Raw genomic sequence first — 115,343 nt, 5'->3', positions numbered from 1 at the left:
AATAAATCGTTTTGTGGGGATTGGTCACCGCCTGTCTTTTAGCTGGGTCGCCTACCTTGATCTCCCCGCCTTCCACAAAGGCGATCATGGATGGGGTCGTGCGCTTACCTTCGGCATTTGGAATCACCACAGGCTCGTTTCCTTCCATTACAGAGACGCAGGAGTTGGTCGTACCCAAGTCTATACCTATAATTTTGCTCATCGTATCTAAAAGTTATATCTGTTTAAAAATTATTTTTTGTCCTTGGTCATGAAGTGTCAATGATTATGCCATGGGCGAGAATATGACAAGGTGTCAGCAAATTGAAAAATATTCAGTAAGAGTCCTTTAAAATAATGTGTGATCGATCATACCGAAAAATATACGTGTCCTTAATCGGATATTCTCAATTTATTTCCCTTAGCTTCCTATATTTGAAACCATAAGCCAGACTATGGAATGTATCAGTGTGTTTGATATGCTCAAGATCGGGGTGGGACCTTCCAGTTCGCACACCCTTGGACCTTGGCGTGCCGCGGAGCGGTGGATCGGTGAACTGAAGGAGCAACACCTTTTTGATAACGTAGAGACCATCTCCGTTTTCCTTTACGGCTCCCTCTCCCTCACTGGAAAGGGACATGCCACAGACGTCGCCATCGTCATGGGATTGTTGGGCACCGACCCACAGACGGTTCCCATTGACAGTATTTCAGGAAGTATTGACAGGGTAAAAACAGAAAACCTCCTGAATCTTTCCGGCGAACGGAACATTCCTTTCCATTTTGGGAAAGACATTGTCTTCAAAAAGGAGTTTTTACCCTTCCATGCCAACGGTATCCGTTTTGTGGCAAAATTGGCAGATGGCACTTCAGTTTCGGAAACCTATTATTCCATAGGCGGGGGATTTGTGGTGAAGGAAGAGCTCATCCATTCCAAGGAGAACAAGGAAACCTTCAAGAGTTTTCCCTATCCGGTAAAAATGGGCAGTGAACTTCTGCATTATTGTGAAACGGAAAAGAAAAGTATTTCCGAAATCGTGATGGCAAACGAACTTTCGCTGCGGACAGAAGCCGAAATCGATGAAGGTCTCCAACGCATTTGGAGCACCATGTTGGAGAGCATGTACGTAGGCTGTCATACCGAAGGAAAACTGCCCGGAGGCCTGAACGTGAAGCGAAGGGCCTTTGAAATGCACCAAAAACTCAAGGGGGACATCCCCTACTCCAATCCACAGGAATGGTTGGAAAGCATACGGGAGACAGAGGTAAAGTTCCGACAGATCATCAAGTGGGTGAGCTGTTTCGCATTGAGTGTCAACGAAGTGAACGCTTCCCTTGGGCGTGTAGTGACCGCACCCACCAACGGGAGTGCCGGGGTCATTCCAGCCGTGCTGATGTACTATATGGTCATTGAAAACCACGACGCCAACTTTGATGATGTCCGACAGTTTCTACTGGTGGCCAGTGAAGTGGGCAGTATTTTCAAAAAAGGGGCCACCATATCCGCTGCCATGGGCGGATGTCAGGCAGAAATCGGGGTGTCATCGGCCATGGCCGCAGCCGGCTTGACCGAACTCATGGGCGGAACTCCTGAACAGGTGCTCATGGCGGCCGAAATTGCCATGGAACACCACTTGGGGCTTACCTGTGACCCCATTGGGGGATTGGTGCAGGTGCCCTGCATCGAACGGAACGCCATGGGGGCCATCAAGGCCATCAATGCTGCGGAACTGGCACTGGACAGCGACCCCAAAGAGGCCAAAGTGCCTTTGGACAAGGTGGTCAACACCATGTGGGAGACCGCAAAGGACATGAGCTCCAAATACAAGGAAACTTCCGAAGGAGGCTTGGCAGTGGGCGTTTTCTTGAGCGATTGTTGATGATGTCCACGGATTTTAAACACCAATAAAACCTTAATCCAACAAATACATAAAATGACCAAACTTCAAACCATCACACTAGGATTTGTGCTACTCTTCTCAGGTTTATCCTTAGCACAGGATACAAAGCCAGAAGAAGTCAAAAGCATCATGAAAAAGGTGGCAGATTGGCAAATCGAACACTTTCGGGATGCTTTCACCTATGAAAATCCCCATCATCCACTTGACTGGACCAACGGAGCGCTTTATGTGGGAATGGTGAAATGGGCCGAAATGGCCGAGGATGATACCTATTATGTATGGCTAAAAACCATTGGGGAGTTGAATGACTGGAAATTGCACAGCCGGACCTATCATGCCGATGACCATACCGTGGGACAATTTTATCTGGATCTCTATAAAAAATTTGGTGACAAAAAAATGTTGAACCCCACCCAAGAGCAGTTCAACTTTATATTATACCATCCGGCCAACACTTCCCTAAAATGGCAAAGCCCCTACCACCAATCTCGATGGAATTGGTGCGATGCACTCTTTATGTCCCCTCCGGTTTGGGCAAAATTGTACAATATTACAGGAGAGCGGAAATATCTGGATTTCATGATGACCGAGTTCAAGGCCACTACCGATTTTCTTTTTGATAAAGAAGAAAATCTATACTATCGTGATGAGAGTTATATGGGAAAACTTGATAACGGCACCAAGATATTTTGGTCACGGGGCAACGGATGGGTCTTTGCCGGATTGGCCAATATCATGAACGAATTGGAACCTAAAAGTGACGAGTATCAATATTTCAAAGGTCTTTTTGAAAAAATGGCCGCCAAACTTTTAAAAATTCAGACACCTGAAGGGCATTGGGCCATGAGCTTATTGGGCCAGGAATTTTATCCAACTCCAGAAACAAGCGGCACTTCATTTTATGTCTATGGACTTGCTTGGGGCATCAATCATGGCATTTTGGATAAAAAAACCTACGGTCCTGCCGTTGATAAAGCCTGGAAGGCATTGGTGGGCCATGTCAACAAAGAGGGTATGCTTGGCTATGTACAGCCTGTCGGCGCAGCTCCTGGAAAAGCATGGCCGGACAAAACTGAAGTGTATGGAGCCGGAGCGTTTCTCAGTGCTGGCACAGAGGTTTATAAATTGTATGGCGGCAAGTAATGGTTAGTCTTCCAAACAACCTTCCTTACCCCTGGTGTCGATAAGGTAGATGATTTTCCATTCCCCATCAAAATTGACAAGTTGGAACGAATTGATGCCGCAATGGCTGAAATTGCCATTGAGCCAAAACTCATATCCCACCCATGCATTGGCCATGGTACGGTCCACTTGGATGGAAAATGAGGTGAGCTTTTCTTCAAATTGGATGCTATCTGGAATGCTGACAATCGATTTGATGAACTTTGAAAATTCCTCCGTCCGGAACATGGTCTTTCCCGCAGGATTTCTTCCGGTGGTCTGCAGCACCACTTGATTGGCAACCGTGGAATTGATGATGGTGGAATCTTGTTTGTGGAAGCCCTCAAAAAAGGTCTCTATCACTTTCTTCACCGCTTCTTTTGAGGCAGTATCAGATGCGTCGGATACTTGGGCCTGTACGGAAACACCCAAAATCAATAGTGTCATGAAACAGAACAACTTTCCCATTCGTTAAGTTTTTTGATTGAAGTCCAAATTAAACAAATCTGCTTACATTTAACCGCTAAAGAAGAACATAATGTCTGTTGTAAAAAAAGAATACAAAAGAATCACGGTGAAATCCTTGGTGGAAATGAAACAGAACGGCGAGAAGATCAGTATGCTCACCGCTTATGACTATTCCATGGCAAAGATCGTGGATGCAGCCAACATTGATGCCATTTTGGTGGGCGATTCCGCCAGCAATGTCATGGCCGGCCACGAGACCACCCTTCCCATTACCTTGGACCAAATGATCTACCATGCCTCTTCCGTGGTACGGGCTGCAAAAAGGGCCTTGGTGGTCGTGGACATTCCTTTTGGCAGCTATCAAAGTGATTCCAAGGAAGCCCTGCGCTCCGCCATCCGGATCATGAAGGAAAGTGGCGCCCATGCCGTTAAGGTGGAAGGTGGCAGTGAGATCAAGGAATCCGTTGGCCGTATTCTTCAGGCCGGCATACCCGTGATGGGACACTTGGGCCTTACCCCACAGTCCATCTACAAGTTTGGGACCTATACCGTCAGGGCCAAGGAGGAAGAAGAGGCCCAAAAACTGAAGGATGACGCCAAATTGCTCGAAGAACTGGGCTGTTTTGCCATTGTGCTCGAAAAAATTCCCGCCAAACTGGCCAAGGAGGTCGCAGAAAGTGTTTCTATCCCCATTATCGGTATTGGGGCCGGTGGCCATGTGGACGGACAGGTCTTGGTCGTGCACGATATGCTGGGCATGACCCACGAGTTCCACCCCAGGTTCCTTCGAAGATACTTGGACCTATATGATGAAATGAGCAAAGCCGTTTCCCAATATGTGGACGATGTAAAACGCAAGGATTTTCCGAACGAGGAGGAGTCATATTAAATTATAATCAAAACCGTCAGTTCGAGTTTTTTCTGAAGGAAAAAGTACCTGCCGGCAGGCAGGCAGGTCGAGAACAAGGTTTTATGTCTAGAGGAAGTCATTTCTCGATACAATTTTTTGACCCTGGGTTCAAAAAACCACTCGAAATGACAAATTTTTCATCAAAATGACCTCAAAATTCAAGTCAACCCTAAAGTGAAATCCAAAAATCCAAAAATCGAAAAATCTAAAAAGTCCACCCCATCCAACCTCCAAGTCCTCTTTGAGGACAACCATCTTATTGTGATCAATAAAAGGGTCGGAGATATTGTCCAAGGTGACAAGACCGGGGATTCCCCTTTGAGTGATGTGGTCAAGGAATATCTCAAAGAGAAATACAACAAACCGGGCAATGTGTATCTGGGCGTGGTGCACCGATTGGACAGACCCACATCGGGCATTGTCCTATTTGCCAAGACCTCCAAGGCACTGCCCCGATTGAACAAGCTGTTTTCCGAAGGAAAGACCAAAAAGATATACTGGGCCGTTGTGGACAATGCCCCTCCACATGAAAGTGGGGTCCTTACCCATTGGTTGGTCCGCAATCCCAAGCAGAACAAGTCCTATGCGCACGGGCAAGAGGTCCCGGACAGCAAAAAAGCCGTTTTGGAATACAAACTCCTAAAAAAACTGAATCGATATTTTTTCCTGGAAATCGATTTAAAGACAGGCAGACACCATCAAATCAGGGCACAATTGGCGGCTATCGGCTGCTGCATCAAAGGTGATTTAAAGTACGGGGCAGACCGCAGTAACAAAGATGGTGGCATACACCTGCATGCCCGATATCTGGAACTGGAACATCCTGTTCAAAAAGAGGTCATCCCATTTATGGCCCCACCACCGGATGACCCCGTATGGAATGCGTGTCTTTAACGGGTAACGGCCAAGGCTTTCTCCCGAATGATCTGCCCAACCGGTTTGTTCTCCAAATGACTTTCGAGCCAAGAAAGGATATCCAAATAAAGGAAGGCCCTTTTCTCGTACGGGTGGTGCTCGTATTTCTTCAGTTCGTTGTAGAGTTTTTGGAACTCGTTCCGCAATTCGTGCGGATAAATCTCTCCCAACCCTCTCAAAAATTTGATCATTTCTTTCTGCACCGCATGTAAATCGTTCATTTTCAACAAGAATTTGTATGTGCTCTTCAGTTGTACTTCCAAATGGTAGTCCATCCCTGCTTCATAATGGGCCACCAGGCTCAATACCCTGGCAAAACACATGAGGTCTTCCCGCATTTTGAGGTTTTTATTTGATATGATCTTTTTGAGGTAAACGATACAGTTCTTATTGTCACCATTACCAAAATACAGACAGGCAATCTTGTAGTAGAGCAGCATGATATGGTGCTCGTCTATCCGCTCACCATGCTTTTTGATGCCATACTCAATGATGTTCACCAAATATAGCCCCTTATCAAAAGTACCTTCCAAAAAGTGGAGGTTCAGCTTGTTCGTGTTGATGTACAAAAAGGCCAGGGAAGCGATATTGTCATTTTGGGGAAATTCCGGACTTTCCACTTGATGTTCCAACCTGTCCAAGGTTTCCCGGAATTGGGACGCGTACTTCACAAAAAAGAGGGATTCCAAAAGGTAGTGGTTCCCTTTCAAGAAGAATACGGGATTTAGTGGGATCATGGTCTCGTTCTCATAAAAAAGATCCACCCATTTGCTGGCATATCTGTAGGCGGACAAAAAGTCCTGCGTCAACAAACTGTACCACAAATAAGCCTTGTAGAGCCATAACTTTTCCCGGAATCCGAGTTTGTCCAGATCGTAGGCGGGCAAATGGGTCTCAAAATAGGTCTTCACCGTGTTGAGGTCCTCATCGCTGCGCACGTAGCCCACTTTCAGCATCATCCCATACAGTTGAAGGGATAGATTGGACAGCTTGCTGGTCATGACATTATGGGCGGAGAGTTCCTTGGCCTGCACCGCCAGTTCATCTGCCCGGTCCGGAATACTACGGGTAATGTATTGGGTTTCGATGACCTTTTCCAGCTCCACGATCTCATAGGCCACATTTTTCTCTTCATTTTCGATGGCAAAACTTTTCGCCTTGTCCAAAATCTTCAAGCTTTGCTTGTAAAGCCCCTTTTGATAAAGGATGGTGGCAAAATCCAACTGCTCCCTGATCTGGATGCGCACGTTCTGGTTCACCGGGTTCAAGCGAAGACTCACCAATATCTGTTTGTACAAATGCGCCTTCAGGTTGGAAAGTTGTGCCTTGGTGACAATGCCACTATCCAAAATTTGGTGCTCATCATACTTCCGCATTTTGTCCAGCAGGTTAAAAAGGGCCAAAAACTTAGCATCCGTGTTGACCCCCAAACGGCCAACATAGAGTTTGAATTGACGCTTTTCCGATTTGGACAGCGATTTTATCAACACAAACAACGCATCCTTATGGGCATTTGTCATCGTAAAAAATATTATTTAAAGTGTTGTTTTACAGATTTTTAAGTTACACCTATTGCAATTTAACGTTGTAACAGGCACCGGCCTACTTTTATTCTTCGCCCTCCCTTATCTATTTTCGTATGTCTCAGAACAAACAGATTGGAATAATGGGTAAAGATAAGGTACAAATTTTTGATACGACACTTAGGGATGGAGAACAAGTTCCAGGATGTAAGTTGGACACGGAGCAAAAATTGGTCATCGCCAAACGCTTGGATGAGCTAGGGGTGGATGTGATCGAGGCTGGCTTCCCCATTTCGAGCCCCGGGGATTTCAAATCCGTCCACGAAATTGCAAAATTGGTCCAAAATGCAACCGTCTGTGGATTGACCCGTGCCGTTAAAAAAGACATCGAAGTGGCCGCCGAGGCCATCAAAATAGCAAAGAAACCAAGAATACATACAGGAATCGGAACCTCTGATTCGCACATCAAATACAAGTTCAACTCCACTCAAGACAAAATCATCGAACGTGCTGTGGAAGCTGTGTCCTACGCAAAATCCTTTGTGGAGGACGTGGAGTTTTATGCGGAAGATGCCGGACGTACGGACAATGAGTTTTTGGCCAGGGTATGTGAGGCCGTCATCAAGGCCGGGGCCACTGTGCTCAACATCCCTGATACCACCGGATATTGCCTTCCAGAGGAATACGGTGCCAAAATGAAGTATTTGAAAGAGAATGTGAAGGGAATTGACAAGGCCATTCTTTCTTGCCACTGCCATAACGACCTTGGATTGGCCACCGCGAATTCCATTGCCGGTGTCATCAACGGTGCAAGACAGATTGAGTGCACCATCAACGGTATCGGGGAACGCGCCGGGAACACCTCTTTGGAAGAAGTGGTGATGATCTTGAGACAGCACCCCTACCTGAACCTCGACACCAACATCAACAGCAAGCTGTTGTGGGACACCAGCCGAATGGTTTCCCAAAAAATGGGTATGCCCGTGCAGCCCAATAAAGCGATTGTGGGTGCCAATGCATTTGCCCACAGCTCTGGCATACATCAAGATGGGGTGATCAAGCAACGTGAAACCTATGAGATCATCGACCCCAAAGATGTGGGTGTCAATGAATCTTCCATTGTCTTGACCGCAAGGAGTGGACGTGCCGCACTGGCCTACCGCGCCAAAAAAGTGGGTTATGAGCTCACCAAAGTGCAATTGGATTCCGTTTACGAAAACTTCTTGAAGTTTGCAGACCGCAAAAAGGAGATCTTGGACGAGGACATTCACCAAATCATTGAGGTCAGTAACATTCGCATTCAAAGTATTGCTTAATTTTTCCATAGTCCAACCTCCTTCTAAATACAAATTGCTCAAGGCTTCCATATGAATTTGAATATTGCTTTGTTACCTGGTGATGGTGTTGGACCCGAAGTGTTGGCCCAGGCTGTGAAATGTCTGCAGGCCGTTGAAGAAACCTTCAACCATGAATTCGTTTTTAAGGAGGCCCTGGTCGGAGCCGCGGCCATTGACAAAAAAGGCAGACCGCTTCCCCAAAGTACCTTAAAATTGTGCCAAGAGGCCGATGCCGTACTTTTTGGTGCCATAGGCGACCCCAAATACGACAATGACCCAGAAGCCAAGGTACGGCCCGAGCAAGGTCTGCTGGAACTGCGAAAAAGTCTTGGGTTGTTCGCCAATATCAGGCCTGTACTGTCCCACCCTAGCCTTTTGGGCAAATCGCCATTGAAAAAGGAAATTGTTTCCGGGACCGATTTTGTGATTTTCCGTGAGCTTACCGGGGGAATCTATTTTGGGGAGAAAAAATTGAACGAGGAAGGCACCGTTGCCTCTGACCTTTGTGAATATTCTGAAAAAGAAATCAGCCGTATTGCGCATTTGGCCTTCAAGGCCGCGAAGGGCAGAAAAAAGAAGGTCACCCTAGTGGACAAGGCCAATGTTCTGGAATCGTCCAGACTTTGGCGCAAGGTCGTGACCCGAATTGGGGAAAGTTACCCCGAGGTCGCCCTCGACTTTTTGTTTGTGGACAATGCGGCCATGCAGTTGGTCCTGAACCCAACACAGTTTGATGTGATCCTTACCGAGAATATGTTCGGGGACATCCTTTCCGATGAGGGAAGCGTGATTGGAGGCTCCATCGGGCTGTTGGCATCCGCTTCCATTGGGGATGAAAATGCCCTCTTTGAACCCATACACGGGTCTTATCCACAGGCCAAAGGAAAAAATGTGGCCAACCCCATTGCTTCCATTCTTTCCGCAGCAATGCTATTGGAACGTTTTGGTCTCATGGAAGAGGCCATGGCCATCAAACTGGCTGTGGACAAGTCCTTGCGAAAGGGCATCGTGACCCCTGACATCAAATCCAAAAGCCAGTTCGGCACCCAACAGGTCGGTGATTATATCGCCCATAGCATTGTGGATATTGAAGACAATTTCAGTGTGAACGATGAAAACATCGATTTAGGGAAGTCCACGATTATCTGATTTGAAGTTCAAGTTTCAAGCCCAAGCCCAAAAATCAAGTTCAAATGGCTTGGAAACACCACTAACTTAATAACCCAGTAACCGATTTAGGATTTAGCTCTGCTCATTGGCCAACTCTTGGACCGTAGTTGCAAACTGCTCTTTGAACTGTTCGTATTTTTCCCCAGTGGCCGGACCGTTGAAACCGGTGTGTATTTTCCGTACCTCCCCTTTTTTGTCAATATAGATCGTGGTAGGATAGGAAAGAATGTGATTGAGCATGGGCAATTTTTCATTGGCCTTTTGCTTGTTCGAAGTGCCATATTGTGCCAATAAGATGGGATACGGCACTTCTGCCCTTTCCTTCAACCTGGCAATCGCCTCGAACGCTTTTTCCTCCGTCTTGGCGTACTCAAAGGCCAACGCCACCAATTCGATGTCCAAATCGGGATTGTTTTTGAGAAATTCCACATAGAAGCGCGTCTCATCCAAACAATTGGGGCACCAAGACCCCATAATTTGCACCAAGACCACTTTATCCTTGAACCTTGAATCTTTGAGACTGACCATTTTTCCTTCGGAATTGGGAAAAGAGAAATCAAACTTATCATAACCTTCCCGCAAAAACGTCAAATTGTCCGCTTCGGGAAGCTCAAAAGCTTCGTTCCGGGCAGCCATGAACTCTTGTACGGCATGTTTTCCCGAGTAGAATTTACCATCCAAAGTACTATCACTGACCTGTGCCCTGAAAAGGTACACATGCGACCCATCAAAAGCGGAAAGCTTCAGGCTGTCGCCCGTTACCACCCCATCCAGATACCTATAATCCCCTGTCTTGGTCCTAAAAGTCCCTTTCACCTTGTTGCCATTCTGCATGAAAATGCCCTTGGCCGGGTATTCGTTAGGGGTATTGACATCAAAATAGGTCTCCCAAATCCCGGATATGTTCACTTGAGCGTTCTCATTTACCTCAAAACGTTCACTTTGTCCATGGACAGCCGTGAAGTCCACCTCCCGTTCCTTGCTCTCTTCAATGAACTTTCCTTCCATCTCGTTTTCAGAAAAAGTACCTGTGAAATAGCCTTCAAAAATGGGCATTTGGATGTGAATGGAATCTCCGTCAAGTTCAATTTCGTCCACCACTATTTCTTCTTCTGCATTATGGATTTTCATGATATACCCGTCCGTACCCTTGGCCAACGTAAAATTGAACGGCAATTTCTGTGATTCCGACACTTCTATCCTGGCCAGCCAATCACCCAAGGCCAATTCTTTCGTTTCCTCCTTTTTGCACGACCCTATCATGAGTGTCAATGCCATCAATGGCAGCCAAATCCTCGTCATTTAATGAAAGTTTTTTCTTAAATGTATAAATTACAACTGAAAACTTACAACACCAAACGGTAATTGACCATTTTCCATTGTTTTCTTGACACAAATTTCTCGAATGTCCACAAATCAATTCCGACTTTGGACTTCGGACTTTGGTTTCCAAACAAAAAACTACCAAGGACACACGGCCCCACACAGGAAAGATATTTAAGGAAAATAAAGCTGCATCACTATTTCCGTTGAATCTGTTCCCCTATTGTTTTATATTTGTCGATTCTAAAATTGGGGTATGAAGATTTCTTACAACTGGTTGAAACAATTTTTGCATATTGATTGGGACTCACAGAAAACAGGTGAACTGTTGACCGACTTGGGTCTCGAGGTAGAGGGCATTTCCCGTTTTGAATCAGTTAAGGGCGGATTGCAGGGCATTGTAGTGGGCCATGTGCTCACCTGCGAACAGCATCCAAATGCAGACCGATTGAAATTGACCACTGTGGATATAGGCCAGGGAACTCCCTTGCAGATTGTCTGCGGTGCCCCGAACGTGGCCGCTGGCCAAAAAGTTCCGGTCGCGACCATTGGCACCACGCTCTACACCAAGGAAGGTGAGGCTTGGACCATCAAAAAAGGAAAGATACGGGGCGAGGAAAGCCAAGGTATGATCTGTGCCGAAGACGAGATTGGTCTTGGGGATAGCCACGATGGGATCATGGTGCTGAACGAGGAACTTGTTCCCGGAACCCCCTGCTCCAAAGTATTCGACGTGGAAAGTGACGAGGTCTTTGAGATAGGACTGACCCCCAACCGAGCCGATGCGATGAGCCATTTTGGTGTGGCCCGCGACCTAAAGGCTGGATTGGAACAAAAAGAGATCCAAAAAGAGCTGGTGACCCCATCCACCAGTAATTTTTCCATAGACAACCGTTCCCTGAAAATTGATGTTGAGGTCAAGAACAGTCAATTGGCACCCAGATATTGTGGACTCACGATCAGCAACCTTATCGTGCAGGAATCACCGGATTGGTTGAAGAACAGATTGAGATCCATTGGCCTGTCCCCCATCAACAATGTGGTGGATGTGACCAATTATGTGCTCCATGAACTGGGGCAACCCCTACATGCCTTTGATGCATCAAAAATAAAGGGCAACAAAATCGAGGTGAAAACGCTTCCCTCAGGAACCAAGTTCAAGACATTGGATGGTGTGGAACGAGAACTCCACGAAGATGACCTGATGATCTGCGATACCGAAAAGCCCATGTGCATTGCCGGGGTATTTGGTGGTCTACATTCCGGAGTGACGGAACACACGTCTGCCATTTTCTTGGAGAGTGCCTATTTTGACCCCATCTCCATCAGAAAAACAGCAAAGCGGCACGGACTCAATACGGATGCTTCTTTCCGATTTGAAAGGGGCATTGATATGAACATCACGGAATATGCGCTGAAAAGGGCGGCTTTGCTCATCCGTGAAATAGCCGGAGGGTACATCTGCTCAGAAATCGTTGACCTTTATCCCAAGAAAAACCAAGACAGGCAAGTGTTCCTGACCTTCGACAAGATCAATAATCTGATCGGTCAGGAAATCCCTAGGGATACCATAAAGTCCATCCTTTCCTCCTTGGAAATCCGCATCAACAACGTGACCGAATCAGGCCTTGGGCTTACCATTCCCACCTATCGTGTGGATGTTACCCGGGAAGTGGACGTCATTGAAGAAATTCTGAGGGTATATGGCTACAACAACATCGGTTTCAAGGAAAAACTGAATGCATCCATTGCCAAATCCTCGCGATTTGAGAACCACAGGATACAGGATGTGATTGGCAATACCCTTGCTTCGAAGGGTTTTTATGAAATCATGACGAACAGTCTGGTCTCATCTGAAGCTACTTCAGGGGAAAATGTGGAAGCCGTTCAAATGTTGAACCCATTGAGTTCCGATCTTTCCGTACTCCGCACATCAATGCTGTCTTCCGGTCTGCAGACCGTTCTGCACAACCATAATCGCCAAAAAACGGATTTGAAACTTTTCGAGTTTGGCAAAACATACCGCAAAGTGAGCGGGGAATATCAAGAAAAGAGACATTTGGCCCTTTTCATTTCCGGGGAGCGAAATAGGGACAGTTGGTCCACGGTCTCCAAGAAAACGGATTTCTTCTACCTAAAAGGTATTGTGGAGTCCCTTTTTACCCGTTTGGGCATCAAGGATGTGGAAACGCTTCCCGCCAATGATCCTGTTTTTGCCGAAGGACTTAGTTGTAACAAAAAGGGGAAGGTATTGGCTTCCTATGGATTGGTCAGCAAAGGGGTGTTGAAAAAGTTTGACATGAAACAGGAAGTGTTCCATGCCGATTTTGACTGGGATGCCATACTGGAATCCGTGGAGACCCAAGATATCATCTTTAGGGAAATTCCAAAGTTCCCAGAGGTGACAAGGGATTTTGCCTTGCTACTGGATGATTCCACTTCGTTCCAAAAGGTGTATGACATTGCCTGGCAAACGGAAAAGAGTCTTTTGAAAAATGTGAACCTGTTCGATGTGTACACTGGGGAAAACCTTCCCAAAGGGAAGAAATCCTATGCGGTGAGCTTTACCCTATCGGACGACACAAAGACGCTTACCGATAAGCAGATAGATAAAATCATGGGTAAATTGTTGTCCCAGTACCAAAAAGAACTGGGAGCCGAGCTGAGATAAGGGACCCTTACATTTGGGTCGGCAATATCACACTGTCGATTTCATGCACCACCCCGTTCTTGAGGTTAAGGTCTGCCGTAGTGATTCTTGCGGTGTTGCCCATTGGGTCGGTCAAGACAATGTCATACCCGTCCAAATGCGCCACTAATTTTTTTCCTTGCACTGTGGTGAAGCTGGCCTTGCCATTTCCTTGGCACATGGCACGCAAGATTTTGGAAGCCGTCAATTGACCGGCCACGATGTGGTAGGTCAGCAAGGTCTTCAACTCGCTTTTGTCACTTGCGTTGAGGAGTTCTTCTATTTTTTCCTTTGAAAATTTCTGAAAAGCAGCATCCGATGGTGCAAAAACCGTAAACGGCCCCGATTCTTCCAAAACATCATCCAAGTTTGTGGCTTTTACAGCCGCAAACAAAATCTTATGGCCATCGGATTCATTGGCATTCTGTGCGATGGACTTTAAGTTTTGGGTAGTGGTCTGGGCAAAGGAAAAAGAGGTAAAGGCCATGCAAAGACCGAGCAGGATTTTAGTAACGGGGGCTTTCATTTATGGTTTTTCAATGTTGGGACTTAAGTTGGTTGGGCATGCTTCTCGATTAAATACCAAAAACTTCGATAAGTTACATCTTTTTATCCAAATCACAATTAATTTTTTTCCATCCAATTCCATTTAACACAATGTTAACGTGATGTTGTTTCGCCAACTTTTTCAATCGCTGACACAAATGATTAACTTTGAGGGAATTGCTAAGAAAAAAACATGATATTTAGAAGTACGGACATTGAGCAAAAGCTGCACCAAATAAGGGATAGGCAGACCAACGAAGCCCAGATTTTGGCCGAGGTGGAGCGTCTATTGAAGGAAAAAAACACTAAAGAAGAGTACATAATGGGGCAACTTGCTTCAAAAACTCCCATCAATCGCAACGATTTTGTGTTTGACCTGCTGGAAACCGAACGGATTTTCCACTTGGACCAGATCAAAAAAATCTGCATCGACTATCGGCTTCGTTTTTTGGACAGTTCCTTTTTTAAGGGTGAGATCCCACAAACGGCCATTTCAAAAATAAAGGAGTTGGAAGCGGCCCACGACACCGAGATCAAAGGATACAAGATCATGGCGCCTTCCAAGCTCTTCAAACTGGAGGACAGGGACGACCCCCTACTCTTTGCACCCATCGGCAACGATTATTTCTATCTGGTCCACAAATGGGGCAACGACCTGCATCCGCTGAGGAAGCTGATGGCCTGGCCGTTCAAGAATATCGTGAACCTGACCTTTGTGGTGTTTGTCCTCAGTTATTTGGTGACGCTTATCGTTCCTAATGGGCTGTTTTCCAAGAACAACTCTACCGCTGAGTTCTGGATTATTTTCTTCTTTATGTTCAAGTGTATGGCCTCCGTGGTGATCTTTTACGGATTCGCACTGGGCAAAAACTTCAATCCTGCCATTTGGAACAGTAAGTATTTCAATGCCTAAGCGGTCACTGCATACATTTTGTCCCGCTGCTCCTTGATGGCCTTGTCCGACATATAATCGTCAAAGGTCAAGTAGCGGTCAATGGTTCCCTTGGGCGTGAGTTCAATGATTCTATTGGCCACGGTGTGCACAAATTCGTGATCGTGGGTGGTGAGCATGATGGTTCCCTTGAAGTTCTTGAGCGAATTGTTGAATGCCGTGATACTCTCCAAGTCCAAGTGGTTGGTAGGTTCGTCCAGCAAGAGCACATTGGCGCGTAGCATCATCATTCGACTGAGCATGCAACGCACTTTTTCACCTCCGGAAAGTACCGTACATTTTTTCAGGGCCTCCTCGCCGCTGAAAAGCATTTTTCCCAAAAAGCCCCTGATATAGACTTCCTCTCGCTCTTCCTCGGTCTTAGCCCATTGACGGAGCCAATCCACCAAGTTGATGTTTTCCTGAAAGTAATCCGAGTTGTCCGCAGGAAGATAGGATTGGGTAGTGGTCACACCCCACTGAAAACTTCCACTGGCGGCTTTTGACTTACCGGAAATGATGTCGTAAAAAGCGGTGGTTGCCCGTGAATCCTTTGAAAGAATGGCCACCTTGTCCCCTTTCGCCAAGTTGATGTTGACATCTTGGAAAAGCAGATCACCATCTTCCGAAGTGGCCGAAAGTTTTTCCACATTGAGGATTTGGTCCCCCGCCTCCCGTTCGCGATCAAAAATAATGGCAGGATACCTTCTGCTGGACGGTTTGATGTCCTCCACCTTAAGTTTGTCCAACATTTTTTTACGGGAAGTCGCCTGCTTACTCTTGGCCACGTTGGCACTGAAACGCATGATGAATTCCTGAAGTTCCTTGGCCTTTTCCTCGGCTTTCTTGTTCTGCTGGGCACGCTGGCGGGCCGCCAATTGGCTACTTTCGTACCAGAACGTGTAGTTCCCGGAGAATAGGTTGATCTTTCCAAAATCGATATCGGCAATATGGGTACAGACCGCATCCAAAAAGTGCCTGTCGTGGGAGACTACGATAACGGTGTTCTCGTAATTCGCCAAAAAGTTCTCCAACCAATTGATGGTCTCATAATCCAGGTCGTTGGTAGGTTCGTCCATGACCAGCACATCTGGGTTACCGAAGAGGGCCTGTGCCAAAAGTACACGTACCTTCAACTTTGGGTCCATGTCCGCCATGGTGGCATAGTGCAGGTCTTCCGATATGCCCAAGTTGGAAAGCAGGGCGGCCGCATCACTATCGGCGTTCCATCCGTTCATCTCCTCGAACTGCACCTGTAGCTCGCCTATTTTTTCCGCGTTTTCATCAGTGTAGTCCGCATATAGCGCATCAATCTCCTGTTTTATCTTGAACAAAGGTTTGTTTCCCATGACCACCGATTCCAAGACCTGGTACTCGTCATAGGCATTGTGGTTCTGTTCCAAAATGGACATCCTTTTTCCGGGCTCCAAATGCACATGGCCCGAAGTCTGGTCCACCTGTCCTGACAATATCTTCAAAAAAGTGGACTTTCCGGCACCATTGGCGCCAATGATGCCATAACAGTTACCGTGTGTAAAGGTCACGTTGACCTCATCGAACAACACTCTTTTGCCAAACTGTACGGATAAATTGGATACTGATAACATGCAACTATTTTATTTTTTGCAAAAGTAGCCAAATCCAAACCCAATTTCTAATTTATGTACACCTTATTGACCGTCATGCAAATAGGACAATGCAACTTTTAACTACCCATTAACAGGGTCGGGGCATGGGTATTCTTACTTTTGATTGATTAAATGGATGGTTCCCTATATATGGTTAGATTTTTACTCGGCCTCTCCTTATTGTCCTTTTTCGCCTGTTCAGATAAATCTGGAGAGTGCTCACCGGTTTTTTTTGGTGGACAAATCGTAAATCCCACGAGCGATTATGTTGTTCTCTACCACGATGATGCCTATGTGGACTCGGTAAAATTGGATGCCGACAACCGTTTTTCCTTCCAACTTGAAGGGATAGAGGAAGGGCTTTATCATTTTGACCATTCACCAGAACTCCAATATGTATATCTAAAAGAAGGGGACAGTCTCTTGGCCCGATTAAATACCGTCGAGTTTGATGAGACCCTTGTTTTTTCCGGTAAAGGGAGCGAGATCAACAATTTTATGATTGAAATGTTCCTTACCCATGAAAGGGAGGAACCCTTGATCCAAGAATACTATCTTCTTGATCCAGAGGATTTCAGCAAGAAAATCGACTCCCTACGTGCTATCAAAATGCATCAATTGAAGGAGTTTGCCAATGATTATGACCTGTCGGAACGTGACATGGAAATGGCAGAGGCCTCCATTGATTACAGCACCTACATCAACAAGGAAAAATACCCCTTTTACCACAAGAAAAAAACCGGCGAAGACACGTTCCATGACCTGGACGAATCGTTCTATGCCTACCGGAACAGTATCGACCTCAACAACAAGGACCTCACCTACTACAGGCCGTATTTCAATTTCATGAAGTTGCACTTTGGCAACTTGTCCTACATGACCTGCATGGAAAGCTGCACTTCGGAAAAAAAACCCGTGAGCGACCATTTGCATTTCAACAAGCATAAACTTGCGATGGTGGACAGTCTGGTCAATGAGGTGGGCCTAAGGGACATTCTGTTCAGGAACATCGCCATAGATTACCTGTTGAAGGAGCGCAATCCGAACGAAGAATGCGAAGTGTTCATCGACAAGTTCCGCTCCCTGTCCTCCAACGAGGAGCACAAAGAGGAGATAGACCTGTTGTACAATGCCATCAAAAACCTTCAGCCCAACGCCAAGGTTCCCAACCTTGTTCTCAGGGATATGGAAAACAATGTGGTCCAACTGAAGGATGTGGTGAACAAAAAAGAAAATACGGTCATTTATTTCTGGACGGCTTCCCAAAAGCGCCATTTCAGGAATATCAACCAACATATCGATACCCTTTCAAAAAAATACCCTAACCACAATTTTGTGGGCATCAATCTAAAGACAAGTTATCCGCAGTGGAAAATATTGGTCGAAGAATATGGTTTGGACCAAAGCAGTCAATATTATGGGGTAAACTTCAAGGAAATCCAGACCAATATGGTGGTGGATGGCCTGAACAAATGCGTGATCACCAAGGATACGCTGGTCGTGGACGGATTTGCCAACCTCTACACTTCACTATAATAAACCTTTGGTTATTTGTTATTGAGTTATTCTGTGACTTGGTTCAAGCTTGAAATAATTTACAATCCCATATTCAGAAAGTTTGCCCCGCAACCAGTAGGCAACATATAAAAAGCCCCGATTTCTCAGGGCTTTATTTTATTATCGATGTCGATTTCCTTTAGGAATTTCCTTTTTTGTAATCTTCCAAGAACTTGGCCAGACCTATATCGGTCAATGGGTGTTTCAACAATCCTTCGATGGAAGATAATGGGCCTGTCATCACATCGGCACCAATCTTGGCACAATCGATCACGTGCATGGTGTGGCGGATGGATGCTGCCAATATCTGTGTTTCAAAGGCATAGTTATCATAAATGAGCCTGATCTCTGAAATAAGATTGAGTCCGTCCGTGGAAATATCGTCCAAACGTCCCAAAAATGGGGACACATAGGTGGCTCCGGCCTTGGCGGCCAATAGGGCCTGTCCTGCTGAGAACACCAAGGTACAATTGGTACGGATGCCCTTGTCCGAGAAATATTTCAATGCTTTTACACCATCTTTGATCATCGGGATCTTGACCACAATCTGCTCGTGCAGTTCGGCCAGTTCCTCACCTTCTTTGATCATTCCTGCCAAATCGGTGGCCACCACTTCGGCGGAGACATCGCCTTCAACAATGTTGCAGATATCCACATAGTGTTTTAGGATATTGTCCTTCCCTGTGATTCCTTCTTTGGCCATCAACGAAGGGTTGGTGGTGACACCGTCCAACACCCCTAATTCTTGTGCTTCTCTAATTTGGTCTAGATTGGCCGTATCAATAAAAAACTTCATTTTTAACTATTTATATGTGATTTTTCAAGAAGTGTAAAGCTACAACTTATAATGGTTGAGCAGCAACTTTTCATATACTTTATCGGGCAGCAGTCTTTTTAGGGTAAGGGAAAACTTCTGCAAAAAAGCCCCGACCGGATTGTGCACTTTGGGCCGCTTTTTATTGATGATCGAATATATGGCCTTCGCCACTTGTTCGGGGTCTCCCCCACTGTCCACGTCCCCGTTTATGGAATCAATGGTTTTCGCATAGTTGTCCTCATACGGGGAGCCGTCCAAAACCGGGGCATGGTACCTACCTGCGGCAATATTGGTAGCGAAATCGCCCGGGGCCACATTGGTAATGGTCACCCCAAAATCCTTGGTTTCCATACGAAGTGCCTCGGTAATGAGTCCCAGCGCACCTTTGGTGGCCGAGTAGAACCCTCGGAACGGCAATCCCATATATCCTGCAATGGAGGTAATGTTCACAATGGTTCCCCCTCCTTGTTTGCGCATTTGGGGCAACACGGCCTTCATCATGTGCACAGGGCCATGGAAATTGGTATCGAACACTTTTAGGATCTCTTCGTGCGGCGTCTCTTCTATGGGGCCGGTAATGCCCACTCCCGCGTTGTTGATGAGCACATCCAATCGGCCTTCCTTGGAAATGATATGGGAGACTGCATGTTGTATGCTGTCCACATCCCTTACATCCAACTGGATAAGGTCAAAAACATCAAAATTAGGATAATTGGCCGGAGTCCTTGTAGTACCGTACACCTTGTACCCTTTTGTGGTCAAAAAGGTTCCTATGGATTTGCCGATGCCGGACGAACCTCCGGTGATCAATACTACTTTTTTTTCCATGATAGCTGAGTTCAGGGAACAAAAAACGGCAAGCTACCTACATCGCACCGCTACGACCGCATACCCTTGCTGCGTTCCCACCCTGGGGGATTCTGCAGGAGCTGGTCGTGTAGGACTTGCCGACTGCAAATATACGACCTTTTAAATTTGTGACAATCCCAATTCATTCTTAATTTCGACCTCCAAGGATCAAAACCATGAAACACACACAACGGATGATGTTCAAATTAGCTTCGTTTTTGGGATTGCTGCTCTTCTTTTTGGGCTGCGGGGGGAATACCGATCCCGCCAAGCATTTTTCCATCCAACTGGAAAACAAGACCCTACAGCAAAACCAAAAGGTAGGGGTCTCCATCCATAACAAAAAAGAGATCGAGATTTCCAACATCCGCTATTTTATGGACGGAAAAGAGCTCGCTCTGGAAAATGGCCAATTGACCATGGACCTCCCCCATTTGGGCAACAAAGTTTTGACGGCCAAGTTCGATATCGAAGGAGAAACCGTCGAAATCGAGGAAAGCTTGAAACTGTTGGCCGCCTCGGCCCCTGAGGTCTATACCTATGAAATCGTGAACACTTACCCGCACGACCCAAAGGCCTATACACAAGGACTGGAATTCCACAACGGGATCCTCTATGAAAGTACCGGAAAAAGAGGTGAATCTAGCGTAAGAAAGGTCAATTTTGAGACGGGAGAGGTCCTGCAGCAGATTGAAATGGACAATACCATCTTTGGCGAGGGCATCACCTTGATGAACGACAAGCTCTACCAATTGACCTGGCAAAGCGGTATGGGCTATGTGTACCATATTTCCAATTTTGAGAAGATCAAGAACTTCTCCTATGGCAAAAGTCCACAGGGTTGGGGCCTCTGCAACGATGGCAAAAAAATCTACAAGAGCGACGGTACCGAAAAAATCTGGTTCTTGGACCCAGAGACGCTTGAAGAAACGGGCCATATAGAGACCGTGACCAACAAATCCATATTCAATATGGCCAATGAGTTGGAATATGTGGACGGAAAAATCTATGCCAATGTGTATCAAAAAGAGAGCATGATGATCATTGATGCCACTTCCGGGGCCATCGAAGGGGTCATCAACTTTGGCGGGTTGAAAGGCAAGGTTTCCAAAGGGGCCGAGTGGGACGATACTAATTCGGTACTGAACGGTGTGGCCTACCATCCCGAGCGAAAAACTTTTTTTGTCACCGGGAAGAACTGGGACAAACTCTTCGAGGTCACCATCCGAAAAAAGGACTGATGCAAGTTTTCTCAGAAATATTTGATGTGGCCGTGGACGATCTTGACGACCTGAACCACGTGAACAACATCAGGTATGTGGAATGGATCCAGGACATTTCCAAGAAACATTGGGAACAGGTCACCAATGAAGATATGCAAAAGGAAATGATCTGGGTGGTCCGGAACCACAATATTTCCTACCTCAAATCCGCCGTACTTGGCGATACGGTAGAAGTGACCACGCACATTGAGGCAAGTAAAGGTCCACTGTCCATCAGGGCCGTTGAGATCAAGAACCATAAAACAGGTGAACTGATGGTCAAGAGCACCACGGAATGGTGCCTTTTGGATGCTAAAACCTTCCGTCCCAAGCGTGTGCCTGAATCTGTCCAGGAACTGTTCAGATAACCAATTTTGAACTGGCAGTCTTCAAAACAAGCATAATTTTTGCGCAATTCTCCTACCACTGCTGCAGGCAGAACGTTTGAATCCTAATTTCCATAAAATTTTTGTAGAAAACCTGTCCTAAAAATTGGGGTATCTACATTATTCATTGAAAAATCAAACTCATCAAATAGTAACTCAAGCTTTTTTGTTTCCTCTATTATCAAACATTTATCTTTAATAGCCTTTCTAAGATGATTAATCTGCCTAAAAATTTTATTTACTTGAATTGAAGTTTTCTGTAATACATCAAAAAGCTCTGTTTTATTTATTTCTTCCATTATCTTGTAAATTCTGACACTAACTAGCGAAGGAATCTCAACTAACAATTTTCTAGTTCATCTATTTTTCTTTTCCACATATCTTTATCAAAAACAATTTTATACTTGGACACCAACTCATCATATAATTTCTTCTCAGATTCAATTACTCTTTTGCAAAAATTCAATTCCTCTTCTTTTGATAGTTTTATTGGCTCTGCAGGATAGTCATCATTATATGTCGATTGATAAATAAAATCCAATGCTCGTATCTCATTTTTTAAATCTTGACTTATTGGCAAAACATCAACGTTAACATTTTTTACCCTTGACATATCGTTGGGAGTTTCATAAAGCCAAATAGGAGAACAGAAATATTCAAACAGATACATTATTTTTTTCATAACTTTTTAAAATTATTTAGTTGCAGATTTCATATTTGCACCTACAACATACCCATTACTTCCTGTTGTAATGGCGATTCGTTGTTTATTTCCTTGATAAATCAATTCGTATATAGGTCGACCGTTCCCAGAACCTTGATAACCTACAATCTTATTTTTCTTAAGCGCTTGCAAAATGAAATCCGAGATATCGGTTTCGCTAATTCCCGCATCAATAAATTCTTGTTTGTGTCTTAAAATATGTTCAAATCCAGAGGAAGTATTGCCTTTTTCAAGAAAAATAATTTTGTCCTTATTATTTTTAAATATCCACATTAAATCAGCTTCTGTAAATTTTACCCCTGAAGCTCTGAGTTCTGCAATCAAAGCTTCGTCCAGTAAATTACCTACATCATCAGCACCTCCCAACCGCAACACCTCATCCTGTAGCTTGGTGGATCTTTTAAGCGTTTGGTACAGCAAATCCGCACCTGTGGCAGAGATCAAGCCCAACTCTATCCAAGTGCCTGCCCTTTGCCAATCTAGAGCTGGCGAACAAAATAGTTACAACTTAAGCTGTTATCAGAATCTTACCGTACGATTGAAGAATTCCATACCAACACACTTCACATTTCTTTCTGACTTTTGATAAATTACTCTCAATTTCCCCAAAATACTCAGGATTATCATAAACACTTTCAAAAAAGTTAAATTGCCCTCTACTTAACTGTCTCCCTTTATTTAATTTTGGCGTATCAAAAAAAACATTGATTTTATTTCTAAAATTTTCTAATAATTTCCCTTCTGAATTATTCATTGAAAAATCAAACTCATCAAATAGTAACTCAAGCTTTTTTGTTTCCTCTATTATCAAACATTTATCTTTAATAGCCTTTCTAAGATGATTAATCTGCATAAAAATTTTATTTACTTGAATTGAAGTTTTCTGTAATACCTCAAAAAGCTCTGTTTTATTTATTTCTTCCATTATCTTGTAAATTCAACTATAACCAAATCATTATTTATCTCTGTTACATTAGCATTGACAAAACCATTTTCTAAGGCTCTTTTTCCTGTCCAAGTTTCAAAAGCAGCTTCACTTTTTGTCATAGTTTTCCTAGCTTCCCAATATTTTATTAAGTTATCGGAGCTTCCGTTTGAATAATTAGGATTTTTACCTTCCCACCTGCCTTTAAATCCTTGATAATTTGTTCCAACACCATCATAATGTTTAAAAACATCATCAAAAATAACTTTACCTACTCCTTTTCCTTGCACTTGGTCGAGCAACAAATCTATTTCAATAAAACCATTTTCAATTTCTGCAGATAATCCTGTAATGTTAACAATATTACCATCAGGTTTAGTCCATTTAAATGTATATTCAATTTTTCCTGAACTTGTAGTTTGTCTATATAATCTACCAAACAAACTCCCATCCACATTCATAAACTCAGCTATTTTTCCTGTGAGTGATGGTGTATAATTATCAACAATTTTAACCAAAGGAATATCATCCACGGCATTAGTCAATCCCAACCGCAAAACCTCATCCTGCAGCTTGGAAGATTTTTTTAGCGTTTGGTACAGCAAATCCGCACCTGTGGCAGAGATCAAGCCCAACTGCACCCAACCGCTTACTTTTTGCCAATCATGGCAAAGGGCAATATCAAGATGCTTTTATTTTATATTTTATTTCATTTATTGATTCTTTCAGATGTTCAATTTCCTCAGCATCTAAAAACTCATCTAGTTTAACTGGTTTTAATTTTTCCATATGTGAATAAAACAAATCAACCAAATTAGGTTTGACTACCTTATTTAAAGAAAAATTGACTTCCATGTATTGGATTAAGCATATAAAGTTGTTCAGTATATTTTCTTCTTCTGGAAGAAACCAAAAATCCTCGAATACTTGATGAATTGCACTCTCTATTGGAATTCCTTGTGCAATTGAATTAAAAAAAGCTCTATAAAACGCTGTTATTAGTTGAAAATATTTCCAATTCCCCATTCTTAAAAATCATTTAATATCAACTAACTTGTTAACTACCAGTCTATTTCTCCTTTATCCCTTAATTCTCTGATTTTTGAGCCGACCATTGAACCAAGTAAAAATATCTTGTCTATGGAAATAGTAGAGACATCTATGTAGCTAAACATCACACCATCAATATCGATAGATTCTTTATAAACTATATTCTCTTTATAAACTTTATTAAAGAGATGTACTAAATCTTGAATCAACTGGTAATCTCCAGTTGCTATATGCAATATACCTTCGGTTCTATCTAACTCCATCAATTAAAATTAATTTTAAATTTGGGAACATCTCACTAAACTGTTGAAGAACTCCTTGACAGGAGGTACAATAAGTTCGTTCAGATATTACTTTAATTTCTCCAGTAATATTAGGATACGTGTTGCCTTTAACCCCTCCTAAGTCGTCGGCCAATTTATTGAGCATTTTGTATTCCGAATCTGTATTTCTGATCCAACCTCCAACTTCTGTAGCATCAAAAATTTGTGGTTCTGTAATCGGGTCGGCTGTACCACTACTCCAAAGTTTATTATCTATAGAGTTTCCATTTATATTTCCTTCCACATAACCAAAATTTCCACTAGATGGTTTGTTTATTGACATCCTATGATTAGCTATTCTTGTTGTCGCATCAGCTATTTCATTTGCGTTACCTCTTCTTACTACACCCACAAAGCCCTCTAAAAACTCATCCCCCTTATTAGTCAATCCCAACCGCAGCACCTCATTCTGTAGCTTGGAAGATTTTTTAAGCGTCTGGTACAGTAAATCCGCACCTGTGGCGGATATCAATCCCAATTGCACCCAACCGCTTACCTTTTGCCAATCCTGGCACAACTCATTGTCTTCCCCATTACAAGCCACATCCGCTGCCGTGGCCATAATGTCCGCAGAGGCCAGGGCTATCCTAAAGGCCTTGGCCAAATTGGAGGTTGCCGTAAAGGCCAGTTTAAGCTCGGCAACGCCAAAGGCCAAGGAGGCCACGTCCACCGCCACCATCATCTGCCTAAAAGTGCGTTCCTCTTCCTTTTTCACCACTCCCTTGAGCAGTAGCAGATAGGGAATCTCCAAGGCTTCGCCCTCTACCGTGAAAATACTGAATATATCCGTGTAGGGCACCACCACCTCCGAATTATGATAACTGGTATTGTACCCCGCCGCATTGGTGTCCAACGTCAACTGAAAGGCACCCACCGAGTCCCTTGCTATATGGTATCGGGTAAAGATGTTGCCTGTGGAAATCTCCTGTATGGCCACTGTACCACCATAGGGCAATTTCACAACTGACCTGTACCGCTCCACCATGGTGCACAGGGCAAAGGTCAACAGGTCCGACTCCGCACCGTCCACACTTTTAAAAAGCCTAACAAGGTCCAATTGTCTGTAAAGGCCAGCTTGCTCCAAAATGTGGGCATCTTCATATTCTTCCAACAAACGGATTACCAGTTGTTCTTGCAGTCCATCGGTGGTGGTTTCATCCACGAGACTATTGATCAGTGGCAGTCTTTGCGAAGTGGTGAAGGCCTCAATTTCACACTTTGGGAGCATGGTCAACAATAAATGGGCATCATCATATTTTTTGCTGGCCATTTTAGTGTGCAGTTCCCTTGTGAGGTTGGTGTAATACAACGCATTGCCTGCTGGTGGGGAAGCCAAGAATGTATTCACGAAGGTGCTGCGGTCATCCGCACTCTTAAAACACAGTTGAAGTGAGTTGCTGCCCTTCATTATGCGGTCCGTTGTATTGAAGGTCAAGGAAAACCCTTCATATTCCAGTTCCCGGCCCTCAAAGACTTTTGTGGTTTCTTGGGCATATTCCGTGGCAACCAACTTTTTGCCATGGTTCTCCTTTTTCTTTTTGAACTTGACCACCAGATCTTTAAGGCCCAATTCGTCCAAGTTTCCCCCTGCTGGTGCGAGCGTCCGGCTCGTATCTTTAATCTCTATGTTATGTCAAAGAACTTTTATATAATTATTAACACAATCTCTTACTCATTTTCGGCACCAGCCCAGAGGCTCGCGCTAGCGGGGGAGGCTCTTATTTTTAAAAATTTTAGAAGCTTCCTTCATTCCTGTATTTCTCTTCTAAAGCTGCTAATTTGTAACCCAACCCAAAGACATCAGAAGGTTGATATTTTGTTACTTTCAGAGTACAAAAAGGCACTTCATCATAAATAGTTTCTGTAATCTCAAAATCAGTTCCTCTAAATTTATTGTGATTTTCAACGGCTGCTTTTAATATATCAGGAAAAGTAACCATTATTTTAAACTCCAACTCTTTATTTGACTCCATCTATTAACGTTATTTCTACATTAGGGAACATATCGCTAAACTGCTGTATTACACCTTGACAAGAAGCACAATAAGGATTCTCTGATACTATTTTTACGAACCTGTAAAACCTCTTTTTACCAGTCGATTTCTCCTTTTTGCCTAAAATGTTGTGAAGTAGAGCCAAATTGATAACCAAGAGCAAAAATATCTGACATTTTATATTTTGTCACTTTAATTCTTGCAAATACAACTTCATCATAAATAAATTTTACAATTTCAAAATCTGTCTTATATGTCTTATTGTAGTTCTCAATACTTTTTTTGATAAGTACATCATCTCCTGTAATAATTTCAAATTCCAAAGGCTTATCTAATTCCATCGATTAATATTATTTCAATATTTGGGAACATCTCACTAAACTGTTGAATAATGCCCTGACATGAGGCGCAATATGGGTTCTCTGACACTATTTTTAAAGTGCCTGTCACATCTGAATAAGTCTTTCCTTTTACGCCTCCTAAATCATCAGCTAGCTTGTTCAGCATTTTATATTCTGAATCAGTATTTCTAAGCCATGTTGTGCCATTACTTCCCGTAACATGAATAGCATCAAAAATTTGAGGCTCAATATCAGTATTAGCAGGACCACTCTTCCATACTTTATTATCAACCCCATTTCCTTTTACAGTGCCTTCCAAGTAGCCATAATTTCCTCCTCCGGTTTTTCCAGTTCTGTAATCCCTAATTTTATTTAGGGCATCTTTTATTTCGTCAACCGAGGCAAGTTTTGTTTCGTTTAGCGAACCTATCAGGTTTGTATTATCCGCACAGCTCCTCAACGCATTTACAAAAGATTGCTTCCTGCTTTCTTTCAATCCATCAAAAGCACTTTGTATAGCATCATCAGAGATATTGGGATTCGCTTTTCTAAAAGCATCTACAGCAGTGATATTATCAATATTTCGCAAAGAAGCTTTACCATTCGATAAGACCTTCCAACTCTCCACCAACTCAGGATTCGCCGCAATTGCCTCGGCAAATTCCTTGTCCGTAAGGTCATCACTCAGCTTTTTAAGCTGTGCGGCATCCAAGTCCAATCGCTTAAGAACGTCCACCAACCGCTCGGTAGCCTCCTTGGAGAACTTTACCAAAACGGTGGTGCCATTGGCTAATTTAACAATTTTCCCCGCATTCTTAACCGTGGTGGCATATACCAAGGGTATGGTGGAGGCAAAAGAAATGGCTGCACTGGCACCGTCGCCCTCAATGGTGTACCATACTCCATTGGCTATATCAAAGACCTCCCCGGCCACGGGCACCATGCCCGCGGCATCCAACACCAAATGCCCTGCCGCAGAGCTAAATACCTGCCCAAAAAGGTAATCGAGGGCCGCTGCGGTGTCCACATCGTACCCCGGCACGGCAATGGGCTCCCATCTTCCGTTGCCCCTATTGTACTGGTAGCGGTGTAGAATTAATTAAACCAAAAAACAAAATATTACGGCATAAAAAAGATCGACAGATGTGAGGCTTACTATTAAAAATTGAGCTTTTTAGGCTTATAATTGATAGAATATCGATTTCCCATCATAAACATAAATTCAGGCTTTATCTTATCTTCACTAACCTCTATAGTAGCTAACCCAACTTCATGTTCTTCGTAATTGACTAATTCATAATCAGCATTTGATTGTAAATTCACATAGTCTATTGCTTTTTCTAAAGCTTCTCTACTATCAACTGGAACTGTAAATTTGATTTTTTTGCTCTCCATCATTTAATCCCATCAATTAAAACAACCTTAATATTCGGGAACATTTCATTGAAATTTTGAATAATACCTGAACATGAAGTACAGTAAGGTATTTCAGAAATAATTTTTATCTCTCCCGCATGAGAACTAAATACATCTCCCACCTTTGCATTAGGCTCTAACTTTCGAGCCATATCATTTAACATTTTATATTCAGAATCAATATCTCTCAACCATGATGCTCCACTGCTACCAGTTGCATTTTGTGCTGACCATACTGGTGCCTCTGTCAATGGGGTATCGTTTGCACCGCTTACCCACTTAGGGTTGGAAGACAATTGACTAGCTGGTGTTCCATTAATCGTGCCATCTAGTGCTCCAACATTTGTTGAACTACTTACCGATGGGTTATTTTTTCTAAAGTCTCGCAAACTATTCAGTGCGTCTTTTACTTCATCTGGATTAGCTAATCTTTTATTAGTCAAAGACAGCACATTGTTATCTGCAACATTTTTTAATCCATTAAGATACGCTTGTCTTCTGGATGATTTCAGACTAGTGAGTGCATTTTTAATTGCTTCATCTGAAACATTGGGATTCGCTTTTTTGAATGCGTCCAGTGCATCTAAATTATCAACATTCTTTCTTAACGTATTACTAACGCCAGCTTCATCTAAGAACTTCCAAATATCGACCAACTCAGGATTCTCCGCAATTGCCTCGGCAAATTCCTTGTTCGTAAGGTCATCGCTCAGCTTTTGGAGCTGTGCGGCATCCAAGTCCAATCGCTTAAGAACGTCCACCAACCGCTCGGTAGCCTCCTTGGAGAACTTTACCAAAACGGTGGTGCCATTGGCTAATTTAACAATTTTCCCCGCATTCTTAACCGTGGTGGCATATACCAAGGGTATGGTGGAGGCAAAAGAAATGGCTGCACTGGCACCGTCGCCCTCAATGGTGTACCATACTCCATTGGCTACATCAAAGACCTCCCCGGCCACGGGAACCATGCCCGCGGCATCCAACACCAAATGTCCTGCCGCCGAGCTAAATACCTGCCCGAACAAATAGTCAAGTGCCGCTGCGGTGTCCACATTGTATTCAGGCACTTCTATGGGATCCCATTTTCCGTTGCCCCTATTGTACTGGTAATGTATCATCCAACCGTTTTCTTGGTCGGCAATGGAGTACACATGCGCCACGCTGCCGTCCATGGCCACCACTTTGCGTAAAAAGCCGCCATAGCCAAAGGGGTTGTAGGCTCCCATAACGTATTCGGCAAACCCATCGTAGTCCAACGGGGGCAAGCAAGTAGTGTAACCCTGCTTTTCAATGGGGAGCAGGTCCCATTGTACATCGCCCCAATCCGTAACCAAGGTTCCTTCTCCCGTTGTGTTCAGGTTGGTCGGTTGGAAGTGACCTTCCAACAACAGATGACTACAACCCAATCCTTGGTCTATTGTCCTAACAAAAATGTTGTTAGGGTCGGGCAGTGCCCCAAAATCGTAGGGTGCTGAGTCCGTATTGATTTTATAGCCCGTAAACTCATTTCCCTTTTTATGGGCTTTGTACTCCCCTGCTTTGGGGCCATCCTCAATGGTAAAGCTCTGTAAGGCGCCATAGGCGGTAATCCCGTTTTTTACCTTATAATATTCTACAGGGACCTCTCCAGACAATGCCACGGGCACTCCTGCCGGCGACAGATAGACCACGATGTTTGTTTCGGTGGTTCCTTCGAGTGCAAGGGCATCTTCGGGGTCAAATGCAATTTCATCGGCGTTGGATGAGGCGTTTCGGTAACTCTCCGCCTCTTGTATACTTGCCTCAAGGTCGTTGTAGGCCTGTTGTTGGTTCGCCGTGTTGTAGCCTTCGGGGTTGGGCCCTCCCTGGGTGGCTTCGTCTATCAAGTCTTGGCTGGCGGCATTATAGGCATTGTGGTTGGCGGCGAGTTGGTTCCTTACATTTTGCGGAATGGTTTCATCGGCCAATAATTCCTTCACATAACTGTCCTGCTGCTCGTTTTCAGTTTGCAGTTGCTCAATTTGTTCCGGGGTTCCCGTAAAGTTTTGCAGCAGCTCCCGTATGGACGAAGCAAGCTCCACGACGGCTCCCCCAAATTCCCCCACCGTCTGCACCACATCGCCCGTGTCCACAATATTGCCCATGGTGGGGTCGAACTCGGTGATCACGGTGCCCTGTGCAAGCTGCCTATCGGTGTTTACCAATATATTGGTAAAGTGCACGGCCAGTTTTATGTTGTTCAAATACGGTAAACGGGTATGGCCCCTGCCGGTGAAGTAGCCGTTGCCACCGCTCACCTCGGTGACCACCACTTGGAAATCCCCCGCCGTAAAGCTCTCGCCCACACCCAAGTCGGGGAGTGGGTCCTGGTTGGCAATGTCCACATCGGGCGACATCCCGCACTGATATAGGTCATCCTCCTCGGTCTGCAAGTGGGTCGTAAATTGCCGTATGGGGCTCCAATCGCTCTCGGCCACGGTGCAGGTCTTTTTCAACTGGTATTCGTATGTGGTGCCCGCCCTTAGGTCCCACAAAGTGGTCCAGTTGGCCGTGGTGCGGTTCAGGAACCACTGGTTGCCATCCCCCTTGGCCCGGTAGCGCACAGTGAACCGCGGCACCTCGGTGCTGGGGTCGTCCCACAGCACATTGGCCTGATGGGCGCCCTTTATCTCATGTCGTATCCCATGGGGCACGTGGCAGCCTTCTATATGCTTGAACGAAAAAATTTGGCTATGCCCTTGGTTCTCGAACATACCGATGTCCTCCGCCCCTTGCTTGGCCTTGGCCCTCACCCGCCATGCGTAGGTCCTGTTCGGAAGCAACATAGGGTCACTTGGCCCGTACACATAGGTGGTGGCACTGGTCGTGGCCGTGAAAAGGGGATTGGAACCCAAAAAGGCGGCCTGTGGGTCCAATGCGTTGTCCCATATCTCCACCAGACTGAGATCGTACTCCACTTGGCCCACATTGATGTGCCGTGGCGTCCACTGGAACACGATGTTCTGTGGGCTGCGCTCCACCAGATCGCTGTCGTTCTGGGGCAGCACCAACAACGGCGGACTGTTCTTGAACACATTTAGGATGGTACAGGCATTGTTGGAGAGGCGTTTGCCCGTGAGCACATCGAAGACCTCAAAACAGACCTGGTAGGCCCCATCCGGGATAGGGGCCCCATACGCATTGGGCGATATGCCTTCCAGATTGGCAAACTCAAAATAAGGGGCGAGCAGGGTGTGGTCCAACACGATGGGCAGTCCCCCTTCCAAAAAGAGCGGTGCGGCCCCGACAACGGTTTCCCGCCCGGTAAAACCTATACCGTTCCCATTGAAGGACACCTGTAGGCGTACCTGCCTGTTGGAAATCTGCAGGTCGTTCAGTACGATCTGCACGCGCAAAGGGCCGTTCAGGGTGTTGGTATTGGCAAAATCCGAAAAATGTACGGGCGTGGGCGGAGTGGACTGGGCCAGTACCTGAACGGGATAGGATTGGGCGGTTGCTGCTACGGTGAGCAGTAGGCAAAAAACGGAAATCATTGCTTTCCGTGCCCTTTTCATGGATAGTGTTCTCATAAGTAGGTCTTGTTTGGATGGAACTGTCCTTGTGCGGATGAATATAGGATGTTAAAAGACAAACAAAGCATCCAATTGACGGATGCTCCATTTGAGTTGAGGAAAACCCTTTCCGATCTGACGGATGGAGGATTCCCACAAAATGAGACATCAACACAAAATTCCTTTCCAAAACCTTCCGCCCCAAGCGTGTGCCTGAATCTGTACAGGAACTGTTCAAATAACCAATTTTGACCTGGCAGTCTTCGAAGCAAGCATAATTTTTGTGCACTTCATCGAATTCTGGAGTGTTCCCTGCCAAAAATCCTTCCTATTATTTTGATTCTATGGTTCGTCGTCGTAACATAGTATGAAATCAACACTTCAACCAAATGAACTTAGTAAAAACCACACCAAACTTCACCACTGTTTATACATGCTCATCCAGCGTGTTGCCCCATCAACGAACTTGCTTTGACACGCATTCAAAAATTAGGTCGGGTCAAGCATAGATTTGTTGCAGGTCGTTAGCTTTTAACGAAATTTTAAGGTTTTTTGTAAGAAAACAACCCGTTTTAAGGAGAAACCCATAGTTTTTTTAAGGGAAAACTGTAATGAGTTTTTTGAACTCGTTAGTAACTTGCACTCAGCATTTTGCGCATGGAATATACCTATAACATCATCGACCACAATGCAGCGACCAAGCTTCAGTTGCAACTCTATTTGGAGGAGTACGAAGATTTGACCTGCACCGGTGTGGCCGCATCCGCAGCAGAAGGTTTGGACTCCATTTTGAAGTTCACCCCGGATCTGGTGCTGATCAATCTTGGGGAAGATGGCATGGAATATTTTCAAATGGTCACCGAACTGAACCAGTACATGCAGTCCCTCCCCCTTATCATAGGATATTCCACTTCTAAAAAATATGCCTACAACGCCATCAAGAGTGGTTTTTTTGATTACTGGATCCTTCCCCACAACGAATTCGATGTAAGGAAGACCATCCTGCGCCTCCGCAAAAGGCATCCCAAACAGGACATGCCGTCCACCATCTGCCTCAAATCCTACAACGATTATAGGTACCTGGACACCAAGGATATCCTTTATCTGAAATCCGACAACAACACCACGGATTTTTTCATGAGGGACGGCAGCACCATCAGTGCCTTTAAAACATTGAAATCTTTCGAGGACAAGCTCCCAAAATCATTCATCCGCATCCATCAGAGCTACATCCTGAACAGCAGGTATGTGTCCCGCATCAATTACGGCAAGTCCATCTGCACCCTGAAGCACGGGAATGAGGAAGAGCTCCCCTTTTCCAAGACCTACAAGGACAAAATAGACAATTTGAAGGAAATGCTGTCCAAAACCTCTGCAAAGGCCCTCAACTGACAAAATTCTAACAGTTTACTGCAAAATTCTTGCAGAATCCCTACAGATTCTAAATTCCCTTTTTCCTCATACCTCCCGCGATGGGTGTTGGATAATTTTGGCATGGACAAACCAATTTAATTAACACCCTAAAACCTAATATTATGAGAAAACTACTAAGTATTTTGGCCCTTGCACTATTGACCGTTGGATTCTACTCTTGCGAAGCGGAAACCGACATCCAGGATACCGAAGCTCTTTTTGAGCAAATGGACCAAAGTGCCACGGATGGCCAGCACTCAAATGATGATGACCGTGGTGATGAAGAGGGCTTGAACTAATTATCACATCTCTGGATGAACAACCTCATACGATTATCACTTTTAGTATTTTTTTTGGGCGGGACACTGTTCTGCTATAAAGATGAACCACGTAAAGTCATAAAGGGAGATACAAATAGAGCTACTGCACTCGAAGAAAAAGTCAACGGGCGGACATTCTGGGACATACGTCAAAATAGAATATTCCGTTTGAAGCAGAGTGCCAATGACGATCGCACCTTATGATTGAAATATAATTATTAAACAAAGCCCCATCCCCTGAAAAGGTCTGGGGCTTTTTTAGTACCTTGTATCAACAATAAACCATCCAATACACCATTGAAGAACTGGGCATTTATAGCTATCGTGTTGGTTTTCTGGGGATGTGCCAAGTCACCTTCGGACAATGCCACCATTGCTCCCGACCCCAAAACAGATGCCGTCAAGCATTGGCTCCAAATGGCCAAGGACAGTGCCCAATTGCCCATTGAAACACGGAAACAGTTCCTGGAAAATGCCAAGAACGAAGCCTTTGCATTGACCAATGACACCCTCATATTGCAGCAATTGTCAAACATTTCACTCGCCTACAAAAACTTGAAGGATTCCCTAGGCTTTAGGGAGACCAACAAGCAGGTGATGATGATGTCCCAAGAAACAAACATGTACACCCCTCTGGGCAATTCGCATTGGGATTTGGCGTCCTTCTTCAAATCCTATGGAGCCTTGGACAGTGCTTTTTACCATTATAGAAAGGCCTTGAACAGCTTTGAAAAACTCCCTAAGAGCAGCTCGTCCGATATGCTAAAAGGCAGGATGTTGTACAGCATGGGCCAGATCCAAGATTCCTACAAGGATTATTTGGGAGCAGAAATCAGCATTACCTCAGCCCTTCGGATTTTTGATGGCTTAGATGACACCATGAGGATTTACAACTGCTATAATCTGTTGGGTATTATTTCCAGTGGCATGGGGAACAGTGAAAAATCTTTAGAGTATTTTGAGAAAGCTAGTACGTATTTAGAAAAACTAAAATCTCCAAATAGAATAGAAGCTGTATGGCAAAACCAAAATAACATAGCCGGTGAGCTTTTACGAAAAGAAGATTATATTTCGGCCAAAACCTCTTTTGAAGGATTACTGAATAATGAGAATCTTATAAATGGAAACATAGAAATTTATTCATTGGCCCTTACAAGTCTTGCATACAGTATTTTTAAGACAGGTGGCAATTTTGATGAAGTGGAACAATTGCTTAAAAAAGCAATGAAGGTAAATGATAGTACTAACCAACTGTACCATCAAGCCCGCACCAAACAATACTATGCCGAACTCTTGGCCGCCAAGGGCGACACCACCAATGCCCTGCAATATGCCAAGGAATCCAGGGCGGTGGCCAGGGAGACACACAACAACGATCGGCTATTGGAAGTCTTGCAACTGCTCACCCAATTGGACAAGGCCAATGCAGCCGCCTACGCCAATACCTATTACGAACTCAATGAGGTCATCAAGGAAGAGGAGCGTACCAAACGTGACAAATTTGCCCGCATCCGTCTGGAGACCGATGAGATCCTGGAGGAGAATGTGATCCTGTCCCGAGAGCGGCAACTGTGGGCAGGGGTCGTGCTGGGGCTCGTTGTGTTGGGATTGACCACCACGGTGATCGTGCTGCAGTTCATCAACAACAACAGGCTCAAGTACAAGCAAAGACAACAGGAAAGCAACCAGGAAATCTACAACCTGTTGCTCTCCCAGCAGGGCAAGTTTGAAGAGGGCAGGCAATTGGAACAAAAACGCATCTCGGAAGAGCTGCATGACGGTATTTTGGGCGAGATGCTCGGCATAAGGCTCATATTGAGCGGCTTGAACGAAAGGGCGGATAGCGGTTCGGTGGAGCAACGCGCCGACTACATAGAAAAGTTGCGGGAAGTGGAGGAAGATATCAGGACCATTTCGCACGAGCTCAACCATGCCTCTTATGAAAAATTTCATAATTTTATCGTGTCGTTGGAAGAATTGGTCAAGGGAGTCCAAAGATCCTCCGGTATATCCTGTTCTTTCACCTACGATAAAAAAGTACACTGGGACAATCTGCTGGGGGACATCAAGATCAATGCCTATCCGGATAGTCCAGGAAACCCTTAAAAACTGTGTGAAGCACGCCAAATGCAAGAACATAGCCATTTCCTTTGGAATGGCCGGGGACAAATTGAAACTGACCATAAAAGACGACGGTATCGGTTTTGATACGACCAAGGGAAAACGGGGAATCGGCCTAAGAAACATTATGTCAAGAGTGAAAAAGACAAACGGTACCTTTGATATTGACAGCAAGGAAGGAAAGGGAACCACCATTTCAGTGACCATGCCCGCCAAGTATATCAAAACGGAAGGAGCCAAGGAAACCCCAGCCCCAAAACAACCCATGAACGCCTAAATCCTACTAGAAGCAAATCGATATGAAAACATTGAGAATATTGGCAATAGACGACCACGAAATGACCATGCTCGGGTATAAGTTCATTCTGGAGAACATTGAGTTTGAAGGGTACGAGATCATCGTGGATACTGCTAATACCTACGAAGCGGGAAAAAAGCTCATCGAGGACTCTGTGAATTCCTTTAAATATGACATCCTGCTTTTGGACGTGCAGTTGTTCGCCCCTAACGAAAATCAGCCCCACTCGGGAGAAGATTTGGGCGTCCTGGCCCGAAAACTGGTCCCCCAGACCAAGATTGCCTTCATGTCCTCCTTCAGTGACAATTTCAGGATCAACAGCATTTTGAAATCCGTGGACCCTGACGGTTATCTGGTCAAAACGGACATTGACCCCAAAACCTTGGAAGATGCCGTGAAGACCATCGTCCTGAATCCGCCCTATTATTCCTCAAAGGCACTGTCCGCCATCCGCAAGAAAATGGCCAACGACATCGAGCTGGATGAAAAGGACAAGCAGATATTGTACCACCTATCCATGGGCACCAAGAACAAGGACTTGGAAAAGCACATCAGGCTCTCCCCCTCCTCCATCGAGAACAGAAAACGGCATTTGAAGACCCTTTTCGGTACCGAGAACGAAAACGATATGGCCCTAATTATTGCCGCCAAAAACAGAGGGTTCATTTAAACGCCACCATCCCGAAAGATTCCATTCATCGAAAACCGTAATTGGTTTTCCTTCTTCATGAGGTAAAAAGCCTACAAACTGGGGAAAACACCCAGAATTTTTAAGGATTTTCTTCAATCCCAGAAAAAAGATTCATCCTAACTTTAAGGTGGAAAGAAAATTATACCCATAGAATATGTCACTCCCAAGGAAAAACAACACCGATCATCAGCAAAGTGGCGCAAAGGTATTTGAGGCCGCAAATGGGCTGGACGAGTTTTTAAAAACCATTGAAAAAGACTTTTTTGCCGAAGTCAAAATACATTTCAATTACCATAAGGAGACCAAAAAAACTGACATGGTATTGGACCTGAACTTTAATTTTGGCATTACGGAGAGCCTTCATTTCTTCACCACTGGAACTTGGGGCGGTATGACTTTCCCCAAAAAGGGCCACAAGGTCTCCTCCTCCTTCGAACATGCCTTCAGGGAACTCAATGCCAAAAACAATTTTTCCTTGGACATCGCCGAAACTTCATTGCATTTCAAGGATACCTCGATCATCATTTCGAGGGTCTATACGCACAGCGTGCCCCAGCAGATCGGGAATATATTGCTCAAGGCGAGCGAACACTTTGTGTACTACACCAAGGGGTTGACCGAAATGCCCTATGAAATCTTTGTTCCTGTATATGAGTACGGCGCACCGGATGCCTTTGAACCAAAAAAAGGGAAAAGCAGCTATTTTGACTATTGGGGCCTCTATTTTGAGGACGAATCCCACCAAGTCATGATCTATTCCCTCGATAAAAGGAAATTTTACGAAGTGGACCTCTTCCTATTTGAATAATACGAACTTAAGCAAGCATAGATACTAAGCACTGAACAAGGGTCGCGATTTCATCAAATCGTTGACCTTTTGTTTTATTTGGGCCAATTTTTCCTCATTCGTTGGATCCATGATCACCTCGTTGATAAACCCGACAATGGTCTCCATATCGGCCTCCTTCAACCCTCTAGTGGTGATGGCGGGAGTACCAAATCGGATGCCCGAAGTAATGAACGGGGATTGTGTGTCAAACGGCACCATGTTCTTGTTGGCCGTGATGGCCGCATGTTCCAACGCCTTTTCAGCATCTTTCCCGGTGATGTTCTTGTTTCTTAGGTCGATGAGCATCATGTGGTTGTCCGTACCTCCTGAAATCACTTTGTAATCCAAGGCCATGAATGCTTTTGCCATGGCAGCCGCATTTTTCTTCACTTGGATCATATAGTGCAGGAACTCATCGGAAAGTGCCTCACCAAAGGCCACCGCCTTGGCCGCGATGATGTGTTCCAATGGTCCACCTTGGTTTCCGGGGAACACGGCAAGATCCAAAAGGGCCGACATTTTTCGAAGGGTACCGTTCTTCAATGTGATGCCAAACGGATTATCAAAATCCTCGCCCATCAAAATCAGCCCTCCTCGAGGACCCCTCAAGGTTTTATGGGTGGTAGTGGTCACAATATGGCAGTGTGGGATGGGATCGTTCAAGATGCCCTTGGCGATCAATCCTGCGGGGTGGGATATATCGGCGACCAAAATAGCGCCTACGCTGTCCGCGATCTCACGGAAACGTTTAAAGTCCATATCTCGGGAATACGCAGAAGCACCGGCAATGATCAATTTGGGTTTTTCCTTGTCCGCAATCTCTTGGATCTTATCATAGTTGAGCGTACCGGTTTCCTCATCAACCCCATAGAAAACGGGATTGTACAGTTTTCCGGAGAAATTTACGGGCGACCCGTGGGTCAAGTGACCGCCATGGGACAGGTCAAAGCCCAAAATGGTATCCCCAGGCTGCAGACAGGCATGATATACAGATGCATTGGCCTGGGAGCCGGAATGTGGCTGAACATTCGCATAAGCGGCCCCAAACAGCTCCTTGGCGCGATCGATGGCTAGTTGTTCCACTTGGTCCACCACTTCGCAACCACCATAATAGCGCTTTCCAGGATAGCCCTCGGCATATTTGTTGGTCAGTACGGAGCCAGCGGCCTCCATGACCTGCGGGCTGGTAAAGTTCTCGGAAGCTATCAGCTCTATGCCTTCAATCTGTCTGTCCTTCTCTTGTGCTATCAGTTCAAAAATCTTATGGTCTCGTTGCATCTGCAAATTATTTTGATAAGCCGCAAAATTACGAATTGGAAGGGGATTTATGTCCAAAAAAAGCAACATACATCCCAATTTTATCAAACGGAAATTAACAAAGTCGAAACTGTCGTTAAATGCTCTATATTTGAAACTTAAACCCCACCTGCACACTACCTGTGCGACTTTTTCGTTTATAGATAATTGTTTTTTGGCATAGCTATTGAACACGATCAAACAACCAATACACCATCATCATGAAAAAAATTCTACTCTTGACCACTATTTTGACGATTGCCGCCTGTGGGGGCGTCAAGAAGACCCAAGAAGCCCTGAACACCGGTAACTATGTTACCGCCATGGACAAGGCCATAAAGAACTTAGCGGAAAACAAGACCAAAAAGGGCAACCAGGAATACATCACCCTATTGGAAGAGGCCTTTGCCAAAAATGCGGAAAGGGAAGAACAGGAAATTGCCTTTTTGCAGAACGATGGCAATCCTGCCAATCTGGAGACCATCTACAACAAATACATACAGTTGAAACGGATACAGGAACGCATCAAGCCATTGTTGCCCCTCCGCATCAACGACCAAGGACGAAATGCGAAGTTCCATTTTGAGAACTACGACAACGACATCCTGAACACTAAGGACCAACTGTCCGAGCATTTGTATGAAAATGCCATCGGCCTATTGAAAAGTGCCAAGTACAAGAGCGACTATCGTGCCGCCTATGACGACTTGAAGTACCTGCAGGAAATCAATCCCGGGTACAAGGAGACCGTAGCCAAAATGGACGAGGCCTACAACAAAGGACTGGAGTTCGTTCGGGTCGAAATCGGAAACCTGACCGAGCAGATCATCCCTGAACGGTTGGAACGAGAACTTTTGGACTTCAATGCCTTTGGCATCGACAATTTTTGGTTGCAATACCACACCAATCCATTGGCCAACGTGAAATATGATTACGCCATGAACCTTGACTTCATGGAAATCAATGTTTCGCCAGAGCGTGTGAACGAGACCCAGATCATCAAGGAAAAACAGATTGTTGATGGTTGGGAATATTTGTTGGACCGTAACGGTAACGTGGTCAAGGACAGTTTGGGCAATAAGATCAAAGTGGACAAAATGCGTACCGTGACCTGTAAATTCTTCCAGTTTACCCAGACCAAAAGTGCCCAGATTGGGGCCAAGGTGCGGTTCACCGACCTGAAGAACGGACAGGAGATCAATGCCTACCCCCTATCCAGTCAATTTGTTTTCGAGCATATCTTTGCCAACTATCAAGGGGACAAGAGGGCCTTGGAGAACGATCTTCTGGTGTACCTGAATGCCAGGGAAGTCCCTTTTCCCTCCAATGAGCAAATGGTGTACGATGCCGGGGAAGACCTCAAAGCGAGGCTCAAGGGCATCATAGCAAAATACCAGTTTAACTAAATCTTTAAAAAGAGGTTGTCAAAAACAGAAAATTTCAACTTTGTCAGGTTGAACCTGCCTTTGTCGGCAGACAGGCGCAGTCGAAACCCCTTGATTGTTACTGACATTTGAGGTTCTCGACTGCGCTCGAACTGACATTTGTCTTTTTTATGGACTATTATAGATATTTTGAAAGTTCTAGATCTGCAATGGCACCATGGGATGTGTGGAAAATCACCTTCCCATTTTTCAGGATCAGCAATTGGGGCGACTCATGCCTTACCCCAAACCTGTCCGCAATCACATTGGAGAGATCTCTATGTGCCTGGATGGTCAAAAAATAGGGATCATAATCCAAAGTAGGATCATACGAACCGTTGAAGATCTTTAGCACCATGCTGCTGATACCGCAGGTGGATGAGTGCTTGAAGATTACCTGTGGCCGCTCCTTGGAATCAGCTTCCATCGTTTCCAATTGTTCCAGGGATTCCAGAAAAATCCATGGTATTTTCTTATCTTGAGGTTCGGTCGGCTCCTTCTTTCCGAAGATACTGTCAAATATTCCCATGTTGCAAATTTACGGGATAAGTCGGGAAGGATAAAAAAGCTTACATCTGACGAAATGTCTTGTGTTTTCTGGGTTTTTCAGACATTTTGACGGTAACCCACAGATGGTAGGATTGTTGACATATCAGAAAAAAACAACGACTATGAACTTTAATAATTTTACCATAAAATCACAGGAAGCCATTCAACGGGCCCAGCAATTGGCCCAGGAATATGGTCACCAACAAATTGAGAACGAACACCTCTTCAAGGCCATTGCGGAAGTGGACGAAAACGTACTTCCCTTCATCTTGAAGAAATTGAACGTGAACGTGAACCTGCTCAACCAAATCCTGGACAAGGAACTCCAGAGCTTTGCCAAGGTATCCGGTGGGGAGATCATGCTTTCCAGGGAAGCGGGAAAAACAGTGAACGAAGCGAGTATCGTGGCCAAGAACATGGGCGATGAATTTGTTTCCATCGAACACCTTTTGCTGGCCATTTTTAAATCAAAGAGCAAAATAGCCCAAATCCTAAAGGATCAAGGTGCCACGGAGAAAGATTTGACAGCCGCCATCCAAGAATTGCGCAAAGGCGGTAAGGTGACCTCACAAAGTGCCGAGGAGACCTACAACTCCTTGGATAAATATGCAAACAACCTCAACCGTCTTGCAGACAGTGGAAAATTGGACCCTGTGATCGGGCGTGATGAAGAAATCCGAAGGGTTTTGCAAATTTTGTCCCGAAGGACCAAGAACAACCCCATGTTGGTGGGTGAGCCCGGTGTGGGTAAGACCGCCATTGCCGAAGGTTTGGCCCACCGTATTGTACAGGGCGATGTCCCCGAAAACTTGAAGGACAAGATCATTTACTCCCTGGACATGGGTGCATTGATCGCCGGGGCCAAATATAAAGGTGAATTTGAGGAGCGATTGAAGGCCGTCATCAAGGAAGTTACCTCATCCGATGGGAATATTGTGCTCTTCATTGACGAGATCCATACCTTGGTGGGTGCCGGGGGCGGACAAGGTGCCATGGATGCTGCCAACATCTTGAAACCAGCTTTGGCCAGAGGAGAATTAAGGGCCATTGGAGCGACCACACTGGACGAGTACCAAAAATATTTTGAAAAGGACAAGGCTTTGGAGCGTAGGTTCCAAAAAGTAATGGTGGACGAGCCCGATACCGAGAGCGCCATCTCCATTCTTAGGGGCATCAAGGAAAAATACGAGAGCCATCACAAAGTCCGCATCAAAGACGAGGCAGTGATTGGTGCCGTGGAACTTTCCCAACGCTATATCACCAACCGTTTCTTGCCCGATAAGGCCATCGACCTTATGGACGAAGCAGCATCCAAACTTCGCATGGAAATCAACTCCAAACCCGAAGAACTGGATGTACTGGATCGGAAGATCATGCAATTGGAGATTGAGATAGAGGCTATCAAACGCGAAAACGACAAAGCCAAATTGCAGACCTTGAACTTGGATCTGGCCAATCTCAAAGAAGACCGCAACGAGATCTTTGCCAAGTGGGAAAGTGAAAAAACAGTGGTGGACAACATCCAAAAGACCAAAGAGGACATTGAAAACTACAAATTGGAGGCCGAACGCGCCGAACGGAACGGGGACTACGGAAAGGTGGCCGAACTACGGTATGGAAAAATCAAGGAAGCCCAGGAGAAACTGGAAAAACTACAGGATGAACTTGCAAGCCAACAGACCGCTGGCACCTTGATCAAAGAGGAGGTCACTTATGAGGACATTGCCGAGGTAGTGGCCAAATGGACAGGTATCCCCGTGACCAAGATGATGCAGAGCGAACGCGAAAAACTCCTGAAACTGGAAGATGTGCTCCACAAGCGCGTAGTGGGCCAAGACGAGGCCATCATTGCCGTTTCGGACGCCATACGAAGAAGCAGGGCCGGATTGCAGGATTCCAAAAAACCCATTGGCTCCTTCCTTTTCTTGGGAACCACCGGGGTCGGTAAGACCGAGTTGGCAAAAACCTTGGCAGCCTATCTGTTCGATGACGAAAATGCCATGACACGGATAGACATGAGCGAATACCAAGAACGCCACTCCGTGAGCCGACTGGTAGGTGCACCTCCGGGGTATGTGGGCTATGACGAAGGAGGTCAGTTGACCGAGGCCGTGCGAAGAAAGCCCTATTCCGTGATCTTGTTGGATGAAATTGAAAAAGCGCATCCGGACACCTTCAACATCCTGCTACAGGTTTTGGACGAAGGTAGATTGACCGACAACAAAGGTCGGGTGGCGGATTTCAAGAACTCCATCATCATCATGACAAGCAATATGGGCAGCCACATCATCCAAGAGAAGTTTGAAGACGCCGTCGACTTGGAAAGTGCTTCGGAAGCTGCAAGAATTGAAGTGATGGGATTGTTGAAACAAAGCATTCGCCCAGAATTCTTGAACCGAATAGACGACATCATCATGTTCGCACCTTTGAACAAGTCGGACATCAAGGACATTGTGAGACTGCAATTGGACGGTCTGAAGAAAATGTTGGACAAGCAGCACATCACCTTGGATGCGACCGAGGAAGCCATCGCTTATCTGGCCAAAAAAGGGTTCGATCCCCAATATGGCGCCAGACCCGTAAAGCGATTGATCCAGAAGGAGGTGCTGAACAACCTCTCCAAGGAACTGCTCTCCGGAAAAATTACGACCGACAGCATTGTTCTCTTGGACAGTTTTGACGATCAGTTGGTGTTCCGGAACCAAAATGAGTTGGTGGAATAGTTTCCACTATCATCCACATAATGAAACCTTCTCCAAAACAATGGAGGAGGTTTTTTTATTTGTCACATTCCAAAGCATGTTGTTTGAAATCCAAAACGATCGGGGCATATTTCATTTAAATCCTTATTTTAGCTTCAAACACAGCTCCTAAATATGCCACTCATCATTGCCGTTCTGGGCATCCTTTTGCTCTTTCTTTTGATTGCCAAATTCAAGTTGAATGCCTTTCTGTCCTTTATCATTGTATGCCTTTTTGTTGGGGTTTTTCAAGGGATGGAGCTCGGAAGCCTGGTCTCGTCCATCCAACGGGGCATTGGGAACACCTTGGGCTTTTTGGTATTGATATTGGGGCTTGGTGCCATGCTGGGCAAACTGGTCGCCGATAGTGGGGCCGCCCAACAGATCACCACCCAACTGGTGGCCAAATTTGGTATAAAACATGTGCAGTGGGCCATGGTGGTCACAGGTTTCATTGTGGGCATCCCCATGTTCTATTCGGTAGGCTTCGTGATCCTGATCCCTTTGGTATTTACCGTTGCCATTTCCACCGGACTGCCCTTGCTCTATGTGGGATTGCCCATGCTCACCTCACTTTCGGTGACCCACGGGTACCTCCCGCCCCACCCTGCACCCACGGCCATTGCGGCCATGTTCAATGCGGATATTGGAAAAACATTGCTGTACGGGCTCATCATTGCGGTTCCCGCCATTATTGTGGCCGGCCCTCTCTTCGCCCGTACCATCAAAAAAGTGGAGGCCAAACCCTTAAAGGAATTTTACAACCCCAATATCATCCCGAAGGAAGAACTACCATCGACCTTTACCAGTATTTTTACTGCTTTGTCACCCATATTGCTGATAGGCATTGCCATTGCCGCGGAACAATTTCTGGAAGAAGGCAAGCTTAGGGAAGTGCTCATGTTCATTGGAAATCCCGTGATTGCCTTGTTGATTTCCGTATTGCTGGCCATTTACACCTTGGGATTGTCCAAGGGTAAGTCCATGTCCGCCATCATGGCTTCCGTTTCGGCATCCGTGTCCAGCATCACCATGATTTTATTGATCATTGCAGGCGCAGGGGCATTGAAAGAAGTGTTGATCGACAGCCATGTAAGCGATTACATTGCCGATAGCCTAAAAGGCTCCAGCATATCGCCCTTGGTGCTGGCCTGGGTCATCGCCACGGCCATCCGGGTCAGTGTGGGGTCGGCCACCGTTGCAGGTTTGACCGCCGCTGGAATCGTGCTCCCCTTGGCATCAGGCACCGGCACCAGCCCCGAGTTGATGGTCCTTGCCATAGGCTCTGGCAGTTTGATGCTTTCCCATGTGAACGACACCGGTTTCTGGATGTTCAAAGAATATTTCAATCTTTCGGTAAAGGAAACCCTATCCACTTGGACAGTTATGGAAACCTTGGTCGGTATTATGGGACTTATCGGGGTTTTGGTTTTAAATACAATCATCTAAACATATGAACAGTACACCTTCAAAACGAGTTGAGGAATTGAACCTTCAGCTCCCACCTGCCCCACCACCCGCCGGGGTATATAGACCCATTTTGGTCGTCGATAATTTTTTATACGTATCAGGTCAAGGTCCCGTCCAGCTCGATGGTTCCTTACTGATAGGCCGTGCCGGGGACGATCTTGATGCCGACCAGGCCAAATTGGCGGCCAGACAGGTAGGATTGACCATGCTATCCACCATCATCACCCATTTTGGGAGCTTGGACCGCATCAAAAGGGTCGTAAAAGTGCTGGGGATGGTCAACTCCACCCCAGATTTTGGGAAACAACCCTATGTCGTCAACGGATTCAGTGAATTAATGGCCGATGTTTTTGGAAAAGAATGGTATTGGCGTACGGAGTGCCGTCGGGATGATGCTTCCTGGCAATATTCCCGTGGAGGTCGAGGCCATGTTCGAACTTCATCCCTAGCCCCATGTTCATATTTGATGTGCACTTGGACCTCTCCATGAACGCCATGGAGTGGAACCGCGACCTGAGGCTCCCTGTTTCCGAAATACGGGAGCGGGAAAAGGGAATGACAGACAAACCCGACCGTGGCAACAACACGGTTTCTTTCCCCGCCATGCGCGAGGGCCATGTAGGCCTTTGTGTGGCCACCCAGATTGCCCGTTACGTCAAGAAAAACAACCCACTTCCCGGTTGGCATTCCCAACACCAAGCCTGGGCTCAGACCCAAGGACAATTGGCATGGTACAAAGCCATGGAAAATGAAGGCGAAATGGTCCAGATCAAGGATTTGGAGGGTTTGGACAATCATTTACAACTTTGGCAAAGCGAAAAGGAGCATAAACCCATAGGATACATTTTGAGCCTGGAAGGAGCCGATTCCATCGTGGACATGGGCTATTTGGAAAGATCGTATGAAGCCGGTCTGAGGGCCATCGGTCCTGCACATTATGGTCCGGGAATCTATGCCCATGGCACGGATTCCGTTGGAGGCATCGGCGCAAAGGGAAGGGAACTCTTGAAAAAAATAGAGGAACTCAACCTCATTTTGGATGCCACGCATTTGTGCGATATGAGTTTCTGGGAAACCATGACGGCCTATAACGGTCCGGTCTGGGCCAGTCATAGTCTTTGTCGGAAGTTTGTGGACCACAACCGACAGTTTACGGACGAGCAGCTCAAGGAATTGATCCAGAGGGAAGCCGTGATCGGGATGGTATTGGATGCCTGGATGATGGTCCCCAATTGGATCCGGAGGAAATCCGACCCAAAAACTATGGGGGTCTCACTCGAAATCATGGTGGACAACATAGACCACATCTGTCAGTTGGCCGGGAATACGAATCACGTGGGTATTGGTACCGATTTGGACGGCGGTTTCGGAACAGAACAGGGGCCCTATGATGTGGACACGATTGCCGATCTGCAAAAAATCCCCGAACTGTTGTCCCAAAGAGGATATACGGCAGTTGATATTGAAAAAATCACCAGCCAGAACTACCTCAATTTCCTGAGAAAGGTCTGGAAATGATGGTGATAAACCCTTCAAAACCCCTATCATTTCATTTTTGGAGCAGGTAAAGCGGTCCAACACTGTTAAAATAACGGCTTTTAAGCTGCTATAATACCAAACAGTATTGTTTTTTTATATCTTCGTTTTACCCGAACCAACCAGTACCACCATGTCCAAAAAAGCAGAACGCACCACCGCCTATATCATTGAGACGGTAGCCCCAATCTTCAACAAACACGGATATATTGGAACCAGCATGAGCGCCCTCACCGAGGCCACAGGTCTCACCAAAGGTGCCATTTATGGCAATTTTGAGAACAAGGAAGCCCTTGCCCTCTCTGCTTTTGAATACAACCGGAACCAATTGCTGGACGCTATAGATGAACAATTGGACGCCGAGGAAGACTCCCTTGGAAAATTGTTTTCCCTTATCAATTTCTATAAGCAATATGACGTATTCACCCTTCCGATGGGCGGATGCCCCATTTTGAATGTTGGGGTTGACGCACAGGGCAACAACACCCTGTTGGCCGCTGCGGTAAAGGAAACCGTCAAGGACATCGAAGGAAAAATAGCCCTGGTGCTGGAAAATGGGGCCAAACAGAACGAATTGTACCTTCCTGTGCCCCCGTTACAGTTTGCCAAGCAGTTGTTCACCATGATCCAAGGGGCCGTTGCGATGAGCACCATTACCCGCGACCGCAAATATCTCATCAACACACTTACCTATCTGGAACATTTGGTACGGAAGGAAATCAAGAAATAGACTCTTCACCCGGTTCAACTTGCTTTTAGATTCCATCTCTCAGCATAGCATCTCCCCCAAACCATAAGCACGCATACGATAAAATGAAAATTAAACGTTACTTTTAAATCAAATAAACAAAAACCTCGGGGAACTCTTAGATCAGAACTATGCGAACCATCAAACCTCTAATTGCGCTTGCAATTTTAATCGTTGGAAGTATCAGCTGCAAAAAAGATACGAAAATTGCAGAAGACCCGATCATATCCACTTTCTATTTTATCCGACATGCCGAAAAGGACAGGACCGACCCCGAAAACCCTGATCCCGAACTGAACCAGGACGGACTCAACAGGGCCATCAGGTGGGCAGAGGTGTTTGACCCCATTCCGCTGGATGTGATTTACTCCACCAACTACGAACGGACTTCCATGACGGCAGCCCCCACATCGGTCAAGAAAAACATCGATGTGAAATATTACGAGCCCAATGCCGTGGACATTGAGGAATTCAAATTGGTGAATGAAGGAAAAAACGTGCTGGTAGTGGGCCATAGCAATACCATACCTGCTTTCGTGAACCGCATGATCGAGGTGGAAAAATACGAAGACATGGACGACAACGACAACAGCAGTTTGTTCATTGTCCGGATCATTGACGGTGTCCCGACCGACATCCGTTTGAAAATGGATTAATCGTTCTGCACCTCGATGTCCGTTATCTCTATTTTGGACAAAAGTTCCAATTCTCCCTTGTCATATAACTTTCCTATTTCTAGAATATTCGAATCCTTGGTCTTGGGTTTGTAATTTTCATAATCCACAAAACGGATACCGTCCACATAGCGCTCATTATATGCTTTTCTGAAGCGCTGCCCACCCCCATCCACATGGAAGTCATAGGCCAAGTAATCAGGTTTAAAAGTTTCTGTATCAAACCAATAGATATATGTGTCTTCAAAATCATCACCACCACCTTGCTGGTCAAAGGTCACTTTGATTTTATAGTATTCCTTTCCACCGATGGATTCCTTCCCTAGTAATTCCTTGTTCACGGCCGCATCGTTCAACCCGAAGGGCAATCGCACAAAATAATGCACAGAATTGATGGAATTGGCATATTTGATGGCCATGGAATCGGGCACAACCACCAAGGAATCGTTCATGTATCTTTCAAAACCAGTCTCCTTTTTCACATCGGTGATGGTCACCGAATCCAATCGGGAAATCCGTTCGAACACCCGCTTCCCATCTTCATTCCTGGATATATATTCCTTATCCCTGAAGAAAAAAGAAGTCCCATGATCATTGTAGAGGAGTCCACCGCTGGCGGCAATCGACTTGTCCACAATCTCTTGGGCAGTTGGTTCTTCTGTGGGGGTTTCTTTGCAGGCAAGGAATAGCAATACGAGGAGGGGGAGTAAAATTCTTTTCATGGATCAGATTTGATGTATAATCGTAAAATCTAATGCAACATTACAATTTTCTTGGCCAAGAGTTTATATTTTTGCGCACAATGCAGAAAAACATCAACATAAAGAACAAAAGGGCCCGGTTTGATTATGAGATCCTGGACACCTATACCGCAGGGATTGTTTTGGGTGGTACTGAGATAAAATCCATCCGGTTGGGAAAGGCCAACCTGTCACAGAGCTTTTGTGAGTTCAATGACAAGGGAGAACTTTTTGTGGTGAACATGCAGGTGGACGAATACAGCCATGGCAGTTACTACAACCACAAACCCAAGGCCGAACGTAAATTGCTCCTCAACAAAAGGGAACTGAAAAAACTGCGGAAAGAAGTCACTACAACCGGACTGACCATAATCCCCCTCAATCTTTTCATCAATGACAGGGGTTTGGCCAAGGTGAACGTAGCTCTTGCCAAAGGAAAAAAACTCTACGACAAACGGGAAACCATAAAGGACCGTGACAGCAAACGCAATCTGGATCGCGTGAAAAAGAGTTTCAACGACTGATCGGTTACTTGGTTATTTGGAGTTTGATGTCAGAAGTCCGAAGTCGGAAGTCAGTTACTGTCAATTGGGTTGTGTTCGATTTTCTTGAACTTCACACTTGAGCTTGAACTTGACACTTGACACGTGAACTTGAACTTGACACTTGAAAATCAATTCTTGTCCTCGAGCAAGGGTACGAACCGAAAGGCCCCCAACTCCTGCTTTTGGAACTCCTTCTCAGACTTTCGCACAAAAAGGGTCATGACCTGCTCATCCACCCCAACAGGAATCACCAACCGCCCCCCTACTTTCAACTGGGACATCAAAGGTTTCGGTACTTCGGGAGCGCCGGCTGTTACGATGATACTATCAAATGGGGCTTCTTCCGGCAGACCTTTGTAACCGTCCCCAAAAATCATTTTTTTAGGTCGATAGCCCATTTTGGTAAAAAACAGTTTGGTTTTTTTGAAGAGTTCCTGTTGACGCTCAATCGTATATACCTTGGCTTTCAAATCCAACAGAACGGCAGTTTGGTAACCGCTCCCCGTCCCTATCTCCAGCACCTTGTCGTTGGGTTTCACTTGGAGCAACTCGGTCTGAAAAGCCACGGTATAGGGCTGTGAAATGGTCTGGTCCGCCCCAATGGGAAAGGCCTTGTCTTGATAGGCATGGTCCTCAAAACCACTGTCCAGGAACAAATGTCGTGGTATGGTCTTTATGGCATTCAACACTTTTTTGTCCGTTATTCCCTTGGCTTCCAATAGTTCCGCCAATTTGTTGCGCATGCCCCTATGCTTGAGCGTATCCTTCATCGTCTTTGGTCTGGTCCACGAATTTAAAAAGTTCCCCAATACTTTACCGCCAGTTCGGACCTAATTTTTGTGGAAGAGTGGTATCATATCCTTATTTTTGACAAAAACAGGTATTATGCTTAAAGTTGGTGTCCTCGGCGCGGGACATTTGGGTAAAATCCATCTCAGACTGCTGAACCAGTCAGAAAAATATGAGCTTGTGGGCTTCTACGATCCCGACGAGATCAACGCAAAAAAAGTGGCTGCCGAATTTGGCTATACCCATTTCGAAAATATCAACAACCTGATGGACGCCGTGGATGTGGTGGACATTGTGACCCCCACACTTTCCCATTACGAATGCGCCAAAAAGGCCATTGGCAAGGGAAAACACATTTTCATTGAAAAACCCATCACCAATACCTTGGAAGAGGCCCAAGAATTGCTCCAACTTTCCGAAAAACATAAGGTAAAGGGGCAAGTGGGACATGTGGAACGTTTCAATCCGGCCTTTTTGGCAGTGAAGGACAACATCCAGAACCCCATGTTCATCGAGACGCACCGCTTGGCGGAATTCAACCCCAGAGGGACCGATGTGCCTGTAGTTTTGGATTTGATGATCCACGATATCGACGTGATCCTCAGTGTTGTGCCTTCCGAAGTGAAACAGATCAACGCCAGTGGGGTTTCCGTCATCAGCAATTCACCGGACATTGCCAATGCCCGAATCGAATTTGAAAATGGCTGTGTGGCCAACCTTACCTCCAGCCGTATCTCACTGAAGAACATGCGGAAATCGCGCTTTTTCCAGAAGGACGCCTATATTTCAGTCGATTTTCTGGAAAAAAAGGTAGAAGTGGTAAAAATGAAGGACGCTCCCGAACAGCCCGGTGATTTTGACATGATATTGCAAAATGCCGAAGGGGAGAAAAAACAGATCTATTTTGAAAATCCCGAAATCGATGTGAACAATGCCATTTTGGACGAACTGGAAACCTTTGCCGATGCCATCCACAACGATACCACACCGGTCGTGAGTTTGGAACAAGGCACCAAGGCCCTGAAAGTGGCCCTACAGATCATTGAATCGTTCAAAAAACAATAAGTTTTTGTCCCGTCCTTCGACTGCCCCTTCGACTTCGCTCTGGGTGACAGCTCTGGGTGACAGTTCTAGATGACAAAACTGACAACACGATAACTACAACAACAATGGAAAAAATAGCAGTGATCGGTGCAGGGACCATGGGCAACGGAATCGCCCACGTTTTTGCGCAAAACGGATTTAAAGTAAACCTTATCGATATTTCCCAAGCGTCGCTGGACAGAGGGTTATCCACCATTTCCAAAAATTTGGACCGCATGCTGGCCAAAGAGGCCATTGACGAGCCCAAAAAAGAGGAGACCCTTTCCAACATCTCCACTTTCACCGCTTTGGAAGAAGGTGTTTCCGATGTGCAATTGGTCATCGAGGCCGCTACGGAAAACCTCGACATCAAACTGAAGATTTTCAAGGATCTGGACCAAACCTGCAAAGCAGGGACCATTTTGGCCACCAATACGTCCTCCATTTCCATAACCCAAATAGCCGCGGTCACCAAGAGACCCGAAAAGGTCATTGGCATGCACTTCATGAACCCCGTGCCCATTATGAAACTGGTGGAGATCATACGCGGGTACAGCACTTCGGACGAAGTGACCCAGACCATCATGGAGCTGTCCAAAAAGTTGGGCAAGACACCCACCGAGGTCAACGATTATCCGGGATTTGTGGCCAACCGCATCTTGATGCCGATGATCAATGAGTCCATTGAGACGCTCTATAACGGCGTTGCCGGGGTTGAAGAAATCGACACCGTGATGAAATTGGGCATGGCCCACCCGATGGGGCCGTTACAATTGGCAGACTTTATTGGGTTGGATGTATGCCTTTCCATTTTGAACGTGATGTATGACGGTTTCAAAAACCCAAAATACGCCCCCTGCCCCCTATTGGTAAACATGGTGATGGCAGGAAAACTTGGTGTAAAATCAGGGGAAGGCTTTTACGACTATTCCGAATCCAAAAAAGCGGAAAAGGTGTCGTCCCAATTCAACTAGACTGCATGGCGACCATAAGACCGTTCAGGGCCATCCGTCCCACCAAGGACAAAGCTTTTTTTGTGGCCTCGCGCTCCTACGAGGAATATGGGCCGGATGAACTGCACGCAGTACTCCAGCACAATCCCTTTTCGTTCCTGCACATCATCAATCCTGGGTTCAAGTTTGAAAAGAACATCACGGGAAAGGAACGCTTTCACTTGGTCCGCAACCGTTACTTGGAGTTTTTGGAGGAGCATATCCTTCAAAAAGATGGGGAAGCGGGCTTTTATCTGTATCAAATTGAAAAAGGGGATTTCAAGAGCTTGGGGTTTTTCTGTGCCTGCAGTGTTTCCGATTACCGCAACGGTACCATCAAGAAGCATGAGGACACCATCCAACAGCGCGAAGCACTTTTTGCGGATTACCTTCACACCGTTGGTTTCAATGCGGAGCCCGTTCTGATGACCTATCCCGACAATGATCTGATCAATGCAATTTTCCAACGAAAAATACAGCGGGAACCTGAGTACGATTTCACCTCCACGGACCGCGTAAACCACAAACTTTGGCGGATTTCCTATCCCGAAGGCATTGAAAAATTGGAAAAAGCCTTCGAACAGATGGACTCCCTTTACATTGCCGACGGACACCACCGAAGTGCCTCTTCCAATCTTTTGGCGGAATACAGGGAAGCCGAGAACAAATTCCACACGGGAAGGGAACCTTATAATTATTTTATGGCCTACCTCATTCCCGAGTCCCAGATCAGGATCTATGAATTCAACCGCATGGTCAAGGACCTGAACGGCTATGCCAAGGAGGAGTTCCTGGTCCAACTGGACAAACATTTCAGAATCGAGAAACGGGACTATGGGCTGTGCAGGCCAAAGCAAAAACATGAATTCAGCATGTATTTGGAAGGAACCTTCTATTCGCTGCACCTGCGGAAGACTCAATACCCCTTTACGGATGCGTTGAGCCAATTGGACACGCAAATCCTGTTCAAGACCATTTTGGAGCCCATTTTGGGCATCAGTGACCTCCGCAACGATGAGCGGATATCGTATGGCTGCGGGAGGGACAACCTCATCCGGATGAAGGAAAGTGTGGACAAGGGCGATTTTGCCGTAGGGTTCAGTTTGGTGCCCACGACCATTGAAGAAATCAAGGCCATTGCCGATGCAGGTTTGGTAATGCCCCCAAAAAGCACGTATATTGAACCAAAGCTCCGCAGCGGGCTTGCCATTTATGAACTGTAAGCTATGTCGATAAAAGATAATCTCCACCACATCAAATTCGAATTGCCCGAAGGGGTCACCTTGGTCGCTGTATCCAAGACCAAACCCAACGAAGACATTTTGGAAGCCTACGAAGTGGGACAACGGGTGTTCGGCGAAAACAAGGTGCAGGAGATGGTCCAGAAATGGGAAGAACTGCCCAAGGACATCGAATGGCACATGATCGGACATTTGCAGCGAAACAAGGTCAAGTATATGGCAGAGTTCGTGTCGCTGGTCCACGGGGTGGACAGCCTAAAACTGCTGAAAGAAATCGACAAACAGGCTGAAAAGCACCATCGGACGATTTCCTGCTTGCTTCAAATACACATTGCCGAAGAGGACACCAAATTTGGCTTGGATGCCACTGAACTCGAAGAACTGCTTGGGTCCGACGACTTCAAATCCATGAAAAATGTGAAAATCGTAGGGTTGATGGGCATGGCCACCTTTACTTCGGATGAGGCACAGATCCGAAAGGAATTTGCGCAACTGAAATCCATTTTTGATGGATTACGGAAAAAAATGCCCGGTATTTCCATCCTTTCCATGGGCATGAGCGGTGACTATACCATCGCCATTGAAGAGGGTAGCACGATGGTGCGCATTGGAAGTAGTATATTTGGGTCAAGGAACTATTCATAAAATTCAAGGATTTTCATGTACGCCATACTCGATATTGAAAGCACGGGAGGAAAATACAATGAAGAGGGCATCATGGAAATTGCCATACATCGCTTTGATGGACATCAAGTGGTGGACCAGTTCATCTGCTTGATCAATCCAGAAAGGGAAATCCAGCCCTTTGTCTCGAAGCTCACGGGCATCAACAACAAAATGCTCCGCTCCGCCCCCAAGTTCCATGAGGTGGCCAAACGGATCGTGGAGATTACCGACGGGGCCGTCATTGTGGCGCACAATGCCCAATTCGACTACAGGATCCTCCGGACCGAGTTCAGGCGCCTAGGGTACGATTACCAACGAAAGACCCTCTGCACGGTGGACCTTTCCAAACAATTGATTCCGGACGCCGAATCGCACAGTCTGGGCAAACTGGCCCGTTCGCTCGGAATCGCCACAAGCGACCGTCACCGGGCCAACGGGGATGCGCTGGCCACGCTAAAATTGTTCAAATTGCTGTTGGGCAAGGACACGGACAAAAACATCATCACGGAGGTCATGCGCGAAGAGACCCATGGGGAGCTATCGCCCAGCCAGTTGGACATTGTGCTGAAACTCCCGTCGGAAACCGGGGTGTATTATATGTATGACAAGGACGGGGAGATTATCTTTATCGGCAAGACAAAGAACATCAAAAAAAGGGTCAACCAACACTTCACCAATGTAGGAAGTCTGGCCAGAAGGCTGCAAAAAGAGACAAAGAAAGTGGCTTATGAGACCACGGGCAGCGAATTGGTGGCCATTTTGAAAGAATACCTCGAATCGTTCAAGAACAAACCAAAGTACAACAACAATCCCAGGAAAAAGCTTTTTTCGCACATCATTAAACCTGAACAAAACGGCACAGGATACATTACCCTCAAAATTGAAAAGAGTAAATCCCTTGGAGGCGACAAAATGGCGTTCAATGGATTGGCTTCCGCCAAAAGTTTCTTGGATAAGATACGGTCCGAATTTGAGCTTTGCCCCTGCTCCATCGACGGACATGATCAGGTCCCAAATGAAAACGTCACCGTTGAAGAGTGCAACGCCAAAATCCTATCCGCTCTGGAAAAATACAGCACCCACGACAAGGACATGGTCATTTTGGACCGGGGGCGCCAAACTGGCGAGCGCAGTTTTATTTTGATTAAATCCGGTGTGCTACAAGGGTATGGCCATGTGGAACTCAATTATCAGATCCATAATATTCCTATCTTGGAATCTATTATGACGCCAATGTCCGGTGATGAAAATACCACTTTCATCATCCAATCCTTTTTGAGAAAGAGCAATGCACCGAAAACCATTGCACTAAACCCAAAACCGTGAAAACATATAGGCCACATAGCGGATGGAAGAGCAAACTTCATGAAATCATCTATGAAGCGGACACCCCTGCGGGAAAACTCTTCGACATTGTACTGTTCTTCCTGATCATCATCAGTGTGATCCTGGTCATGTTGGAAAGCATTGATGAGGTGGACCAAAAGTACCACAGATTGCTCCTGACCTTGGAATGGTGCATCACGATATTTTTCACGCTGGAATACATTGCCCGCCTCATCAGCATCAAAAAACCGTGGAAGTACGTCTTCAGCTTTTATGGCATCATTGACTTTCTATCCACCATTCCGTTGTACCTTTCCTATATTCTGGCCGGTTCGCAAGTGCTTTTGGCGGTACGGGCCTTCCGGTTGTTACGGGTCTTCAGGATTTTGAAATTGGTGAAATTCATCGGCGAGGCATCCCAACTGCAATCGGCCCTTAAGGCCAGCCGGACCAAGATTGCCGTGTTCATCTATGTGGTTTTGATCCTGTCCGTCATTTTGGGCACCTTAATGTACCTTATCGAAGGTGATGAAGCAGGGTTTACCAGCATTCCCCGAAGCATTTACTGGACCATTGTCACCCTCACCACGGTCGGTTATGGTGATATTGCTCCCCAGAATCCTTTGGGCCAATTTTTGGCCACGGTGATCATGATCTTGGGATATGGAATCATTGCGGTGCCCACAGGGATTGTCACTGCCGAGTTTTCCCGAAACGGCAAAAAGGGTGAAGGGGATTCCAACATGGTCCACGTGAACACACAGGCCTGCCCCAATTGCTCGGCCGAAGGCCATAGGGACAATGCCACCCATTGTTATAACTGCGGACATCCATTATGAGCCAAAAAGTCCTGTTAGCAGTGGTCGGCCCTACAGCCATCGGAAAAACTTCACTGGGCATTCTGTTGGCCAAACATTTTCAAACGGAAATCGTTTCTGCGGATTCCCGGCAGTTCTTCAAGGAAATGGAAATAGGCACGGCCGTGCCCTCTCCATCGGAACTGAATGAAGCCACCCATCATTTCATCCAGCACAAGAGCATTTTTGAACCGTACTCCGTGGGCGATTTTGAACGCGAGGCCATGGAACTATTGGAAAAACTCTTCCAAACACATGACATTGTGGTCATGGTCGGTGGTAGTGGGCTGTATGTGGATGCCGTGGTGAACGGACTGGACGAATTTCCCGAAGTGGGCCCCGAAATCCGTACCACGCTCGACCAAAAATTGCAACAGGAAGGTCTGGAATCCCTCCAAAATGAATTAAAGGATAGGGACCCTGAGTATTACAACACAGTGGATTTGGAGAATCCCCACCGACTGATCAGGGCATTGGAGGTTTGCATTGCGAGCAATAAACCCTATTCCTCATTCTTGGGCCACAACAGACCCGTAAGACCTTTCAAAACACTCTATATCGGTCTTGAAGCACCGAGAAGCATCATTTATGAACGGATCAATGCACGGGTTGACCTGATGATGGAATCCGGATTGCTTGAAGAAGCCGAAAAATTGTACCCACACAGAACACGGAATGCCTTGCAAACAGTTGGCTATAAAGAACTTTTTGAATATATTGACGGGCATTGCTCCCTGGAATTTGCCGTTTCGGAGATCAAAAAAAACACAAGGCGTTTTGCCAAGCGGCAATTGACCTGGCTCCGAAAAAACGAGGACATTCTCTGGGTGGAGCACCATATTGAACCCAACAAGATGCTTGAACAGATCACCAACCGACTCAAAACCATGACCCATGCTTAAAAACAAAAGGGTATTGATCGTTATGGGAGTGAGCGGTACCGGGAAAACGACCATTGGGAAATTGCTCTCTGAAAAGTTGGAGTACCCATTCTTTGATGGGGACGATTACCATCCCGAAGAAAATGTAAAAAAAATGAAGGCAGGCCATCCCTTGGATGACGATGACCGAAAAGGTTGGCTTCTTCGTTTGAACCAATTGGCGCTGGAACACAAAAAATCAGGAGCGGTGATTGCCTGTTCCGCCTTAAAAAAGAACTATCGGGGCCTTTTGAGGGCCGGTATGGGAAACAAAATCAAGTTCATTTTCCTGAAAGGTTCGTTTGAACTCATCAAATCGAGGCTGGAAAACAGAGAAGGGCATTTTATGCCCTTGGAGCTGCTACAATCGCAATTCGATACCTTGGAAGCTCCTTCAAAAGCCCTGTCCGTCTCGGTGGAGGACAGTCCTTCCGAAATTGTCGAAGAAATCATAAGGCAACTTAAGTGAACTAGTCCTTTTTGTACCTATAAAAAAACCACCGCTATGGGTGGCTTTGTATTTTATGGTTATGTTTCTTACTGGTTTTCGGCCTTGACCACCAAACGGAAGCCTTCCCCGTGGATGTTCAAGATTTCAACCATATCGTCACGCTTAAGGTATTTTCTCAATTTGGCTATGTAAACGTCCATACTTCGTGATGTGAAGTAGTTGTCGTCCCTCCAGATTTTGGTCAGGGCCAACTCGCGGGGCATCAGGTCGTTTTCATGGAGTGCCAATAAACGTAGCAGCTCGTTTTCCTTGGGCGACAATTTGATGGGTTCCTCTTCTTTGTATTTGAGGAAGCGTAGTTTGGAGTTCAAGTGGAAGTTGCCGATCTGGAACTCAAACTGTTTACTGTCCGCCAAGGTGCTGGATGCTTTTCTTTGAAGTATCGCCTTGAGTTTCATCAACAACACTTCAGAGTCAAAGGGTTTGTTGAGATAATCGTCAGCTCCCGCCTTGTACCCTTTCAGCACATCCTCTTTCATGGTCTTGGCGGTAAGGAATATGATGGGAACGTTCTCGTTCTTCTCCCGGATTTCCCTTGCCAGGGTAAAACCGTCCTTGTAGGGCATCATCACGTCCAGGATACAGACGTCATAATTGTCCTTTTTGAACTTTTCAAAACCTTCCATCCCGTTTTTGGCCAGAACGACATCAAAATCGTTCATGTTCAGATAATCCTTCAGGACAATCCCAAAATTGGGGTCGTCCTCTACCAATAGTATTTTCTTTTTTTCTGTTTCCATAGTTTGCTTTTAGATCAAGGGGAGTTTTATAAAGAACGTGCTTCCTTTTCCTTTTTCGCTCTCCGCATAAACTTCGCCTTGATGATCTTCAATAATTCGTTTTACATAGGCCAATCCCAATCCATGGCCTTTCACATTGTGTATGTCACCGGTATGCTCCCGATAGAATTTTTCGAACACTTTTTTGAGTACGGCCTTGCTCATGCCCGCTCCCTGGTCCCGCACTTTTATAATGATATTGTTCTTCGCCACTTCGGTGAAGACATCTATTTTGGGTGTTTCCGGGGAATATTTGACCGCATTGTCCAAAATGTTCACGATCACATTCGTCATGTGCATATCGTTTGCCAAGACTTCCGATCTTTCCGCATCCAAATGGGCGTTCACATAACCGCCCCTATCCTGCACTATCAGCTCCACATGGGCAATGGCATCCCCAATGATATCGTGCATATCCACCCTGTCCTTGTTGATGTCCAACTGGTTTTTTTCTAATTTGGATATTCTCAAGACATTTTCCACTTGGGCGTGCATGCGCTTGTTCTCGTCCCTGATCATCCCCAAATACCTCAACACTTTTTCCTTGTCCTCAATGGACTTTGGGTTTCGAATGGCTTCCACGGCAAGGTTGATGGTGGCAATGGGAGTCTTGAACTCATGGGTCATATTGTTGATGAAGTCCGACTTGATCTCCGAAATCCTTTTCTGCTTGATCAATTGATAGATGGCACTGGTGTAGGTAATCATGATCACAAGGGTAAAAACCAAGGACAACAGGGCCATTCCCATAATCGACCTGAAAATGAACTTTTTCATGGTCGGGAAGGTCAACAACAGCGAGAAATTGGTATTACCTTCTATATCCCTGAAAATGGGTGCCTCGTACATTTTCACTCCGGAGAACTTGAATTTTCTGGACCTTATCTTGGTGGGATATCCTTGACTGTACACCCCATATTCAAAGTCGATGTTGATGTTCCTGTTTTTCAGTTCCTGACTGAGGAGCAGTTCCAATTCCTGTGGGGACACCCTTTTGTGTATCGGGGTGGTCTTGGCATACTCCATGATGACATCTTCAAAGGCAATCCGGTCCACCATGCTCAGGTTACCAATTTTTTCGTAGCGCTGCATGGGTGTAAGCCCATAACTCTTCCCGTCCAGCCCGAATTCCTCTTTGTACACGGCCTTGGTTCGCTTGGTCGTATAGTTTCTGATCGTAGTGGAATCCTCTCCGTTTAAATTGTCATTATCAAAGAACGTAGATGATACGTTGTAATCTTCCTCAAGAATTCCGTGGGAATAAAAAAGAATCTCGTCGGAGTTCACATCACGGTCCACGAACAAGAAGTTTTTGAACTGTGTGCTCTTCGGTTTGACACTATCCACAATGGGGGCCAAGCGGTCCGAATATTGTTTGATTTCCATCATCTCCACCCTGTCCGCCACTTTATCCAATATATCCGTGACCGTTCTAGAGAACTGTTCTTCTTTGTCGTTTATGGATGTCCGTATCCAATAAACCTGAACGAAAATTATCCCTAAAAGGGACAAACTCATCAGAATGACCAGAAGAACGAATAGCTTCTTGTTCATTGTGCCAAAATTAAAAATTTAACATTTAGACCTTTGGGCGTTTAACCTAACCTTAACAAAAATGTTAAAATTTGGTTGCCATTTCCATAAATCTGATGTGAAGTGCCTTGACCGTATCAGCCGTGGATCCCAAATCGAGGTTCTCGATGCAGAAATCGGCCAGGTCCAATTTATCGGCATCGTCCATTTGGTTTTTCATGCGTTCCAACACAGCTTTTGGCCCCACTCCATCCCTTTTCATGACCCGCTCCAAGCGCACGTCCAAGGGGGCGGTCACCAAAATGGTATGGTCGTATTGTTCCTGTGAGCCATTTTCAAAGATCAAAGCAGTTTCCTGTATCACATAGGGAGCAGTTTGGTCTTTAACCCAATCCTTAAAGTGCTGTCTCACTGCCGGATGTACGATCGCATTCAGCTTTCGCAGCAATTCTGGATCCTTGAACACCTTCTCCGCAACGAAACCCCTGTCCAACACGTCTTCATTGTATGCACGTTTTCCCAAAAGGTCCGTTATGGCTTCCTTGACCTCGACGGAGGACACCATCAATCGTTTAGCCTCGGAATCCGAATCGTACACGGGCACCCCCAGCTCCCTGAACATTTCGGCCACGGTACTTTTCCCACTGCCAATCCCGCCTGTCAACCCAACGACCATCATAATTGTTTCAGTATAAAATTCACTGTGCTGCCTTCCTGCAGCCTTACATCATACACATTTTCAGGTCGTTCGGTGATTCTCAAAAACAGGGCGCTCCCTCCGGTATCCTTCCCTTGGTCGTAATCTGCGACAACTTTAAAATCAGTCTTGGAAATCTCCTTCAGTCGTTCTATGGTAGCCTTGCAGACCACGGTCACCTTATTGGGAAAAACCTGTACTTGGTATCCTTCGGGAATGTTCAACACCTCCACCGGTACTTCGAACAGCTTCTCAGAAAACTTGGAGACCTTACCGGAAACCACGGCCTTGTTGATTGAAAAAACACTGTTCTCCAACCCTTTTGGTAATTTTAGGGGCACTTCCCTTGAGAAATCATTGGAAACGTTTGCCAACTGCAAAAGCGAGGTCATAACCTCTCCAATGGTGTCGATTTCCTTGCTGGGCCCTTTGACCACTACATGGTCGGGCGTGACCTTGACTTCCCCGTCCAACAAATAATTTTGTTCGAACTGGATCTCCAAACTTGCTTTGATGGGGATTTCCCTGGATGCCACACGGTACATGTCCACGACCAGTTCACTCCTGTCCAGGTCCAATATCGACACGCTCTGGGATAGTTCCAGATCCATTTGTTTTCTCAATTCTTCCCTGGTCAGCAGATATTTGCCATTCCGATACACCGCTTGGGACACATCCACATCAATCTGTTTCTTGAAAAAATTATGGTACAGGAATTGAAACCCGCTGGCACGGATTTTCGCCTCGATCATGTCCTCCGAATTTTTGCCCAACATAAGCGTGTCCGGCAAATTGCTATATGAAATGATGAAATTGGTCCTCGATTCATAGGTTTCGGACAAATTGCTGATGAACCACGATAGAAAAGAGCATAACAGGAACAGTGAGAATACTTTCACTTTCCTTTGGTTAAGCCTGCTACGCAATTTTTCGATCACTTCTGCCTTTTCTTATGGTTATTGTTGGGCTAAGTAGGCCGAGGCGTTGCATGTATCCTTCGGCCCAATCCAACTCTACTTATATACGGTCCAAGATCCTCCCAAATCACTTTTTCTTGAAAAAAAGTTTCGGGAACAGTTCCTCTGGTTCCTTGTTACTAAAATTAAGCAAGATCGTGGACTTAAGAAAACCGATTCCGTACCCATAAAATTGGGTCAATGCGGCATAAAGGGCCAAAAAGGCCACTTTAACGTCCCTGTTTTTGACCCATGCATCGAGAAACAAAACCAAAAAGTAAAAAATATAGAGCGCCAAGGGGAGCCACATCCCGAAAAAAGAAATGACCAAGGACAGACAAAGGCCCAGCATAAAAAGTGTAGGGAACCAATAGGTGGGCCTTGCGGTGCCCGGGTGCCATTTGTTGAGAATGGGGCGCACCATTCCAAATTTGTTCACTTGGATATAAAACTTGTCCCAATCGATACGCCTTTTATGATACACGAAGGCGTTGGGGAACAATCGGGAATCGAAACCTGCCTTCCAAATACGGAACGTGAGGTCTGGATCCTCCCCTGGGTGTATGCGGCCAAAACCGCCCACTTTGGCAAAGGCTTCCGCAGAAATCCCCATATTGAAGCTACGTGGCTGGAATTTTCCCACTGCTTTTTTTCCTCCGCGGATCCCTCCAGTGGTAAAAAAGGAGGTCATCACATAATTGATTGCTTTTTGTACCGTGGTGAATGATCGGTCCGCAGCGTCCGGCCCACCAAAACAGTGCACAAACTCCCTTTTGAGTTCCTTGTCCACTTCGGTAAGGTATTGTTGGGGAAGGATACAATCGGAATCCAGAATGATGAAATAATTCCCCTTGGCCTTTTGCATGCCAAAGTTCCTGGAATCGCCGGGGCCTGAATTGGATTTATAGTAGTAGGAAATATGGAGCTTGTCCTGAAACCCTTCCACTACCATTTCCGAACTTTCCGAAGAGCCATCTTCAACGATCACTACTTCAAAATCTTCCTTAAAATCCTGTTTCCGAAGGCTTTCCAAAAGCTCCCGGATTTCATCTGGCCTGTTGTACACTGGCACCACTATGGAGAAAAAGGTGTTCATGTGAAATAGAAAAGCCATCCCTAAAAAGGATGGCTTCCCGTATTATGTATGTTGCTTATTTGTTGAACTCATCGATTACCTCTTGGCTTACCCCGGTATTGGAGAACCCACCGTCGTGGAAGAGGTTCTGCATGGTCACTTTTTTGGTGAGGTCCGAGAACAAGCTCACGGTGTAGTTGGCGCAGTCGTCGGCCGTGGCATTGCCCAAGGGGGACATTTTCTCGGCATAGTTGATGAACCCGCCGAACCCTTTTACACCTTGTCCGGCCGTAGTCGGGGTCGGAGATTGGGAAATGGTGTTCACACGAACCTTCTTCTCCTTTCCGAAGAAATAGCCGAAACTTCTGGCCACGGATTCCAAATAGGCCTTGTTATCGGCCATATCGTTGTAATCTGGAAAGGTCCTTTGTGCCGCCATATAGGTGAGGGCCACAATGCTGCCCCACTCGCTCATGGCATCGGCCTTATATAAGGTCTGCAGTACCTTGTGGAAGGATAGTGCGGACACATCCCAGCCCTTGGCGGTGAAATCGTAGTTCTCGTCCGTGTAGGCCCGTCCCTTTCTTACATTGACGGACATTCCTATGGAATGAAGGACAAAATCGAGCTTGCCGCCCAAAACTTCCATGGATTGCTCCACCAGGTTCTTCAGGTCTTCTTCATTGGTGGCATCTGCAGGAATGATCTCTGAATTGGTCTTTGCGGCCAGTTCCTTTATCTGCCCCATACGCATGGCAATGGGTGCGTTGGTGAGCACAAACGTGCCTCCTTCTTCATGTACTCGTTCCGCTGTTTTCCATGCAATGGAATTTTCATCCAATGCTCCAAAAATGATTCCTCTCTTACCTTTTAAAAGATTGTATGCCATATGTTCTTTCAATTGTTGATTGTAGGACAAAGATATTTATTCTGATCCACTATTGCCCCATAAAAGAGCAAAAGACCGTTGGGCTGTTGGAGAATAGAAAAAAGAATAGAGAAAAAAGACCCATAACTACTGCAACAGTTCCCTTGCGTGGGCCAATGCGGACTCAGATATGCTCTTGCCACCCAACATTTCCGCAAGTTCCCGCACCCGTTCTTCCACGCTCAACTGTTTGATGTGGGTGCTCGTACCCTGCTCGCTCTCCTCCTTATATACCTTGAACTGGTACTGTCCCTTGGAGGCCACTTGGGGCAAATGGGTAATGGAAAACACTTGCATGTTCTGGCTCATTTGCTGCATGATCTCGCCCATGCGGTTGGAGATCTCCCCGGAAACCCCGGTATCGATCTCATCGAACATCAAGGTGGGCAAATGTTCGTAAGTGGCCAATATCGATTTAATGGTCAGCATGATGCGGGAAAGTTCCCCGCCCGATGCTACTTTCTTCAACTCTCCGTAACTGGAACCTTTATTGGCTGAAAACAAGAATTCGAGATCGTCTTTTCCATTGGTTTTGAAGGTATTGGAGAGGTTTATCTCGATCTTAAAAGTAGCTGATGGCATTCCCAAGGACGCCAGGTTTTCCTGAAGTACCTGCTTCAGTTGGGGAACAACGCCCTTTCTGGCCTTGTGTATGTTTTGGGCCCATGATTCCACTTGCTGGGTAATCCGGTCCACTTCGCCTTTCTTTTCCGCTATTTTTGATTCAATATTGGCAACAGCTTCCACTTTTAGGGCCAATTCATCACGTATGACGATCAATTCAGCCACTGTGGCCACATGATGTTTTTTCTGAAGGTCGTACAGGAGTTGCAACTGACCGTTCACGACTTCCAATCGTGCGGGATCGGCCTCTACGGTATCTTTCAGTTGTTCTATTTCCGAAGCAATGTCGTCGGTTTCTATCAAGACGGATTCAATCCGTTCGCCAAGTGATCTGTATGAAGGACCAAACTCGGTCAAGGCTTGAAAGGCACGTCTCAGATCGGCCAATCGGCCCAAAATGCCCAATTGTTCATCGTTCAGCAGTTGATGTCCCGCAGAAAGCTGCTCCATGATCTGCTCCACATTGCTCAACTGCTCATATTCCGTTTCCAACTCCTCCTGCATGCCTTCTTTCAACCTGGCATCTTCCAGTTCCTTGAGCAAAAAACTGTTGTATTCGTGCTCCTTGTCCGCATTGGACTGGAACGTTTCCAACTCTTTCAGTTCTTTGGCGGCCTTCTTCAATAGTTGCAATTGCGCTCCATATTCCTTTAGATTGTCGGCATTTCCGGCGAGGGCATCCACCACCTTCATTTGAAAGTCGTTCTCCGTGAGCCTCATCGTCTGGTGCTGGGAATGCACATCTACCAATTGGTCGCCCAAAGCCTTCAACACATCCAAAGTGACAGGAGTGTCGTTCACAAAAGCCCTGGATTTGCCACTTGGCAGGATTTCCCTGCGGAGAATGGTCACATTTTCGTAATCCAGGTCATTTTCCTTGAAAAACTGTTGGAGTTGGTATTTTGAAAGGTCAAACTCAGCCTCAATGACACATTTTTGCTCCTCGTTCTTGAGGGACGTGAGATCGGCACGCTTGCCCAGCACCAAGGAAAGACCTCCCAACAAGATGGACTTTCCTGCGCCGGTTTCCCCTGTGATGGTGGTAAAACCTTTGGGGAACGCAACGTTCACATCGTCTATCAACGCATAATTTTGGATGGAAAGATTTGTCAGCAATTCTGAAGATTTTATCCGTAAATATAAATCTCTTTATAGAACTGCACTAGTATTTTATCTCATTCCAAGTGTTGGAATAGAATGGCGCCACTTTGTTCAGGGTTTCTTTCAGTTTAACGATATCCACCGTAGGACCATCGGAAAAGATGTTCTGGATCTCCTCGGATTTAGCATCAAAAAAGGTCTGGATCAAAAAGGCATTGGGCCTTCGTTGCACCAAGGTCTCGAAAAGCCGAAGGCTTCCGGCAACGATTTGCTTGCCTGTGCTGTTGTTGTCCGCCAAAATGTCCAATCCCTTCCTGTGGTAGTTGTACATGGCTATACGGTATTCCCTAAACGAATTGCTGAGCAGGTTGTCCACCAATTCAAAGCGGGTACGTTGTCCTGTTTCTTGGCTCCAACCGCTATAACTTGAACTCTGGGCCTGGGTAACGATGTTCTGTGCCCTTCGGTAAAATTCGTCCCCACCCTCCAGGGAAAACGTATCGGCATCCAATCCCAAAACCAGATATACATAATAGGATATGACGGCAACCAGATTGGAATCGAAAGAATTGGGATTATAAACCAAGGGCTGGAATTCCTGGTACTGAAAATTGAAGGCATCGTCCTTATAATTGAACACAGGGCTTTCGTAGGAGGTGTTGAACACCGGTCTTGACGACTGTATCTGTATGTTGGCCTCAAAACGGTCCGATTCGTATTGGGTCACCGTGATGAACATCCGTGCATTCACCCGTTCGTTCTCGCGATACACCCTATTGGTCCATTTGGTCTTGTTCACGAAATCGTTCAGCGAACGTTCCAGGGTCTTGAAAATCTGCTGATTGGTCTGTCCTACCTGATCGGAATTGACCGTGACCACACAATTGAGTTCTTGTGCGGAGAGCGACAATGAAATGAAAAGTAAAAAAAGGGACAACAGTGTCTTACGCATGGATCCTGGAGATGATTTCTTCCCAAATGTCCGAGGCCACTTCGGGCTTCGTCTTCAATCCAAACGTTTTTATGTCCAAATTCTTATCAATGAAGGTAATTTTATTGGTCCCTGCCCCAAATCCTGCTCCGTCTTCCTTCAACGAATTCAGGACGATACCGTCCAGATTCTTGCGTTTCAGTTTGCCTTTTGCATTCTCCAGTTCATTTTCAGTCTCCAGGGCAAAGCCCACCAAAAACTGGTGTTTTTTTGCTTCTCCAAGGGACAGGAGGATATCGGGGTTTCGCTCCAACTCGATCTGCATGTCGCCATCCTTCTTCTTGATCTTTTCCGTTGCCACATGCTTGGGTCGATAGTCGGCGACCGCCGCTGCGCAGATGGCCACGTCCACGGTCTTGTAGTGCTTGTGGCAGGCATCGTACATTTCCTGTGCAGATGTGACCCTGATCAATTCAACGGAGCTATGTTCCAAGTTCAAATAAGTGGGGCCGGACACCAAAATCACCTTTGCACCAAGGTCTGCGGCCTTTTTGGCCAATTCAAAGCCCATGGTACCCGATGAATGGTTGCCCAAAAAACGGACGGGATCTATGGCTTCGTAGGTCGGTCCTGCTGTGATCAACACTTTCTTGCCACTCAACGGCAATCCTTTGGCCAAATCTGCCTCTATAAAGCTGATGATGTTTTCGGGTTCCGCCATGCGCCCCTCGCCATGTAGGCCACTGGCCAATTCCCCTGACTCAGCAGGAATGAGGACATTGCCAAAAGACTCCAATTTTTCGATGGAGGTCTTGGTGGATGGATGCTTGTACATATCCAAATCCATGGCGGGTGCAAAATACACGGGGCATTTTGCGGAAAGATAAGTGGCTAGAAGTAAATTGTCGCAGGTTCCATTGGCCATTTTGGAAAGTGTGTTGGCCGTCGCTGGGGCAATGATCATGATATCTGCCCAAAGGCCCAGTTCCACATGGTTGTTCCAAGAAATGCTCCCTTCCTCTTCATGGACAAAATCCAACAGTACGGGATTTTTGGACAAAGTGGACAGTGTGAGGGGGGAAACAAAAGAGCTGGCACTCTGGGTCATCACTATTTTGACCTGGGCACCAGCTTTGATCAGTAACCTAACCAGAAATGTGGTCTTGTACGCGGCAATTCCCCCGGAAATACCCAAAAGGATGTTCTTACCGCCAAGCATTTCTTAGGCGTCTTTCTCTGTGTTCCTGTAATAGATTTTGTCTTCCAACCACTCCTGTATGGCCAAGGCATGCGGTTTAGGCAGCTTTTCGTAGAACTTGGACACCTCGATCTGTTCCTTGTTCTCGAAAACCTCTTCCAAACTGTCGCTATAGGTGGCAAACTCTTCCAATTTTTCCAACAACTCCTTTTTGATGTCGGAATTGATCTGGATAGCACGCTTGGATGCTATGGAAATGGCTTCATAAATGTTGCCGGTCTTGGCATCGAACTCGTTCCTGTTAAGGGTAGCAGTGGAAACCGGAGCTTTTGTATTCTTCAAATCTTGCATAATGTGTGCAGCTTTAAACTTTTTATTTTGAAACGGTGGCGGTATAGGCGCTCAATTCCTTTTTGATGGTTTCGGCAAGGTCGTCCGCCTCGTCCTTGAACTTGCTTTCAGGAAAATAGCGCATTAGGTTGTTATATGATGCAAGGGCGTCTTCCAAACGCTCCTTTTTCTTGTCCTCGGTACTGTTCATCGCCAAGTTGGTGGTCGCCTCGATACGGTAGTACAAAGCTTCCTCCCTGTAAATGGAGCCTGGATTGTCTGAAATGAAATTGTCCAGGGCGGTGATGGCCGAAATCAGAATGGGATAGTTGAACTTGCCCAACTTGTTGAACTGCTTGGCGATCTCAATCTCTTTTTTCTCCTTTTTGGTGGTCAGTTCGGTGGCCATGGAGTTGGCCTCTTCAAAATATTCCGACTCTGGGTAAGTGTTGATGAATGTCTGGAGTTTGGACAGTGCCTTGTCCGTATCCGTTTGGTCCAATGAATAGCGGGGCGAAAGCATGTAATAGCTCTTGGCTCCCAAGAAACTGGCCTCTTGGATCTTTTCGCTTCTGGGATAGGATTTCACAAAACGTTCGAACTGGTATCCAGCAAGATAGTAATCCTCCGTTTTAAAATATGAATCGGCGAAGAAGAACATGACCCGTTCCCCTTGTGGCTTTCCTACATATTGGGGAGCGATCTGTTCGAACAACCTCACCGCTCTCTTGTAATCCCCTTCATTGTACAGTTTTTCGGCCATATCGTATTTGGCCTTTGCATCCGTGTTCTTCAGTACTTTTTGGTACTCGCTACAGGATGAAAGGAAAACCATTGCACAGCAAAGAAGGAGAAGTGACCTCATTTTCAAAAACATTTTGCAAAATTAGTGATAATGAACGGATTTAAAAAAAGATTTTACCGTCCAAAAGTAAGGGTATGGAGGCCACCCCCCAAGAACAATGGGAATATTTAACGAATTTTAAACACGGGCCGCGTCCATCGACTTCAAAAAGGCCTGGATCTTGCCCTTCAATGAGGGACTTGCCTCCACCAGTGGCAACTTGACCACCGCATTGGAAAGGCCCAAGTTTTCCAGTATACTTTTGATTCCGGCGGGATTCCCTTCCTCAAAGATAAGTGACATCAATGGCAAAAGTTTGTGGTGGATCCGATAAGCTTCCGTGGCATTCCCCTGAATGCCCAAATTCATCATTTTGGAGAATTGGGAAGGCAGTCCTTGTCCCAAGACGGATATTATGCCTGCCCCACCTGCCAACACGGTCGGCAGCGCCGTGAAATCATCCCCAGAGATAACCAGGAAATCCTTGGGTTTGCCCGATATGATTTTGTCTATCTGTACCATATCGCCACAGGCTTCTTTAATGCCTATGATATTGGAAAAATCGTGCGCGAGGCGCAATGTGGTTTCAGGAAGCATGTTGCTCCCGGTCCTTGAAGGCACGTTGTATAAAATTATAGGCTTGGGCGATGCTTCGGCTATGGCCTTGAAATGTTGATATATACCCTCTTGGGTAGGTTTGTTGTAGTAGGGAGAAACGGAAAGGATGGCATCGAATTCTGTCAGATCCAAAGATTTCAATTCCTCCACAAGAGCTTGTGTGTGATTTCCGCCAACGCCCAATACCAAAGGTAACCTTCCTGCATTGGTGCGTACCACCACATCCATGACCAATTGCTTGTCGGCCTTGGAAAGTGTGGCGGATTCGCCAGTGGTGCCGAGCACCACCAGATAATCTACACCTCCTTGGATGTTATGCTCCACTATACGCTGCAGTGCATTGGCATCCACGGATGAGTCTTCCCTGAACGGAGTGACCAAAGCGACTCCTGTACCGATCAATTGTTCCATTTATATTTCGTTTAAAACCTTTAAATATTTTTTCAGTTCCGTCTTGAACAATTTAAAATCGTCCAAGGGCGTGTACAAGATCAAATCGTTGATCTTTTGGTCCTGGGGCCCCAACCCGACCTTCAAACGTGCCTGTGTCTTCACGGACAGCAGCTTCATCATCAGGTTGTCCTCTTCATAATAATTGATGAGCATATCGTATTCCCTGCCCAAAAACTCCAGTACATATCCGTTCTCTATCTGCCCTTTCCACCCTAGGTCCTTATCCGAGAACATTTGGATGGAATAGGGGGAATTCTTGTCATATTCCCTTTTGTACCCCACAATTTTGATGGCGTTGGGGCGCAGCGAAAATTCATCGATCAATTCGTAAAAGAGCTCGGCCTTTTGGAAACGGTCCACATCCACTATACAGCCAACACTGGTAATCCCCTTTTCCCGGTCAACGGGCAAGGAAGGTTTTTCCATTTCTTCCTTTAAATATTTGAGCCCAGATTTAACCTTAAATTTGTCTTGGAGTCCCTTTATGAACATATTTTTGTGCATTTTTACAAAGGTAAATAATCTACCAAGACGACTTAACAAAGATAAGCACGTGATTGATTTAAAATTTAAACAAATTGTTGTATTTATAACTATTTGTTTTTTATTCTCCTGTAAAAATACTACCGGCGAACTCGCAGAAATCCAAGGAAAGCAGATACCCATTGATGCTTCCATCAAAGGGGTCGACTCCATTTCAGAGTTTATCTCCCCTTACAGAAATCACATAAACGAAGTATTGGACAGCACCTTGGCCTATGCCCCAAAACCATTTTTATTGGATGATGGCAAACGGAACACTTCCATGGGCAATCTGATGGCCGACATTGTTTTTGCCGAAACGGCACCCATTTTCAAGAGCAGAATGGGAAAAGATCTGGATTTTGTGGTGCTCAATTACGGTGGTGTGCGCTCCATCATTTCCGCAGGCAATGTGAGTGCGCGGAATGCGTACGAGGTGATGCCCTTTGAAAATTATATCGTGGTGGTGGAACTGGATGGTTCCGCAGTGAGAAAGCTCATTGACTTTTTGGCCAAGGCCACCCGAAGACATCCCATTTCGGGAATACAGATCGTGGTGGACAAAAACAGTGGTCTGGAGTCCGTGGACATCCAAGGGGAACCTTTTGATGAGTCGCGCAACTACTACGTCGCCACTTCCGATTATTTGGTGCAGGGCGGTCCGAGCATCGGCTTTTTCAATGAAATGATATCCGTTACAGATACCGATTACCTATTGCGCAATGCCATCATTGACCATTTCAGAAAAGTGGACACCTTGAAGGCCGTGGTGGACGATCGTTTTATACAACTGGATAAATAAAATGTAAAGAGTTCTTAAGTTACAGGGTTACCAGTTATTCGGTAAATAGTTCGCTTCAATAACTCAATGGTCCATAACCCAATAACTCTTATAAAAATGATATTCATAAAAAGTGAAGTCATACACTTAAGTGTATAGTTTCCACAACACATGTGATCAATGAAAAGAAGGGATTTTTTAACGAACACCGCCGCTGCCTCTACCCTCATAGGTCTCGGGGGATTAGGGATGAATTCTTGCTCCCATTTGGGCCAAAAGCACATTACCATTTTGCACACCAACGATGTGCACAGCCACATAGATCCATTCCCTGCCTCCCACTCGGAGTTTGCCAATTTGGGCGGAATTGCCAAACGGGCCACTTTGGTGGAGCAGATACGAAACGAGAATCCGAACACCCTGCTCTTTGATGCCGGGGACATTTTCCAAGGGACGCCTTATTTCAATTTTTATGGAGGTGAACTGGAGTTCAAGTTGATGAGCAAATTGAAGTATGACGCATCGGCCATCGGCAACCATGATTTTGATAACGGCATTGATGGACTTTTGGCCCAAATGCCCCATGCCTCCTTTGAGCTCCTCTGCGCCAACTACGATTTCACCAACACGGTGATGAACGGGTATGTGAAGCCCTATAAAACCTACTTGGTGGACGGTGTCAAAATTGGGGTGTATGGACTTGGCATCGAACTGGACGGTCTGGTGACCAAAAAGTTGTATAAAGAAACTGTGTATCTGAATCCGTACGAGATCGCTCTGGACACGGAGCGGAAATTAAAAGAAGAGGAAAACTGTAATCTGATCATCTGCCTTTCGCATTTGGGGTATGATTACGACAATCCTGAAAGGCCCATGGACACCCAACTGGCCCAACTCACCCATTACACCGATTTGATCATTGGCGGGCACACCCATACCTTTCTTCAAAAACCGGATGTGCGGACCAACCAAAAAGGGAATAGCGTTTTAGTGAACCAAGTGGGCTGTTACGGCATCAATTTGGGACGCATCGATTTCTATTTTAATCCCGATAAAAATGCCTCTGCCGAAGGAGTGAGCATTGTGGTTTGATGTGATGGGAGAAGTTTCAGGTTTCAGGTTTCAGGCCAAAGTTCAAATTCAAGTTCAAGAGCAAAAGAACCAAGCACCAAATCACAAATTACAGTTTGCAGGAAGCAGTTGGCAGTAGCAGAACAACCAAAGTCTATTTTCTATTGTCTATGTTCTTTGGTCTTTTTGACACTAATTTCACGAATTGCACCAATCTCACAAATGCGCCACCTGTCATTTCGAGCATGCCTTTGTCGGCAGACAGGCGCAGTCGAGAAACCTTAAACAACCTACTCACAAATTCCAATAAACAGTAAGCGGCTTTGCAGTTGGCAGTAGCAGAATAACCAAAGTCCATTTTCTATTGTCTATGTTCTTTCGTCTCTTCGGACTTCGGACTTCGGACATCAGACTACTTCTCAAAGATGCGCCTCCACCAAAACCTTGAGTTCTTCATCCAAGCCATACTCCGGAAAAGGACGGCCCGCTTGTCGGTACCAATAACCGGCGTTCCACTTGTCCCCTTCCCAGCGATGTAGGTACGCATGTATCCAACTCCCCATGGAAGTGTGGATATCCTGTGCAATATCGTGCGAGGCATCCCAATCCTCCTTGGCAGCAAACCAAAGGGACCGTAAGGAATCCGGCCAATCCTTGGGCGGAGCACTCAAATCCAGGCTTTCCTGAAAGGCTTCGTAGGTTTTAGGTCTCATGCTTGCAGTTTTTGTAAAAATTCCTGTTCAGATATGATAGGCACTCCCAGACTTTCCGCTTTGGTCTTTTTGCTGGGCCCCATATTATCCCCCGCCACCACAAAACTGGTTTTGGAAGATATGGAGGAGGCCACTTTGCCCCCATTATCCTCGATCATCTTTTTCAATTCGTCCCTGCTGACGGTCTCAAAAACTCCTGATACCACAAAAATCTGTCCTTTCAGCTTATCCGTTTGGTTCTCCAGTTGTTCTTCCGACAAGGAGAATTGCAATCCGTAGGATTTCAAGCGATCAATGATCTCCAAATTGGTAGGTTCGGAGAAAAACTTGACCACACTTTCCGCGATGCGCTCCCCAATTTCATCCACGGCCACCAGTTCTTCTTGGGATGCGGCCATCAAGGCATCGATGTTCTTATAGGCCTTGACCAGTTTTTTGGCCACGGTTTCCCCCACGTATCGAATACCCAGGGCAAAAAGCACCCGTTCAAAAGGTATGGATTTGGATGCAGCCACGCCATTGACCAAATTTTCTGCGGATTTATCCGCCATACGTTCCAAAGGAACGACCTGTTCCTTGGTCAAGGTGTAAAGGTCTGCATAGTTAGCGATCAACCCTTGTTTGAAGAGCAGTTCCACCGTTTCACTTCCCATGCCCTCAATATCCATGGCCTTGCGGGAAATAAAATGCTGGATGCGCCCCGTGATCTGGGTGGGGCACCCCGTATCATTCGGACAGAAATGTTGGGCCTCCCCTTCCTTTCGAATCAATTCGGTGCCACATTCCGGGCAGTGGGTAATATATTCGGTCGGTTTGGAATCTACAGGTCGCTTGGTAAAATCTACTGCTATGATCTTGGGGATGATTTCCCCTCCCTTTTCCACAAAAACGGTATCGCCCACCCGAACATCCAACTTGGCAATCTGATCGGCATTGTGCAAGGAAGCGCGTTTCACCGTGGTACCAGCCAACAGAACAGGTTGAAGGTTTGCTACAGGTGTTATGGCACCGGTCCTTCCCACTTGATAGGTAATCTCCTTGAGCACCGTAGAGGCCTGTTCCGCCTGAAATTTGTAGGCCATGGCCCATCGGGGGGATTTGGCGGTATAGCCCAACTCTTCCTGCTGCTGTATGCTGTTCACCTTGACCACTACCCCATCCGTTTCGTAGGGCAAGTGGTGCCGATTGGTGTCCCAATGTTCCACGAACTGCATTACCTCGGCGGTGGATTTGCAGAGCTTTGCCACTGTTGGGACCTTAAAACCCCATGAACGGGCCTTTTCCAAAATCTCAAATTGGGAAGATATGCCCAGATTGCTGCCTGCAATACTGTAGAGCAGGCATTCCAAAGGACGTTGGGCCACAAGAGCGCTGTCCTGCAATTTCAAACTGCCGGAAGCTGTGTTCCTTGGGTTCATATAAGGATCTTCCCCTGCCTCTATGCGTTCCTGGTTCATTTTGGCAAATCCTTCGAGAGTCAAAATAATCTCTCCCCGGATATCAAATTTGGGCGGATAGTCCCCTTTCAATTGCAAAGGGACCGATCGTATCGTCTTAATGTTGGTGGTCACATCATCTCCCTGAAAACCATCGCCCCGAGTGACCGCCCTTACCAGTTTTCCCTCCTCGTAGGTCAGGCTGATGGAGGCCCCATCATACTTCAGCTCGCAGGTAAACTCGACCTCTGCATCGCCCAAAATACGCTGGATGCGCTTTTCCCAATCCTCAAGATCCTCTTTGGAATACGAATTGTCCAAGGAATACATCCGATGCTCATGCACCACGGTCTCGAAGTTCTTGGTGACCATGCCCCCTACCCGGATGGTGGGCGAAGCGGGGTCGTAAAATTCCGGATGCGCTGCTTCCAATTGCTGAAGCTCTTTGAGCTTCATGTCAAATTCATAATCGGTGATGGAGGGCTGGTCCAGCACATAGTATTTGTAATTGTGCTCGTTGAGTTCTTCCCGAAGGGCGATTATTTTTTGTTGGATGTCCATTTATTTTTGTGCTTTTAGCATTCGATCATTGCCGAAGATGTCCTTTCGCAGTTCAATTTCCGAAAAATTATGGGCTTTCAAAAGTGCCTTTGTCTCCTCACCCAGATACTGGTTGATTTCCAGATAGAGACTTCCCCTTTCTTTCAGATGGGTTTCACTAAACTGGGCAATGGCCCTATAAAAAACAAGTGGGTCCCCATCGGACACAAAAAGTGCCAAAGATGGTTCATGGTCTTTGACGTTGTTCTTCATTTCCTCCTTTTCCAATTCCCTGACGTAGGGCGGATTGGATACGATAATGTCAAGTTCAAGCTCAAGTTCAAGTTCAAGTTCAGCAGCAAGAATGTCGTTTTTCAGGAATGTGATGTCCACTTGGTTCAACCTTGCATTTTCCCGGGCCACTTCGAGTGCCTTTTCCGAAACATCGAGGGCATATACTTTTGCATGGGGCAAGTGTTTAGCAAGTGCAATGGCAATGCAACCACTTCCGGTACCGATATCCAAAATTCGCAAAGAACGGTCATTGAGCGTAGTCGAAATGACGCTTCGACTCCGCTCAGCGTCCAGATTCTTCTTTTTTGTTTGATAATCTTCCAAAATCCACTGCGCCAACTCCTCGGTTTCTGGCCTGGGAATCAGTACGGATTCATTCACTTGAAGTTCCAGGTCCATAAAATGGGCCGTTCCCAGAATGTATTGTAGGGGCCGTTCCTGTTTCAACTGGGACAATGCCTCGAACAACGGCTGCTCCTCTTCCTTGGTCAAAGCAAGTTCGGGTTGGATGGCCAAAACAAATCGCTCTAATTTCAGGTAATGCTCAATGCACCTGTAAAAAAAGGAATCGATTTCTTCCTTGGGATAGGTCTTCCCCAATTCGTTATGAAAAATGTTCTTGATCTCCTTGAGCAGCATTACAACTTTTTAAGCATCCAAACGGGACAGGAATAATGCCCTGTGTTCCCCAATGGCGCATCAATATATTCAAAACCATTTTTCTTGTAGAGTTTTTGGGCGGCCTCCATATAGGGCATGGTTTCCAGATAGCATTCATCAAACCCATACTCTTTGGCCCTTTGCAAGCATATTTGTATCATTTCCGAACCGATGCCCTTGCCCCTGGCCTCTTCCAGAAAATACATCTTTTGCAGCTCGCAAACGTTGCCCTCATAGTTCTGCAATTGGGCAATCCCCGCACAGCCGATGATGTTTCCCTCGTGCTCCACCACAAAATAGGTTGCCCTCGGCACGTCATATTCTTTATACATATCGTCCAAGGCCTTGTCCGCGTAGGCAGTGCCCACTTTTGGGACACCCATGTCCTCCAAGACCTTGCGGATCACCTTGGCCACTTGTTCGTTATCTTCGGGCTTGATTTCCCGAATTTTTGCATTTCCCATAATGCCGTTTAATATGCTATTTTTGCTGGGTGAATATACACCAAAAATATATCCTCCGTTGCATGGAACTGGGCAAAAAGGGACTGGGAACCACCGCCCCCAACCCCATGGTGGGATGCGTGATCGTGCATGATGGAAAAATCATTGGGGAAGGCTTTACCAGTCCTTATGGTGGGCCACATGCGGAGGTAAATGCCATCAACTCCATCAAGGACAAAAGTGTGCTTTCCCAAGCTTCGCTCTATGTGACCCTCGAACCTTGTTCGCATTATGGAAAAACACCTCCTTGTGCCGATTTGATCACAAAGCACAACATTCCAAAAGTATTCATCGGGCTGACGGACCCCCATGACAAGGTGGCCGGAAAGGGCATCCAAAAACTGGAGGAAGCAGGCTGCAAAGTGACCGTCGGCATATTGGAAAAGGAATGCAGGGAGCATCACAAACGATTTCTGACGTATCAGGAAAAGAAAAGGTCCTACATCATCCTTAAATGGGCCGAGACGCAAGATGGGTTTATGGCCCCCGATAACACCAAAAGGGAGGACAAACCTGAACCCTATTGGATCACAAACCCCTATTCCAGACAGTTGGTGCACCAATGGCGAAGCGAGGAACAGGCCATTTTGATAGGGACCAACACCGTTTTGGAGGACAATCCGAAATTAAACACCCGGGATTGGGTGGGCAAAAACCCGATCCGAATCGTTTTGGACAAAAATCTAAGGATAGGTCCAGATTTCCATGTGCTGGACAGGTCCGTGAAGACCATAGTCCTCACCCAACAAACGGACGCTACAAAATATATTGATGGAGTTGCCTATGAAGTCTTGGATTTCAACAAGCCTTTGGGCCAGCAGATGTGCGATGCGCTCCACAAACAGTCCATCAGCAGTGTTATTGTGGAAGGAGGCACAAAAACCCTTCAAACTTTTATCGATGAAGGACTTTGGGACGAAGCCCGGATATTCACGGGAGCCATTCGTTTTGGCAATGGGATTGCCGCCCCAAAATTAAAAGCAGCCCTTCAACATAGGGAAACCATCTTGTCCGACATTTTATCCATCTATACCCAATGATCAAAAACATCATCTTCGATTTTGGCGATGTGCTCATCAATCTGGACAAACCGGCAACGGCAATGGCCATGATGAAATACGGTTTTCAGGGCATCACTCCCGCCTTGGACACCTTGTTCAAGGACTATGAAAAAGGAATGATGGATTCCCCCAGCTTTCTCGGCGAGGTGTCCGGCCTTTTCCCAGATGCGGGCATGGAGCATTTGACCAGCGCTTGGAATGCCATTTTATTGGATTTTCCAGAGCATCGCTTGGAGTTTTTGGAAAATCTTGCGCAAGAAAAGGAATACCGTCTGTTCCTATTGAGCAATACCAACCACTTGCATATGGAATGTGTGAGGGAGCAAATGGGCATGGAGCGGTTCAATAGGTTCAAAAATGCATTTGAGGTATTTTATCTGTCCTACGAAATGGGCATGCGGAAACCTGACACCGAAATCTTTGAATTTGTGCTGGAAGAAAACAATTTGACGGCTACGGAGACCCTTTTTGTGGACGATGTGAAGGAAAATACGGATGCCGCTGCGCTTTTGGGCATTCATGTATGGAACCTGCAAGTGGGCCAAGAGGACATCACCCAACTAAAATCTTACCTATAAATGATAGACCTGGCCCTTAGCGTTCTCAGCTCCACTCTGATTTTCGTCGCCTTCAAGCTGTTCGGTGTTTATAAGGTACAGACCCTCTATGCCATCATCACCAACTATGTGGTGGCCTGCTTGGTGGGCCTGTTCTTGTACGAAGGAAATGTAGACGTGGCGCAATTGGCCAGTACGTCATGGTATTGGGGACCCATCGCGCTTGGCGTACTGTTTATCACCATCTTCAACTTGATGGCAAAGTCCACACAGGTTTCCGGGGTAACGGTGACCTCGGTGGCCACAAAAATGTCGCTGGTAATTCCAGTAGTGGTCGGAGTCCTTATATATAAGGAAGAACTGTCCCTGCTCCAAATCATTGGAATCGTGCTCGCCCTGTTGGCCGTTTATCTGTCTTCCCAAAAGGAAAAGGGCATTACCATCAACCGAAGGGAACTCCTGCTGCCGCTATTGGTGTTTTTGGGTTCGGGTATTATTGATGCCAGCATCAAATATTTTGAGGAAGAACACCTGACCGACCCAGAGATTCCCATTTTTTCTTCCTTGGTGTTTGGTTGTGCCGCCCTGACCGGATTGGTGTTCATCGGCATCAAGTCCTTCAAGACGCCATTGAGGGTCAACTTCAAAAACATCCTTGGCGGGATTGCGCTTGGGGTACCCAATTACTTTTCCATTTTCTTTTTGATACGGGCCCTTCGCTCGGACATGCTCAACAGTGCTGCGGTCTTCACGCTGAACAATGTGGCTATCGTAATGCTTTCTACCATTCTCGGCATCCTACTGTTCAAGGAGCGATTGAGGCCTAAAAACTGGGGAGGTGTGGCTTTGGCGATTCTCAGTATAATATTGGTAGCTTTGTTCTGATGGAAAAGGATGATGCGTATAAAACCATTGAAAGACCCTCCCCTGAAATTTTATATAAGGATAAAAAGAGTAAGTTCTTTGCGTCGGTGTTTCCCATTACTTCCGAAGATGAGGTAAAACCGATCGTGGAAGAACTCCGCAAGAAATACCACACGGCCAACCATGTCTGCTACGCATGGCAATTGGGCGAGAAAGAACGTTCCTACCGCGCCAATGATGACGGAGAACCCAACAATTCGGCGGGCATGCCCATTTATGGGCAAATACAGTCCTTTGATGTGACCAACGTGCTGGTCACGGTGACCCGGATATTCGGTGGTACCAAATTAGGGGTCGGCGGATTGATACAAGCCTACAAAACCGCGGCGCAAATGGCCTTGGAGAATGCAGAAATTGTGGAACGGGTCATACAGGACCGGCTCCAGCTCCGTTTTGGCTATCCGGAAATGGACAAGGTGATGCGAGCCATCAAGCAAAAGAACCTCGACATGGTCTCCCAAAAAATGGACATGGATTGTCAATTGATCTTATCGGTCCGACTAAGTGAAACAGAACAGGTATTCCAACTTTTCGATGAAATGCAGGGGGTGGATGTGTCTATTATTTAATAGAACCAAGAACGCTTCGCTTTAAGACATAAGAATAAAGACCCATTTTGGTTTCAGGTTAAAGGTTTCAAGTTCGAGGTTATTGCAAACTGCATACTGTTATTGATGTTCGATGCACGGTGCTCGATGTCTGAAGTCAGTTATCGGGAGTAGAAATGGGTTTCTGGTTTCTTGGCCCCTGACTCCTGCATCTTCATTTGACACGAGTGATACGAATTGACTCGAATCTATTTTGAACTTGGTCTTGCCTGCCTATCGATGAGGTAAGAACTTGTTGTTTGTCCATTCCAGTCCTGTTTCTTGGTTCTTGAACTTGATTCTTGAGCTTGTCTCTTGTCTCTTGTCTCAAAAAAAATCAATCCTCCAGCTTTTCCAGGATATAATCGGGGCATTTGATGGGCTTGCCTGTATTCTTGTCCATAAAGGCCAAAACGGTATGGCCCGTGGCCAACAACTCCCCTGATTCGTTGAAAACCCTGTAATCAAACTCTATCTTGACGAGCGGCCGGCTTTTCAGGCTGGTCTCCACAGTAAGGAGATCGTCGTAGAGCGCAGATTTTTTGTAATCGATGTGCAAGGATATTACGGGCAACATCACACCGTTGTCTTCCATACTTTTATAGGTGATGCCCAAGGCCCGGAGCCACTCCACTCTCCCCATCTCCAAGTATTGTGCATAATTCCCATGATAGACCACTCCCATTTGGTCGGTTTCTGCATAACGGACACGAAAAGAATGTGAATTTAACTGCATACTTTAACTTAAAAATTATATATTTAAAGTCTTGGTTAAGTTGCAAGCAACATGCGAAAAAAAAACAGAACATTCAATGACAAATTGATTTTTTTTTTAAAAGAATTGTTCACATATTTGTCGCATCCAAAGGCGTCTAAGATACCCATAGATGCTGCATCAAAAGTGTTATAGCTAACCAACAAAAACAAGGAAAAACTTCTATGAGTGTCACTGCTAATTCCGTATGGAACAACTGTTTGGCTTTTATCCAGGATAACATCCAACCGCAGGCATTCAAGACTTGGTTCGAGCCCATCAAGCCTATCAAATTAACAGACAAGGCACTCAGCATTCAAGTTCCCAGCAAGTTTTTTTACGAGTGGTTGGAAGAGCATTACGTGAAGCTTTTGAAGGTGGCCCTGACCCGCGAACTGGGAAGCAGTGCCAAGCTCATTTACATCATAAAAATGGAGAACAAGTACGGGAACAAGGAACCGTTCACGGAGCAGATTCCGAGTTCCAACCGTACCGCGGTCGCGCCCCAAGAATTGGACGTGCCGATCACCTCCAAAAGTCCCGAACTCAAGAACCCGTTTGTCATACCCGGCATCCGGAACATCAAGATAGAGTCCCAACTCAATCCCAATTATAATTTCGACAATTTCCTGGAAGGAGATTCCAACCGTTTGGCACGATCGGCAGGTATGGCCGTGGCCAACAAACCGGGAGGCACTTCCTTCAACCCATTGCTCGTCTTTGGAGGGGTCGGATTGGGAAAGACGCACTTGGCCCATGCCATTGGTGTGGAGATCAAGGACAAATACCCAGAAAAGACGGTGCTCTACATCTCTGCGGAGAAGTTCACCCAACAATATATTGAATCTGTAAAAAAGAACACCCGGAACGATTTCATCCATTTTTACCAGTTGATCGATGTACTCATCATAGATGACGTGCAGTTCCTATCGGGTAAATCTGGAACCCAGGATGTGTTCTTCCACATATTCAACCACTTGCACCAAAACGGCAAGCAGGTGATCCTGACCTCGGACAAGGCTCCCGTGGACATGCAGGACATTGAGCAACGGTTGCTTTCCCGTTTCAAATGGGGACTGTCCGCCGAGCTGCAAAGCCCAGATTACGAAACCAGGGTCTCCATTCTAAAGAACAAACTGTACAGAGACGGTGTAGAGATGCCCGATGACATCATAGACCATGTGGCCCGCAACATCAAGACCAATATCCGAGAGCTGGAAGGTGCCATCATTTCCTTGATTGCCCAATCTTCCTTCAACAAGCGTGAGGTTACTTTGGAACTGGCCCAACAAGTAGTGGAAAAGTTCGTCAAGAACACCAAGCGCGAGGTTTCCATTGATTATATCCAGAAAGTGGTCTCCGATTACTTCGAAATGGATGTGGCCACCCTACAGTCCAAGACCCGGAAACGGCACATTGTGCAGGCTCGACAACTGGCCATGTTCTTTGCCAAGAAATTTACGAAGGCCTCCTTGGCCAGCATCGGCTCCCAAATCGGGAAAAGAGACCACGCCACAGTGCTCCATGCCTGCAAAACTGTGGACAACCTGGCCGAAACCGACAAGCAGTTCCGAAAGTACATCGACGACCTGAACAAAAAGTTCAGCTAGGAACCAATCCCCTTTTTTATGAAAACCAAAGTCTTGATGGTCTGCTTGGGCAATATTTGCAGATCACCCTTGGCCGAAGGTATTTTGGCATCCAAAGTGGACCCGGACCATGTCTTTGTGGATTCTGCTGGAACTGGGGATTACCACATAGGAAAACCGCCCGACCGAAGATCTATCGCAGTGGCCCGAAAATATGGATTGGACATCAGTCACCAAAGGTGCCGACAATTTTCCAAAGCGGATTTTGCAGCGTTCGACCTAATCTACGTGATGGACCGAAGCAATTTTTCCAATGTGGCCAATTTAGCCTCCACAATGGAAGAAGCCCAAAAGGTAAAACTGTTGCTGGAAGAGGCCCCACTGGGCATTTCCGAAGTTCCGGACCCTTATTATGGCGGGGCCGATGGGTTTGAGGATGTATACCAAATGATTGATAGGGCTTGCGAGGCTATTGCCAAAAAACTAAATTGAACCCATGGAAGAGAACAAACCTGGTCTGGTCGTGGGCAAAGTCTATTTGATTCCCACAACACTCGGAGACAACGCCCCCTTGGAAGTGATGCCCATCTCCATTAAGGGCACCATTGAACGTATTGACCATTATATTGTGGAAAACGAGAAAACGGCGAGACGTTTCATCAAAAGGGTGAGCCCTAGCAAACCTCAGCCCAATCTCATCATCCAGACCCTGAACAAATACACCAACCCAGAAGAGATCCCCTCCTACTTAGACCCCTGCATACACGGACATGATATTGGCCTGTTGTCTGAAGCCGGCTGTCCGGGCATAGCCGATCCCGGTGCCGATGTGGTCCGGGTCGCCCATCAAAAAAGGATTCAGGTGGTCCCATTGGTGGGCCCCTCCTCCATTCTGATGGCCATGATGTCCAGCGGCATGAACGGACAAAATTTTGCCTTCAATGGGTATTTACCCATAGACAATGCCGAGCGGAAGACCATGGTAAAAAACTTGGAAAAACTGTCCCGTGAAAAAGGGCAGTCACAGATTTTCATGGAAACCCCTTATCGGAACAACAAACTATTGAAGGAGCTACTACGGATCCTCCAAAAAACGACCCGTCTTTGCATTGCAAGCGACATCACACTGCCCACGGAGTTCATCCAGACCAAAAGCGTGCACGAGTGGGGAGAGATTGAACTGGACCTGGACAAAAGGCCCACCATCTATATCATCCAGGCATAAAAAAACCCGGAACTGGTCCGGGTCTTTTATTCTTTTCCTTGGTCGTTCTTAGACCTTGGCGTTTTTTTTCTGCTCAATGTTGGAAATGTCATATCCCGCAAACTTTTTCATGTAGTAGGAGATACTGCTTCCATAAGCGTCCGTCACATCTTCCTGTCCATAGGACCGTAGGTATTTCTTGACGTTTCCAGCCCCGGCCAAATGCGCCGCAGCCAAAATTCCTGATTCAGTCACTTGCACACCGGCGATTTTTTTTCCGTTGAATCGCTTGATATCCCTTCGTAAAATCCATTTGTTACGCGCAATGTTGGCCGCAAATGCCTTTTCCTGCAATATGGGGTCGTCCAAAAAGGCATCCATGTCATAAATGCCCATAAGATTGAGGGTGCTGCCCCCAAATTGGTACTTCCCCAAATAACCCAATGAATTTACTACGTGATATCTGCCCTGGGACTCTTTGAAGGCGAGCGCCTCCTTGAAACCATTGTACGCCTTCCCAATAAAGGGGGGTACAACCTCTGTTTCACCCACGGACGAAATGGAATCCAGCGGTGCAAATTGTTCTAGACCTGTCTCTACCTTCAATGAATCGGGAACTGTATAGTCCGTTTTTTTCATCAAGGTATAGGAACCAAAACTTGTCAAAACTACGATCATGGCAAGATGTAGAACGAAACCTATCCATCTCTTCATAATGTTCATATTTGTGATCTTGATACTATATACGTATCAAAAATCAATTTGGCCGGCAAATATAGGGGGAGTTCACTTAAGGGGTCGTGTAAAGCTGCTAAGATTTTCTTAAATGAGGCCTAAAATCCGTTAAAGCGATGAATATCAACGACGAAGAACCCTATCTGAGCACTTTTTGTTCATTCAGCCATCGGGTGTACTGCACCTTATTTCGGTTGTGTTGCGCCAAGGTTTTGGCAAAAATGTGGTATCCGAAGTTGGAAACGTCCGCCACAAAATAGAGATAATCGTGCTTTTCAGGGTTCAAAACGGCATCTATGGAAGAGATGTCCGGCATGGTGATGGGCCCCGGTGGAATGCCTGCATATTTATAGGTATTGTAGGGCGAATCCATTTCCAGATCCCGATACAGCACCCGTTTGATGATGGTGTCGTAATTGCCCGTTTCCTTTTTGATGGCGTAGATGACCGTCGGGTCGGCCTGCAACAGCATCCCTTGCTTCACCCTGTTCAGATATACCCGCGCAACCCGTGGCCGCTCATCGGCCTTCACGGTCTCTTTTTGCACAATGGCCGCCAAAGCGGTGACCTGATTTGGGGTCAGCCCCAAGTTTTGGGCCTTTTTTCTGCGCTCTTCGTTCCAAAACCTATCGTATTCCGTCCACATCCGTTCCCGAAAACCTTCCGCATTGGTGTTCCAAAAGAATTCATAGGTGTTGGGCAAATACATGCCAAGCTTGCTGTCCTCATCAAAATGGGACGCCTTCAAAAAAGCAGGGTCGTTGAATGCCTGTAGGAGCGAAAGACTGTCCGCTTCTATCTGTTCAGCTATCCTTCCTGCCAATGCTGGCAATGATTCTTGGTTGTTGAAAGAAACCCGAACAGGAATATTGGCACTGCGAAGGGTGTTGATAATCTCGTTGTTGTTCATCCCCTTCTTCAAAGCATATTTTCCAGGTTTCACATTGGTGGTGTATCCCTTTCGGCGGGCAACGGCCTCAAAACTGGAAAGGTCCTTCAACAAAGGCTCCAACGAGGTCTTTACATCGGTGAAAATGGCATCGGAAGGAATATACACATAGGCTTCCTCATTGTTGAACTGGGTGTTCGGGCTAAAAATGGCGCTATAGATCTGGTAAACCACAAATCCACAGACCAAAATTCCCAAAATGGCTACTGCCCACAAGATTTTTTTAAGATACATCCGAATTTATCTTTTGAAACATGATTTCATTCTTGAACCCTGAACTGGTTCTTATCCACTCCTTTTTTACGCCGATGGGAACAAAACCCATTTTCTCGAAAAGATGGATACTGGCCTCGTTGTCCTCCAAAATATTGGCGTACAATTGATGGAGGTCCAACGTGGAAAAAGCATAATCACACAAGAGGGACAGTGCTTCGGCGCCCAGACCCTTGTTGCGGTCACCTGGATTGGTGATCACAATCCCAATGCCGGCTCTTTGGTGTTTCGGGTCAAAATCGAACAGATCGATCAAACCGATGCATTCCTGGTCTGCCCTGCAAATACAAAGACGAAGCTGTTTCACTTCGTAGATGTCCCGATGGGTGTTCTCCAGGTACAGTTGGAGCACTTTTTTGGAATAGGGTTTCAACGTTCCACTGATCTCCCAAATGGCCGTATCGTTCTCCAGTTCGTACAAAAAGTCCAGATCCGAAGGCTCCAACGCCCTGAGTTGGATTTGTTTCCCTTTTAAATTGAGCATTCCACTTCTCCTTTAAACACTTGATCGGCAGGTCCTTTGAGGAATACGTTGGTATATTTTCCGTCCTGCTCTTCAAAACCGATGGTCAAATCCCCGCCTAGCGTCTTGATGTTGACATTGGTTGCGGTAGTCTTTCCTGATCTGTGCATGGCCAAGGCCACAGCGGTGACCCCGGTGCCACAGGAAAGGGTCTCGTCTTCCACTCCCCTTTCATAGGTCCTCACCCGGAAGGTATCATCATCCAACTGCTCCACAAAATTGATGTTGCTGCCCGATTGTCCATACAATCCGTAGCGAAGTTTTTTTCCTTCCTTATACACATCAAAATGTTCCAGATCTTTTACCAATTGCACATGGTGGGGAGATCCCGTGTTCAGGAAACTGTAATTGCCCTTCTCGTGGATCTCATCCACATCCACCATCTTCAGGTTGACGATATTGCCATTCACACTGGCATGGTGCAGTCCATCCACGGCATTGAAGACCGCTTCTTTCCCAACAACACCCAAATGGTTGGCGAAGGCCACCAGGCATCTACCTCCATTGCCACACATGCTGCCCTCAGCCCCATCGGCATTGAAATAGACCATCCGAAAATCCGACATTTTGTCATTTTCAAGAAGGAGAAGGCCATCGGCCCCTATGCCAAAGCGTCTATCACACAGGTGGGCCACCAAGCTGGTATTGTTTTTGGGGAAGTTATGTTGACGATTGTCCATCACGACAAAATCGTTTCCCGTTCCTTGGTATTTAAAAAACTGCAGTTTCATGATTGCTTACAAAGAAACAAATATAGGGTATTCTTTAAGGATATTTTTGCAGTTAAAACAGCGTTAAACAGACCAAGCAAAAAATGCAATTCTTTTAAATTTGTTAAAGCTAAATGTTAAATACGTATTGAATTATGAAGAGAATAGCCAATTTATTCATTGTATCCCTTTTCGCAGGTGCCATCACCCTGGGTGCATACAAGTTATTTTTTGAAAAGGACAATTATAAATGGGTGGCCCCTGGACAGGAAATACCTTTTGTGGCTACCAGCAACATGCCCACCTCTGCCAAAGGGGCCGGCATCAATGAAGTGGATTTTACCCTGGCCGCCGAAAAAACGGTGAATGCAGTGGTACACGTGAAAAACCTCACCATAAGCAAAGGCCCCAGCAGCCTTTCCGATTTTTTCTATGGATTTGAACGCCAACAAGTTCCACAAGTAGGAACGGGATCGGGGGTAATCATTTCCCCTGATGGTTATATCGTCACCAACAACCACGTGATCGCCAATTCCAGTCAATTGGAAGTAACCCTGAACAACAACAGGACCTACAAGGCTGAACTTGTGGGCACCGATGCCGATTCCGATATTGCCCTGCTCAAAGTGGATGCCGAAGATGCCCTGCCCTATTTGGCGTTCGGTGATTCTGACAATGCAAAGATCGGGGAGTGGGTACTTGCCGTAGGAAATCCGTTCAATCTGACTTCCACAGTGACAGCTGGAATCGTGAGTGCCAAGGCAAGATCATTGTCGATGGGATCACAATCCTTTATCCAGACCGATGCTGCCGTAAATCCCGGTAATAGTGGCGGAGCCCTTGTGAACACCAACGGTGACCTGATCGGGATCAATACCGCCATTACCTCACAGACCGGTTCCTATGTGGGCTATGCCTTTGCCGTGCCCAGCAACATTGCCAAAAAAGTGGTGGAGGACATCATGGAGTTCGGCAACGTACAGAAAGGTCTTTTGGGGATTTCTGCGGCAAACATAAATTCCCGTGAAGCCATTGAAAGAGGTCTAGATCAGTTGGAAGGTGTATATGTGGCCGGGGTCGAAGAAGAATCCGGTGCATACGAGGCAGGACTTCAGGAAGGCGACATCATCAAACAGGTGGACAACATTTCCATCCATAAATTCGCCGAACTCAACGGCTATCTTTCTTCCAAAAGACCGGGCGACATTGTAGAGGTGACCGTGGACCGGGATGGAAAGAGCCTTGTCAAAAATGTCACGCTCAAGGAGCAACAGTCCGTTAGACTTCCCGCAACCGGTTTTGTAGTGAAAAACTTGTCCAAGGAAGACAAGAAAAGATTTGGGGTTTCCAAAGGCGTCAAAATCACGGACGTTCCCGAAGGATATGGTAGATATCAACTAAGGGGCAAGGTCATTATTGAATTGGATGGTGAGGAAATCAACAATATCGACGATGCCAAAGAACTTTTTGGAAAGATTTCAAGGTATGACAGGACCAGTTTCACCATGATCAATGAAAATGGGGAAAAAGAACATATGATCCTTCAATAAAAAGTGCCGAAAAAACACTTGAAAAGCACCCTGAAAATGGGTGCTTTTTATTTTTCAAATTCTTTTACGAAAACGTTTGAAATATCTAATTTAGCCGAAAATAAATCTTCAGTACTGCAACCTATTTCCATGAGCAACATTACATCATACGAAAAAGAGCTTGCCTTTCAGGCAGATAGAAGAAAAGCGACCACCGAATTCATCAAAATTATTAGCGACCTCTGGTATGACAAATCCATTGAAGTGGTTCTGTTCCGAAACCAAGTCATCGATAAGAATGTCAGCGACATTATCAACCTCCACGAATATGCGGGGGAATTTGTCCAGAAACCCATCTCCATTTTTGATTCGGTGGAGATCTTGCGGGCCATCAACGACATCAACCTGCCCCCTGCAAAACTGGACATTGGAAAGTTGACCTATGAGTACCATTCGGATGACAACACCCACCTGAATGTCAAGGCCTTTGTGGTCGAAAAACTAAGAGATGCCCAACACACCAAGGAAATCAAACCCAAGGATGTGGTATTGTATGGTTTTGGCAGGATCGGGAGGCTCGTGGCCCGGGAACTCATGGCCAAGACAGGCAGGGGAAGCCAACTACGCTTAAGGGCCGTAGTGGTCCGGGACGAATTGAACGAGGAAATCTTGGAAAAAAGGGCAGCCTTGCTCAAAACCGATTCGGTCCACGGACAGTTTACGGGCACTGTGGATGTGGACGCCCAAAATCAGGCATTGATCATCAACGGCACTACGGTGAAGTTTATCCGTGCCACCAAACCCGAGGACATCGATTACACCGCTTATGGAATCTACAACGCCCTTATCATAGACAATACAGGCGCTTTCCGTGACAAAGAGGCCCTTTCCAGACATTTGGAGTCCAAAGGGGCCGGAAAGGTCCTGCTCACCGCGCCGGGCAAGGAAGTCCCCAATATCGTCCATGGTGTGAACCACAAAAACTTTGATCCGGACAAGACCAAAATCTATTCCGCGGCTTCCTGCACCACCAATGCCATTACCCCCATATTAAAGGTAATGGAAGACTCCCTGGGCATACGAAAAGGCCATTTGGAGACCATCCATGCCTACACCAACGATCAGAACTTGGTGGACAACATGCACAGCAAATACCGTAGGGGCCGTGCCGCCGCGCTCAATATGGTGATCACGGAAACCGGGGCCGGCTCTGCCGTGGCAAAGGCATTGCCCTCCTTGAAAGGCAAATTGACCTCAAATGCGATCAGGGTGCCCGTACCCAATGGCTCCCTGGCCATTCTCCACTTGGAGGTCAAGAACAAGACCACTGCGGAAAGCATCAACACCATCCTGAAAAAATATGCCCTCGAGGGGGATTTGGTGGAACAGATCAAATATTCCCTGAGCAATGAGCTGGTCTCGTCGGATATTGTGGGCACCTCTGCCCCATCCATCTATGACAGCATGGCTACCATAGTTTCCGCCGACGGAAAAAGTGTGGTGCTCTATGTTTGGTACGATAATGAATATGGGTATTCGCACCAAGTGATACGACTTGCAAAATATATTGCCAAAGTAAGGCGTTATACGTATTATTGATGATTACACAACAGGGCAGATATCGCCGGTAAGCAGGTTTTTCTTTTGAATTTTGGTTTATTGGTGTAATTTCGCTTTACCCTTAATCTAAATTTAATACGAGAACACTTTGACCATGAAGCATTTACGACTATTATTGATCCTAGCCTTACTGATTCCGCTTTTTTCCACATACGCCCAGGAGGAGGAAGAGACCACGACCGAGGAAGACAGCACCCTCAAGGGGCAATTCGAGGAATTGGAACGCAAATCGGGAAATTACAGGGCCAATGGCATCCAATATGAAGTCATCAAGCTCTCAGACCTTTATAAGGTGAAGAACAATATTTTTGATTCCATCAATACCTCCACCAAAACCATAAAAGATCTTTCGGCCACCATCACCTCCAATGAGGCCGAAATAGAGAACCTCAATACGAAACTACGCGAAACTACGGATAAACTGAACTCTGTCACCGAGGAAAAGGACAGTATTTCCTTCTTCGGTATCCTGATAGGAAAGGGAACCTATAATTTTATCCTCTGGTCCATCATCTTTGGATTGTTGTTGTTGCTTTTGTTCTTCATTTATCGATTCAGGAACAGCAACTTCTTGACCCAACAGGCCAAATCCGCACTGGCCGATCTGGAAGAAGAGTACGAAAACCACAGAAGAAAGGCACTGGAACGCGAGCAAAAAATAAGCAGGCAACTACAGGACGAGCTGAACAAGCAGAAAAAATGATGCAAAGGCTTCCCAAAAGGAAGCCTTTTCTTTTGCGTCCTCCCGAAGTTTATATCAGCTTTCACTACTTTTGGGCGGAGAATCCATAACAGACCTTATCCATGCGGATAGACATTATAACAGTACTGCCGGAACTTTTGACAAGTCCCTTTGAGGCCTCCATCTTGAAAAGGGCCATAGAAAAAGGGTTGGTAGAGATACACCTCCATAATTTGAGGGACTACGCCACCAACAATTACAAACAGGTGGACGATTACCAATTTGGGGGCGGTGCAGGCATGGTGATGATGGTGGAACCCATTGACAAATGCATTTCAGGCTTAAAGGCCGAGCGCGATTATGACGAGGTCATCTACATGACCCCGGACGGAAAAACCTTGAACCAGGGCATGGCCAATGAACTGTCCCTGAAGGAAAACCTCATTATCCTGTGCGGCCATTACAAGGGTGTTGACCAAAGGGTACGGGACCTGTTCGTGACCCGTGAGATTTCCATCGGCGACTATGTCCTCTCCGGGGGCGAACTGGCCGCTGCCATCGTCTGCGATGCCGTGATCCGGCTTTTACCGGGAGTTTTGAACGATGAGACCTCTGCCCTAACGGACACCTTTCAGGACAACCTGTTGGCGCCCCCTGTTTATACCCGGCCAGCCGAGTACAAAGGACTGGAGGTGCCCAAAATCCTGCTGAGCGGAAACCTGCCCAAGATTGAAAAATGGCGGGAGGACCAGGCACTGGAACGCACTAAGAAAAGAAGACCTGATCTATTGGAATAAAAAATGGAAAATTTGGAAGTTTACTACATGGCAGGGAATGCAATCGGCACTATTGGACAACTGGTGCTCCTTATCGCTTGTGCGGTATTGATCTACAAACAGCGGAACATTGGCACATGGCTGATGCTGTTGGGCAGCTTGTTGTCCATCGTCTTTTCCGTGGGTCGAGTGGCATGGACCGCCTTTGCCTCCATCAAAAATCCGGAATCCTATGCGCATACCATGGCGGTACTGAACATTTTTGTCCAATTCCCATATCTTTTGTTCGTAATAGGACTACTGTTGTTCGCAGTCAAGTACACAACAGCAAGGAGCAATCAATCCGTTCCTTGAGATAAAAAGCAAAAAACCACTTGTTCTTTATAAATATTAGATTACTTTTGCAATCTCAAAATCAACCTCTGACGAAATACGTGAAAGTTGGTCTTGGTAAACGCTAAAAAATATACCATGGAATCCTTAGTAAAATTTGTTGAAGACGAATTTGTTCCAAAAAAAGATTTTCCAAAATTTTCATCCGGTGACACGATCACCGTGTATTATGAGATCAAGGAAGGTGAAAAGACCCGTACCCAGTTCTTCAAAGGAGTTGTGATCCAAAGAAGGGGAAGTGGCGCCACCGAGACCTTCACCATCCGTAAAATGTCAGGTACCGTAGGTGTGGAGCGAATTTTCCCCATCAACATGCCCGCATTGCAAAAAATTGAGGTCAACAAAAAAGGTAAGGTACGTAGATCCAGAATCTTCTACTTTAGAGGTCTTACCGGTAAAAAGGCCCGTATCAAAGAAGTTAGGGGATAATCCATTTTCCCTTTGTAGAAAGAGCACCCAAAAAGGGTGCTTTTTTTATGAACAATTGTTAATAACATCGGTTCATACGTTGTTGATTTTTAATCGGTTATAAAATTTGTTTATCCCAAGGTTTGTCATACTTTAGCACAAGAGATATGAAAATGATACCATTCAGGACCGTATCTCGATTTTAAAGCTGACGTTCTTTAAAAACCGAGGATTCCCCTTTTAATTGGTAACACTACTGATCACAAAAGGAATTTCGAATTGGGACAGGTTTAGGAAGGTCCGAAAGAGAAATAATGGATTTTATGTGCGGACGGGAGAGCAATTTCCCCTCTTGATAAGATTTAGGGAATACGGTACACTTTGCATGATGGAGTTTAGTTGAAAGATTAAAAACACGCGCAGAGGAAACGTTAAAGGTCTGTGGAAGCAATCCAAGATTGCAGGTTTTGCAGCAATGCGGAACAATCCAAGATCCTTTTCTGAAAGCCATATCTATGTTCAGGCACAGATATGGCTTTCGTTTTTTTCACGCATCCGCTTCTCCCTGTTAGTTTTATTCACCGATCAACATACATAAAATTGTATATTTGCAACCGCTCAAACATTATACATATAAATGGCTAAAATCTATTACACCAAAACCGATGAGGCACCTGCCTTGGCAACCTTATCTTTCCTACCCATTGTAAAATCCTTTACCGAAACTGCCAACATCACCATAGAGACCAAGGACATCTCCTTGGCGGGCAGGATCTGCGCCATGTTTCCCGAGTATTTGGAAAAGGACCAGCAAATACCTGACGATCTTGCCATTTTGGGCGAATTGGCCAAAACACCTGAGGCCAATATCATCAAACTGCCCAATATAAGTGCCTCCATCCCACAGCTGAAAGAGGCCATCGAAGAGCTACAAAAAAAGGGATACAAGCTCCCCAACTACCCCGATGAGCCAAAAACCGATGAGGAAAAGACCGTCAAGGCCAAATATGACAAAATCAAGGGCAGTGCGGTGAACCCTGTGCTCCGGGAAGGGAACTCTGACAGAAGAGCCCCCAAAGCCGTAAAGAACTATGCCAAAAAGCACCCCCACAGCATGGGCGAATGGTCATCAGATTCGAAGACCCATGTGGCCAGTATGTCCCACGGGGATTTCAAGTCCAATGAAAAATCGCTCACCATGGCCAATGCAGACGATATCCGTATTGAACTGGTGAAGGACAATGGAGAGACGCTTATCCTAAAGGATAAAGTGGCCCTTCAAAAAGAGGAAGTCATAGATGCCACCGTTATGAGCAAAAAGGCATTGGTCGATTTTCTTACCAAAGAGATAGCCGATGCGCGCAAGGAAGGCCTATTGCTTTCCCTGCATTTTAAAGCGACCATGATGAAGGTCTCCGACCCCATCATTTTTGGACATGCCCTAAAAGTATATTTTGCCGACCTGTTCCAGACATATGGGGAAACGTTTGAAAAATTGGGCATTGACCCCGATGACGGTTTGGAAACCTTATTGGACAAAATAGGTCAGCTGCCGGCCGACCAGCACAAAGAAATCCAGCAGGCCATTGCCAAGAGCATTGAAAATGGTCCAGATCTGGCCATGGTGAATTCGGACAAAGGAATCACCAACCTGCACGTGCCCAGCGACGTCATTATCGACGCCTCCATGCCTGCCATGATCCGCAGCTCTGGTAAAATGTGGGACAAGGACGGTAAATTGAAAGATACCAAGGCCATTATCCCCGATAGTAGCTATTCGGACATTTACCAAGCCACCATCGATTTTTGCAAGGAACACGGTGCCTTTGACCCCACCACCATGGGAACAGTGCCCAACGTGGGACTCATGGCCCAAAAAGCAGAGGAATACGGTTCGCATGACAAGACCTTCGAAATCCCGAACGCAGGAACTGCAAGGGTCGTGAGTATTTCCACTGGAAAAACCTTGATGGAACACCAAGTTGAGCAAGGGGATATCTGGAGGATGTGCCAAGTAAAGGATGCTCCCGTCCAAGATTGGGTCAAATTGGCCGTTTCCAGAGCAAGGGCGACCGATACCCCGGCCGTTTTCTGGTTGGACAAGAACAGGGCGCACGATGCGGAATTGATCAAAAAAGTAAATCGATACCTCAAAGACCACGATACGGATGGTCTTGACATAAGAATTCTTTCGCCATTGGAAGCCACCAAGTTCACCCTAAAACGCATAAAGGAGGGCAAGGACACCATCTCGGTTTCCGGAAATGTATTGAGGGACTACCTTACCGACCTCTTCCCTATTCTTGAAGTGGGCACCAGCGCAAAAATGCTGTCCATCGTTCCTCTTATGAACGGTGGTGGATTGTTCGAAACAGGTGCTGGAGGTTCTGCGCCCAAGCATGTGGAGCAATTCCTCGAAGAAGGTCACTTGAGATGGGATTCTTTGGGAGAATTCCTGGCATTGGCCGTATCCTTGGAGTTTTATGGCGAAAAGAACAACAACAAAAAGGCCCAAGTGATTGCGGATGCCCTGGACAAGGCCACCGAGAAATTCTTGGAAAATGACAAATCCCCGTCAAGAAAGGTCAATGAACTGGACACAAGGGGCAGCCATTTCTATTTGGCGCTCTATTGGGCAGAACAATTGGCCAACCAAAACGAGGATGCAGAACTGAAAGCCACCTTTAGCAAGGTTTTTGGTGAACTCTCATCCAACGAATCAAAGATTGTACAGGAATTGATAGATGCCCAAGGGTCACCCATACACATAGGAGGCTATTACCTTCCAGATGCAGAGATGGCATCAAACGCCATGCGACCCAGCACAACATTGAACAACATATTGGGTTCCATCGCATAGCACACATCAGGTCAATAACTTGAATTTAAAACGCAATCCTGAAAATGGTCAGGACTGCGTTTTTTTTATTCAAAATTGATGTGGAGTGTGTATTTTTAGGGGAAAACCTGTTCAATGTCCAAAAGACTTTTGGCTATTTCGGCCCTCCTACTCCTCCAACACGTTTGGGTCCAAGCCCAACAAAGATTCACCCTTAGCGGCACAGTTTCCGAAGCCAACAGCAATGAGACCCTGATCGGTGTCACCATTGCTTTTCCAGAATTGGGCACAGGGACCACGACCAACGAGTATGGCTTTTACTCCATTACCCTTCCAAAAGGCGAGTACAGAATCATAATCAGCTATTTGGGATTTCAGGAGGTGGTGGAAAATGTGAACTTGGACCGAAACATCAAAAAGGACTTTTATTTGACCGAAAAAGCCGAGGAACTGGATGAAGTTGTCGTCACCGATGATGTGGAACGACTGGACATCCGAAAACCCCAAATGAGTGTGAATACCCTGACCGCACAGACCATCAAGCAGATTCCCGTGGTACTCGGAGAGGCCGATGTGATCAAATCCCTTTTGTTGTTGCCCGGCGTTTCCAATGCCGGCGAGGCCTCATCGGGATTCAACGTCAGGGGCGGTGCCGCGGACCAAAACCTGATTCTTTTGGACGAGGCCACAGTGTTCAACTCCTCACATTTGTTCGGTTTCTTCTCCGTCTTTAACCCCGATGCCATAAAGGACGTGAAACTCTTCAAAGGAGGTATCCCTGCCAGATACGGCGGAAGGGTATCCTCTGTTTTGGAGATTTTCCAAAAGGAAGGGAACAGCAAGGATTTCAAGGTGAATGGTGGGATTGGTGCCGCGGCCAGTAGATTGCTCTTGGAAGGACCCATCATCAAGGACAGGACCGCTTTTCTGGTCGGTGGAAGGGCTTCGTATGCACATTTGTTCCTTCCGCTTTTTGATGTGGACAACAAGGCCTATTTCTACGATCTGAACACAAAGATCAACCACAAGATCAATGACAACAATAACATTTACCTTTCGGGCTACTTCGGAAGGGATCTTTTTAGCATCGGTGATCGTTTTGTGAACACTTATGGCAATGCCGTCGGAAACTTTAGGTGGAACCATCTGTTTTCGGAAAAACTCTTTTCCAACCTTTCGCTCATCTATTCGGATTATTATTATGGGTTAGAGCTTGATTTTGTAGGATTTGAGTGGAATTCCGGCATCCAAAACTTCAACCTCAAGTACGACCTGAAACACTACCTGAATGATAAGGTACAAATGAACTATGGATTCCAAAACATCTATTATGTCTTCAATCCGGGCGAAATAACCCCAAATAGCGCAGTCTCTGGTATTGTGGAGGAGCAATTGACCAAAAAATACGCCAACGAAAGTGCCATCTATATTGATGTGGAACACGATGTGACAGAAAATCTGAGCATCGAATACGGTCTTAGGGCAAGCCAATTCAACCGATTGGGGCAGGATGAATTCTATGTGTACCGAAACAACAACCCTGTGGAGTTTAACCCTTTCACTTTGGTCTATCGCGAAGCAGAACCCATCGACTCCATCAACCCTGGAAGGTCTGGCACCTTGAAAAAATTCTTCAACTTGGAGCCTAGAGTGTCCATATCCTACAATTTCAAGGAAAAAAATGCCATCAAGGCAAGCTACACGCGCTTGTCCCAATACCTGCACCTTCTGTCCAACACCAGTTCCCCTACTCCTTTGGATGTATGGACGCCTAGTGGACCCTTTGTGAAGCCCCAATTGCTCGATCAATATGCCATCGGGTATTTCAGGAACATCAAGGGCGGGGAATACACGTTTGAAACAGAAGCCTTTTTCAAGGACATCCAAAATAGGATCGATTATATCGATGGTGCCAATCTCATCGCCAACAATGCCATCGAACAGGTCATTCTCAACGGGCAGGCCCGAGCTTATGGCCTCGAAATACTTTTTAGGAAAAATGAGGGGCGGTTCACGGGCTGGTTGGCCTATACCCTTTCCAAATCGGAACAACGGACCCCGGGAAGGGATTTGGATTTTGACACGGGCCGATCCAATCTTGAAACGGGCATCAATCTTGGGCAATGGTACAATACTCCTTACGACAAAACCCACGACATTTCCCTTTTTGGCAGTTTTGATCTTAATGATAAATGGAACTTCAATGCCAATTTCATCTATCAAACAGGGCAGCCCACCAACTATCCCATCGGACAATTTGAATTTGAAGGGATCACCGTGCCCTATTACGGACTACGGAACAAGGAAAGACTGCCCGATTATCACCGCTTGGACGTTTCGGCCATACTCACCCCTAGGAAGAATAAATCAAGGAAAGTACAGGCCGAATGGGTCTTTAGCATCTACAACCTGTACAGCAGAAAGAATGCGGCCTCCATCAACTTTAGGGAGAATGAGGACACTGGGCGAAACGAGGCCCTGCGCACTTCCATATTCGGCATCATCCCATCTGTGACCTACAACTTTAAATTTTAGCACCATGAAAAAAGGAATCATATATAGCATCGGACTTATGTTACTCTTCGCTTGCGAAGATGTTGTGGATGTCGATTTGCCCGAAGTGGAAGCAAAGCTTATTGTCGATGGCCTTTTACGGGTGGACAAAAGTCAGGAGTTTGTGAACGTGGAAATTCGAATGAAGGAAACCACCAATTATTTTGATGAGAACCTGCCCACCCAAGTGGAAAATGCCGTCATCACCTATGGCAAACCCCTGAACGGCGATATTTTTGAAAGTTTGGCTTTCTGTTCCCTGGCCGAAAAAGAGCCGGGAAGTGGCATTTATATCCCGGACCCCAACTTTTCCTCGGATCAACGTATCCGGACCTCCGTTGTGGAACCGGGAATGGTCTTTATCCTCGAGTTGACCCACAAAGGCAAAACCTACTATGCACAGACCGAATATGTCCCCACAGTACCCATAGATAATTTGGAGCAAGGGGACGACACCCTTTTTGATGAAGAGGAGACTGAAGTGATCGTGACTTTCACCGACGATGCCGACCGCGATGATTTCTATGTATTTGATTTTGGTTTTGGAGAGTTCCTGACCGTGGAGGATCAATTCTTTCAGGGACAAGAATTTGAGTTCTCCTATTTTTATGACGATAGCCTCAATGCAGGACAGGATATCACAGTGAGCATTTTGGGGGCCACCCAGGATTTTTACAATTATATGGATTTGGTCATCGAACAGACCACAAACAATGGGGGCGTTTTTCAGACCCCGGTTGCAACTGCCAGGGGCAATGTGTTCGATATCACAGGTTTGGACAATATCGACATTTTTGACAATGTAGAGCGGCCCAATGACTATGCCCTAGGCTATTTTGCAGTGGTTCAGACCTATTCCCAAACCATCACCATCGAATAGTTCAAAGCACGAAATAAAGCAGCAGAACCATCAAAATACCCGTAACCCCTTGCAGCAAGGTCCCTACCGTATGCCCCCGCAAAGCGGTCTTTACATTAATGTTGGAAAATTGGGACACCACCCAAAAATAACTGTCATTGATATGGGACACCGTCATGGCACCGGCACCAACGGCCAGTACTGCCAAAGCCTTATCCGTAAGGGAAAGCAGTCCAAAGGTTTCCAATAAGGGGGCTATGATGGCCGAAGTGGTGATGATGGCCACCGTGGAAGAACCTTGGGCCGTCTTGAGAATGGCCGCGATCACAAAAGCGATCAACAATCCACCCACTCCCGTAGTCGATTCCAAATTGATGATGGATGCAACATCAACGGTCCGCAAGATGGCCCCAAAAGCACCTCCTGCACCCGTGATCAACACTATTGCCCCCGCCTGTTTGAAAGCCTCGGATACCCATTCCCCTCTCTCCTTTGCAGGTGCTTTTCTCCCCAACAAAAAAGCAAAGAATACGCCAATGAGCAGGGCAATCACCGGACTGCCCAGAAAATCGAGCACCCCAAAGGCCCACCCCTTACCCAAAGGGTAAGAAGGATAATTCACCACAGACTTCAGCGCAATCAAAATAATGGGGGCCAACAAGGGCAAAAATGCCTGAAATGGTTTCACCGCTGATGGTATTCCCTCTTTTTCTTCCAGTTTTTCTGCATCATCTTCTTCCTTAAGGGATTTGCCGATAAACCTCGCCCAAAAATAACCCGTCAACGAGACGGGTAAGGAGACCAAAAGTCCCAAGACCAACACCAACCCCAAATCAGCCTCCAAAATAGCGGCAGCCGCCAAAGGTCCCGGGGTTGGGGGCACAAAAACATGGGCCGCATACAATCCCGTGGCCAATGCAATGGCAAAAACCAATACCGGGATGCCCGTGCGTTTGCTGATAGCCTTGTTGAGGGAAGAAAGAATGATGAATCCAGAATCACAAAAAACAGGGATGGAAATCACATATCCTGCCAAGTTGATGGCCAATGGGGAGCGTTTCAAACCTATCAACCCCAAAATACTGTTGGCCAACACCTGGGTGGCCCCTGTCTTTTCCAGATAAATACCGATGACCGTTCCAAAGGCGATGACCAAGCCTATACCAGAGAGTGTCTTGCCAAACCCCTCCCCGATGGTCTCCATGATTTTTGACGGGGACAGTCCCAAAAGAAAACCTGAGATTACTGCAGCTATGGTCAGGGAAAAAATGGGGTGCATCTTGAATTTGACCGTGGCGATGATGATAAAGAGCACCACAGCTCCCAGAACAAGTATTTCCATGGTTAATTTTTGTGCATTACCCTCTAAATATAAGCTAATATTGCTACTTTGGTCCCATGAGGCACACCGACAAGGAACTTTTGGTAAAAGGATTGAAATCGTTTGGCTATACGGTCCTGGCCATGTTCGCTGGGCCACTTCTGATCTATCAAGCGTTTAAAAATCAAGACCACCCATTTTTTTGGCCCGTTTTGATCATAGGCATCATCTGTGCTGGAACGGCCATTTACCTGGGGTTCCGTTCCGTGAACATTGTCATGGATGCTGTTTTTGGGAAAAAGACCAAGGATTAGTCCTTGGGATCAGGAGGACGGTTCTTCCACTTGTTGGTCAACTGCGCATAATCATAGTCCAAAACCGATTTTTGCCGCTCCAACTGATTGGCCACAAAGGCCCGTTGCAAAATATCCTCAATGAGATAGTCCTCATGCACCAACTCTGGGTGGAACTCCTCTTTCAGACTGATCTTGAACATACTCGCCGTGGTATTGTACCAAAAGGCACGCCATCCACTGCGGAGTTCCTTTACCAGGTCAAAGGCCGTGGTCCCCGTTTGGCGATGGATCAACTTGACCAAGATTTGGCCTTCTGTGCGGGTAAGCTTTTTGAGTTCCTCTGAAAATTCCCCTTCGATGTATTTTTGGAACTTTTTCGTATATTTTCTTTGATGGCGCTTCTTTTTGATATGCTGCAAACTGTCGTTCAGTTCCACCAAACGTTCCGCGGCCAATTTGGCATAGGGATAGACCTTCAATGTCTTTCTGCGCAAGATCAAATAGCGTAAACGCTCCTTGCGGTCGGCAAAATCGAGCTCCCCAAAAATATAGACTTCGTCCAATTCGATGGAACTGAGCAGCACGGAATCCCCTTCAAACCGAACATAATAATCCTCAATGGAATCCTTCGGATACAACAACGAATCCTTTTCGGATTCCTGGGAAAATCCGAGGGCATAGAGCACAAGAAAAACGACAAGAAAACAATTGCGTAACATGCGGTCAAATTCTCAAAAGTCCTGCCAAAATTAAGGATAAAGGTATGATTAGGCCATTGATGTACTCCAAACTTTAACAAAAAGTAGTATCTCTTTCAAATACCAAAAGCCAAATTCCAATAACCAATAACTGAACAACCTAATAACTAAGTAAGGAGCGGGCAGTATGCAGTAGTTTCATGTTTTGGGTTTCAAGTTTAAGCAACAAACCACAATAACCTAGTAACCAAATAACCTAATAACTGACCAACAAACGAAATCGGAAGGCTTTCAAAATAACACTGAATATGCTTAAGTTTGCACATTAAAACAAACACATGGCTACTGCGAAAATCATCAATAAAAAGTCCCTTGAATTTTTAGAAAAATACCTGAACAATCCCTCGCCCACGGGCTACGAATGGGAAGGCCAGAAAATCTGGATGGACTACCTTAAACCCTATGTGGACGAATTCATTACGGATACCTACGGCACGGCCGTGGCCGTCATCAACCCAAAGGCAAAATACCGGGTGGTGATCGAGGGACATTCGGATGAGATTTCTTGGTACGTCAACTATATCACCGACAACGGATTGCTGTACGTGATCCGAAATGGGGGCAGCGACCACCAGATCGCACCATCAAAATGGGTGGACATCCACACCAAGAACGGCGTGGTGAAAGGAATCTTCGGATGGCCTGCCATACACACACGCGATCGTGCGAAGGAAGAACCACCAAAATTGGAGAACATTTTTATCGACATCGGTGCCAAGGACAAGGCCGAGGTGGAGAAAATGGGTGTGCATGTGGGCTGCGTGATCACTTATCCTGACCAATTCCAGATTCTGAACAAGGACAAGTTCGTTTGCCGTGCGCTGGACAACCGTGTTGGTGGTTTTATGATTGCCGAAGTGGCCCGTCTGTTGCACGAGAACAAGAAAAAATTGCCGTTTGGCCTCTATGTGACCAACTCGGTACAGGAAGAAATCGGTCTTCGTGGGGCAGAGATGATCACCCAGACCATAAAGCCCAACGTGGCCATCGTCACCGATGTGTGCCATGACACTACTACGCCCATGATCGACAAAAAGAAGGAGGGCGAGATATTGATAGGGTCCGGACCTGTGGTTTCCTACGCTCCAGCCGTCCAGAACAAGCTCAGGGAACGCATCATCGAGACGGCCGAAGGCAAAAAGATCCCGTTCCAGCGATTGGCCTCTTCAAGATACACCGGAACGGATACGGATGCCTTTGCCTATAGCAACGGTGGCGTGGCCTCTGCTTTGATATCGCTCCCATTGCGCTACATGCACACTACGGTGGAGACCGTGCACAAGGACGATGTGGAGAATGTGATCCGATTGATCTATGAAACCTTGTTGACCATCAAGGAGGGTGAGACATTTAGCTATTTTGACTAACTAATTTATTCATAATGAACGAAGTGAAGAATCTGGTTAAGACATCAGATTCTTCAGTCGTCAAGCTTTCACAAAATCACATTTGATAACTATATCCCCACTTGTCTACTCTCGATAAGACAATTTCTTATCTTTATGAACCTATGGACGAGCTGGTAGATATTCTGGATGAGCTGGGCAACCCGACCGGACAATCGTGTTTGAAGTCGGAAGCGCACCGAAAGGGGCTATTGCACCCTACCATCCATGTTTGGCTCTATAATCAGGATGGAAAAGTGCTGATCCAACAACGTGGGAAACACAAGGACACCCATCCCCTACTTTGGGACGTGTCAGTGGCCGGCCATGTGGCCGCTGGGGAAAATATTCCGCTTGCCGCGGTCCGGGAAGTACAGGAGGAAGTGGGACTCACCATTTCCGAAGCGGACTTGGAGCCCATCGGTACTTTTAAGGCCATCCATAAAATTTCCGAGGATTTCATCGATGCGGAGCTCCATCACCTCTTTTTATGTGAGCTGAAAGTCCCCATCACCGCACTGACCAAACAGGAAAGCGAAGTGGACGCCCTGGAACTGATCCCGCTCTTCCGATTTGCCGAGGAAACCTGGGGACTGGCCAATACGGCCAAATATGTGCCCCACGGCCCCACCTACTACAAAACCATCGTAAAGGAGATCAAAAATCGGATTTGACAGCTTCTGCAAATTGTGCAAAAGCATCCAGAGCATAGGCCTTCTGGTCGCCGGTTCTCATGTTCTTGGCCACAAAGTTGCCCTCGGCCAGTTCCTGTTCGCCCAAAAGGACCACATAGGGAACTCCCCGCTTATCGGCGTATTTGAACTGCTTTTGCATTTTGGCATCCATGGGGTACAGATCGGCCCTCAAGCCCAATTTGCGCAAAGAGGATACCAATTTGAGGGCTTCCAAACCTTCCTGTTTTCCGAAATTGAGACAGAGCACGTCCAAAGAAGTGTCCAGACTGTCCGGAAATAGACCCAATTCTTCCAAAACGAGATAGATGCGGTCCAACCCAAAGGAAATGCCCACACCACTGACGTCCTTCAAACCAAAGATCCCGGTAAGGTCGTCGTAGCGGCCCCCGCCTCCAATGGAACCCATGCTGACGCCTTCGGGAGCGGCTACTTCAAAAATGGCCCCGGTATAGTAGTTGAGCCCACGCGCCAAGGTCACGTCCAATTGCAATTGGGCAGACTGTAGCCCAATCATCCCCACGGTAGAAATGATCTCTTCCAGTTCCGCAACCCCGAGCATGCCCACTTCTGAGTTGGCAAGCAAGGTTTTTAGTTGCGCCAATTGTTTCGATGCGGAGCCGGACATCTCGAACAGAGATTGTGCTTTGGCTATGGCATTTTCAGAAATGCCCTTTTCCATCATTTCGGCCTTCACCTTCTCCTCACCTATCTTGTCCAATTTATCAAGGGCCACCGTAAAATCGACCAACAGATGCTTGGCCCCGATCACTTCGGCAATGCCAGACAGGATTTTTCGGTTGTTGATCTTGATGGTGGTGCCCTTCAATCCCAAATCTGTAAAAACGGCATCGTAGAGTTGTACAAATTCCGCTTCCTGCAACAGGGAATTGGCCCCTACCACATCGGCATCACACTGGTAAAACTCACGGAAACGGCCTTTTTGGGGCCTGTCGGCACGCCAAACGGGCTGAATCTGGTATCTTTTGAAAGGGAAATCTATCTCGTTCTGGTGCATCACCACATAGCGGGCAAAGGGCACGGTAAGGTCGTAACGAAGGGCTTTTTCAGAAATATGAGGGGTTAAATCTTTTGAACCTATTCTCTTAATTATTTCTACATATAATGCATCGAAGGGAAAATCAGACAAGTCAAATTCATAAACATCATTAGAGATAAAACTGGAAGCTTCTTCATTCCTAAACCTCTTTTTCTCAATTGCCTTATAAGACCATGTTATTATATGATGTTTAAAATTTGTTACTGCTTCAGAATATATATTCTTAAAACGAGAATTATACTGTTCTAATAAATTATTAAAATGAAAGGTGATGGTATTTAGAACAAATGAATTTTTTAGATATTCACTAAATTTTAATGACCTATTCCTTATTTTATCACCATATTCTTCGTCAATTTCGGAACAAGCATTTTGAAGTCTAGTTGCCATGGTGTTTCTAAAATCCGTAGATTCAGAAATATCCTGAGCAAATTTTTCAAAATAATCCCCCGAATTCAAAATCTTAAAAATCAAGCGGTCGCCTTCTTCCCCATATTTGCCCATCAAAGTGTCTGAATTTTCAAAAGATGGGGTCTCTATCGGCATGAAACCAAAGGTTTCAAAATGCTTTTTGATGTTTTGGATGATATAGTTGCGCTTAGCGACCTCTGCCGGTGAAAAATCCCGGGTCCCTTTGGGTATGGATGGTTTCTGTGCCATGTGGTTATTAAAATTCTGGTGCAAATATACGGTTTAGGTTGAAGAACAGGTAAACAGGGAACAAGTACAAATGTCAAGTTCAAGGTTCAAAAAACAAACTCCAATGTTTCAATAACCAAGTGATGATTACCTGACACGAATTGCACGAATCAACACGAATACTTTTGATTTTGTGACTTGCTCTTGCACTTGTATTTTCATGGGGTTACTCCATAATCTGCTCAAACCATTGGTAGAGCTCACCTTTGGTGATGACGGCGCCTTGCTTCAAAAGTTCAAACTTGTCCACGTTCTTGTCCTCGCCATAGGCCTTGGATGCGGTGAGGTATTCCACGAAATCGGATTGGAAATTGCGCTTGAACCACCCAAATCCTTCATTGGTCCGCAGGTCGATCTCAGGATTCAGGACTTTTACGGAAAGGAGTTTCATTTCCTTCTCCGTGAGGTGGAACAGGTGCATGTGCCGTTCGGAAATATTCTCCAAGTATTCCACTTTGGACAACACCCCTTCCCAGATCAGGTCGCTGAACACATCGATTTCCTCTTCGGCCACCTCTGGCTTATCGGCTTTGAGGGTTGCCCATTCTTCGGCCGTGATGGACTGGGTGGCCAAAAAATTGATGAACTCCGGATGCAGTTCTTCCAATTGTTCCTTGGTCAATCGTTTGTATTTCATGGTGCAAAAATAAAAAAGACAGGTTGTTGATGTCCCAAAAAACGGGAACAAAAAAAGGGCCATGCAAGCACGGCCCTCAAAAATCATATCACATTTGATCGTTAGTTCGCCTCGGCGATCACTTCAAAAGGGAATTCCAATACAACTTCCCTGTGAAGTCGGATGACCGCCTCATAAGGACCTGTCCTTTTGATGGCTCCACCCTTGATATTGATGAATTTCCTATCGATTTGGTGTCCTTCCTTGTCCAAAGCGGCAGCAAGGTCAATATTGGTCACCGACCCGAACAACTTGTCTCCAGCACCTGCCTTGGCAGCGATGCGGATCTCCAATTGTTTTAGGGCTTCAGCGATCTTGTTGGCCTCATCAACGATTTTCTTCTCTTTGTGGGCCCTTTGCTTAAGGTTCTCTGCCAAAACTTTTTTGGCAGAAGGCGTGGCCAATGTGGCCAAACCTTGTGGGATAAGGTAGTTTCTGCCGTAACCGTTCTTTACGGTAACGATATCATCCTTAAATCCCAAATCCTGTACATCTTCTCTTAGAATAAGTTCCATTCTTCGGTATTTTTTATTTCAACATATCGCCAACGTACGGCATTAACGCAATGTGACGGGCACGCTTAACGGCCTGGGCCACTTTTCTCTGGTATTTCAAGGAAGTACCTGTAAGTCTTCTGGGAAGCAGTTTTCCTTGCTCGTTTACCAATTTCATCAAGAAATCCGGGTCTTTGTAATCAATGTATTTGATACCTGATTTCTTGAACCTGCAATATTTCTTTTGCTTGTTGGTCTCGATATTGAGAGGGGTCAGATATCTGATTTCCCCGTCCTTCTTTGCTTTTGCTTGTTGTTCTATGGATGCCATGTCCCTATGCGTTTGCTTTTAATTTGGTTCTTCTTTTCTCTGCCCAAGCTATTGCATGCTTGTCCAGTTTAACGGTCAAGAAACGCATGATGCGCTCATCTCTCCTGAATTCCAACTCGTAGGGGCCTATGGCCTCACCGGGAGCAGTGAATTCGAACAAGTGGTAAAAACCACTTTTTTTGTGCTGAATGGGATAGGCCAATTTTTTAAGTCCCCAATCTTCCTTGGAGACCATTTTGGCACCATTCGTAATCAAGAAATCCTCGAATTTCTTGACTGTTTCCTCTATCTGGGTCTCAGATAGAACGGGATTCAAAATGAAAACAGTTTCGTAATGGTTCATATTATATATTTTTAAAGGAGCGCAAAAGTAATAATTATTCCTTCTCCCTGCAAGAAAACCGATAAAACTTCGTTTAAAGTACAAGAGTTATCAACACCGATGAACCTAATAAACCTAAATAACGTAAATGGTAATATACACAACAAAATAGACCATGTTTACATCTTTTGTTGCTCCTAAGCGTCTTTTTTATGTAATTTGCCGATGATTTAAAACCCTACAAATCACCCCATTCTATGAAATTAAAAAGTATAATTGTAGACGATTCTTCCATGCAGCGGATGGCCGTTGCGAAATTGGTCAACAATCATCCACATCTTGCTTTGGTTGCCGAGTACAGCAACGCCATTGAAGCCAAAAATGGCCTGAAAAACCACGACATCGACCTTATCTTCTTGGATGTTGAAATGCCGATCATCAGTGGTTTTGACCTTTTAGAGGCCCTAGAGAACCCACCACAAGTCATTTTGATCACAGGAAAACCTGACTATGCCCTTAAGGCATTTGATTATGACGTGACCGATTACCTTCACAAACCCATCACCCTGGCCCGTTTTGAAGCCTCTGTAAAAAGAGCCGTTGCCAAATTTGAGCAATTGAACCGGGTGGATGAGGACGAAGAGCACATTTTTGTAAAGAGCAACCTTAAGAAACGTAAGGTTATCCTAAACGACATTAAATGGATCGAGGCGCTTGGGGATTACATCAAATTGGTGACCGATGAGGCCAATATCGTGATCTTGTCCACCATGAAATCTTTCGAGCAGCAGTTGCCTGCCGAAAAATTTCTGCGCATCCATAAATCGTACATCGTGAATCTGGAAAAAATCGAAAAATTCAACAGTAAAAATGTTGAGGTCGGTGGCAGACAGATTCCATTGAGCAGAAACAAAAAGACTGAGCTGGCAGAAGCGCTCGCCAACGTATAGTAAAAAGCTATATGTGGTCCACATTGTAGACCAGTCTTACACTTTTATACTTTGAAATAGCATTGAAGGATTTTTCAATCCTTTTAATGCTATTTTTTGTTTGTGCCAACGACTGTTTTTTGGGAATCTTGATCAAGATATTTTTCAGGTAGTCCCGACGTATCCTGCCCACAGGAGGGTATTCCGGTCCCAAAATCTGGTGCCCCAACACATTGCGGAGTGACTCGGCCAGCCATTGAGCGGCCTCGTTCAGTTTATTGAAGTCCCTGTCCTTTAGCGTGATCTTGATGATCCGCACCAAAGGTGGGTATTTGAACTGTTCGCGCTCGTACAACTGTTCCGCAAACATTTTATCGTAATCATTGGTGGTGACTTGCTGCAAGATCTGATGGTAGGGATTATAACTCTGGATGAGCACTTTTCCTCTTTTCTGGGTCCGCCCTGCCCTGCCCGCTACTTGGGTCAGCATTTGAAAACTCCGCTCATGGGCTCGGTAGTCGGGAAAATTGAGCATGGTATCCGCATTCATGATGCCCACCAAGCTCACATTCCTGAAATCCAGCCCTTTGGTCACCATTTGGGTACCCACCAAAATATCCATCTCTTGGTTCTCGAAGGCGGAAATAATCTTTTCATAGGCATATTTTCCGCGAGTCGTGTCCAAATCCATCCTACCAGTGGCCACATCCGGGAAAAGTTGTCCCAATTCTTCCTGTATCTGTTCCGTTCCGAAGCCTTTTTTGTCCAAAGTAGGGCTGCCACAGGCCAAACATGCTTGTTGCAAAGCCATGTGATATCCGCAATAATGGCAGCGAAGCTGATTGATGCGCTGGTGATAGGTCAAGCTCACATCACAGTTGGGGCATTGGGCCACGTGCCCGCAGGTAGTGCACTCCACCACTGGGGCAAACCCTCTTCGGTTCTGAAAAAGAATGACCTGCTCCCCTGCTTCCAAAGTTTCGGAAATGGCATTAATCAGGGTTTCGGAAAAATGGCCCTTCATCCGCTTTTTTCGGGTGGCCTCCTTAATATCCACTAGATTGATGTCGGGCATCAACACATTTCCATATCGATATTGAATCGAAGCATAGCCATATTTCCCTTTTCTGGCATTGTACATGCTTTCTATGCTCGGCGTGGCCGACCCCAAAACGGTGCGCGCCTTATGTAGCGAGGCCAACACAATGGCGGCATCACGGGCATGGTACCGCGGTGCGGGATCAAATTGCTTGAAGGAACTTTCATGCTCCTCATCCACCACGATGAGTCCTAAATTGGTGAAAGGCAAAAACAAGGAGGAACGGGCACCAATGACAATCTGTGCCTTCTCGGCGTTTTTCAGCACATTGTTCCAGACCTCGACACGTTCGTGGATGCTGTATTTGGAATGGTAAACGGACACTTTGTGCCCAAAATAGTCCCTCAACCTATTGATCAATTGGGAGGTGAGTGCAATTTCTGGCAAAAGATAGAGCGCCTGCCGGCCAGTGTCCAGACATTGCTGGATCAATTTTACATACACCTCTGTTTTTCCCGATGATGTGACCCCGTGCAGCAAAACCGGTCTGTCCTCCGCAAAACCTGAGTTGATATCCTCCAGCGCCTTGTTTTGATGTTCGTTCAGGTCAATGTTCCGGGCCTCCTCGGACTCTTCATTGTACACCACACGGTCCTGCCTTATCTGATATTCTTTTAGAATATCCTTATCGATAAGGGCTTTGATCACTGCCTTGGAACTGCCGCTATGCCTTTCCAGGTCGGTAATGGGGATGGGTTTGTTGCTCTTGGTCCGCAATTGAAAAAGGGAGAGTACCACTTGGCTCTGTTTGGGCGCCCGGGAAAGTTCGTTCAGTAGCTCTTCCAATTGTTGGTCATCGTCATAGGTTTCGGAAAGTTTCACATAGCGGACCAATTTGGGCTTGTACTGTTCGTAGAGCTCTTCCTTTTGCCGAACCACTCCTTTTTGCACCAAACCATTGATCAGGGAGAGTACATTTTTCTTGTCCACGATATCGCTGATCTCCTGAACTTTCAATGCAGACTGGTGCTGCAATGCTTCATATACCAAAAACTCATCGTCACTGAGTCCCATTTCATCCACGGTAGCCTCTTTGTTGGGGAGTATCAAGGTCTCACTTTCCAATAAAAAGGCACTGGGCAGGGCACTACGGATGACTTCGCCCAAGGTGCACATGTAATATTTGGCCATCCATTCCCAATGTTGCAACTGATATGGACCTACAAGGGGAGCGTCATCCAAAATTTGATAGATGTCCTTGGCTTCGTAGGCGGTCGGGGCATTTTGGTGTACCCGATAGGCCAAGGCCGTGTAGATCTTTGACTTGCCAAAGGGAACGGCAACGCGCATTCCGGGCTGGATAAAGTCCGCCTCCCGTTGGGTGATGCTATAGGTAAAAAGTTTTTCTAAGGGGATGGGAAGGACAACTTCCAAAAAATATTCCATACACTACTCCTCAATCACCCTGTGCCAGGTCTGCGTTCGGTGCAAAAAAGCCAGATAGCCCCTCACTTTCAGGCGGTCGTCATTTTCTTCGTCCAACCAGACCTTGCCCCTAAAGGTCATTCCTTGCTCGGGATCGAACAATTTATCGCCTTTGTACTCTCCTTTTCCATTATGCTCGAAATCGTCCATGATCTTCATGCCCAGCACCGGTTTGTCCTTCAGCTCTCCATCACATTTGGTACATAGGGCATCTTGCTTCCCTTCCTCCAATATTTTGACCACCTTGGCATGCATCAGGCCATCTTCCTTATAGATTTCGATGATCGCCTTAGCAACGCCGTTACGGTCATCAATGGTCTTCCATTTCCCAAAAACAGACTGCGACCATGCCCCTTGAAAACATAGAAAGCCTATCAGGAAAATGCATTTATGGATTGTTCTGTTGCCTTTCATGTCGTTTTTTTAGTGAGTTGAGGGTCGCATTGAGTTCAAAACCCAACAATAATATATTGGAATTTAACCAAATGAACACCATCAGGATCAATAATCCTCCCAATGCCCCATAAAGTTCGTTATAGCGGGCGAATTTTTCCACATATATTCCAAAAAGATACGAAGTAAATAGGAACAACAGCGTGGTCATGAGTGCGCCGGCTGAAAAAAACCTCGCATTCCTACCTTCGGCGGTCCCAAAATAGTAAAGGATGGCCGTGGTGAGGTAGGACAGGCTCAGGAAAAACACGATCTTGGCAATCTGGATCCCAACACCATCCCCTTTTTCTACATCGTATCCCAAGGTCTTTCCCAAATACTTGCTGGTGTATTCCACAATATAAAATTCGAAGTACACAAAGGCCACGGCACCAATGATCAACAAAATGGAGAGAATGAGCCCAACCACAAGGGCGTAGGCGTACTGTCTGAAAAAATTGCGGGTAAGCTCCACATGGTACGAATTTTCAAATCCTCCAAAAATGGCGTTCACCCCGTTGGCCACCAAAAAGATGGACACGATGAATGCCGATGACAGGAGCCCGCCTTGCTTCTGGTCCTTGATCTGCTGATAAATCTCCCCAAAATAGTCGCTGGTGGCCGAAGGCAGGAAGGATTCCAAAAAATCGAGGAACTGCGCATCGAAATTTTCATTGCCCACGCTCACATACGGGATAATGAAGGGTATGAGGGTCACCAAGAAGATGAGCAATGGGAACAGGGCCATAAAAAGGCTGAAGGCAATGGAACTGGCTCGGGCGGACAAGGTTCCCTTGACGACCCCAACCAAATACATCTCGATCAGGTCATAAAGGGAAAGTCCTTCAAAAGCCTTCAGTTTGATGCGCTTCAACAAACGCACCAACCAATTGACCACGGGTATCTTTTCCAATTGCTCTTCTATGGCCACTGACATTTTATACCGCTTTTAAACTAAGGTCCATATTATAGACTGAATGGGTCAACGCACCGGAGGAAATATAATCCACCCCGCACTCGGCATAGGCTCGGATGGTCTCTTCGTTGATCCCTCCGGAGGATTCGGTCTGGCACTTCCCGTTTATCCGTTTTACGGCTTCGCGGGTCTGTTCATAATCAAAATTGTCCAACAGGATGCGATATACCCCATCAGATTTCAGAATTTCATCGACCTCATCCAAATCCCTCGCTTCCACAATGATTTTCAGGTCCTTCCCCTTTTCCTTGAGGTATTCCCGGGTCTTTTGGATGGCCTTGGTGATGCCCCCTGCAAAATCGATATGGTTGTCCTTCAGCATCACCATATCGTACAGGGCGAACCTATGGTTCTCGCCACCGCCTATCTTCACGGCCCATTTTTCCAGCGCCCGGATTCCTGGAGTGGTCTTGCGGGTATCCAAAATCTTGGTGTCGGTGCCATCCAGAAGGGACACAAAATCCTGGGTCTTGGTGGCAATGGCACTCATGCGCTGCATGGCGTTGAGCACCAACCGCTCCGCCTTTAAAATGCTTTGGGAGCTTCCCTCCACATAAAAAACGACATCCCCGTATTTTACAGGACTTCCATCTTCCATCAGGACTTCGATCTTCAATTTTGGGTCGATGTAACTGAACACCAATTTGGCAAACTCCACGCCGGCAATGATGCCCTCATCCTTTACTAATAATTTGGCTTTTCCGGTGGCCGATGCAGGAATACAGGCCAGTGAACTGTGGTCGCCATCCCCGACATCTTCGCGTACCGCATTGGAGATGATCAGGTCCAGTTCCTTATGAAATTGTTCTTCGGGTATCATGCATTTGGGTTTCCACGAAAATACTAAAAACATTGGTGTTGTTGAAGTACCATATATTTATAGAGATAGGAAAAAAATTGAACTGCATATCCCCTATTTGCTGTACCAGTGGCAATCCTGTTTCATATTCAACAATATAGTCTCGGATGGTAGAATCAAAAATGTTGAAAATAAAAAGCCACTGAAAAATAGTACACACTCTTCAATGGCTTGATAATTTTAAAAGAACAACTGTCTATGGACATGGTCCTAATTGAGGGTCAATCCCTGAAACTTCCCAGAAAAAATCATTTATAAGAATATTCAATGCTGCATCCGTTTCTGCTCCGCAAAGGGGAACCCCTTTCATACCCAAAGTAATGTTCGTGGGCCCATCGTTCTGTTCCAAATATGTAGCCCATCCAAGCAACGTGGCATTTGCATTGGCATACGACATGCCAGAATCATCCAGCATTTCTGTCATATCGCCTGTAATCGGAACAATGCTTCCAATTTTCCAGTCTCCAAGATCTTGATCAAAGTTCATGGCCTTTTTAAACATTTTGTCCATGCTTATAACCTGATTGGTATTCCAATCCCCGATATCTTGGTTAAAGGCAACTGCACCAAAAAACATTCCTTGCATATTGTTTACGTTACCTACATTCCATTTTCCAATATCTTGATTGAAATTTGAAGCACCATCGAACATATAGGTCATATCGGTGACTTTGCTCACATCCCATCCCCCAATATCCATATTAAAAGAGATGGCCCCTTGGAACATAAATCCCATTGTGTTCACATTACCGGTATTCCAATCCCCGATATACTGATTAAACGCAGTGGCTTGAGAAAACATCCCATACATACTTTTCACTTCACCTACATTCCATTTCCCAATATCCTGATTAAAATTCGTGGCTCCGGCAAACATGTAATTCATATCGGTAACATTGCTTACATCCCAATTTCCTATATCCTGATCGAAATTGACGGCACCAGTGAACATAGATCCCATGTAGGCCACATTGCTCACATCCCAGTCTCCAATGTCTCCGTTAAAAGAGCTTTCAGAAAACATGCCGTACATGGATTGAACTTCAGATAAGTCTGGTTTGTCGGTGGCAGTGAAATTATGCAAGTTGATACATTTTTCGAATGCATAACCGAGGGATTGCCATTTGTTGGCACCCCATTGCACTACATCCACAAGGGAATTTTTAGTGACGTCTTCAATATCAAGCATATACAATGCTGGAAACTGACCTTTAATGGCTACATAATAAGTTCCTTGGGTGAGATATTGATGCTTGGGATAGAGTTCTGTTATATGCTCCACTGTGCCGTCTCCCCAATCTATGGTAAAATCGTAGGTATAAGTAATGTTTGGGCTTGTTGCTATGGTAATCTCTTGTCCAGCTTCCACCTGCCATTTGGTGATAAAAGATGTGGGATCCTCAAAAAGGGTTTCAACAACATTGGTCACGGCTATGGTCACATTAAATTCTACGATTTGGTTCGTGCCATCGTTCACACCTATGGTCAGTTCATGTTCTGTCTTGGTTTCAAAGTCCAGGGATTTTCCTTCCAAGAGGGACAGATCTCCTCCTTCGGTAATCTCGAACAGTTCGTCAGCATCCTCCAGTATGCCAAAAGTAAGGTCATCCTCTTCGGGATCGCTGGCCAGCACAGTCCCGATTATATGCGTGTCCGAAATGTCCTCTGAGGTGGTGAAGGTTTGTGGCTCTGTGGTGGGCGGTAGATTCTCCGGTTCCAATGGGGTCAAATTGATGGTGATTTCGGCCTTGGCCTCGTCGGTGCCATCGGTCACAGCTACGGTTAGGGTATGTTTGATATTGGAAGCGTAGTCCAATGCCTTGCCAACTGCCAAGCTCAGATCGCCCGTTTCGGTGATCTCGAACAAGTCATTGTCGTTTTGTGAAATGGAGAAGGTCAGTTCCTCATCTTCGTCTGCGTCGGTAGCCTCCACGGTACCGATGAGCTGGGTATCTGAAATGCCCTCGGACACCGTAAAGGATTGTGCAACGATGATAGGCATGTTGTTCTCGGGTGGCGGTGGCGCATCGTCCTTGCCACAGTTCCAAAATAGGATAAAACTCAAAAGGGCCAAAAAGCAGTTCTTGTTGTTCATTAGTGGAGAGAATTGTATTGATCTGCACCAATGTCTTTAATTTTTCTCATTGGGTGAGCAGTGATCTGACGAATGTGGCTTTTGATCTGACGGATACCACTTTTCTGAGGAAATAATACTCTTTAGAATGATTTAATCAGTAATGAAGACTTTACGTAGTTCAAGTGGTCTTTAATCTTTTGAGGCCAAAAATGGATCTTTTCTCTCTTCTCTTTGTTCTTGAACTTGAAACTTGCTCTTGGGCTTTTCCCCATCAACCCAAACACCCCATCCGTCAACCCAAACGGGGCATCCGTCAGATCGTGCCAAAAACATTCCCCCGATCGCCCCATCTTGCCGTTATTTTTTCACCCTAAAACAAAATATGTTATGAAGAACATCATGAAAAAACTGGGCACCGCCTTCTTGGCCATTGCCCTTCTCTGGTCCTGCGGGAAGGACGACGGGCCCGAACCGGCCAACACCGCCCCCGTGATCGCCGACCAGGCCTTCAACGTCTCCGAGGACATCACCCCTGCCGATGCCATCGGAACGGTCTCCGCCACCGATGCCGATGGCGACAAGCTCACTTATAGCATCAAAACGAACGACGGCGACCTCTTTGCCATCACATCCGCAGGGGCGCTCACACTGGCACAGGGCAAATCGCTGAACTTTGCCGCCAAGGCACAGCACACCATCACCGTGGAGGCAAGCGACGGGGACAAGGCCGCCACGGCCAAGGTCACCGTGAACGTGTCGCCCACGGGCACCGACCCCAACAACACGGCCCCCGAGATCGCCGACCAGGAGTTCTCCGCAAAAGAGGACATCGCCGACACTGCGGTGATCGGCACCGTGGAGGCATCCGATGCCGATGGGGACGAGATCTCCTTTGCCATCACGGCGGATGCCGATGGCCTCTTCGAGGTCGATGCCGCCACAGGGGAGCTTTCCCTGATGGAGGGCAAGGCACTGGACTTCGAGGCCAAGACCGAACACAGCATCACCGTGGAGGCCAGGGACGGCGACAAGAGCGCCACCGCCACCGTGGCCATAAAGGTCACCAACGTGATCGAGGGACTGGCAGAGGACCCCGCCTCCTTTGTCACCACCTGGAAGACGGAGGCCGCCAATGAGGAGATTTTGATTGTCCTGTCCAATGCTTATACCTACGACTTTACCGTGGACTGGGGGGACGGCACCGTGGAACAGATCAACACGGCCGGTGACATCTCCCACGTCTATGCCAGTGCAGGTACCCATACCGTGGCCATCAAGGGGCAGTTGCCGGCGGTTTCGTTTAGTGGCGAAGGCGACCCTAACCCCGCCAAGTTGCTAACGGTGGAGCAATGGGGCAGCATCCAGTGGAAGAACATGAACAGTACCTTCGCTTATTGTTCAAATATGGTCCTCAACGCCACGGACAAACCGGACCTCTCCCAGGTGACCGATATGGCTCATATGTTCAGAAATGCCGCTGCCTTCAATAACGACCTCAGTGATTGGGACACCTCCAATGTGACCAATATGTCCTTAATGTTCTATGGCTCCACTTCCTTTAATGGAGACCTTAGTGGCTGGGACACCTCCAGCGTGACCGATATGGCTCATATGTTCAGAAATGCCACTGCTTTCAATAAGGACCTCAGTGATTGGGACACGGCCAGTGTGACCGATATGGCACGTATGTTCTATGGGGCCACTTCCTTCAACGGGGACATCAGTGGGTGGGACACCTCCAAAGTGACCGATATGGCACGTATGTTCTATGAGGCCGCTTCCTTTAATGGGGACATTGGCGATTGGGACACTTCCAACGTGACTGATATGGGCCTAATGTTCACCGAGGCCACATCCTTTAACGGGGATATCAGTGGATGGGACACGGCCAACGTGACGGATATGTCATATATGTTCTTTGGGGCCACTGAATTTAACAGTGACATCAGCGGATGGAACACCTCC

General features: G+C 46.1%; 115 protein-coding genes, 1 other RNA gene and 1 pseudogene (1 of these 117 running past the window's edge). 56 read left to right on the top strand and 61 right to left on the bottom strand.

Going from position 1 to position 115,343, the window contains the following annotated elements; all coding sequences use genetic code 11:
• Positions 1-202: the 5' end (the start) of a molecular chaperone DnaK gene (dnaK, locus tag SD450_RS15945; protein WP_318345449.1), read on the bottom strand. The gene continues 1,715 nt to the left of window position 1, outside the view; only the first 202 of its 1,917 coding nucleotides appear in the window; the start codon lies at positions 200-202; the stop codon falls past the left edge of the window.
• Between the two features lie 232 nt (positions 203-434).
• Between dnaK and SD450_RS15940 the strand changes: the two genes are divergently transcribed.
• Both SD450_RS15940 and SD450_RS15935 read left to right on the top strand, forming a co-directional pair.
• The gene (locus tag SD450_RS15940; protein ID WP_318345448.1) at positions 435-1,859 is read left to right on the top strand and encodes an L-serine ammonia-lyase; all 1,425 of its coding nucleotides are present in this window, start codon (positions 435-437) and stop codon (positions 1,857-1,859) included.
• Positions 1,860-1,913: 54 nt separating this feature from the next.
• On the top strand, positions 1,914-3,023 hold the full coding sequence (locus tag SD450_RS15935) for a glycoside hydrolase family 88/105 protein (protein ID WP_318345447.1): 1,110 nt from the start codon (positions 1,914-1,916) through the stop codon (positions 3,021-3,023).
• Positions 3,024-3,026: 3 nt separating this feature from the next.
• Here the strand turns inward: SD450_RS15935 and SD450_RS15930 are convergent, their stop codons facing one another.
• Positions 3,027-3,509: a nuclear transport factor 2 family protein gene (locus SD450_RS15930; RefSeq protein ID WP_318345446.1), complete on the bottom strand. Its 483-nt coding sequence runs from the start codon at positions 3,507-3,509 to the stop codon at positions 3,027-3,029.
• Positions 3,510-3,579: 70 nt separating this feature from the next.
• On the opposite strand from SD450_RS15930, the gene panB reads away from it, so the two are divergent.
• Positions 3,580-4,398, top strand: a complete 819-nt coding sequence (panB, locus tag SD450_RS15925; RefSeq protein WP_318345445.1) for a 3-methyl-2-oxobutanoate hydroxymethyltransferase — start codon at positions 3,580-3,582, stop codon at positions 4,396-4,398.
• 195 nt (positions 4,399-4,593) lie between these two features.
• Entirely contained in the window at positions 4,594-5,313 is a 720-nt protein-coding gene (locus SD450_RS15920) for an RluA family pseudouridine synthase (RefSeq protein ID WP_318345444.1), read from the top strand.
• Here SD450_RS15920 and SD450_RS15915 read toward each other — a convergent pair.
• Complete coding sequence (locus SD450_RS15915) at positions 5,310-6,854, bottom strand: hypothetical protein (protein ID WP_318345443.1); 1,545 nt, start codon at positions 6,852-6,854, stop codon at positions 5,310-5,312. The two genes, SD450_RS15920 and SD450_RS15915, sit on opposite strands and share 4 nt — an antisense overlap.
• A 146-nt stretch (positions 6,855-7,000) precedes the next feature.
• Here SD450_RS15915 and SD450_RS15910 point away from each other — a divergent pair, with 146 nt between their 5' ends.
• Complete coding sequence (locus SD450_RS15910; RefSeq protein ID WP_318345442.1) at positions 7,001-8,173, top strand: 2-isopropylmalate synthase; 1,173 nt, start codon at positions 7,001-7,003, stop codon at positions 8,171-8,173.
• Positions 8,174-8,224: 51 nt separating this feature from the next.
• Positions 8,225-9,343, top strand: coding sequence for a 3-isopropylmalate dehydrogenase (leuB, locus tag SD450_RS15905; RefSeq protein WP_318345441.1), 1,119 nt, complete (start codon positions 8,225-8,227; stop codon positions 9,341-9,343).
• Positions 9,344-9,436: 93 nt separating this feature from the next.
• Here leuB and SD450_RS15900 read toward each other — a convergent pair whose 3' ends face one another.
• Entirely contained in the window at positions 9,437-10,666 is a 1,230-nt protein-coding gene (locus SD450_RS15900; RefSeq protein WP_318345440.1) for a peroxiredoxin family protein, read from the bottom strand.
• Between the two features lie 277 nt (positions 10,667-10,943).
• Here SD450_RS15900 and pheT point away from each other — a divergent pair, with 277 nt between their 5' ends.
• Positions 10,944-13,358, top strand: coding sequence for a phenylalanine--tRNA ligase subunit beta (gene pheT / locus SD450_RS15895; protein WP_318345439.1), 2,415 nt, complete (start codon positions 10,944-10,946; stop codon positions 13,356-13,358).
• 7 nt (positions 13,359-13,365) lie between these two features.
• Here pheT and SD450_RS15890 read toward each other — a convergent pair whose 3' ends face one another.
• Positions 13,366-13,902: a fasciclin domain-containing protein gene (locus SD450_RS15890; protein ID WP_318345438.1), complete on the bottom strand. Its 537-nt coding sequence runs from the start codon at positions 13,900-13,902 to the stop codon at positions 13,366-13,368.
• Between the two features lie 213 nt (positions 13,903-14,115).
• On the opposite strand from SD450_RS15890, the gene SD450_RS15885 reads away from it, so the two are divergent.
• On the top strand, positions 14,116-14,835 hold the full coding sequence (locus tag SD450_RS15885; protein ID WP_318345437.1) for a hypothetical protein: 720 nt from the start codon (positions 14,116-14,118) through the stop codon (positions 14,833-14,835).
• On the opposite strand, the gene SD450_RS15880 is transcribed toward SD450_RS15885, so the two are convergent.
• Positions 14,832-16,460, bottom strand: a complete 1,629-nt coding sequence (locus tag SD450_RS15880; protein WP_318345436.1) for an ABC-F family ATP-binding cassette domain-containing protein — start codon at positions 16,458-16,460, stop codon at positions 14,832-14,834. The genes SD450_RS15885 and SD450_RS15880 overlap by 4 nt on opposite strands.
• A 171-nt stretch (positions 16,461-16,631) precedes the next feature.
• Here SD450_RS15880 and SD450_RS15875 point away from each other — a divergent pair, with 171 nt between their 5' ends.
• Positions 16,632-18,017, top strand: coding sequence for a TlpA family protein disulfide reductase (locus SD450_RS15875; protein ID WP_318345435.1), 1,386 nt, complete (start codon positions 16,632-16,634; stop codon positions 18,015-18,017).
• 160 nt (positions 18,018-18,177) lie between these two features.
• Here the strand turns inward: SD450_RS15875 and fsa are convergent, their stop codons facing one another.
• The 3 genes from fsa to ffs all read right to left on the bottom strand — a co-directional run bounded on the left by fsa (position 18,178) and on the right by ffs (position 19,805).
• Positions 18,178-18,834, bottom strand: a complete 657-nt coding sequence (gene fsa / locus SD450_RS15870; protein WP_151889025.1) for a fructose-6-phosphate aldolase — start codon at positions 18,832-18,834, stop codon at positions 18,178-18,180.
• A gap of 39 nt (positions 18,835-18,873) precedes the next feature.
• On the bottom strand, positions 18,874-19,683 hold the full coding sequence (locus SD450_RS15865) for an SDR family oxidoreductase (protein ID WP_318345434.1): 810 nt from the start codon (positions 19,681-19,683) through the stop codon (positions 18,874-18,876).
• Between the two features lie 23 nt (positions 19,684-19,706).
• Positions 19,707-19,805: signal recognition particle sRNA small type (gene ffs / locus SD450_RS15860), an RNA gene on the bottom strand.
• A 75-nt stretch (positions 19,806-19,880) separates the two neighbouring features.
• Here ffs and SD450_RS15855 point away from each other — a divergent pair.
• Together SD450_RS15855 and SD450_RS15850 are read left to right on the top strand one after the other, a co-directional pair.
• Positions 19,881-20,945: a glutaminyl-peptide cyclotransferase gene (locus tag SD450_RS15855; protein ID WP_318345433.1), complete on the top strand. Its 1,065-nt coding sequence runs from the start codon at positions 19,881-19,883 to the stop codon at positions 20,943-20,945.
• Entirely contained in the window at positions 20,945-21,334 is a 390-nt protein-coding gene (locus SD450_RS15850) for an acyl-CoA thioesterase (RefSeq protein ID WP_318345432.1), read from the top strand. The genes SD450_RS15855 and SD450_RS15850 overlap by 1 nt, the downstream gene beginning before the upstream one ends.
• An 83-nt stretch (positions 21,335-21,417) precedes the next feature.
• On the opposite strand, the gene SD450_RS15845 is transcribed toward SD450_RS15850, so the two are convergent.
• The 14 genes from SD450_RS15845 to SD450_RS15780 form a co-directional block, all read right to left on the bottom strand.
• Positions 21,418-21,651, bottom strand: a complete 234-nt coding sequence (locus tag SD450_RS15845; RefSeq protein WP_318345431.1) for a hypothetical protein — start codon at positions 21,649-21,651, stop codon at positions 21,418-21,420.
• A 41-nt stretch (positions 21,652-21,692) separates the two neighbouring features.
• On the bottom strand, positions 21,693-22,034 hold the full coding sequence (locus tag SD450_RS15840) for a hypothetical protein (protein ID WP_318345430.1): 342 nt from the start codon (positions 22,032-22,034) through the stop codon (positions 21,693-21,695).
• Between the two features lie 12 nt (positions 22,035-22,046).
• On the bottom strand, positions 22,047-22,520 hold the full coding sequence (locus SD450_RS15835; RefSeq protein WP_318345429.1) for a hypothetical protein: 474 nt from the start codon (positions 22,518-22,520) through the stop codon (positions 22,047-22,049).
• A 64-nt stretch (positions 22,521-22,584) separates the two neighbouring features.
• Complete coding sequence (locus tag SD450_RS15830) at positions 22,585-23,001, bottom strand: hypothetical protein (RefSeq protein ID WP_318345428.1); 417 nt, start codon at positions 22,999-23,001, stop codon at positions 22,585-22,587.
• Complete coding sequence (locus SD450_RS15825) at positions 23,001-23,642, bottom strand: hypothetical protein (protein WP_318345427.1); 642 nt, start codon at positions 23,640-23,642, stop codon at positions 23,001-23,003. The genes SD450_RS15830 and SD450_RS15825 overlap by 1 nt, the downstream gene beginning before the upstream one ends.
• 40 nt (positions 23,643-23,682) lie before the next feature.
• On the bottom strand, positions 23,683-24,027 hold the full coding sequence (locus tag SD450_RS15820; RefSeq protein ID WP_318345426.1) for a hypothetical protein: 345 nt from the start codon (positions 24,025-24,027) through the stop codon (positions 23,683-23,685).
• Between the two features lie 35 nt (positions 24,028-24,062).
• Entirely contained in the window at positions 24,063-24,314 is a 252-nt protein-coding gene (locus tag SD450_RS15815) for a hypothetical protein (RefSeq protein WP_318345425.1), read from the bottom strand.
• Entirely contained in the window at positions 24,301-25,944 is a 1,644-nt protein-coding gene (locus tag SD450_RS15810) for a deaminase domain-containing protein (RefSeq protein ID WP_318345424.1), read from the bottom strand. The genes SD450_RS15815 and SD450_RS15810 overlap by 14 nt, the downstream gene beginning before the upstream one ends.
• Before the next feature lie 163 nt (positions 25,945-26,107).
• On the bottom strand, positions 26,108-26,347 hold the full coding sequence (locus SD450_RS15805) for a hypothetical protein (protein WP_318345423.1): 240 nt from the start codon (positions 26,345-26,347) through the stop codon (positions 26,108-26,110).
• A complete protein-coding gene (locus SD450_RS15800; protein ID WP_318345422.1) occupies positions 26,334-26,513 on the bottom strand; it encodes a deaminase domain-containing protein in 180 nt (59 codons plus the stop codon). The genes SD450_RS15805 and SD450_RS15800 overlap by 14 nt, the downstream gene beginning before the upstream one ends.
• The gene (locus SD450_RS15795; RefSeq protein ID WP_318308862.1) at positions 26,464-26,709 is read right to left on the bottom strand and encodes a hypothetical protein; all 246 of its coding nucleotides are present in this window, start codon (positions 26,707-26,709) and stop codon (positions 26,464-26,466) included. Before SD450_RS15795 ends, SD450_RS15800 begins: the two co-directional genes overlap by 50 nt.
• Positions 26,696-27,736 (bottom strand): deaminase domain-containing protein, encoded by a 1,041-nt coding sequence (locus SD450_RS15790; protein WP_318345421.1) that lies wholly within the window; start codon positions 27,734-27,736, stop codon positions 26,696-26,698. The genes SD450_RS15795 and SD450_RS15790 overlap by 14 nt, the downstream gene beginning before the upstream one ends.
• Positions 27,737-27,867: 131 nt before the next feature.
• A complete protein-coding gene (locus SD450_RS15785) occupies positions 27,868-28,107 on the bottom strand; it encodes a hypothetical protein (protein WP_318345420.1) in 240 nt (79 codons plus the stop codon).
• Positions 28,104-31,673: a deaminase domain-containing protein gene (locus SD450_RS15780; RefSeq protein WP_318345419.1), complete on the bottom strand. Its 3,570-nt coding sequence runs from the start codon at positions 31,671-31,673 to the stop codon at positions 28,104-28,106. The genes SD450_RS15785 and SD450_RS15780 overlap by 4 nt, the downstream gene beginning before the upstream one ends.
• A gap of 639 nt (positions 31,674-32,312) precedes the next feature.
• Here SD450_RS15780 and SD450_RS15775 point away from each other — a divergent pair.
• From SD450_RS15775 to SD450_RS15750, 6 genes are all read left to right on the top strand, one after another.
• On the top strand, positions 32,313-33,047 hold the full coding sequence (locus SD450_RS15775; protein WP_318345418.1) for a LytR/AlgR family response regulator transcription factor: 735 nt from the start codon (positions 32,313-32,315) through the stop codon (positions 33,045-33,047).
• Positions 33,048-33,190: 143 nt separating this feature from the next.
• Positions 33,191-33,367, top strand: a complete 177-nt coding sequence (locus SD450_RS15770; RefSeq protein ID WP_318345417.1) for a hypothetical protein — start codon at positions 33,191-33,193, stop codon at positions 33,365-33,367.
• A gap of 318 nt (positions 33,368-33,685) precedes the next feature.
• Positions 33,686-35,494: a hypothetical protein gene (locus SD450_RS15765; RefSeq protein WP_318345416.1), complete on the top strand. Its 1,809-nt coding sequence runs from the start codon at positions 33,686-33,688 to the stop codon at positions 35,492-35,494.
• A 7-nt stretch (positions 35,495-35,501) separates the two neighbouring features.
• Positions 35,502-35,786 carry a sensor histidine kinase gene (locus SD450_RS15760; protein ID WP_318345415.1) on the top strand — a complete coding sequence of 95 codons (285 nt, stop codon included), beginning with the start codon at positions 35,502-35,504 and terminating at the stop codon, positions 35,784-35,786.
• A 22-nt stretch (positions 35,787-35,808) separates the two neighbouring features.
• Entirely contained in the window at positions 35,809-36,477 is a 669-nt protein-coding gene (locus SD450_RS15755; protein ID WP_318345414.1) for a response regulator transcription factor, read from the top strand.
• A gap of 175 nt (positions 36,478-36,652) precedes the next feature.
• Positions 36,653-37,306 (top strand): hypothetical protein, encoded by a 654-nt coding sequence (locus SD450_RS15750; protein ID WP_318345413.1) that lies wholly within the window; start codon positions 36,653-36,655, stop codon positions 37,304-37,306.
• Between the two features lie 24 nt (positions 37,307-37,330).
• Here the strand turns inward: SD450_RS15750 and glyA are convergent, their stop codons facing one another.
• Positions 37,331-38,605, bottom strand: a complete 1,275-nt coding sequence (gene glyA, locus SD450_RS15745; protein ID WP_318345412.1) for a serine hydroxymethyltransferase — start codon at positions 38,603-38,605, stop codon at positions 37,331-37,333.
• Positions 38,606-38,844: 239 nt separating this feature from the next.
• Here glyA and SD450_RS15740 point away from each other — a divergent pair, with 239 nt between their 5' ends.
• Positions 38,845-40,029 (top strand): hypothetical protein, encoded by a 1,185-nt coding sequence (locus tag SD450_RS15740; protein ID WP_318345411.1) that lies wholly within the window; start codon positions 38,845-38,847, stop codon positions 40,027-40,029.
• 157 nt (positions 40,030-40,186) lie between these two features.
• Here the strand turns inward: SD450_RS15740 and ytxJ are convergent, their stop codons facing one another.
• Positions 40,187-40,576, bottom strand: a complete 390-nt coding sequence (gene ytxJ / locus SD450_RS15735) for a bacillithiol system redox-active protein YtxJ (RefSeq protein ID WP_318345410.1) — start codon at positions 40,574-40,576, stop codon at positions 40,187-40,189.
• Between the two features lie 142 nt (positions 40,577-40,718).
• Between ytxJ and clpB the strand changes: the two genes are divergently transcribed.
• From clpB to SD450_RS15705, 6 genes and pseudogenes are all read left to right on the top strand, one after another.
• Entirely contained in the window at positions 40,719-43,319 is a 2,601-nt protein-coding gene (gene clpB / locus SD450_RS15730) for an ATP-dependent chaperone ClpB (protein ID WP_318345409.1), read from the top strand.
• A gap of 153 nt (positions 43,320-43,472) precedes the next feature.
• The gene (locus SD450_RS15725) at positions 43,473-44,786 is read left to right on the top strand and encodes a gluconate:H+ symporter (RefSeq protein WP_318345408.1); all 1,314 of its coding nucleotides are present in this window, start codon (positions 43,473-43,475) and stop codon (positions 44,784-44,786) included.
• 4 nt (positions 44,787-44,790) lie between these two features.
• Positions 44,791-45,256, top strand: a pseudogene (locus tag SD450_RS15720) (RidA family protein).
• 4 nt (positions 45,257-45,260) lie between these two features.
• Positions 45,261-46,325, top strand: a complete 1,065-nt coding sequence (locus SD450_RS15715; protein ID WP_318345407.1) for a dipeptidase — start codon at positions 45,261-45,263, stop codon at positions 46,323-46,325.
• 151 nt (positions 46,326-46,476) lie between these two features.
• Positions 46,477-47,073 carry a TetR/AcrR family transcriptional regulator gene (locus tag SD450_RS15710; RefSeq protein ID WP_318345406.1) on the top strand — a complete coding sequence of 199 codons (597 nt, stop codon included), beginning with the start codon at positions 46,477-46,479 and terminating at the stop codon, positions 47,071-47,073.
• A 149-nt stretch (positions 47,074-47,222) separates the two neighbouring features.
• Positions 47,223-47,747 carry a SixA phosphatase family protein gene (locus SD450_RS15705; RefSeq protein ID WP_318345405.1) on the top strand — a complete coding sequence of 175 codons (525 nt, stop codon included), beginning with the start codon at positions 47,223-47,225 and terminating at the stop codon, positions 47,745-47,747.
• Here the strand turns inward: SD450_RS15705 and SD450_RS15700 are convergent.
• Positions 47,744-48,487, bottom strand: coding sequence for a DUF6503 family protein (locus tag SD450_RS15700; protein WP_318345404.1), 744 nt, complete (start codon positions 48,485-48,487; stop codon positions 47,744-47,746). The genes SD450_RS15705 and SD450_RS15700 overlap by 4 nt on opposite strands.
• Before the next feature lie 80 nt (positions 48,488-48,567).
• Here SD450_RS15700 and smpB point away from each other — a divergent pair, with 80 nt between their 5' ends.
• Entirely contained in the window at positions 48,568-49,029 is a 462-nt protein-coding gene (smpB, locus tag SD450_RS15695) for an SsrA-binding protein SmpB (RefSeq protein WP_318345403.1), read from the top strand.
• A 149-nt stretch (positions 49,030-49,178) separates the two neighbouring features.
• Here the strand turns inward: smpB and SD450_RS15690 are convergent, their stop codons facing one another.
• Positions 49,179-49,820 (bottom strand): protein-L-isoaspartate(D-aspartate) O-methyltransferase, encoded by a 642-nt coding sequence (locus SD450_RS15690; RefSeq protein WP_072882639.1) that lies wholly within the window; start codon positions 49,818-49,820, stop codon positions 49,179-49,181.
• Positions 49,821-49,935: 115 nt separating this feature from the next.
• Here SD450_RS15690 and SD450_RS15685 point away from each other — a divergent pair, with 115 nt between their 5' ends.
• From SD450_RS15685 to SD450_RS15650, 8 genes are all read left to right on the top strand, one after another.
• Entirely contained in the window at positions 49,936-50,904 is a 969-nt protein-coding gene (locus SD450_RS15685; RefSeq protein ID WP_318345402.1) for a Gfo/Idh/MocA family protein, read from the top strand.
• Between the two features lie 104 nt (positions 50,905-51,008).
• Positions 51,009-51,896: a 3-hydroxyacyl-CoA dehydrogenase family protein gene (locus SD450_RS15680; protein WP_318345401.1), complete on the top strand. Its 888-nt coding sequence runs from the start codon at positions 51,009-51,011 to the stop codon at positions 51,894-51,896.
• Positions 51,897-51,901: 5 nt separating this feature from the next.
• Entirely contained in the window at positions 51,902-53,137 is a 1,236-nt protein-coding gene (locus tag SD450_RS15675; RefSeq protein ID WP_318345400.1) for a DUF1015 domain-containing protein, read from the top strand.
• Between the two features lie 3 nt (positions 53,138-53,140).
• Positions 53,141-53,800: a YggS family pyridoxal phosphate-dependent enzyme gene (locus tag SD450_RS15670; RefSeq protein WP_318345399.1), complete on the top strand. Its 660-nt coding sequence runs from the start codon at positions 53,141-53,143 to the stop codon at positions 53,798-53,800.
• A 15-nt stretch (positions 53,801-53,815) separates the two neighbouring features.
• Positions 53,816-55,147 carry an exonuclease domain-containing protein gene (locus tag SD450_RS15665; protein ID WP_318345398.1) on the top strand — a complete coding sequence of 444 codons (1,332 nt, stop codon included), beginning with the start codon at positions 53,816-53,818 and terminating at the stop codon, positions 55,145-55,147.
• A complete protein-coding gene (locus tag SD450_RS15660) occupies positions 55,144-55,986 on the top strand; it encodes an ion transporter (protein ID WP_318345397.1) in 843 nt (280 codons plus the stop codon). The genes SD450_RS15665 and SD450_RS15660 overlap by 4 nt, the downstream gene beginning before the upstream one ends.
• A complete protein-coding gene (gene miaA / locus SD450_RS15655; RefSeq protein ID WP_318345396.1) occupies positions 55,983-56,906 on the top strand; it encodes a tRNA (adenosine(37)-N6)-dimethylallyltransferase MiaA in 924 nt (307 codons plus the stop codon). Before SD450_RS15660 ends, miaA begins: the two co-directional genes overlap by 4 nt.
• The gene (locus SD450_RS15650; RefSeq protein ID WP_318345395.1) at positions 56,899-57,393 is read left to right on the top strand and encodes a gluconokinase; all 495 of its coding nucleotides are present in this window, start codon (positions 56,899-56,901) and stop codon (positions 57,391-57,393) included. Before miaA ends, SD450_RS15650 begins: the two co-directional genes overlap by 8 nt.
• 68 nt (positions 57,394-57,461) lie before the next feature.
• On the opposite strand, the gene SD450_RS15645 is transcribed toward SD450_RS15650, so the two are convergent.
• The 13 genes from SD450_RS15645 to SD450_RS15585 all read right to left on the bottom strand — a co-directional run bounded on the left by SD450_RS15645 (position 57,462) and on the right by SD450_RS15585 (position 69,994).
• Complete coding sequence (locus SD450_RS15645; RefSeq protein WP_072882624.1) at positions 57,462-58,175, bottom strand: response regulator transcription factor; 714 nt, start codon at positions 58,173-58,175, stop codon at positions 57,462-57,464.
• A gap of 9 nt (positions 58,176-58,184) precedes the next feature.
• Positions 58,185-59,768: a sensor histidine kinase gene (locus tag SD450_RS15640; protein ID WP_318345394.1), complete on the bottom strand. Its 1,584-nt coding sequence runs from the start codon at positions 59,766-59,768 to the stop codon at positions 58,185-58,187.
• 64 nt (positions 59,769-59,832) lie between these two features.
• Positions 59,833-60,426, bottom strand: a complete 594-nt coding sequence (gene coaE, locus SD450_RS15635; protein ID WP_318345393.1) for a dephospho-CoA kinase — start codon at positions 60,424-60,426, stop codon at positions 59,833-59,835.
• On the bottom strand, positions 60,423-61,343 hold the full coding sequence (locus tag SD450_RS15630; protein WP_318345392.1) for a CdaR family protein: 921 nt from the start codon (positions 61,341-61,343) through the stop codon (positions 60,423-60,425). The genes coaE and SD450_RS15630 overlap by 4 nt, the downstream gene beginning before the upstream one ends.
• Positions 61,344-61,488: 145 nt before the next feature.
• Entirely contained in the window at positions 61,489-62,496 is a 1,008-nt protein-coding gene (locus SD450_RS15625) for a glycosyltransferase (RefSeq protein ID WP_318345463.1), read from the bottom strand.
• Positions 62,497-62,551: 55 nt separating this feature from the next.
• Positions 62,552-63,364 (bottom strand): enoyl-ACP reductase FabI, encoded by an 813-nt coding sequence (locus SD450_RS15620; RefSeq protein WP_318345391.1) that lies wholly within the window; start codon positions 63,362-63,364, stop codon positions 62,552-62,554.
• Positions 63,365-63,490: 126 nt separating this feature from the next.
• The gene (gene recN, locus SD450_RS15615; RefSeq protein ID WP_318345390.1) at positions 63,491-65,143 is read right to left on the bottom strand and encodes a DNA repair protein RecN; all 1,653 of its coding nucleotides are present in this window, start codon (positions 65,141-65,143) and stop codon (positions 63,491-63,493) included.
• 46 nt (positions 65,144-65,189) lie between these two features.
• A complete protein-coding gene (porD, locus tag SD450_RS15610; RefSeq protein ID WP_318345389.1) occupies positions 65,190-66,080 on the bottom strand; it encodes a type IX secretion system protein PorD in 891 nt (296 codons plus the stop codon).
• Positions 66,073-67,278, bottom strand: a complete 1,206-nt coding sequence (gene coaBC, locus SD450_RS15605) for a bifunctional phosphopantothenoylcysteine decarboxylase/phosphopantothenate--cysteine ligase CoaBC (protein ID WP_318345388.1) — start codon at positions 67,276-67,278, stop codon at positions 66,073-66,075. Before coaBC ends, porD begins: the two co-directional genes overlap by 8 nt.
• Positions 67,279-67,281: 3 nt before the next feature.
• Complete coding sequence (locus tag SD450_RS15600) at positions 67,282-67,608, bottom strand: DNA-directed RNA polymerase subunit omega (RefSeq protein WP_318345387.1); 327 nt, start codon at positions 67,606-67,608, stop codon at positions 67,282-67,284.
• Between the two features lie 22 nt (positions 67,609-67,630).
• Positions 67,631-68,464, bottom strand: a complete 834-nt coding sequence (locus SD450_RS15595; RefSeq protein ID WP_318345386.1) for an outer membrane protein assembly factor BamD — start codon at positions 68,462-68,464, stop codon at positions 67,631-67,633.
• 105 nt (positions 68,465-68,569) lie between these two features.
• Complete coding sequence (dapA, locus tag SD450_RS15590) at positions 68,570-69,460, bottom strand: 4-hydroxy-tetrahydrodipicolinate synthase (RefSeq protein WP_318345385.1); 891 nt, start codon at positions 69,458-69,460, stop codon at positions 68,570-68,572.
• Positions 69,461-69,994: a DUF6913 domain-containing protein gene (locus SD450_RS15585; protein ID WP_318345384.1), complete on the bottom strand. Its 534-nt coding sequence runs from the start codon at positions 69,992-69,994 to the stop codon at positions 69,461-69,463.
• 61 nt (positions 69,995-70,055) lie between these two features.
• On the opposite strand from SD450_RS15585, the gene SD450_RS15580 reads away from it, so the two are divergent.
• The gene (locus SD450_RS15580) at positions 70,056-70,826 is read left to right on the top strand and encodes a 5'-nucleotidase (protein WP_318345383.1); all 771 of its coding nucleotides are present in this window, start codon (positions 70,056-70,058) and stop codon (positions 70,824-70,826) included.
• Positions 70,827-70,985: 159 nt separating this feature from the next.
• Complete coding sequence (locus tag SD450_RS15575) at positions 70,986-71,897, top strand: metallophosphatase (RefSeq protein WP_318345382.1); 912 nt, start codon at positions 70,986-70,988, stop codon at positions 71,895-71,897.
• Positions 71,898-72,295: 398 nt separating this feature from the next.
• Here the strand turns inward: SD450_RS15575 and SD450_RS15570 are convergent, their stop codons facing one another.
• Genes SD450_RS15570 through SD450_RS15555 form a run of 4 tightly spaced genes read right to left on the bottom strand, consistent with a single transcriptional unit; the run spans position 72,296 to position 75,983 of the window.
• Positions 72,296-72,589 carry a hypothetical protein gene (locus SD450_RS15570; RefSeq protein ID WP_318345381.1) on the bottom strand — a complete coding sequence of 98 codons (294 nt, stop codon included), beginning with the start codon at positions 72,587-72,589 and terminating at the stop codon, positions 72,296-72,298.
• The gene (ligA, locus tag SD450_RS15565) at positions 72,586-74,586 is read right to left on the bottom strand and encodes an NAD-dependent DNA ligase LigA (RefSeq protein WP_318345380.1); all 2,001 of its coding nucleotides are present in this window, start codon (positions 74,584-74,586) and stop codon (positions 72,586-72,588) included. The genes SD450_RS15570 and ligA overlap by 4 nt, the downstream gene beginning before the upstream one ends.
• Positions 74,587-75,498 carry a peptide chain release factor N(5)-glutamine methyltransferase gene (gene prmC / locus SD450_RS15560; protein ID WP_318345379.1) on the bottom strand — a complete coding sequence of 304 codons (912 nt, stop codon included), beginning with the start codon at positions 75,496-75,498 and terminating at the stop codon, positions 74,587-74,589.
• The gene (locus SD450_RS15555; protein ID WP_318345378.1) at positions 75,498-75,983 is read right to left on the bottom strand and encodes a GNAT family N-acetyltransferase; all 486 of its coding nucleotides are present in this window, start codon (positions 75,981-75,983) and stop codon (positions 75,498-75,500) included. The genes prmC and SD450_RS15555 overlap by 1 nt, the downstream gene beginning before the upstream one ends.
• Before the next feature lie 29 nt (positions 75,984-76,012).
• Here SD450_RS15555 and ribD point away from each other — a divergent pair, with 29 nt between their 5' ends.
• The 4 genes from ribD to SD450_RS15535 are packed head-to-tail and all read left to right on the top strand — an operon-like array spanning position 76,013 to position 79,133.
• On the top strand, positions 76,013-77,062 hold the full coding sequence (gene ribD, locus SD450_RS15550; RefSeq protein ID WP_318345377.1) for a bifunctional diaminohydroxyphosphoribosylaminopyrimidine deaminase/5-amino-6-(5-phosphoribosylamino)uracil reductase RibD: 1,050 nt from the start codon (positions 76,013-76,015) through the stop codon (positions 77,060-77,062).
• Positions 77,059-77,661, top strand: coding sequence for an HAD family hydrolase (locus SD450_RS15545; protein WP_318345376.1), 603 nt, complete (start codon positions 77,059-77,061; stop codon positions 77,659-77,661). Before ribD ends, SD450_RS15545 begins: the two co-directional genes overlap by 4 nt.
• A complete protein-coding gene (locus SD450_RS15540; RefSeq protein WP_318345375.1) occupies positions 77,662-78,525 on the top strand; it encodes an EamA family transporter in 864 nt (287 codons plus the stop codon).
• Complete coding sequence (locus SD450_RS15535) at positions 78,525-79,133, top strand: IMPACT family protein (protein WP_318345374.1); 609 nt, start codon at positions 78,525-78,527, stop codon at positions 79,131-79,133. Before SD450_RS15540 ends, SD450_RS15535 begins: the two co-directional genes overlap by 1 nt.
• A gap of 355 nt (positions 79,134-79,488) precedes the next feature.
• Here SD450_RS15535 and SD450_RS15530 read toward each other — a convergent pair whose 3' ends face one another.
• A complete protein-coding gene (locus SD450_RS15530) occupies positions 79,489-79,887 on the bottom strand; it encodes an acyl-CoA thioesterase (protein WP_318345373.1) in 399 nt (132 codons plus the stop codon).
• 203 nt (positions 79,888-80,090) lie between these two features.
• Here SD450_RS15530 and dnaA point away from each other — a divergent pair, with 203 nt between their 5' ends.
• From dnaA to SD450_RS15515, 3 genes are read left to right on the top strand one after another with little or no spacing between them, the layout of a single operon-like run.
• A complete protein-coding gene (gene dnaA / locus SD450_RS15525; protein ID WP_072882584.1) occupies positions 80,091-81,515 on the top strand; it encodes a chromosomal replication initiator protein DnaA in 1,425 nt (474 codons plus the stop codon).
• An 18-nt stretch (positions 81,516-81,533) separates the two neighbouring features.
• Positions 81,534-81,986: a low molecular weight protein-tyrosine-phosphatase gene (locus tag SD450_RS15520; protein ID WP_318345372.1), complete on the top strand. Its 453-nt coding sequence runs from the start codon at positions 81,534-81,536 to the stop codon at positions 81,984-81,986.
• 4 nt (positions 81,987-81,990) lie between these two features.
• Positions 81,991-82,719 (top strand): SAM-dependent methyltransferase, encoded by a 729-nt coding sequence (locus SD450_RS15515; RefSeq protein ID WP_318345371.1) that lies wholly within the window; start codon positions 81,991-81,993, stop codon positions 82,717-82,719.
• 48 nt (positions 82,720-82,767) lie between these two features.
• Here SD450_RS15515 and SD450_RS15510 read toward each other — a convergent pair whose 3' ends face one another.
• From SD450_RS15510 to dapF, 4 genes are all read right to left on the bottom strand, one after another.
• Positions 82,768-83,412, bottom strand: a complete 645-nt coding sequence (locus SD450_RS15510) for a lysozyme family protein (RefSeq protein WP_318345370.1) — start codon at positions 83,410-83,412, stop codon at positions 82,768-82,770.
• Between the two features lie 160 nt (positions 83,413-83,572).
• Positions 83,573-84,616 carry an endolytic transglycosylase MltG gene (mltG, locus tag SD450_RS15505; RefSeq protein WP_318345369.1) on the bottom strand — a complete coding sequence of 348 codons (1,044 nt, stop codon included), beginning with the start codon at positions 84,614-84,616 and terminating at the stop codon, positions 83,573-83,575.
• Positions 84,606-85,139 (bottom strand): GNAT family N-acetyltransferase, encoded by a 534-nt coding sequence (locus SD450_RS15500; RefSeq protein ID WP_318345368.1) that lies wholly within the window; start codon positions 85,137-85,139, stop codon positions 84,606-84,608. The genes mltG and SD450_RS15500 overlap by 11 nt, the downstream gene beginning before the upstream one ends.
• The gene (gene dapF, locus SD450_RS15495; RefSeq protein ID WP_318345367.1) at positions 85,127-85,909 is read right to left on the bottom strand and encodes a diaminopimelate epimerase; all 783 of its coding nucleotides are present in this window, start codon (positions 85,907-85,909) and stop codon (positions 85,127-85,129) included. The genes SD450_RS15500 and dapF overlap by 13 nt, the downstream gene beginning before the upstream one ends.
• A gap of 134 nt (positions 85,910-86,043) precedes the next feature.
• Here dapF and SD450_RS15490 point away from each other — a divergent pair, with 134 nt between their 5' ends.
• From SD450_RS15490 to SD450_RS15450, 9 genes are all read left to right on the top strand, one after another.
• On the top strand, positions 86,044-87,438 hold the full coding sequence (locus tag SD450_RS15490) for a trypsin-like peptidase domain-containing protein (protein WP_318345366.1): 1,395 nt from the start codon (positions 86,044-86,046) through the stop codon (positions 87,436-87,438).
• Positions 87,439-87,567: 129 nt separating this feature from the next.
• Positions 87,568-89,016, top strand: coding sequence for a glyceraldehyde-3-phosphate dehydrogenase (locus SD450_RS15485; RefSeq protein ID WP_318345365.1), 1,449 nt, complete (start codon positions 87,568-87,570; stop codon positions 89,014-89,016).
• Positions 89,017-89,131: 115 nt separating this feature from the next.
• Positions 89,132-89,740: a tRNA (guanine-N1)-methyltransferase gene (locus tag SD450_RS15480; RefSeq protein ID WP_318345364.1), complete on the top strand. Its 609-nt coding sequence runs from the start codon at positions 89,132-89,134 to the stop codon at positions 89,738-89,740.
• A 101-nt stretch (positions 89,741-89,841) separates the two neighbouring features.
• Positions 89,842-90,516 carry a tRNA (guanosine(37)-N1)-methyltransferase TrmD gene (trmD, locus tag SD450_RS15475; RefSeq protein WP_318345363.1) on the top strand — a complete coding sequence of 225 codons (675 nt, stop codon included), beginning with the start codon at positions 89,842-89,844 and terminating at the stop codon, positions 90,514-90,516.
• Positions 90,517-90,519: 3 nt separating this feature from the next.
• Positions 90,520-90,849: a hypothetical protein gene (locus SD450_RS15470; protein ID WP_318345362.1), complete on the top strand. Its 330-nt coding sequence runs from the start codon at positions 90,520-90,522 to the stop codon at positions 90,847-90,849.
• A 117-nt stretch (positions 90,850-90,966) separates the two neighbouring features.
• Positions 90,967-91,317 carry a 50S ribosomal protein L19 gene (rplS, locus tag SD450_RS15465; protein WP_072882739.1) on the top strand — a complete coding sequence of 117 codons (351 nt, stop codon included), beginning with the start codon at positions 90,967-90,969 and terminating at the stop codon, positions 91,315-91,317.
• A gap of 616 nt (positions 91,318-91,933) precedes the next feature.
• Positions 91,934-94,156, top strand: a complete 2,223-nt coding sequence (locus SD450_RS15460; protein ID WP_318345361.1) for an NADP-dependent isocitrate dehydrogenase — start codon at positions 91,934-91,936, stop codon at positions 94,154-94,156.
• 114 nt (positions 94,157-94,270) lie between these two features.
• Positions 94,271-96,670, top strand: a complete 2,400-nt coding sequence (locus SD450_RS15455) for a TonB-dependent receptor (RefSeq protein ID WP_318345360.1) — start codon at positions 94,271-94,273, stop codon at positions 96,668-96,670.
• 4 nt (positions 96,671-96,674) lie between these two features.
• Positions 96,675-97,568: a DUF4249 family protein gene (locus SD450_RS15450; RefSeq protein ID WP_318345359.1), complete on the top strand. Its 894-nt coding sequence runs from the start codon at positions 96,675-96,677 to the stop codon at positions 97,566-97,568.
• 1 nt (position 97,569) lies between these two features.
• Here the strand turns inward: SD450_RS15450 and SD450_RS15445 are convergent, their stop codons facing one another.
• The gene (locus tag SD450_RS15445) at positions 97,570-98,889 is read right to left on the bottom strand and encodes a GntP family permease (RefSeq protein ID WP_318345358.1); all 1,320 of its coding nucleotides are present in this window, start codon (positions 98,887-98,889) and stop codon (positions 97,570-97,572) included.
• A 56-nt stretch (positions 98,890-98,945) separates the two neighbouring features.
• Between SD450_RS15445 and SD450_RS15440 the strand changes: the two genes are divergently transcribed.
• Positions 98,946-99,182: a DUF6095 family protein gene (locus SD450_RS15440; RefSeq protein WP_318345357.1), complete on the top strand. Its 237-nt coding sequence runs from the start codon at positions 98,946-98,948 to the stop codon at positions 99,180-99,182.
• Here the strand turns inward: SD450_RS15440 and SD450_RS15435 are convergent.
• Positions 99,179-99,883, bottom strand: coding sequence for a DUF4294 domain-containing protein (locus tag SD450_RS15435; RefSeq protein WP_318345356.1), 705 nt, complete (start codon positions 99,881-99,883; stop codon positions 99,179-99,181). The genes SD450_RS15440 and SD450_RS15435 overlap by 4 nt on opposite strands.
• A gap of 317 nt (positions 99,884-100,200) precedes the next feature.
• Here SD450_RS15435 and SD450_RS15430 point away from each other — a divergent pair, with 317 nt between their 5' ends.
• Together SD450_RS15430 and SD450_RS15425 are read left to right on the top strand one after the other, a co-directional pair.
• Positions 100,201-101,289 carry a M42 family metallopeptidase gene (locus SD450_RS15430; RefSeq protein WP_318345355.1) on the top strand — a complete coding sequence of 363 codons (1,089 nt, stop codon included), beginning with the start codon at positions 100,201-100,203 and terminating at the stop codon, positions 101,287-101,289.
• Between the two features lie 143 nt (positions 101,290-101,432).
• Complete coding sequence (locus SD450_RS15425) at positions 101,433-101,981, top strand: NUDIX hydrolase (RefSeq protein ID WP_318345354.1); 549 nt, start codon at positions 101,433-101,435, stop codon at positions 101,979-101,981.
• Here the strand turns inward: SD450_RS15425 and hisS are convergent.
• The 5 genes from hisS to rpsF all read right to left on the bottom strand — a co-directional run bounded on the left by hisS (position 101,965) and on the right by rpsF (position 105,602).
• Positions 101,965-103,719 (bottom strand): histidine--tRNA ligase, encoded by a 1,755-nt coding sequence (gene hisS / locus SD450_RS15420; RefSeq protein WP_318345353.1) that lies wholly within the window; start codon positions 103,717-103,719, stop codon positions 101,965-101,967. The genes SD450_RS15425 and hisS overlap by 17 nt on opposite strands.
• 205 nt (positions 103,720-103,924) lie before the next feature.
• Positions 103,925-104,395: a DUF6495 family protein gene (locus SD450_RS15415; RefSeq protein ID WP_318345352.1), complete on the bottom strand. Its 471-nt coding sequence runs from the start codon at positions 104,393-104,395 to the stop codon at positions 103,925-103,927.
• A gap of 101 nt (positions 104,396-104,496) precedes the next feature.
• Positions 104,497-104,949, bottom strand: coding sequence for a 50S ribosomal protein L9 (gene rplI, locus SD450_RS15410; protein ID WP_318345351.1), 453 nt, complete (start codon positions 104,947-104,949; stop codon positions 104,497-104,499).
• Between the two features lie 13 nt (positions 104,950-104,962).
• Complete coding sequence (rpsR, locus tag SD450_RS15405) at positions 104,963-105,259, bottom strand: 30S ribosomal protein S18 (protein WP_072882551.1); 297 nt, start codon at positions 105,257-105,259, stop codon at positions 104,963-104,965.
• 4 nt (positions 105,260-105,263) lie between these two features.
• Positions 105,264-105,602, bottom strand: coding sequence for a 30S ribosomal protein S6 (gene rpsF, locus SD450_RS15400; RefSeq protein WP_072882550.1), 339 nt, complete (start codon positions 105,600-105,602; stop codon positions 105,264-105,266).
• Between the two features lie 236 nt (positions 105,603-105,838).
• On the opposite strand from rpsF, the gene SD450_RS15395 reads away from it, so the two are divergent.
• Positions 105,839-106,531 (top strand): LytR/AlgR family response regulator transcription factor, encoded by a 693-nt coding sequence (locus SD450_RS15395; protein WP_072882548.1) that lies wholly within the window; start codon positions 105,839-105,841, stop codon positions 106,529-106,531.
• Between the two features lie 7 nt (positions 106,532-106,538).
• Here the strand turns inward: SD450_RS15395 and priA are convergent, their stop codons facing one another.
• The 5 genes from priA to SD450_RS15370 all read right to left on the bottom strand — a co-directional run bounded on the left by priA (position 106,539) and on the right by SD450_RS15370 (position 113,396).
• Positions 106,539-108,995 (bottom strand): replication restart helicase PriA, encoded by a 2,457-nt coding sequence (gene priA / locus SD450_RS15390; RefSeq protein WP_318345350.1) that lies wholly within the window; start codon positions 108,993-108,995, stop codon positions 106,539-106,541.
• Between the two features lie 3 nt (positions 108,996-108,998).
• Entirely contained in the window at positions 108,999-109,448 is a 450-nt protein-coding gene (locus SD450_RS15385; RefSeq protein ID WP_318345349.1) for a DUF2147 domain-containing protein, read from the bottom strand.
• Positions 109,423-110,403, bottom strand: coding sequence for a YihY/virulence factor BrkB family protein (locus SD450_RS15380; protein WP_318345348.1), 981 nt, complete (start codon positions 110,401-110,403; stop codon positions 109,423-109,425). Before SD450_RS15380 ends, SD450_RS15385 begins: the two co-directional genes overlap by 26 nt.
• 1 nt (position 110,404) lies before the next feature.
• Positions 110,405-111,262 (bottom strand): carboxylating nicotinate-nucleotide diphosphorylase, encoded by an 858-nt coding sequence (nadC, locus tag SD450_RS15375; protein WP_318345347.1) that lies wholly within the window; start codon positions 111,260-111,262, stop codon positions 110,405-110,407.
• A gap of 235 nt (positions 111,263-111,497) precedes the next feature.
• Complete coding sequence (locus tag SD450_RS15370) at positions 111,498-113,396, bottom strand: BspA family leucine-rich repeat surface protein (RefSeq protein ID WP_318345346.1); 1,899 nt, start codon at positions 113,394-113,396, stop codon at positions 111,498-111,500.
• A 369-nt stretch (positions 113,397-113,765) separates the two neighbouring features.
• On the opposite strand from SD450_RS15370, the gene SD450_RS15365 reads away from it, so the two are divergent.
• On the top strand, positions 113,766-115,343 hold a 1,578-nt coding region (locus SD450_RS15365; RefSeq protein WP_318345345.1), incomplete at its 3' end, for a BspA family leucine-rich repeat surface protein.

This window comes from Flagellimonas baculiformis, from assembly GCF_033441575.1.
Lineage (GTDB): Bacteria > Bacteroidota > Bacteroidia > Flavobacteriales > Flavobacteriaceae > Flagellimonas > Flagellimonas baculiformis.
Note: the sequence above shows the minus strand (reverse complement) of the source record. Positions and strands in the feature narration are given on the sequence as shown.

Excerpts from the sequence above, each read along its gene's own strand:
- SD450_RS15940 (WP_318345448.1), top strand. The coding sequence starts at position 435 with ATGGAATGTATCAGTGTGTTTGATATGCTCAAGATCGGGGTGGGACCT.
- SD450_RS15935 (WP_318345447.1), top strand. The coding sequence starts at position 1,914 with ATGACCAAACTTCAAACCATCACACTAGGATTTGTGCTACTCTTCTCA.
- SD450_RS15930 (WP_318345446.1), bottom strand. The coding sequence starts at position 3,509 with ATGGGAAAGTTGTTCTGTTTCATGACACTATTGATTTTGGGTGTTTCC.
- panB (WP_318345445.1), top strand. The coding sequence starts at position 3,580 with ATGTCTGTTGTAAAAAAAGAATACAAAAGAATCACGGTGAAATCCTTG.
- SD450_RS15915 (WP_318345443.1), bottom strand. The coding sequence starts at position 6,854 with ATGACAAATGCCCATAAGGATGCGTTGTTTGTGTTGATAAAATCGCTG.
- SD450_RS15910 (WP_318345442.1), top strand. The coding sequence starts at position 7,001 with ATGGGTAAAGATAAGGTACAAATTTTTGATACGACACTTAGGGATGGA.
- leuB (WP_318345441.1), top strand. The coding sequence starts at position 8,225 with ATGAATTTGAATATTGCTTTGTTACCTGGTGATGGTGTTGGACCCGAA.
- SD450_RS15900 (WP_318345440.1), bottom strand. The coding sequence starts at position 10,666 with ATGACGAGGATTTGGCTGCCATTGATGGCATTGACACTCATGATAGGG.
- pheT (WP_318345439.1), top strand. The coding sequence starts at position 10,944 with ATGAAGATTTCTTACAACTGGTTGAAACAATTTTTGCATATTGATTGG.
- SD450_RS15890 (WP_318345438.1), bottom strand. The coding sequence starts at position 13,902 with ATGAAAGCCCCCGTTACTAAAATCCTGCTCGGTCTTTGCATGGCCTTT.
- SD450_RS15885 (WP_318345437.1), top strand. The coding sequence starts at position 14,116 with ATGATATTTAGAAGTACGGACATTGAGCAAAAGCTGCACCAAATAAGG.
- SD450_RS15880 (WP_318345436.1), bottom strand. The coding sequence starts at position 16,460 with ATGTTATCAGTATCCAATTTATCCGTACAGTTTGGCAAAAGAGTGTTG.
- SD450_RS15875 (WP_318345435.1), top strand. The coding sequence starts at position 16,632 with ATGGTTAGATTTTTACTCGGCCTCTCCTTATTGTCCTTTTTCGCCTGT.
- fsa (WP_151889025.1), bottom strand. The coding sequence starts at position 18,834 with ATGAAGTTTTTTATTGATACGGCCAATCTAGACCAAATTAGAGAAGCA.
- SD450_RS15865 (WP_318345434.1), bottom strand. The coding sequence starts at position 19,683 with ATGGAAAAAAAAGTAGTATTGATCACCGGAGGTTCGTCCGGCATCGGC.
- SD450_RS15855 (WP_318345433.1), top strand. The coding sequence starts at position 19,881 with ATGAAACACACACAACGGATGATGTTCAAATTAGCTTCGTTTTTGGGA.
- SD450_RS15850 (WP_318345432.1), top strand. The coding sequence starts at position 20,945 with ATGCAAGTTTTCTCAGAAATATTTGATGTGGCCGTGGACGATCTTGAC.
- SD450_RS15845 (WP_318345431.1), bottom strand. The coding sequence starts at position 21,651 with ATGGAAGAAATAAATAAAACAGAGCTTTTTGATGTATTACAGAAAACT.
- SD450_RS15840 (WP_318345430.1), bottom strand. The coding sequence starts at position 22,034 with ATGAAAAAAATAATGTATCTGTTTGAATATTTCTGTTCTCCTATTTGG.
- SD450_RS15830 (WP_318345428.1), bottom strand. The coding sequence starts at position 23,001 with ATGGAAGAAATAAATAAAACAGAGCTTTTTGAGGTATTACAGAAAACT.
- SD450_RS15820 (WP_318345426.1), bottom strand. The coding sequence starts at position 24,027 with ATGGGGAATTGGAAATATTTTCAACTAATAACAGCGTTTTATAGAGCT.
- SD450_RS15815 (WP_318345425.1), bottom strand. The coding sequence starts at position 24,314 with ATGGAGTTAGATAGAACCGAAGGTATATTGCATATAGCAACTGGAGAT.
- SD450_RS15805 (WP_318345423.1), bottom strand. The coding sequence starts at position 26,347 with ATGGAGTCAAATAAAGAGTTGGAGTTTAAAATAATGGTTACTTTTCCT.
- SD450_RS15795 (WP_318308862.1), bottom strand. The coding sequence starts at position 26,709 with ATGGAATTAGATAAGCCTTTGGAATTTGAAATTATTACAGGAGATGAT.
- SD450_RS15785 (WP_318345420.1), bottom strand. The coding sequence starts at position 28,107 with ATGATGGAGAGCAAAAAAATCAAATTTACAGTTCCAGTTGATAGTAGA.
- SD450_RS15780 (WP_318345419.1), bottom strand. The coding sequence starts at position 31,673 with ATGAGAACACTATCCATGAAAAGGGCACGGAAAGCAATGATTTCCGTT.
- SD450_RS15775 (WP_318345418.1), top strand. The coding sequence starts at position 32,313 with ATGGAATATACCTATAACATCATCGACCACAATGCAGCGACCAAGCTT.
- SD450_RS15770 (WP_318345417.1), top strand. The coding sequence starts at position 33,191 with ATGAGAAAACTACTAAGTATTTTGGCCCTTGCACTATTGACCGTTGGA.
- SD450_RS15755 (WP_318345414.1), top strand. The coding sequence starts at position 35,809 with ATGAAAACATTGAGAATATTGGCAATAGACGACCACGAAATGACCATG.
- SD450_RS15750 (WP_318345413.1), top strand. The coding sequence starts at position 36,653 with ATGTCACTCCCAAGGAAAAACAACACCGATCATCAGCAAAGTGGCGCA.
- glyA (WP_318345412.1), bottom strand. The coding sequence starts at position 38,605 with ATGCAACGAGACCATAAGATTTTTGAACTGATAGCACAAGAGAAGGAC.
- SD450_RS15740 (WP_318345411.1), top strand. The coding sequence starts at position 38,845 with ATGAAAAAAATTCTACTCTTGACCACTATTTTGACGATTGCCGCCTGT.
- ytxJ (WP_318345410.1), bottom strand. The coding sequence starts at position 40,576 with ATGGGAATATTTGACAGTATCTTCGGAAAGAAGGAGCCGACCGAACCT.
- clpB (WP_318345409.1), top strand. The coding sequence starts at position 40,719 with ATGAACTTTAATAATTTTACCATAAAATCACAGGAAGCCATTCAACGG.
- SD450_RS15725 (WP_318345408.1), top strand. The coding sequence starts at position 43,473 with ATGCCACTCATCATTGCCGTTCTGGGCATCCTTTTGCTCTTTCTTTTG.
- SD450_RS15715 (WP_318345407.1), top strand. The coding sequence starts at position 45,261 with ATGTTCATATTTGATGTGCACTTGGACCTCTCCATGAACGCCATGGAG.
- SD450_RS15710 (WP_318345406.1), top strand. The coding sequence starts at position 46,477 with ATGTCCAAAAAAGCAGAACGCACCACCGCCTATATCATTGAGACGGTA.
- SD450_RS15705 (WP_318345405.1), top strand. The coding sequence starts at position 47,223 with ATGCGAACCATCAAACCTCTAATTGCGCTTGCAATTTTAATCGTTGGA.
- SD450_RS15700 (WP_318345404.1), bottom strand. The coding sequence starts at position 48,487 with ATGAAAAGAATTTTACTCCCCCTCCTCGTATTGCTATTCCTTGCCTGC.
- smpB (WP_318345403.1), top strand. The coding sequence starts at position 48,568 with ATGCAGAAAAACATCAACATAAAGAACAAAAGGGCCCGGTTTGATTAT.
- SD450_RS15690 (WP_072882639.1), bottom strand. The coding sequence starts at position 49,820 with ATGAAGGATACGCTCAAGCATAGGGGCATGCGCAACAAATTGGCGGAA.
- SD450_RS15685 (WP_318345402.1), top strand. The coding sequence starts at position 49,936 with ATGCTTAAAGTTGGTGTCCTCGGCGCGGGACATTTGGGTAAAATCCAT.
- SD450_RS15680 (WP_318345401.1), top strand. The coding sequence starts at position 51,009 with ATGGAAAAAATAGCAGTGATCGGTGCAGGGACCATGGGCAACGGAATC.
- SD450_RS15675 (WP_318345400.1), top strand. The coding sequence starts at position 51,902 with ATGGCGACCATAAGACCGTTCAGGGCCATCCGTCCCACCAAGGACAAA.
- SD450_RS15670 (WP_318345399.1), top strand. The coding sequence starts at position 53,141 with ATGTCGATAAAAGATAATCTCCACCACATCAAATTCGAATTGCCCGAA.
- SD450_RS15665 (WP_318345398.1), top strand. The coding sequence starts at position 53,816 with ATGTACGCCATACTCGATATTGAAAGCACGGGAGGAAAATACAATGAA.
- miaA (WP_318345396.1), top strand. The coding sequence starts at position 55,983 with ATGAGCCAAAAAGTCCTGTTAGCAGTGGTCGGCCCTACAGCCATCGGA.
- SD450_RS15650 (WP_318345395.1), top strand. The coding sequence starts at position 56,899 with ATGCTTAAAAACAAAAGGGTATTGATCGTTATGGGAGTGAGCGGTACC.
- SD450_RS15645 (WP_072882624.1), bottom strand. The coding sequence starts at position 58,175 with ATGGAAACAGAAAAAAAGAAAATACTATTGGTAGAGGACGACCCCAAT.
- SD450_RS15640 (WP_318345394.1), bottom strand. The coding sequence starts at position 59,768 with ATGAACAAGAAGCTATTCGTTCTTCTGGTCATTCTGATGAGTTTGTCC.
- coaE (WP_318345393.1), bottom strand. The coding sequence starts at position 60,426 with ATGATGGTCGTTGGGTTGACAGGCGGGATTGGCAGTGGGAAAAGTACC.
- SD450_RS15625 (WP_318345463.1), bottom strand. The coding sequence starts at position 62,496 with ATGAACACCTTTTTCTCCATAGTGGTGCCAGTGTACAACAGGCCAGAT.
- SD450_RS15620 (WP_318345391.1), bottom strand. The coding sequence starts at position 63,364 with ATGGCATACAATCTTTTAAAAGGTAAGAGAGGAATCATTTTTGGAGCA.
- porD (WP_318345389.1), bottom strand. The coding sequence starts at position 66,080 with ATGCGTAAGACACTGTTGTCCCTTTTTTTACTTTTCATTTCATTGTCG.
- coaBC (WP_318345388.1), bottom strand. The coding sequence starts at position 67,278 with ATGCTTGGCGGTAAGAACATCCTTTTGGGTATTTCCGGGGGAATTGCC.
- SD450_RS15600 (WP_318345387.1), bottom strand. The coding sequence starts at position 67,608 with ATGCAAGATTTGAAGAATACAAAAGCTCCGGTTTCCACTGCTACCCTT.
- SD450_RS15595 (WP_318345386.1), bottom strand. The coding sequence starts at position 68,464 with ATGTTTTTGAAAATGAGGTCACTTCTCCTTCTTTGCTGTGCAATGGTT.
- dapA (WP_318345385.1), bottom strand. The coding sequence starts at position 69,460 with ATGGAACAATTGATCGGTACAGGAGTCGCTTTGGTCACTCCGTTCAGG.
- SD450_RS15585 (WP_318345384.1), bottom strand. The coding sequence starts at position 69,994 with ATGTTCATAAAGGGACTCCAAGACAAATTTAAGGTTAAATCTGGGCTC.
- SD450_RS15575 (WP_318345382.1), top strand. The coding sequence starts at position 70,986 with ATGAAAAGAAGGGATTTTTTAACGAACACCGCCGCTGCCTCTACCCTC.
- SD450_RS15570 (WP_318345381.1), bottom strand. The coding sequence starts at position 72,589 with ATGAGACCTAAAACCTACGAAGCCTTTCAGGAAAGCCTGGATTTGAGT.
- ligA (WP_318345380.1), bottom strand. The coding sequence starts at position 74,586 with ATGGACATCCAACAAAAAATAATCGCCCTTCGGGAAGAACTCAACGAG.
- prmC (WP_318345379.1), bottom strand. The coding sequence starts at position 75,498 with ATGCTGCTCAAGGAGATCAAGAACATTTTTCATAACGAATTGGGGAAG.
- SD450_RS15555 (WP_318345378.1), bottom strand. The coding sequence starts at position 75,983 with ATGGGAAATGCAAAAATTCGGGAAATCAAGCCCGAAGATAACGAACAA.
- SD450_RS15545 (WP_318345376.1), top strand. The coding sequence starts at position 77,059 with ATGATCAAAAACATCATCTTCGATTTTGGCGATGTGCTCATCAATCTG.
- SD450_RS15540 (WP_318345375.1), top strand. The coding sequence starts at position 77,662 with ATGATAGACCTGGCCCTTAGCGTTCTCAGCTCCACTCTGATTTTCGTC.
- SD450_RS15535 (WP_318345374.1), top strand. The coding sequence starts at position 78,525 with ATGGAAAAGGATGATGCGTATAAAACCATTGAAAGACCCTCCCCTGAA.
- SD450_RS15530 (WP_318345373.1), bottom strand. The coding sequence starts at position 79,887 with ATGCAGTTAAATTCACATTCTTTTCGTGTCCGTTATGCAGAAACCGAC.
- dnaA (WP_072882584.1), top strand. The coding sequence starts at position 80,091 with ATGAGTGTCACTGCTAATTCCGTATGGAACAACTGTTTGGCTTTTATC.
- SD450_RS15520 (WP_318345372.1), top strand. The coding sequence starts at position 81,534 with ATGAAAACCAAAGTCTTGATGGTCTGCTTGGGCAATATTTGCAGATCA.
- SD450_RS15515 (WP_318345371.1), top strand. The coding sequence starts at position 81,991 with ATGGAAGAGAACAAACCTGGTCTGGTCGTGGGCAAAGTCTATTTGATT.
- SD450_RS15510 (WP_318345370.1), bottom strand. The coding sequence starts at position 83,412 with ATGAAGAGATGGATAGGTTTCGTTCTACATCTTGCCATGATCGTAGTT.
- mltG (WP_318345369.1), bottom strand. The coding sequence starts at position 84,616 with ATGTATCTTAAAAAAATCTTGTGGGCAGTAGCCATTTTGGGAATTTTG.
- SD450_RS15500 (WP_318345368.1), bottom strand. The coding sequence starts at position 85,139 with ATGCTCAATTTAAAAGGGAAACAAATCCAACTCAGGGCGTTGGAGCCT.
- dapF (WP_318345367.1), bottom strand. The coding sequence starts at position 85,909 with ATGAAACTGCAGTTTTTTAAATACCAAGGAACGGGAAACGATTTTGTC.
- SD450_RS15490 (WP_318345366.1), top strand. The coding sequence starts at position 86,044 with ATGAAGAGAATAGCCAATTTATTCATTGTATCCCTTTTCGCAGGTGCC.
- SD450_RS15485 (WP_318345365.1), top strand. The coding sequence starts at position 87,568 with ATGAGCAACATTACATCATACGAAAAAGAGCTTGCCTTTCAGGCAGAT.
- SD450_RS15480 (WP_318345364.1), top strand. The coding sequence starts at position 89,132 with ATGAAGCATTTACGACTATTATTGATCCTAGCCTTACTGATTCCGCTT.
- trmD (WP_318345363.1), top strand. The coding sequence starts at position 89,842 with ATGCGGATAGACATTATAACAGTACTGCCGGAACTTTTGACAAGTCCC.
- SD450_RS15470 (WP_318345362.1), top strand. The coding sequence starts at position 90,520 with ATGGAAAATTTGGAAGTTTACTACATGGCAGGGAATGCAATCGGCACT.
- rplS (WP_072882739.1), top strand. The coding sequence starts at position 90,967 with ATGGAATCCTTAGTAAAATTTGTTGAAGACGAATTTGTTCCAAAAAAA.
- SD450_RS15460 (WP_318345361.1), top strand. The coding sequence starts at position 91,934 with ATGGCTAAAATCTATTACACCAAAACCGATGAGGCACCTGCCTTGGCA.
- SD450_RS15455 (WP_318345360.1), top strand. The coding sequence starts at position 94,271 with ATGTCCAAAAGACTTTTGGCTATTTCGGCCCTCCTACTCCTCCAACAC.
- SD450_RS15450 (WP_318345359.1), top strand. The coding sequence starts at position 96,675 with ATGAAAAAAGGAATCATATATAGCATCGGACTTATGTTACTCTTCGCT.
- SD450_RS15445 (WP_318345358.1), bottom strand. The coding sequence starts at position 98,889 with ATGGAAATACTTGTTCTGGGAGCTGTGGTGCTCTTTATCATCATCGCC.
- SD450_RS15440 (WP_318345357.1), top strand. The coding sequence starts at position 98,946 with ATGAGGCACACCGACAAGGAACTTTTGGTAAAAGGATTGAAATCGTTT.
- SD450_RS15435 (WP_318345356.1), bottom strand. The coding sequence starts at position 99,883 with ATGTTACGCAATTGTTTTCTTGTCGTTTTTCTTGTGCTCTATGCCCTC.
- SD450_RS15430 (WP_318345355.1), top strand. The coding sequence starts at position 100,201 with ATGGCTACTGCGAAAATCATCAATAAAAAGTCCCTTGAATTTTTAGAA.
- SD450_RS15425 (WP_318345354.1), top strand. The coding sequence starts at position 101,433 with ATGGACGAGCTGGTAGATATTCTGGATGAGCTGGGCAACCCGACCGGA.
- hisS (WP_318345353.1), bottom strand. The coding sequence starts at position 103,719 with ATGGCACAGAAACCATCCATACCCAAAGGGACCCGGGATTTTTCACCG.
- SD450_RS15415 (WP_318345352.1), bottom strand. The coding sequence starts at position 104,395 with ATGAAATACAAACGATTGACCAAGGAACAATTGGAAGAACTGCATCCG.
- rplI (WP_318345351.1), bottom strand. The coding sequence starts at position 104,949 with ATGGAACTTATTCTAAGAGAAGATGTACAGGATTTGGGATTTAAGGAT.
- rpsR (WP_072882551.1), bottom strand. The coding sequence starts at position 105,259 with ATGGCATCCATAGAACAACAAGCAAAAGCAAAGAAGGACGGGGAAATC.
- rpsF (WP_072882550.1), bottom strand. The coding sequence starts at position 105,602 with ATGAACCATTACGAAACTGTTTTCATTTTGAATCCCGTTCTATCTGAG.
- SD450_RS15395 (WP_072882548.1), top strand. The coding sequence starts at position 105,839 with ATGAAATTAAAAAGTATAATTGTAGACGATTCTTCCATGCAGCGGATG.
- priA (WP_318345350.1), bottom strand. The coding sequence starts at position 108,995 with ATGGAATATTTTTTGGAAGTTGTCCTTCCCATCCCCTTAGAAAAACTT.
- SD450_RS15385 (WP_318345349.1), bottom strand. The coding sequence starts at position 109,448 with ATGAAAGGCAACAGAACAATCCATAAATGCATTTTCCTGATAGGCTTT.
- SD450_RS15380 (WP_318345348.1), bottom strand. The coding sequence starts at position 110,403 with ATGTCAGTGGCCATAGAAGAGCAATTGGAAAAGATACCCGTGGTCAAT.
- nadC (WP_318345347.1), bottom strand. The coding sequence starts at position 111,262 with ATGATACCCGAAGAACAATTTCATAAGGAACTGGACCTGATCATCTCC.
- SD450_RS15370 (WP_318345346.1), bottom strand. The coding sequence starts at position 113,396 with ATGAACAACAAGAACTGCTTTTTGGCCCTTTTGAGTTTTATCCTATTT.